Genomic DNA, 95,029 nt, shown 5'->3' on the forward strand with positions numbered 1-95,029 from the left:
CCTCGATAACTACATCATTCACAAAAGCAAACAGACCGAGCGATGGTTGAAGAAGAATCCCAAGTTCTGCCTGGTGTTCCAGCCAGTTTACAGCCCTTGGGTTAATCACATAGAACGGCTATGGCACAAGTTACATGAAACCATCACGCGCAATCATCAATGCAGAGGGATGGCAAACCTGCTGGCCCGAGTGAAACACTTCATGGATACCGTGTCTCCTTTCCCGGGGAATGGCTATGGCACAGCGAAGGTGTAGCACTATTGGGATCAGTTATTTAGGAATATAAGACTTGGAGGGCTGTAGGTTCGATTCCGCGATCGTCCGATGACGCTTCGTTAATCGAACCTACATGCAGGCGGGTTCCGACAGACAAAAACCTCAGGATCCCGCCTGTCTGGCTCACCTCGGCTGAAACGCCTTGACGATAAATTCGATAAAGAGCCGCACGTTGCGGGACTGCTCCTTGTGGAAGGGGTAGACGGCGAACAGGGCGTGGGGGTCGGGTAGCCAGTTGGGGAGCAGTCTGACCAGGGTGCCGTCCGCCAGTTCGTCCGACACGAATTCATCCGGTACCAGGATCACCCCGAGCCCCTGCACCGCCGCCTGTTTCAGGGCGATGCCGTTGTTGGCGCAGAAGCTGGCGGGGGGCAGCTCCACCGCCACGCTCTCCGCGTCCCGGGTGAAGAACCACTTGTTGGGGGAGGAGGAGAGGCTGTAGCGCAGGCAGTTGTGGCCCTTGAGATCCGCCGGGTGGGCGGGTTGGCCCGCCTCCTTCAGGTAATCGGGGGCGGCGCAGAGCACCCGCTGCACCTCGCACAGGGGTTTGGCGCGCAGGGTGGAGTCCTCCAGGGTGCCTGCCCCCCGGATCACCACGTCCAGCCCCTGATCCACCAGATCCATGTAGGCGTCGCTCAGGATCACCTCGATGCCGATCTCCGGGTAGCGGCGCTGGAACGCGCAGACGAGGGGGTTGAGGCGGATCAGCCCGTAGGACATGGGCATGCCGATCCTCAGCCTGCCCCTGGGGGTGAAGGAGGCGGCCATGATGGACTGGTCGGCGGCCTCCAGGCTGTCCAGCACGGCGCATATCTGGCCGTAATAGGCCATGCCGGATTCGGTGACACTCAGCCGCCTTGTGGTGCGGTTGATGAGGGCGATGCCGAGATAGGCTTCCAGCTCGTTGATGTTCTTGCTGACCGCCGCCTGGGAGAGGCGCAGATCGTCCGCCGCCGCCCTGAAGGTGCCCATTTCCACCACCCGGCGAAAGACGTTCAGCGCCGTGATCTTGTTCATCCTGCCCCCGTTAATTCACTACTGGTAAATGATGGCGCCATCATTGCGCACTTTTATCACAATAGTGCGGTTCCCCGGGGTGTCCACCCCCCATCCCCCGCCAGACAGATAGTTGCCGGTGGCAGACCGGCCCGGATCATGGCCCCCCGGGCGTGGCAGGGACGCAGACGAAAGAGAGGCGATGGGCCCCGGGCACCCCGGCCCGTGACGGCAGGCATAGAAGCAGGCGGCAGGGCCCGGGCCCCGCCGCCAGATGGCACGCACCGGCTTACTGCACCTTGCCGGGGGCGGGGGGCAGGGTGATGCCGACATCGGCCCAGGGGTTGGTGCCGAGCAACTGGGCGTGGGGCACGTCGGCCTGGTAGCGCATGGTGAACGCTCTGGGCCCGTGGGCGAAGGCCACCAGCAGCCCCTGTTTTGCATCCATCAACCCGGCGTGCATGCCGAGCCCGTGATAGCTGATCCGCACGGCCTTGTCCTCAAGGCCCACCTTGTCTATCTGGAAGCGGGCGATGCTGCCGTCTTCGAGGGTAAAGCCCCAGCGGAACGGGCCGCCGCTGACCACCGTCATCACCTCGTCGATGTCGGTGCCGTCCTCGGCGGAGTTGACGTGCATGCGGCCATATTTGCCGAGTACGGCGCTGCGGGTGCGCTCGTCCAGCGCCATCAGGTCATAGACCTTGGGGTAGGGGCCGACGCCGGTCTCTTCGGTGGCGACGCCGCCTCCTTGCACCGCGGGCTCGCGCCCTGCGAGCCTGGCCTGTTCCAGCAGCTCCCCCTGACTCAGGTTGAAGGCCGAGATCAGGGCGCCGTGCTCCGCTTTGGTCAACGCGCGGCGGTGGGAGGCGGCGAGCAGCGGCCTGGCGGCCTCGGGAATGTCGACGGTGACCACGTTGACGCCGATGGGGTTGAGCGCGTTGTTCACCGCTTCGACGCCGGTCACGGCCGGGCGGCCATCGCTGAACTGCACCGAGACGATGTCACCGGCGAAGGTGTTGAAAGAGAAGGCCGAGGCGAGGGTGCCGGCCAGCAACGGGATAGGGGTGAGTTTCATACAAGACTCCTCGTTAAGGTTCGAGAAGCAGTCTAGGGCGGCGATGTGTTCACTGAAATGACACTCGGATGATATGAAAATTCACTGACAGTAATGAATCGTGGGGGTCAGGGTCGTCGGCCCGCCCCGGGCTCACACCCTCTGCCAGAGGGTGTGAGCCCGGTTGACGCAACGGGGCCCTGCTTGTGGTATGACTCTGGACGTTACTCATCAGAACCTGTCGGAGGACGAGACAATGCTGGCGTTGATCACCACGGCGCACCACACCTGCTACCCCAATCCCATCGCCTTTCGGGCCGGAGAGCGGGTGCGCATCGGCCACGAGGACGACGAGTTCCCGGGCTGGGTGCGCACCTTTACCGCAGACGGCAACGAGGGGTGGGCGCCCCTGTCCCTGCTGACCCCGATCGGCACGGAGGAGGCGCAGGCGCGCCAGGACTATACCGCCCGGGAGCTGGACGTGGCGGCGGGGGAGCGGGTACGGGTGGATCGGGAGCTGGCAGGCTGGCTCTGGGTTCACAACGAAGCGGGGCAATCAGGCTGGATCCCGGCCAGCTGCATCGCCTCGCCCTCATAAGGTGCAGCGGCTCGGAGAAGGAGTAGAGAGGGGAGAGAGAAACCCGGCCAGCGACATGGCGTGCGGCCGGGTGAATTGTTAGGACCAGGGTGGCGGAGCCGGTTTGCGGCTGCCTGGTTGACGGATGGCTAGTCGGACGTTTCCTGCTCGGCTGCGTTTTCGGGCTGTAGCGCCTCTTTCTGCTCCGCCCATTTCAGCAGGGCGTCCAGCGCCGGGCACAGAGCCTGTCCCCAGTCGGTCAGGCGATACTCCACCTTGGGCGGCACCTGCGGGTAGACCTTGCGCACGACGATGCCGTCTGCTTCCAGCTGTCGCAACTGCTGGGCAAGCATCTTCTGGGAAATGGCCGGGATCAGCCGCTCAAAGTCCGAATAACGCTGCACCTTGCCATCAAACAGGTGGAACAGGATGACCAGCTTCCAGCGCCCTTCCAGCAATTTGAGCACCTCTTCGACACCGGTGGCCGCCGTGGACGGGGTATAGATCTTGTTCATGGGTGAGTCACTTACTTTTTTGTGCGTACTTGATTAAACGTAAGCCTATGTGGAAAGTGGCGGTACAGCAATTGTCTTTTAGCGAGGATGACGATGACGACCTTACTCTTTCCATCCATTGCCACCTATTTCGAGGTCAGCAACGGGGGGGATCCTGCCCGCCTGGCCGGATGTTTCACCGAAGATGCGTTTGTGCGGGACGAACGCCATACCCATCAGGGACATAGCGCCATCCAGTCCTGGATGGCGGGTACCCGGGCCGCCTTCGACTACTGCGTGACACCCATGAAGGTGACGCAGGACGGGGCGCGGGTGACCGTGGTTGCCAAGGTGGCGGGCAACTTCCCCGGCAGTCCTGTGATGCTTGATCACCTGTTCCTGATGTCGGGCGACGACATTCACTCTCTGGAGATACGATGATGACAATGGATTTGGCACTGCAAGGCCGGCGTGTATTGATCACCGCGGGGACCAAGGGGGTGGGCAAGGCCGTATTCACCCTGTTTCGTGACAATGGCGCCCGGGTGCTGACCACGGCGCGCAGCCGCCCGGCGGAGGTGCCGGAAGCGCAATTCGTCGCCGCCGATCTGACCAGTGTGGAAGGCTGCAATACGGTGGTGGATGCCGTCAACGCCAGGCTGGGCGGTGTGGACATCATTGTCCACGTGCTGGGGGGCTCATCGGCGCCGGGTGGCGGTTTCGCAGCGCTGGGGGAGGAGGAATGGCAGCGGGAGCTCTGCCTGAATCTGATGCCGGCGGTGCGCCTGGATCGCGCCTTGCTGCCCGCCATGCTGGTACAGGGGGAGGGGGTGATCATCCATGTCACCTCCATCCAGCGTGAGTTGCCCCTGCCTGAGTCGACCACGGCCTATGCCGCCGCCAAGGCTGCATTGTCAACCTACAGCAAGAGCCTGTCGAAAGAGGTGACGCCAAAAGGGGTGCGGGTGGTACGGGTCTCTCCCGGCTGGATAGAGACGGAGGCATCCGTTGCGCTGGCCGAGCGGCTGGCAACCCAGGCTGGCACGGACTACGAGGGAGGTAAGCAGATCATCATGGATTCCCTGGGAGGGATCCCCCTCGGTCGCCCTGCCAAACCGCAGGAGGTTGCGAATCTCATCGCCTTTCTGGCATCTCCCCTGGCCGCCTCCATCAGCGGTACCGAATATGTGATCGACGGAGGCACAGTGCCCACCGCGTAGGCGAGCATCATCTTTTCAAGCAAGTCGCAGCGATGTTGGCAGTCGCTATCAAAACGTGTTGGCGAACACCTGGACAAGGCGTTCGCCGCCCTTCCAGCCAATGGCAAGAACAAGCCCACTGCCCGCGCTGGAATCATATGCAGGCATTCACGCCGCCCTAACCGAAGCCATTGGCGATGGCGTGCTTGATCCCCATGTCACGGGCCGTGACCGGTACCCCGAGCGGCCCTTTGACGCCGAAGCAGATGGAGACATGGCTAGCTGCCATCGAGCATCAATGGGACTAGGGCAATGAGAGATGATGGAGAAACGGGGGACCAGAAACCCGGCCAGCGACGGGCGTGCGGCCGGGTGAATTGTAAAGAGTAGGGTGACGGGAAACGGGATCAGCCTAGTCTAATCAACTCGATGGGGGCGTACTGCTCCCGGGAGTTGGCCAGCAGCACGCACTTTTCATGCTCGGCCTGATAGGGGGTCAGGTTATCGGTGTGAGCCTCTTTCAGAAAGTCGACGGCGCCGGTGGCGGCAATCATCACCCGTTGGCCCAGGGTCAGCACATTGCGGTTTCGATCGTAGATCTTCATGGCATTCTCCTTGTGGGATGGGTGCCCGGCCCGTGCCGGGGCAACGAGCTCCAGACTACGCCCCTCGAAAAACGAGATGCCTGTCACAGATCAAAAAAAGGGGAAAGAGGGACTCGGTGCGGCGACGGGGCGCGGCGCTCTGGCCTCGCTGCCCGCCGGTGATCGCCACCGCCTGTCGCAGGGCAGGGAGGACGCCCCCGCTTTTCATCCCCTCGGGCTCGAACTGCAAGGGGGATGCGCTATAGTGGAGCCGCTCGTTTTACTGCCTTCAACCAACCGAGAGTGCATTATGAATCGTGAAATTGCCGCCCAGTTCATCAAGATGCTGACCAACCTGGACCAGTGCCTGGCCAAGGCCGAGGCCCACGCCGAGGCGAAGAAGTTCAACGTGGAGAACTTCTTCAATGAGCGCCTCATCGTCGACATGCTGCCCCTGAGCAAGCAGGTGCTGATCTGCTGTGACAGCGCCCGCGCCGTGGTGGCCACCGCCAGCCTGAGCGAGCCGCCGGTGCTGGGGGATGATCCCAAGACCATGGCGGATCTGCGCGCCCACGTGGCCAAGACCATCGCCTACCTGCAAGGCAAGCTGGACGCCGATTTCAGCCAGTACGCGAGCGGCCACTACTATCCCTACTGGGCCGGTGGCAAGGGGATGGACGGCCACAGCTGCGTCCACGAGTACGGCATCCCGAACTTCTACTTCCACCTCACCATGACCTATGCCCTGCTGCGCCAGGCCGGGGTGGATCTGGGCAAGCGGGATTACCTGGGCGGTCTGAACCTGCAATAAACCGCGCTTCAGCGACAACAAAGCCTGCCCCCTGGCAGGCTTTGTCGTTTTCGGCCCGGCTCAGCGCCCCAGGTTGTCGGCCAGCTGTTTGGCGCGACTTGCGGCCCACTGATCGATCATCTTCTCCATCTCCTCGGCGGTGATGGGGGAATCCTTGTGGGTGGTGTCCGGGCTCTCGCGAGCGTCCATCACCCGCACCAGCAGCTTGCCGCTCTGGGCGTCGAGCAACTGTGCCATGCTGCCCACCTTGAGCAGATAGGGCTCCTTGCCTATTACCTCGCGGGTGACGTTGATGGCGATCTTGGCGGGCAGCAGATCCCGCAGCTTGGGGTCGGGCCGGGTCAGGTCGAAGTTGGTGATGGCCGCCTGCACCCGCATCACGCCGGGACCGGGTTCGGTAGCCATCTTGACGCCCTGGCTCATCAGTTCGCGCTGGAAGGTGGCGTGGTAGTAGCGGCCGATCTCGTTCTGCTCGTTGGCGGTCAGCAGATACCACTGGCCGTTCTCCTGGCGGATGAACTGCAAGGGGTCGAGCAGCACCGCGTGGTACTGGCGCAAATCCACGCCGGGTTCCTTGTAGATGCGCTGGTTGGGGTTGCTCTCGCTTTGCTGGAAGGCCGTGAGCGGGATCGCCTGCAGGCTGTGGGTGACCTGGTTCTTCACGGCGCACCCGCCCAGCAGGGCGGCGGCCATGGTCATCATCAAGACTCGTTTCATGGGGGCTCCTGGCGGTGGATGGTCGCTGCAAGAACACAGCCCGCCCTGCCCACAGAGATACCTGATCAGGCCCCTCTCTCACAAGGGTATCTGTGCGGGGGCCACCGGGGGAGCCCCCGTGTCGGGTCACTCGGCGGGGATCTCGGGCTCCACCAGGGTGGCGAGCTGCATCAGGGACTCCTGCCAGCCGAGGTAGCACATCTCCACAGGGATGACCGCCGGAATACCCGCCTGTTCGATGGCGAGATCGGTGCCGCACAGCACCTGGGTGAGGGTGATGGTGACCTGCATCTCCCCCGGCAGGTTGGGGTCGTCGAAGCGGTCGGTGTAGCGGATGCGCTTGCCCGGCTCCAGCGCGAGATACTCGCCGCCGAAGGCGTGGGTGTGGCCGCTGGCGAAGTGGGTGAACGACATCCTGAACTGGCCGCCGACCCTGGCATCCAGCGCCGCCACCTTGCAGGTGAAGCCATGGGGGGGCAGCCATTTGGCCAGGGCGTCCGGCTCGATAAAGGCCTGGTATACCCGCTGTGGCGGGGCCTTGAGTACGCGATGCAGAGTGACTGTGTTCATGGGGGACTCCTCTTGGTGGCAACAGGGACGGGTCGCAGCAAGGATAGCCGTCATCCCCGTGGCCTGCGGGGGTGCGTCGCTTCCTTTCGCCTGCAGAGAGGATTTTTCGTTTTCTCTTCAAGGAGTTGATCAAGATAGAGGTTATTGTCACCGTTCGCTCATATAATCGCCGCCATGCAAGCGACTCGGAAGGATTCGATGACACAGCTGATGGCGGCCCTGCTGGGGTTGTTTTACGCCAGCCTGATCTGGGCGGCGCCCGTCCCCTTCGTGACGGCCCCCGGCCCCCATGCCACGCAGGGGAGGCTGGAGCCCCTGCTCTCCTGGTTCTCGGGGGAGTTTTCCAGCCAGGAGCAGGCCACCTTCGATGCCCGCTTCACCAGTGCCGAGCTGCGGCTGGTGGAGATCTGGCCCGGGGAGGGCCCCTTTCGCTGGGTCTATGCGGAGCAGTTTCTGACCGAGCGGGCGCAGCGGCCGTTTCGCCAGCGCATCTACCGCTTCTCCTCCCTGCCCGATGGCCGCATCCTGATGGCCGAACTGACCATGCCGAGGGCCACGGATTTTGCCGGCGCCTGGCGTCGGCCCGAGCTGCTTGACTCCCTCACCCCGCAGCAACTCTCCCTGCGCGAAGGGTGCGAGATCTGGCTGACCCGCCAGCCGAGCGGGGAGTACAAGGGACAGACCCGGGTCGGGCATTGCACCACCGATTTTGGCGGTGCCACCACCCTGGTGCAGTACCTCTGGATCGGCCCGGACAGTGTCCGGCTGCTGGACAGGGCCTATGACAACGGCGCCCATCAGCGCTGGGGCAGCCCGGGGGAGGGTTACGTCTACCTGCGCAAGGGGATGCGGCGCGGGGAGTAGTCGCGCCGTCCGTCAAGGCCCCTCCCTGCTTGCCGCCAACAAGGACGTGCCGGTCAGGCCGCTGGCCAGTGCCCCTGCAGATCCACCAGGATGGAGAGGCTGACCGCGCCAAACAGCAGGCCCGTCATCAGGTTGAGCGGGCGCTGGATGCGGCCGAGCAGGTGCTGGGCGCGGGGGGTGGAGAGGCTCCAGGCCAGGGCGCTGAACCAGACGAGGGAGAGCAGGAACAGCTCCAGGATCAGCAATCCCCGGGTCAGGCCATCCACCTGGGGCGTCACCATGGCGGCCAGCAGTCCCATGAAGAACAGCATCGCCTTGGGGTTGAGCAGATTGGTGGCCAGCCCGCTCTTCACCCCCTTGCGCCAGCCCGGCCGCTCGCCTCCGGCGCGCAGCGCCAGATCCCCGCTTCCCTGCCAGGCCGCTTTCAGCGCCCCCCAGCCCAGCCAGCCCAGATAGAGGGCACCCACCAGTTTCACGGCGAGAAAGAGCCAGGGCTGGCTTGCGATCAGCAGGCTGATGCCGGTCAGGCTCAGGGTGGCGTGGAGCAGGATGGCGAGGGCGATGCCAAGGGCCGCTCCGAGGGCGGTGGGCCTGTGCAGGCTGGTGCGCAGGATGAGTGCGAAATCCGGGCCCGGGCTCGCCAGGGCGACGAGGTGGACGAGACCCAGGGTCAGAAACAGGCTGGTGAACATAAAAGACCTCCGACAGCGGTATGGAGGTGACAGCATGGGGCAGGACGGGGGACGGGAGATTGTAAAAGATTGCAGCGGCGACGATTCAGGCGGGCAGCATCTGCTGGCGATACTCCGCCGGGGTGAGCCCGAAGGCCTGACGAAAACCGTGGTGGAAGTGGCTCTGATCGAAGAAGCCCACCGCCAGTGCCACTTCGCTCACCGGCAGACCGCTGCCGAGCAGGCGCTTGCCCTGTTCGAGGCGCAGCCGCTTGAGCCAGGCATAGGGGGTCATGCCGGTCTTCTTCTTGAACTGACGGAGGAAGGCGAAGCGATCCAGCCCGAACAGGGCGGCCAGGTCCTCCAGGGTGTGGCGCTCGTCCAGCCGGGCCAGCAGATGGTCGCGCAGGAACCTGAGCTGGGGATCCGCCAGGGCGTGGCGCTCGGGGGCGAGCCGGAACAGTTCGCCCAGCAGGGCCAGCAACTGGCTCTCCGCCAGCAGGCCGTCGGGGGAAGGGCCGTCCAGGTGCATGTGCAGGCGGGCAAAGCCCTGATAGAGGTCGGGGCGGCTCTGCAATCCCTGGTGGAAAAAGGGCTCGGGGTGCTCCGGCAGCCAGCGGGCCAGCTGCTCGGGGGCGATGGAGAAGACCCGCACCTCGTACCCTTCCGGCAGCAGGCTGAGGCCGTCGTGCATCTCGTCCGGGTTGACGGTGGAGAGTTCGCCGCGCACCAGGTGGTGGCTGTTCCCCTTGTGGATGAACTTCTGGCCGCCCCGCTGCACCAGACCGATGTGGTAGTCCAGATGCACGTGGCGGCCATAGCTGAACTCCCTGTGGTGGGAGTGGGAGAGTTCAACCCCCGGCAGCAGCCGGGATTGCCAGTAGTGGATGCGGGATTGGGGTGCGTTCATCCCCTATTGATACCCCGAAAGCGGCCCCTTGGCTTGTAGATTATTGCGCCGGCGCCTCAGCCGGCCTCCTGGCGCCGCTTGCCGCTGCGCAGGCCATCCAGGCTGAACAGCACCAGGGCGCTCCAGATGCAGCCGAAGGTGATCATCTTGTCCAGCGCCAGCGCCTCGCCATACAGGGTCACCGCCAGGATGAACATCAGGCTGGGGCCTATGTACTGGAAGAAGCCCAGGGTGGAGAGCTTGAGCCGGGTGGCCGCCGCGGTGAAGCAGAGCAGGGGGGCCGTGGTGACGGCGCCCGCGGCGATGAGCAGCAGGTTCAGGTGCCAGTCATTCTGGGTGAGGTGGCTGGTGGGGCTGTCGGCGATGCCCCACAGATAGAAGGCGGCTGGCGGCAGCATGATCAGGGTCTCGATGAGCAGGCCGGTGAGGGCGTCCAGGGCCAGCTTCTTGCGAATGAGGCCGTAGATGGCGAAGCTCGAGGCCAGCACCAGGGCTATCCAGGGCAGGGAACCGAAGGCGATGAGCTGCACGGCAACACCGACAAAGGCGAGCCCTACCGCCCACCACTGCAGGCGGCGCAGCTTCTCGCTCAGAAACACCATGCCGAGCAGCACGTTGAACAGAGGGTTGATGTAGTAGCCCAGGCTCGCATCCAGCATGTGGCCGTTGTTGATGGCCCAGATGAACAGCAGCCAGTTGCCGCCGACGGTGACGGAGGTGAAGGCCAGGGTGAGCAGCACCTTGGGCTGGCGCAGCACCGCCTGCACCTTGTGCCACTGGCGTCCGAGCAGCACCAGCACCATCAGCAGGGCGCAGGACCAGATCATGCGGTGGGTCAGGATCTCGGCGGCCGGCACGGCGGAGAGGGACTTGAAGTAGATGGGTGCCAGGCCCCAAAGGGTGTAGGCGCCGAGGGCATAGAGGACGCCCTGGCGCTGGATCTGTTGTTGCATGCGGATAACCTTCACTGGAGTGCGGATGTCGGGAAACATCGCAAAAAGTCAGTGTAGCGATCCTTTTGCAGGGAAAGAAGACAATAAATGGGTCTGACGGGATTTTAACAGCAGGAGCGACTTCAGCGACCGCCCCCGCGGCGGATCTTCTCCACGTCCATCAGCAGCCACAGCATGAGGGCGATGGCGGAGATCCAGGGGCCCCAGGTGACATAGGCTTCCCCCTGACCCAGCACGAAGAACAACAGCGGCAGTCCCACCACCAGAAACAGTACACTTCCCAGAAAAAACAGCATTTTTATCTTTAAATTTAATGGCTTGCTATTTGACGATTATATCGATTGAGCGAGGGGATAAAAGAGTAAAAATGAGAAAGGGGGATTTCTCCCCCCTGTTTTGTTGATAAGCGTCATTTATGACGTTATTCGAGCTGGATCCAGGTGCTTTTCAGCTCGGTGTACTTCTCCAGGGCGTGCAGGGACTTGTCGCGCCCGTTGCCGGACTGCTTGAAGCCGCCAAACGGCATGGTCATGTCGCCGCCATCCCAGTTGTTGACGAAGACGGTGCCGGCGCGCAGGGCGCGCGACCCTTTCACCGCCTGGTTGAGATCCGCCGTCCAGATGGCGGCCGCCAGGCCGTAGTCGGTGTCGTTGCCAAGGGCGATGGCCTCTTCCAGGGTGTCGAAGCCGGTCACCGCCAGCACGGGGCCGAAGATCTCCTCGCGGAAGATGCGCATCGTCGGGGTCACGTCGTCGAAGATGGTGGGTTCGATGTAGTAGCCGCCCTCCTCGGGCTGGGTGCGCTTGCCCCCCAGCAGCAGCTTGGCGCCCTCCTGCTGGCCGATGGCGATGTAGTTGAGGACCTGCTCCATCTGGATGTGGTCCACCATGGCACCGATGCGGGTGGTGGGGTCGAGCGGGTTGGCCGAGATCCACTCGCGGGCATGGGCCAGCAGCCGCTCCATGAACTGGGGCTTGATGCTGTTTTGCACCAGCAGGCGGGAGGCGGCGGTGCACACTTCCCCCTGGTTGTAGAAGATGGCGCCGACGGCGCTTCTGGCGGCGGCATCCAGATCCGGTGCATCCGCCAGCACGATGTTGGGGCTCTTGCCGCCGCACTCCATGAAGGCGCGCTTGAGGTTGGACTTGCCGGAGCACTGCACCAGGTGCTTGCCGATCTTGGTGGAGCCGGTGAAGGTGATGCAGTCGACGTCCATGTGCATGGCCAGCGCCTCGCCCACGGTGTGGCCGAAGCCCGGTAGCACGTTGAAGACGCCGTCGGGGATGCCCGCCTCCTTCGCCAGACCCGCGATGCGCAGGGCGGTGAGGGGGGATTTCTCGGAGGGTTTGAGGATCACCGAGTTGCCGGTGGCGAGCGCCGGGCCCAGTTTCCAGCAGGCCATCACCAGGGGGAAGTTCCAGGGCACGATGGCGGCCACGACACCGAGGGGCTCGCGGGTCACCAGGGCCAGGGCGGACTCTTCCACCGGGGCGACCTGATCGTAGATCTTGTCTATCGCCTCGGCGTTCCAGGCGATGCAGTTCGCGGCGGCGGGGGCGTCATACCCCATGGCGTCGCCGATGGGCTTGCCCATATCCAGCGACTCCAGCAGTGCCAGCTCCACCAGGTTCAGGCGCATCAGCTCGGCGAAGCGCTGCATGATAAGCTTGCGCTGCTTGGGAGAGAGGCCGCACCAGCGCTTGTCGTCGAAGGCGGCACGGGCCGCCTTGACCGCCAGCTCGGCATCGGCGGCGTCGCAGGAGGCGACCCTGGTCAGCAGTTGGCCGTTGGCCGGGTTGATGCAATCGAAGGTGGCGCCGTTGACGGCATCCCGGTAGGTGCCGTCGATAAAGGCTTGCGAGGGCAGGGTCAGATGGGCGGCCTTGTGTTGCCACTGGGCCAGGGTCAGGTCACTCATGTTCACTCCTTGAACCGGCAGAAAGTCAGTCTCCGCGTATCAATATGCTAAACATCCTGCCGCTTGTAAATCCATCTTGTAACAATTCATTAAACACTGACCCCGAACAACCCGGGCCAACGGCGGGGCAAACCGGGCGCCCTGGCCTGTGGTGTCTGGGGTCGCGCGGCGGGGCGGGAGCCCGTGTCGCTGGCCTGATCCCTGGGCTGGGCAGGGGAGATCCCGGCGGGCTGTTCCGGGAGAAGGCCCGTCAGAAGCTGGCGGGCGTGTTGGCCGAGATCAGCACGCACTCCTGATCCCCCACGTTGCGAAAACGGTGGGGAGTGCGGCTGTCGAAGTAGTAGCCATCCCCCGGTGCCAGCAGGTGAACTTGCTCGCCTACCGTGACTTCCACCTGACCCCGGATGACGATGCCGCACTCTTCCCCTTCGTGACTCAGCATGTCGTCACCGGTGTCGGCGCCCGGGGGCAGTATCTCCTGCATCATGCCGATGGCGCGGTTGGCGCGGCTGTGACCCACCAGACGGTAGCTGATGGGGTGGGTGCCGAGATCCGGCATGTCGTCCGCACGGAAGATCACCTCGGAATCCATCTCCGTCTCGTCGGTGAAGAAGCTGGCCAATGACATGGGGATGCCTTCCAGCACCTTGCGCAGGGAGGCCACCGAGGGGCTCACCTGATTTTTCTCGATCTGGGAGATAAAGCCGTTGGTCACACCGGAGCGTTTTGCCAGCTCGCGCTGGGAGAGGGCCGCCTTGGTGCGAACCGCCTTGAGGCGGTGACCGATATCCATCGATAGACACTCCTTGACTGTTTACTATTATTAAAATTGTGTTAAATATCTTATACCACCCCTGAGGGGTGACACCAAGCCGGGCGATAAAAGCCCTTTTTTATGGATTCAGGTGTTTAATTTAATAGGCATGAGCCGGGTGTTACTAAACGCCTTAAGGATGAGGTGACCATGAAACCTGTCAGCGACATCAATACCCCCGACATGTCCGCATTCTGGATGCCGTTCACCGCCAACCAGCAGTTCAAGGCGGCGCCGCGCATCCTGAAGTCGGCAGAGGGGATGTATTATCACTCAGAGGATGGCCGCAAGATACTGGATGGCACTGCCGGACTCTGGTGTTGCAACGCAGGCCATGGTCGGCGCGAGATCGCCGAGGCGGTCTCCCAGCAGATCTCCCACCTCGATTTTGCCCCCACCTTCCAGATGGGCCACCCCCTGCCGTTCGAGCTGGCCAACCGGCTGGTGGAGATCGCCCCCAAGGGATTCGGTCACGTCTTCTATACCAACTCCGGATCGGAGTCCGTGGACACCGCGCTCAAGATTGCGCTGGCCTGGCAGCGGGCTCGCGGCCAGGGGACCCGTACCCGACTCATCGGCCGCGAGCGCGGCTACCACGGGGTGGGTTTTGGCGGCATCTCGGTGGGGGGCATTCCCGGCAACCGCAAGTGGTTCGGCTCCCTGCTGACCGGGGTGGATCATCTGCCCCACACCCTCAATATAGGGAAAAATGCGTTCACCAAGGGATTGCCAGCAGAAGACCTCACCCTGGCCGATGAACTGGAGAAGATTGTCTTCCTGCACGACGCCAGCAACATCGCGGCGGTCATCGTCGAGCCCATCGCCGGCAGCACCGGGGTCATCATGCCCCCCAAGGGCTATCTCAAGCGGCTGCGGGAGATCTGTACCAAACACGGCATCCTGCTGATTTTTGACGAGGTGATCACCGGTTTCGGCCGCCTCGGCTCCCCCTTCGCCGCCCAGGAGTTCGACGTCATCCCCGATATGATCACTTGTGCCAAGGGGCTCACCAACGGCGCCATCCCCATGGGGGCCGTGCTGGTACAGAACCACATCTATGACGACATGATGGCGGCGGGCAAGGGGGCCATCGAGCTGTTCCACGGCTACACCTACTCCGGCCACCCGGTGGCCGCGGCGGCGGGTTTGGCGACCCTCGAGATCTACCGGAGCGAAAATCTGCTGACCCGGGCGGCCGAGCTGGCGGGCTACTGGGAGGAGGCGGCCCATTCCCTCAAGGGCTGCAAGCACGTGAAGGATGTGCGCAACTACGGCCTGGTGGCGGGCATCGAGCTCGAATCCATACCCGATGCGCCGGGCAAGCGGGCCTACGAGGTGTTCGTGCGCTGTTTCGAGAAGGGGGCGCTGATCCGGGTGACCGGCGACATCATCGCCCTGTCGCCGCCCCTCATCATCGAGCGCAGCCAGATCGACGATCTCTTCACCCTGCTGCAGGACGCCCTGCAGGCCCAGGACTGACCCCCACATCACACAGGATGGCGCTCGTCCCGGGCGTCATCCCCCTGTGCTGCCCCGGCGCGGCGAGGGGAGGACGGATGACCCATCACGGAGGATTTATGAGTTACAGGATCGACAACTTCATCGACGGCGAGACGACCGAGAGTCGCAGCGAGCGTTTCGGTGCCATCTTCAATCCGGCCACCGGCCAGCAGCAGGGCTCCGTCGTTCTCAGCACGGCCGACGAGTGTGCCGAGGCGATTGCCTGCGCCGAGCGCGCCTTTGGGGAGTGGGCCCAGACCCCGCCGCTGGTGCGGGCCCGGGTGCTGTTTCGCTTCAAGGAGCTGATGGAGCAGCACAGGGACGAGCTGGCTCAGCTCATCAGCCGTGAGCACGGCAAGGTCTTCTCCGACGCCCAGGGGGAGCTGACTCGGGGGCTGGAGGTGGTGGAGTTTGCCTGCGGCATTCCCCATCTGCTCAAGGGGGAGCACTCCCTCAACGTGGGCCGCGGGGTGGACAGCCACTCCATGATGCAGCCGGTGGGGGTATGCGCCGGCATCACCCCGTTCAACTTCCCGGCCATGGTGCCGCTCTGGATGTTCCCGGTGGCCCTGGCTTGTGGCAACACCTTCATCCTCAAGCCCTCGGAGAAGGATCCGTCCCTCTCTCTGCGCATGGCCGAACTGCTCAAGCAGGCGGGCCTGCCGGACGGGGTGCTCAATGTGGTCAACGGCGACAAGGAGGTGGTGGACGTGCTGCTGACCGACCCGAGGGTCGGTGCCGTGTCGTTTGTCGGCTCCACCCCCATCGCCCAGTACATCTATGCCACCGCCTCGGCTCACGGCAAGCGGGTGCAGGCCCTGGGCGGCGCCAAGAACCACATGGTGGTCATGCCGGATGCCAATCTGGATCAGGCGGTTTCCGCCCTGATGGGGGCCGCCTATGGCGCGGCGGGCGAGCGTTGCATGGCGATCTCGGTGGCCGTGGTGGTGGGTGACGAGACCGCCGATGCCCTGGTGGCGAAGCTCTCTCCCCTGGTGGCGGCCCTGCGGGTCGGCCCCGGCCTCGGTCAGAGTCCGGAGAACGAGATGGGGCCCCTCATCAGCCGGGAACACCTGGCCAAGGTGCGCGGCTACGTGGATCAGGGAGTGGCCGAGGGGGCCGAGCTGGTGGTGGATGGCCGGGGCCTGAGCCATGGCGAGGGCTACTTCATCGGGGGCAGCCTGTTCGATCGGGTCGGCCCCGAGATGCGCATCTACCGGGAGGAGATCTTCGGCCCCGTGCTCGCCATCGTGCGGGCCCCGGACTACGAGACGGCCCTGCGCCTCATCAACGAACACGAGTACGGCAACGGCACCGCCATCTTCACCGGTGACGGAGATACCGCAAGGGACTTCACCACGCGGGTTCAGGTCGGTATGGTAGGGGTGAACGTTCCCATTCCGGTGCCCATGGCGTTTCACAGCTTCGGTGGCTGGAAACGGTCCATCTTCGGGCCGCTCAACATGCACGGGCCGGATGGGGTGCGCTTCTACACCCGGATGAAGACGGTGACCGCCCGCTGGCCCCAGAGCCTGCGCGCCGGCGCCGAGTTCTCCATGCCGACCATGAAGTGAGCCACCGGCTCGCTGCCATGGCTTTAATCTCTTGCCCCCGCAGGCCGCCGGTCTGCGGGGGCGCTTCTGTCAAGGAGTAACAGATGCGACTGGGTATTCTCGATTGTGACCGGCTGGACCCCGATTTGGTGGGGGATTTTGGTCCCGTTTACTCCGAGATGTTTATCAAGGGTTTCCGGGCGTTGGCCCCCGAGCTGGAATTTCGGGTCTGGTCCGCCCTCGACGGCGATCTGCCCCCGGATCTGACCGAATGCGATGCCTGGCTCATCACCGGCTCGCGTCACGACGCCTACAGTGACATCCCCTGGATCCTGGCGCTGCGCGACTGGATCCGCCGGGCCCACGATGCCAACGTCAAGCTGGCCGGGGTCTGCTTCGGCCATCAGGTGATCGCCCAGGCGCTGGGAGGGGAGGTGATGAAGTCCACCAAGGGGTGGGGTCTGGGGGTGTCGGTCCATGCCATGCAGACGACAAAACCCTGGATGGCGCCGGGTCTGGACACCATCCGCATCCTGGCAAGCCACCAGGATCAGGTGGAGCAGCTTCCGCCGGGGGCGACCCTGCTCGCGGGCAACGACTTCTGCCCCAACTTCATGTTCCTGCAGGGGGATCACATCGTCGCCATCCAGGGGCACCCGGAATTCTCGGTGGCGTACAACCGGGCCCTGATCGAGCGGCGACGGGACAGGCTGCCCGATGCACATTACCAGAGCAGTCTCTCTTCCCTGGAAGGGGAGGTGGATTCAGCCACCATGATGCAGTGGCTGCTGCAGTTCCTCGGCATCCTGCCGATCGGGGCCGACGCGCGCTGAACCCCGTTTGTCATATCCACCGCGCTGATGCTAGATTTTGTAGCAAAATGAAGGATCAAGCGGCGATATGCCCAGTCCGGATGATACACTGGCCGCCATTTTTGGCGGCCTAGTCCATCGACGAGCGCCGCGTCAGTCTGTGAGGGGGCAACCTTGAAACTACAGCAGTTGAAGTATCTGATCGCGGTGCGGGACCACAATCTCAACGTCTCCGTTGCCTCCGATGCGCTCTATACCAGCCAGCCTGGGGTGAGCAAGCAGATCGGCTTGCTGGAGAGCGAGCTGGGGGTGCGCATCTTCGAGCGCCGCGGCAAGCACCTGCACCGGATCACCCCGGTGGGGGAGGAGATCATCAAGTGTGCCGAGGCCATGCTCAATATCGAGAGCAAGATCAAGGCCATCTCCCGGGAGTACCTGGATCCGACCGTGGGCACCCTCAACATCCACACCACCCACACCATCGCCCGCTACCTGCTGCCGAAAAGCGTCACCTACTTCACCAAAAAGTACCCCAAGATCTCGTTCCACCTGCATCCTGTGATGTCCGCCACCAAGGAACAGATCAGCAAGGGATACTCGGATTTTTCCATCGTGGCCCACGAGATAGGCTTCGACAAGGAGCTGATCGCGCTGCCCGCCTACCTCTGGACCCTCTCCCTGGTGGTGCCCCAGGAGCACCCCCTGGCCAAGGTGAAGAAGCCGACCCTGGAGCAGCTCTGCCAGTATCCCATCCTGAGCTACGAGAGCGGTGCCACCGGGCGTCAGGTGCAGGACAGGGTGTTCCAGGCGGCTGGCCTCACTCCCAACTACTACATGACGGTGATGGATGCCGGCGTCATCAAGCGCTACGTGGAGCTAGGCTTTGGCATCGGCATCATCTCCTCCCTGGTAGCCAACGATAGCGATGCCCCCGGCCTCGTGGCCATCAATCTGGAGCACCTGTTCGAGCCCTGCCCGGCCCAGATCTGCTTCAGCAAGAGCATCCTCTTGCAGAACTACATGTATGACTTCATCAGCTCCTTCTCCCCCCATCTCACCAAGGAGATGATCCAGAACGTGATGCAGCAGCCGACCCAGGCGCGCATCGACGAGCTGTTGTCAGGGGTGGAGCTGCCCGTCTACTGATCCCGCTTCCGTTTCTGTGCCGGCACCCCGGGGTGCCGGCCTCCTCCCGCCGAGGTTTCCATGTCCCGCATCCTGCTGCTCGCCAATCTCAACTGTGATCATGTGCTCTCCCTGGCCGAACCCCTGGTGGCGGGGGCGCGGCTGCAATACGTGGATCAGGGGCGCAGACTCGGCGGCGGCGCCGCCAATACCGGCATCGGACTGGTGTGGGCGGGGCACGAGGTGATCATCGCCTCCCGGGTCGGGCTGGACGACACCGGTGACTGGCTGCTGGAGCAGGCGGCCTCATACGGCCTGGATTGCAGCCATGTGGAACGCTTTGGCGGCGAGACCGGCGAGCTGCTGGTGCTGGTGGACGCCACCGGTGAGCGCACCATCCTCAGGCGCCCACGTCGTCCGGATCTGCCGGGGGATCTGCCGACCGAAGGGGTGGACTGCCTCTATGTGAACTATCCGGGCACCGCCATCGTGGGCTACATGCGCCAGATGCTCGCCAAGAGTTTCGTGGTGGCCCAGTATCCCAAGGGGGGGCAGGCCCGCCGCCCCTGCCACGTGCTGGTGGCCTCCCGCTCCGATCTCGGCGAGGTGAGCGACCCCTGGCAGCATGCCCGCCAGCTCGCGGGGGATCAGCTCGAATGGCTGGTGCTGACCGAGGGCAAGGCGGGAGCCGTGGCCATTCACGGGGAGGAGCAGGTCAGGGTGGCGGCGCGACCGGTCTCCGTTGTGGATACCACGGGGGCGGGGGATGCCTTCGCGGGCGGCCTCATCCACGGTCTTGCGCGGGGTATGGCCATGGCCGATGCGTTGCAGTGCGCCGTGGACTGGGGCGCCTTCGCGGTGGCTTCCGAGAGCTCCATCCCCTCCCAGGCGCTGCGCAACTGGCTGAAACAGCCCCACTGAACTCGCCGGACAACGGCTCCGGCGATGGCAGAGGAGGGGGGGATTTGTCGACGGAAACCGCCAAAACCCCTCGCCGAGGCGGCAAGTTTGCGATCAATCAAAGAAAGTGTCGATTTATGTACATCTTCGTCGACACCCGCCCGGGCTGCTCTTACCCTTGTGACTTCACGACTCGGTCGAAGAAGCCCATCCCGTGCACACGCATGTGCAGACCCCCTCTTTGGCCACCGGCTGTCGTCCTGATTTCTGGCTTGTAGTAAGAGGCAAGTGCGACCATGCAACTGACACGATTTACCGACTACGCCCTGCGTACCCTGACCTTCCTGGCCATCCAGCCCGGTGATCGCCTGTCGACCATCACGGAAGTGGCCGACACCTTCGCCATCTCCCGCAATCACGTGGTCAAGATAGTGCATCAGCTCGGCATCAAAGGTTACATCGAGACGGTGCGTGGCAAGCATGGGGGCATCCGCCTCGGCCGTGCCGCCGTCTCCATCAACCTGCGCGATGTGGTGATGGACATGGAGCACGTGCTCTGCCCGGTGGACTGCAAGCGCGAAAACTGCCGTCTCTCCGGGGGCTGCCGCATCCAGGGCATTCTACGCCGCGCCATGCACGCCTTCCTGGAGGTGCTGGGGGAGTACACTTTGGCGGATGCGGTGCGGGATCCCACTCGTCTGTGCCACCTTCTCGGTATAGAGCAGGATAATATCCTGACCATGGCATGATGCCACGGTGAATGACAGAGGGGCCTGCGGGCCCCTCTGTCATTGCCAGCGATCAGAGCTGGGGCACAAGGGTGATGGCTCCGTGCAGACAGGCGAGGCCGCAAGCGCCGCAGCCATCGCAGGCGGCCATGTTGACGGTCACTCCCTCGCTGCCGACCTTGATCGCCTGCTGGGGGCAGGCATCTTCGCACAGCAGGCAGTAGTAGCCCTGACGGGCCTGGCAGCTCGCCTCTATCCTGACCCGGGTCTGCACCTGACGGCCGAGGCAGAGATCCAGTGCGCCCGTGGGGCAGGCTCTGGCGCAGCTGCCGCAATAGCTGCACTGGCCACAGGCGAGATCCAGCACTGGGGTACCGGCGATGGGGCTGCCGTCATATTCGGGGCGATCGGCGGGCTTGATGAGGCCGTTGGGACACGCCTTGAAGCAGTCGCCACAACGGGTGCAGAGGGTGAGGAACTGGGACTCGTCGATGGCCCAGGGCGGGCGTGCCTCATGGCAGACCACCTCGGGTCTGCGGGGGCTCCCCCATGCGTGTGCCAGCCAGCGACAGAAAAAATGCGTCATGCCCACCCCTATACCTATTAGGGGTTAACTTTATCCAGTTTTAGGCCGGCAAGCCAGAGAATAGCGGCGGGCAGGATCGCAAGCCGGGTTGCCCTTGTGTAAGCTAGGCGGGTCTTTTTGCGGGATTGAATGAACTCATGTGGCTATTTCTGTGGCGTGCTTCTCTGCTCTATGTCTTCCCCCTGCTGATGTGGGTCTACTGCCATCTCAAGGGTATCGAGTTCAGTGAACTGGATACCGGGGTCAACAGCCACAAGTGGGTGGTGCTGGCGGCCTACCTGCTCTATGTGCTGATCTGGTTGCTGCTCAACCGCTATCTCGAACTCTTCCTGCGCCAGCGGGGGCGCCGATGACCCCGCTGCTGACCTGGTGGCCTGCCATGCTGGCTGGCGGGCTGGCGCTGCTGTTCGGCTGGTGGTGGGGGCGGCGCAGCGGCCGTGAAGAGGCGCTGCTGCTGGAGGAGCGTTATCAGGGGTTGCAGGATCGCTGGGACGCGCTGCAGGACGAGAAGATGCTGGCTCAGCAGAAGCTGGATCAGCAGCAGACCCTATTGCTCAAGCTCACCGCCCGTCTCAAGGAGGCCGAGGCGACCCTGCGCAGCGAACGCATCGCCAGCGCCGAGAAGCTGCAACTGCAACAAGAGGCTGAACAGCGCCTCAGCCAACAGTTCGAGAACCTCGCCAATCGTATCTTTGAACAAAATGCTGGAAACTTCCGCGAACTGAATCAGAACAGCATGGATCTCCTGCTGACTCCACTCAAGGAGCAGTTGGAGGGCTTTCGCCGCCAGGTGGGAGAGACCCACGCCCAGGAGACGGCCCAGCGCCACAACCTCAAGTTCGAGCTGGAGCGCCTTGCCGAGCTCAACGCCCGCATGACCGAAGAGGCGGCGGCGCTGACCCGGGCCCTCAAGGGCGACAGCAAGCAACAGGGCAACTGGGGGGAGGTGGTGCTGGCGCGGATCCTCTCCGAGTGCGGCCTGCGCGAGGGGCATGAGTACCACACCCAGGTCAACATCGAGGTGGAGAAGGGCAAGCGCTACCAGCCCGACGTCATCGTTCACCTGCCCCAGGAGAAGGACATCATCATCGACGCCAAGGTGTCGCTGACCGCCTATGAGCGCTGGTACAACGCCGCTGACGATCTGGAGAAGGCGGTGGCGCTCAAGGAGCATGTCGCCTCGGTGCGCAACCATATCCGCGAGCTGGGCCGCAAGGATTACCAGCAGTTGCCCGGGGTGCGCACCCTGGACTATGTGCTGATGTTCGTGGCGGTGGAGCCTGCCTTCCTCGCTGCCCTGGAAGCGGACCCTTCCCTGGTGCGCTACGGGCTGGAACACAACATCCTGCTGGTGAGCCCCACCAACCTGATGGTGGCGCTGCGCACCATAGAGAACCTGTGGCGCTACGAGCGGCAGAACCAGAACTCGCGCCAGATAGCGGAGCGGGCCGGCCGCCTCTACGAGAAGCTGCGGCTGTTCGTGGAGGAGATGCAGCAGATGGGGGGCAGCCTGCACAAGGCGCAGGAGAGCTACGACAAGGCGATGGGCCGGCTGGTCAACGGTCGTGGCAACCTGATCGCCCAGGCTGAGCGCTTTCGCGAGCTGGGGGTCGAGGTGACCAAGCCCTTGCCGGACGCGCTGGTGGACAGGGCGCTGGAGCGGGAGGAGTCGGCGGACTGAGGGGAGTCGTCATTCGCCGGGACAACGAAAAGGGCAGCCATTGGCTGCCCTTTTCGTTTCATGCAACAGCCTGGACGGCTGCTTATTGCTTCCAGAAGGAGGGGAAGAAGAGCACCGCCACCGTCAGGATCTCGAGGCGTCCCAGCAGCATGCCGAACGACAGTATCCACTTGGCCGCATCCGGCAGGCTGGCGAAGTTGGTGCTGGGACCGATGACAGGCCCCATGCCCGGGCCCACGTTGGCCACGGCGGTGATGGAGCCCGAGATGGCGGTCAGGGGGTCCAGCCCGATGGCGGCGAGCAGGGCGGCGATCAGCAGGATGATGGCGAAGTAGACCAGCACGAAGGAGATCAGGGAGCGGATGATGGCGTCGTTGACCGGACGGCCGTTGTACTTCTGGGGAAACACGGCGGAGGGGTGCATCAGCTGGCGCATCTGTTTCTTGAACAGGGCAAAGGCCACCTGGACCCGGAAGATCTTGAGCCCGCCCGAGGTGGAGCCGGAGCAGGCGCCGAGTGCCAGCAGGATGATGAAGATAATGGTGGTGAGCGGCCCCCAGGTGCCGAAATCGCCGAGACCATAGCCTGTAGTGGTGAGCACAGAGACGATATTGAAGCTGCTGATGCGCAAGGCATCCATGAAGCCGTAGATGTCTCTTACCCAGAGGTAGAAGGTGACGACCACGGTGACCCAGACGATCAGCCAGAAGAAGCCCTGCACCTGGGCATCCTTGAACAGGCTGTTGTCACGGCGGGAGAGGGCCTGCACATAGAGCAGGAAGGGCAGACCGCCGAGGAACATGAAGAGAGTGCCTATCCAGTGCGCCGCGTGGGAGAAGTGGGACATGGATTGGTCCGAGGTGGAGTAGCCGCCCGTGCTGAGGGTCGTCATGGCGTGGTTGACCGCCTCGAACAGGTTCATGCCACTCACCCAGTAGGCGAGGAAGCAGAGCATGGAGAGTACCAGATAGACCAGCACTATGTTGTTGGCCACCGTTTTGGCGCGGGGGGCGCTCTTGTCGGACCAATCCGAGCTCTCGGTCTGGAACAGCTTCATGCCTCCGACGTTGAGGTAGGGCAGCACCGCCACCGCCATCACGATGAAGCCGACTCCGCCCAGCCACTGCAGGATGGATCGCCACAGCAGGATGCTGTGGGCCATGCCGTCGAGCCCCGACAGCACGGTGGATCCCGTGGTGGTGACCCCCGACATGGTCTCGAAGTAGGCGTCGGCAAAGTCGATACGGGTGATGAAGACGAAGGGCAGGGCCCCGAAGACGCAGGCGACCACCCAGACCGAGGTGGTGAGCAGGAACATCTCCCGCACGCCGAGGTGAAACTCTGCCTTGCGACCGTAATGGAGGCAGAGCAGAGCGGCACCATGGGTGATCAAGACCGACTTGAGAAATTCGACGAAACCTTCCGAACCGGTCAGCAGGGCCAGCAGGGTGGGCAGCCACATGAAGAGCGCCAGCTTGGAGAGCACCAGCCCGAGCGTGAAGACGATGGGATGCAGCTTGATCATGCAAGAAAACCTGGTCGTTGATTGAAAAAAGACCCGGACCTTTCCTGAGAAAAGGGGCCGGGTCCGGATACCGTTGCCAGAGACATGGCCGGCTTACAGGAAGAAGGGACTGGGCTGGAACAGACGCTCCACTTCCGGGATGTACTTTTTGTCCACCAGGAACATCACCACGTGGTCATCCTGCTGTATCTGGGTACGATCGTGGGCGATCAGCACCTCATCACCGCGCACCACTGCGCCTATGGTGGTGCCCGGGGGCAGCTTGAGCTCGCCCACCGTCTTGCCCACCACCTTGGAGGTGTTCTCGTCCCCGTGGGCGATCGCCTCGATGGCTTCGGCCGCCCCGCGGCGCAGGCTGTAGACGTTGGCGATGTCGGCACGGCGCACATGGGTCAGCAGGGCCGAGATGGTGGCCTGCTGGGGGGAGATGGCGATGTCGATGGAGCCACCCTGTACCAGGTCCACGTAGGCGCCGCGCTGGATCAGCACCATGGTCTTCTTGGCCCCCATCTTTTTGGCGAGCAGGGCTGACATGATGTTGGCCTCATCCTCGTTGGTCACCGCGATGAAGACGTCGATCTGGTCGATGTGCTCCTCCGCCAGCAGCTCCTGATCCGCCGCATCGCCGCAGAAGACAATGGTGTGTTCCAGATGCTCGGAGAGCTGCTCCGCCCGCTTCTGGTTGCGCTCGATGAGCTTGACGCTGTAGCGCTTCTCTAGCTGGCGGGCGAGGCCGGCGCCTATGTTGCCGCCGCCGACGATCATGATGCGCCGGTAGGGGCTCTCGAGGCGTTGCAGTTCAGACATCACGGCACGGATATGGCCCGCCGCAGCTACGAAGAACACCTCGTCATCGGCTTCGATGATGGTGGTGCCCTGGGGGCGGATGGAGCGCCCCTGGCGGAAGATGGCGGCGACCCGGGTTTCGATGTTGGGCATGTGTTCCCGCAGGGTGGAGAGCGCATTGCCCACCAGGGGGCCGCCGTAATAGGCCTTGACCGCCACCAGGCCCACCTTGCCGTCGGCAAAATCCACCACCTGCAACGCCCCCGGATACTCGATCAGGCGACGCACATAGTCGGTCACCAACTGCTCGGGGGCGATCAGGTGATCCACGGGGACGGATTCGGGCAGGAACAGGCGATCCCGCTCCACCAGATAGGCGGGGGAGCGAATGCGCGCCACCTTGTTCGGGGTGTTGAACAGGGAGTAGGCGACCTGGCAGGCGACCATGTTGGTCTCGTCGCTGTTGGTGACGGCGACCAGCATGTCGGCATCCTGGGCGCCGGCTTCGCGCAGCACCCTGGGATGGGCGCCGTGGCCATTCACCACCCGCAGGTCGAATTTGTCCTGCAGTTCGCGCAGGCGCTCACTGTCGGTGTCGACGATGGTGATGTCGTTGTTCTCGCCGGCGAGATTCTCGGCCAGGGTGCCACCCACCTGACCTGCGCCCAGAATGATGATTTTCATAAGGCCATCTTACTCAAGGTTGTTGCTTCGTAATGAGGCGGCCCGTCACCGGGCCTGCCATCCGCCGGTTCGGCCTACAGCTTGATGAGCTTGGCATAGTAGAAGCCGTCCATCTCCGCCTCGCCGGGCAGGAACTGGCGACCCGGACAGGCCGGGGTGTCTTCTGCATGCAACGGCACCAGGCGGGCATCCGGGGTATCGGCCAGGAAGGCGCGGATCTGCTCCCGGTTCTCTTCCGGCAACACGGAGCAGGTGGCGTAGAGCAGGGTGCCGCCCTGCTTCAGCTTGCCCCAGAGGGCGTCGAGAATGCGGCGTTGCAGCTCGGCCAGTTCGCGGATGTCCTGATCCCGGCGCAACCACTTGATGTCGGGGTGACGACGGATGACGCCGGTGGCGGAGCAGGGGGCATCCAGCAGGATGCGGTCGAACTGCCCCCGTGGCCACCACAGATCCGGCGTGCTTGCATCACCGTGGATCACTCGGGCCTGAAGGCCGATACGATCCAGGTTCTCCTGCACCCGCTTGAGGCGGTTGTCGTCGGCGTCGACGGCAACCACGCCGGCAAGGGCCGGCTGGCGTTCCAGCAGGTGGGCGGTTTTGCCGCCGGGGGCGGCGCAGGCGTCCAGCACCCACTCGCCCGGCTGGGTATCGAGCAGGGCGGCGGCCTGCTGGGCGGCACCGTCCTGCACCGAGCAGTCACCCTGCTCGAAGCCGGGCAGCTTGGTCACGTCGCAGGGGCGCTCCAGCAGGATGCAATCTTCCCCTTCCACACCGGCCATGGCCGGGATGCCCGCCTCGCTCATGCGGGCCAGCATGGCCTCGCGGCTCTGGCGCTGGCTGTTGTTGCGGATCCACATGGGCGGGCGCTGGTTGTTGGCCTCCATGATGAACTCCCAGTCATCGGGATAGGCCTGACGCAGGCGCTTGGTGAGCCATTCGGGGTGGCCGAGGCGGACGCTGGGAACGCGGTCGATGCGCAGCAGGATCACTTCGGCGCTGCGCTGGAAGTTGCGCAGTACGCCGTTGATGAGGCCGCGCAGAGAAGAACCCTTGAGCAGCTTGACGGCGTTGACGGTCTCGGCCACGGCGGCGTGAGCCGGAATGCGGGTATAGATGAGCTGGTAGAGGCCGACCAGGATGAGGTAGTGGAAGATGCGGCTCTTGTTCTTGAGCGGCTTGTCCATCATCTCGCTGACCGCCGCATCGAGACGGGGCAGCCAGCGCAGGGTGCCGTAGCAGAGTTCTTGCAGGAGGGCGCGATCGCGAGGGGCGACCTTCTCCTGGGCAGCAGGCAGAACGGCGGAGAGAGATTGACCCTGATCCAGCACCTGTTGAATGACGAGAGCAGCCTGTGCGCGTGTTTTCATAGCGTTACCTTAGATGCACAAGTCGGGGCCAGGGCCCCGCTTGTGTCAATTCAATCCAGATCAAATCAGTTGCGTGCCAGGTTCAAACCAGTCGCGGCGAGAGTTGAGCAGATCCGAAACGGACATGGCCTTCTTGCCGGGAGGTTGCAGGGTCAGCAGGCGCAGCACGCCCTGACCGGTGGCAACCTCGATCCCCTGCTTGTCGGCCTTGAGCAGGGTGCCGACTGCCTGGCCGTGATCTTGTGCGACGACCTCGGCCTGCCACACCTTGACGGTCTGGCCGGCGACTTCAAACCAGCTGATGGGCCAGGGGTTGAAGGCACGGATGCAGCGTTCGATGGCAACGGCGTCCATCGACCAGTCGATGCGGGCCTCTTCCTTGGAGAGCTTCTCGGCGTAGTTGGCCAGCGCATCGTCCTGGGGCTCGGCAGCGGTGTCGCCGGCAGCCATGGCGTCCAGGGTATCGACCAGTGCCTGCGGGCCCAGACCGGCCAGCTTGTCATAGAGGCTGGCAGAGGTCTCATCACTGGCGATGGGGCAGGTTACCTTGCGGATCATGGCGCCGGTATCCAGCCCCACATCCATCTGCATGATGGTGACGCCGGTTTCGGCATCCCCCGCCCAGATGGAGCGTTGAATCGGGGCGGCACCGCGCCAGCGCGGCAGCAGGGAGCCGTGCACGTTGATGCAACCCAGACGCGGCGTATCGAGCACCGCCTTGGGGAGGATGAGGCCATAAGCCACGACGACCATCAGATCGGCACCCAGAGCGGCCAGTTCGGCTTGCGCCGCTTCATTGCGCAGGGAGGCAGGTTGATAGACCGGCAGATCGTGGGCCAGCGCCAGCTCCTTGACCGGGCTGGCAGTGAGCTTCTGGCCGCGACCGGCGGGCTTGTCCGGCTGGGTATAAACGGCGACGACCTCGTGGCCGGAAGACAACAACGCCGCCAGATGACGGGCGGCGAAGTCGGGGGTACCGGCAAAAATCAGTTTCAGCTTGTTCAATGGAGCGGATCCTCAGAGGACTTTGCGATCTTCACGGGCCATCTTTTCCAGCTTCTGACGAATGCGCTGGCGCTTGAGCGGGGACAAGTAATCCACAAACAGCTTGCCGACCAGATGATCCATCTCATGTTGTATGCAGATGGCGAGCAGATCGTCCGCTTCCAGCTCGAAGGTGTTGCCGTGGCGATCTTGCGCCCTGACCTTGACCCACTCGGCGCGCGGAACCAGAGCACGGTTGCCGGGCACGGAGAGGCAGCCCTCTTCGATGCCGGTGCTGCCGGACTGTTCCAGGATCTCCGGGTTGATCAACACCAGCTGTTCTTCGCGGTTCTCGGAGACATCGATGACGATGATGCGCTGATGAATGTCGACCTGGGTCGCGGCCAGGCCGATGCCTTCCTCCGCGTACATGGTTTCGAACATATCATCTACAATGTGTTGTAACTCGGGTGTAAAGGCTTCGACAGGGGCCGCGACTGTGCGCAGACGCTCATCGGGGAAACGCAATACATCTAGAATGGCCATAATTTTTTCTTTAGTTTCATATAAACGCAGTCAATATTGACGTAATTCTAGTCATTTACGCCGACAAAAAACAGCAACACTTTGCGTGCAGAAGTAACAGGGAGTGTTATGTATCTGAAGCAAATCGTCGTCGCCTGCCTGGCGACAGCCTTGGCCGGTGGCGCCATGGCACAGCAGTTGACGCTCAAATCCGGTTACCCCGAGACTTATGTGGTGCAAAAAGGGGACACCCTCTGGGATATCTCGGGCCAGTATCTGGCCGAACCCTGGCTCTGGCCACGCCTCTGGAACATCAATCCGCAGATCGCCAATCCCCACTGGATCTATCCCGGTGACGTGCTGCACCTGAGCTGGGTCAATGGTGAGCCTCGGCTCGGCAAAGCCAGTCAGGGGGGCAAGCAGGTCATCCGTCTCTCGCCCAAGAACCGCTATGAAAACAAGGCCAATCCCATACCGACCCTGCCTCTGAGTGAGATAGCGCCCTTCCTGCAGACCGACCACATTCTGGCCAACAGCCAGCAGAGCAAGGACCTGCCCTATGTGCTCGGCAACAATGACAAGCATGTCGGGATGCTGGAGGGCGACATTCTCTATGTGAAAGGAGCCTTGAACCCGGGTCAGAGTTATGGCCTCTATCGCCCGGGGGTGGCATACAAGGACAAGCATACTGGCGAGTCGCTCGGTCAGGAGGCGATTTTTGTCGGCACGGTGCGGGCAGAGGAGTACCTTGCCCACGACACCACCAAAGTGACGCTGACCCATAACCGGCGTGAGGTGTATCAGGGCGACAAGGTGATGCCGCTGCCGTCGCAGGAGAGCATCTCTGCCGTGTTCATGCCAAAGGCGGCACCCTCCATTTCCCCCGGCTATGTGATCGAGCTGCCGAGCAAGGCACATGGTGGGGGCAAATTTGATGTGGTACTCATCAACAAGGGGGAGCGTGATCAGGTGGCCCCGGGCGATGTGCTCGAGATCCTGCGCCCAGGAGCCGAGATGGTGGACAAGAATGGCAAGGTGTCATACCGGGAATATTCATCCGTCTATGATAAGGCGTTCTATTCTGCCGGCAAGTCATCGCTGCCTGCCGAGGCCGTTGCCAGAGTCATGTTGTTCAAGGTCTACGACAAATTGAGTTACGGTCTTATCCTGCAGAGTCAGGATCTGGTCGGCTCTGGTTATCAGGTCAGTAATTTCTAACGTGTCCTTGCCACTGGAGCGGTTGTCGCTATGGCTGACGCTGGATGCCGTTACAGGCATAGGCCCGGTCACCGCCGCTCGCCTGCTGGCTCATGTGGGTGGTGACATCACAACTCTGTTTGACTCAGACGATGGCGCCCTGCGAGTTCTTGGTCTGCAGAGTGCCCAGATTCAGCAGATGAGATGGCCTCTTCCTGTCGTGGAGCAGGGATTGAGCTGGGCCGCCGAGCCCGGCAATCACCTCCTCTGTCCCGATGACCCCGCATATCCTGCCCTGCTCAAAGAGATCCCCGGCGCACCGCTCTTGCTCTACTGCCGCGGGAACGTCTCATCCCTCTCCCTGCCACAGTTGGCGATGGTGGGTACCCGCCACCCCACCTATGCCGGCAAAGACAATGCGACACGCTTGTGTGCCGAGTTGGTGGGCTGTGGTCTGGCGATCACCTCCGGCCTCGCGTTGGGCATCGATGGCGTCTGCCATCAGCAGGCGCTGGCATCGGGCGGAATCACCCTGGCGGTGCTGGGATCCGGTCTGGATTGTCTCTACCCCAAGCGTCATCAGGGGTTGGCGATGCAGATCCTCGAGCAGGAAGGTCTGCTTGTCTCCGAGTTGGCGCCCCAGCAAGGCCCCCTGGCTGAACACTTTCCTCGCCGCAACCGTATCATCAGTGGCCTGTCGCTGGGGACACTGGTGGTGGAAGCGGCAGAACAGAGTGGTTCGCTCATCACGGCCCGTTATGCGCTGGAGCAGGGCCGCGAGGTCTTTGCCGTTCCCGGCGCTCCGCAAAATGCACAGGCAGCAGGGTGCAACCGTCTGCTTCAACAGGGTGCCAAGCTGGTCTTGAATGCCGCCGATATCCTGGAAGAGTTTCCAAGGCTGGTCTTGCCCCCTGGACCCGCCAACGGTTCTTCCGAGGCGCAGCATAATAGCGAATTGCCTTATGCCGATTTGTTGGATAACGTAGATTATGAGACCACGAGCGTGGATACCGTTGCCGAACGGGCCCGGCTTCCTGTCGATGTCGTACTGGGCAGGTTGGTAGAGCTGGAGCTGGTTGGTGCAGTGATGGCGGTAGCCGGTGGATACGTCAGAGCGAGGAGGGCGAATCATGTTTGATGTATTGATGTACCTTTTCGAGACCTACATCCACAGCGATGCAGATGTGATGGTCGAGCAGGATGAACTCACCGACGAACTGAGCCGGGCCGGTTTCGACAAGGACGAGATCGAGAAAGCGCTCAACTGGCTGGAGCGACTGGCCAACCTGCACGACAGCGAGCGGGAAGTCTATGTCACCGCAAGCCAGCAGGGCTCTATGCGGATCTATGCGCCGCAGGAGCTGGTTCGCCTCAGTACTGAATGTCGCGGTTTTCTGCTGTTCCTGGAGCAGGCGCAAGTGTTGAATGCCGAAACCCGTGAAATCTGCATCGAACGGTTGCTCGAGCTGGACAAGCCGGACATCGAGCTGGACGATCTGAAGTGGGTCGTCATGATGGTGCTGTTCAATGTGCCAGGCAGTGAAAACGCCTACCAGCAGATGGAAGAGCTGGTGTTTGACGAGTCGGACGGCGTCATCCACTGACAGCCCGGTGCCGCGCTGGTAGAATTCAGGCCATCTGGATTTCAAGGCGCGGCCCATGTCAAAGATCGATCACCATCTCTTCTCTGCCCACGAACATGCCTTCGAGCGCGAGCCGTGCCCGCAGTGTGGTGCTGAACTGGTGATCCGCCAGGGCAAGCACGGTCCCTTCCTTGGTTGTTCAGCCTATCCCGCTTGCGATTACATTCGCTCCCTCACCCCCTCTGGCCGCGATATAGAGAAAGTGCTCGAGGGGTCGTCCTGTCCGGATTGTGGCCATCCACTGGCCATCAAGAAGGGTCGTTACGGTCTGTTTGTGGGATGTACCCAGTACCCGGCCTGTCAGCATATCGAATCCCTTCAGGAGAGTGACGATACCCAAATCCTCTGCCCGGAGTGTGGCAAAGGTCATCTGGTGAGCCGCACGTCCCGTTATGGCAAACAGTTCTACTCGTGTGACGCCTATCCTCACTGTAAGTATGTGGTGAATGACAAGCCGGTTCCCATACCCTGTCCCGAGTGTGGCTGGGGCATCATGATCGAAAAGAAGGTGCGGGGAAACCTGCGCTGGGTCTGCCCGCAAAAGAAATGCTCCCACCAGATTGAGCGGGTATAATCTCGCCGCCCATGATCAGGCAGGCGGATTGCTGGTCAGCGTGAGGTTGTGAGCCGATGCGCATCGCCCAAGTCGCCCTGATCATGATCGCCATCTCCAGCTCCCTGCGGTTGCTCGGTTCACTGATGCACGCAAGCGTCTGAGCCGAAATGCATGACTGAAGAGGAGCAGGGATATAGCCCATATCGCAGCAGTGATGGCCCCGATGCCGTCATGTCGGTTCAACATACAATCCAGTGATGAGAGGCGGCAGCGTGGCTGTCGCATGTGCTTATGCCAAATGAATTTGAACAAGCGGTTGCCGCCCTTCAAGGAGAAGGGGTTATCGCCTATGCCACCGAAGCCGTGTTTGGTCTGGGGTGTGATCCTGATTCCGAAGCCGCCGTGCAGCGGCTGCTGGCCATCAAGCAGCGGCCGGTGGAGAAGGGATTGATCCTGATCGCGGCAGATCTGGCGCAATTGCAGGACTACATCGACCTGAGCCAGCTCAGCGATGAGCAGCTTGCTCGCGTGCAGGCGAGCTGGCCTGGTCCCTTCACCTGGATCATGCCCGCTCGCGCGACGACGCCGTCCTGGTTGACCGGTCAGTTCGAGACCCTGGCGGTGCGGGTCACAGGCCACCCCCAGGTGCAAGGGCTTTGCCGGGCATTTGGCAAACCGCTGGTGTCCACCAGTGCCAATCTAACCGGTGAGGAACCCGCTCGCCGGGTGGCTGATATTGGCGATCTGCTGGCAAGCCAGCTGGCTTACATTCTGCCCGGCGAAGTCGGGGGGCAAGCCAACCCGTCCGAAATCAAGGACGCCCGCACCGGGGCCATCATTCGCCCATCCTGAGTTGGGCACGGCCCTGTTTCATGCAGGTTGTGCGATGAGGTCATGACAATACGAGAAGTGCAGGCAGTGCATGCATGATGCCTGTCTGACAGGAGATAAAATGAGCAAACCGGATGTGGCCCAGGTAAAAGCCTTCCTGCTGCAATTGCAGGATGATATCTGCCGTGGCCTGGAGCAGGCCGATGGATGCGGGCGCTTTGTGGAAGATGCCTGGAGTCGCGAAGGTGGTGGTGGCGGTAGAACACGGGTGCTGCGTCAGGGGGCGGTGATCGAGCAAGGTGGGGTCAACTTCTCCCATGTCTATGGCGATGCCATGCCGGCATCCGCGACCGCACATCGTCCCGAACTGGCTGGCCGCAGGTTTGAGGCCATGGGGGTGTCGCTGGTGATCCACCCGCATAATCCCTATGTACCGACCAGCCATGCGAATGTGCGGTTCTTCATCGCCGAGAAAGAGGGGGAGGAGCCGATCTGGTGGTTTGGTGGCGGCTTCGACCTGACGCCCTTCTATCCGTTCGAAGAGGACGTGAGGCATTGGCACCAGGTCTCCCATGAGCTCTGTCAGCCGTTCGGCACCGACATTTATCCCGAGTTCAAATCCTGGTGCGATCGTTACTTCTTCCTCAAGCATCGGGGCGAAACGCGCGGGGTGGGTGGCCTGTTCTTCGATGACCTTAACCGCTGGCCCTTTGCCGACTGCTTTGCCTTCATGCGTGCAGTGGGTGAGGGTTATCTGGCGGCCTACTTGCCGATTGTCGAGCGACGCAAGGATCTTGCTTATGGGGAGCGGGAACGGGCGTTCCAGCTTTATCGCCGTGGCCGCTACGTGGAGTTCAATCTGGTCTACGACCGCGGGACCCTGTTCGGACTGCAGACGGGGGGGCGCACCGAATCCATTCTGATGTCGATGCCGCCGCTGGCGCGCTGGGAGTACGACTGGCAGCCGGAGGCCGGCAGCCCGGAGGCATTGCTCTACAGCGACTACCTCAAACCGCGCGAGTGGTTGTGACCAGAGGGGCCATGATGGCCCCTTCTTATTGGCCGATATTCGGCTTGTTCCTTCATGAGAAAACCCGTTAAATCGGGATATTGCCTTCAAAAGGAACGCCTTGATGGATCGTTATCTGGTTTTTGGCCACCCCGTGCGCCACAGCAAATCTCCCTTCATTCATACCCTGTTTGCCAGGCAGACCCAGCAAGAGTTGGAGTATGGTCTGGCAGAACCTGCTGTCGATGAGTTTGCCAGCGCTCTGAACCACTTCTTCGCCGAAGGAGGGAAGGGGTGCAACGTGACCGTACCTTTCAAGGAGCAAGCCTTCGGGCTGGTGGAGCGGCTGAGCCCCAGGGCCAAGCGGGCGGGAGCGGTCAACACCATCAAACTGACTGATGATGGTGTGCTGCTGGGTGACAATACCGACGGCGCCGGGCTGGTCGCCGATCTCAAGGCTCACGGAGTGAACCTTGCCGGTAGCAGGATCCTACTTCTGGGGGCCGGTGGCGCAGCTCGTGGTGCCCTGGCCCCCCTGCTGGCGGAAGCGCCGGGCGAGATCGTCGTGGTCAACCGTACCCATGCCAAGGCGGAACAGCTGGCTGTGGAGTTCAGGGATCTGGGCAGCATCACTGCTCAGTCCTATGAACAGCTGGTGGGGCCGTTCGATCTCATCATCAATTCCACCTCAGCGAGTCTGCAAGGAGAGTTGCCACCTTTGGCGCCAACCCTCATCCACCCGGACATCGCGATCTACGACATGATGTATGGCGCAACGGACACAGCCTTCATCGGCTGGGCCAAACAACATGGCGCGCGCCATACCATGGATGGATTGGGCATGCTGGTCGAGCAGGCTGCTGAGGCCTTTACCGTATGGCGAGGGATCCGGCCCGGCACCAAGCAGGTATTGAGAGAGTTGCAGCGCAATCTGGGCGTCGTGTGAACCAGCTTGTGCGCTCTGTTGGGTTGTCGGCAGATCTGATTTAGAGATTCTGCATCTCTGGATAAGGGCTCCCTCGTGATGCGGCACGGCACGTGTGATATGAAACGGTCGTTCTGCGGTGGGTGTGTGGCAGAACAGATGCCATTTTTATAAAACCATTGCGTAACAATAAGTTACTTTTACGTTGCCGTCACTCGCAGAATTTTTTTGAGTTTTTTCTCAAAGCAGCGGAACTTCTGTAACGGACTGCTGACTAACTGGATAGTTGAGGAAGTGCTAGCTAGTCACCTTTATAACTCCCCGGTATTCGTACTGGGGATTTTTTTATCTGCATGAAAATTATGAATATTTTTTCTCTTCCCTATCTTTGAAACTAAATTACATAAATTACTTTCACTTTCTGCTGCTTTGCTGTACAGTTGTCGGCGTAGGGTACAGAGGTAAGATGTTCTATCTTTCAGACCTTTTATTTCACGTAATTGAATGTGGCTGAATAGCAGCCCCGATGAGTCATCGTCGGGGCGTTTTTTTATGAGTAACGTTTAGAGTAAATGCTTTAATTGTTGCCGTTCTTTGTTAGAATGAAGGCGTTTCTTGAGGAAAACCAATCGTCTTTGTTCTCGAGAACTCGCTTTTTCCCAAATTTTTGAACTCATTTCTTCAGGCCGGTTTGCAATGGCAAGACCGGCCTCATTTTTATCCCTATATTGCCTCGCCGTGTAATTAAATTTCAGTTTCGTTTGTTACAGCCTTCAATTCTGATTTTTTACTCGATATCCATGAAAACGGTATCAGGTTGATGATTAGTTAATTCTTTTCGCGTCTAAACATGCTATCAGTATGATTTAAATATATTTTTTTAGGTTTTTCTTCAGAGGTGGCGAAGGCGGGGAGGAGGGGCTCGGAGATGGGGGATCATGAAAGCCTTTCAATCAGCGGAGGTCCAACTCCGCCAATTGCAGCCAGGGAGAGGAGTCGTTTACTCCTCGTTCTGATGATCTTCGTCGTCTGCCTGGGCATTGTCTGCTTCGGACAGATACCAGCCGCTCAGGGTCTGGGCCAGCTTCTCGACGCCGATATTGGTCAGAGAAGAGAATGCTTCAACCTGGATCTGCGGGCCCAGTTCTGCCACCGCCTGACGAACCTTGATCACCTGGTTGTTGCGGGGCCCCGGGCTTAACTTGTCCGCCTTGGTTAGCAACAGCATCACCGGCAGTTCACGGTGTGAACTCCATTCCAGCATGTTCATGTCGGTTTCCTTGAGCGGATGGCGGATGTCCATCAGGATCACCAGCCCTTTCAGGGACTCCCGTCGCTGCAGGTATTCAGCCAGTGACTTTTGCCACTTGAGCTTCATTTCCAGCGGAACCTGGGCATATCCATAGCCAGGCAAGTCAACCAGGCGTTTGCCCGGTTCCAGCTCAAACAGGTTGATCAGCTGAGTACGGCCAGGGGTCTTACTGGTACGCGCCAGGTTCTTGTGTTTGGTCAAGGTATTCAATGCAGACGATTTGCCAGCGTTGGAACGACCGGCAAACGCAATCTCGACACCTCCATCATTTGGCAGGTGGCGGATGTCGGGTGCGCTGGTCACAAAATGCACCTTATTGAAATTCAGAGTTTGTGTATCCAACGTAAATTCCCCATAGAGATAGAGGGTTATAGAGTTACTTTTTTGTGAAATAGTGTAAAATGGCGTCGCTTGAACGCGTTTATTTTAACATGCCTTCAGCGGCATGGGATCTGGAAGCCTAATAACGAGAAAGTTGGAACGCCATGAAGAACCTAGTCATTACACTTGCTCTGATGGTTGGCGTAACTGGGATGGCACAAGCCAAGGGCGATGCCGCTGCGGGACAAACCAAGGCTGCCGTCTGTGCGGCCTGTCATGGACCGGACGGCAACAGCCCAGTCGACATGTATCCCAAGATTGCTGGTCAGCACGCATCATATATCAAAAAACAATTAGTTGAACTGAAGGCTGCAGCTTCTGGCCAAACTGGTCGGGTTGCGCCCGTCATGGGACCCATGGCGTTGCCGTTGTCCGAGCAGGATATGGACGATCTTGCCGCCTATTTCTCCAGGCAGAAGGTGACGCCGGTTGCCGTGCCCGATGATGTAGTTGCCGCAGGCAAGGCGCTTTATATGGGGGGAGACATGGAGCGAGGCCTGGCCGCCTGTACCGCCTGTCATGGCCCACGGGGTTCCGGCGTCGAGCAAGCGAAGTACCCCAGCCTGTCAGGGCAGCATCCCGCCTATATCAAGGCCCAGCTCACCGCTTTTCGTTCGGCGACCCGCGACAACGATCCCAATGGCATGATGCGGGATGTGGCCAAGAAGCTGACGGATCAGGACATCGAGGCGCTCTCCAAGTATGTGGCGGGGCTTCACTGATATAGCCTGTTAGTTATCTTGTTGAAAAGAACAGGGAACCATTGTGTTCCCTGTTCTTTTTTGAGGTTGTAGCAATCGCCCGTAAACAGCCTGCGTTGCTGTAAGAGATCTTCTATATACGGGGCTGGTCGTGTCTGAAAGATTGCTCACGTATATTTTTTTATATTTTATTTTTCAATGAATTAAGAAATAGAACATCACTTTGTACCAGTTCGAAATGTGCTTTGGTTGATTGAGTCATCCGGCGAAGAAGTTACAGTAGGCAATCAGGATTGGCCGGAGAGAGGGTGCAAGACCCGTCTTCGGTTTGACAGGATGTCGGCTCGGAGCATGCGATGAGCAATAGATGCAAAAAGCCAGGATGGTGACCGCCAGGGATGAGCGGGGCTGCGGGAGGCAACCACCCCGATGGGAGGCAGGATGTCGCCGGTTTGGGTTAGACAAACAAACACACGCACACTCAGGACTGGTCAATAAGGATCAGGATGATCCAACGAAATGATGCGCCGTGGTTCGCCCAGGGATAAGGCGATTGGCTACCAGGGAATGGAACTCGCATGATGGAAAAAGGCAGCTTCGGCTGCCTTTTTTCTATTGGGTCATTAACCCGCCAAGACATTCTGTGTCAAAATACCAGCAACATGCCCAGAGGATGCCGATCCTGCGGTGTTCAGCGACCCAACGTGGTCGAATTGGTGCGGGATCCCACTCTTGTTCCATATTTACTGTTCCCCGCTTCAGCATCCTCCCCGGACGACACGCTCCGGGGGTTTCCATTCAGTTATTTGTCGGAGTCATTCATGTCGGCCAAACAACCCAACCGCAAGCCTACCGGCAAGCGCAAAGAATCAGATGCCAGTGCTCAGGAAGGTCGTGAGCGCAAGCGCGCCGCCAAGCGCAAGGGCCTGAAGGCGGGCTCCCGCCAACAGGTCGAGCAGGCGGGCAAAAAGAGCGGCTCCAAGCAGGCCAAGGATCCACGCATCGGCTCTCGCAAGCCCATCGCGCTGATTGCCGACGAGAAGGGCAGCAAGCCGGTGGCGACCAAGCCTGCGAAAGAGAAGCGGGTGGTGATGACCCCCGAGCAGGAGCTGGCGTCCATCGAGAATGATGATCGCCTCAATGCCTTGCTGGATCGTCTGGATGCCGGTGAAACCCTGGAGGCCGCAGAGCAGGCATGGGTCGATCAGCGGGTTGACCGTTATCAGGAGCTGATGGACGAGCTCGGCATCATCGACAACGACGATGACGAAGATGGCGACATGGATTTTGATGATGCCGATTTTGATGAGCCGAGTCAGCCTGCCTCCGAAGAGGAGCTGTGGGAGCGTTTCTCTCAGGCGGACTACCAGCCTGAAGCCAAACCCGAGCCGAAGAAAAAGTGATGAGTGGATGGATGCTGGCCGCCCTGTTGGGTGGCCTGATTTTGCTGGGGCTTGCCGTCTATGCCGGCACCCTGATGGCGCGTCTCAAACGCCAGCAAGAGATGCAGCAGCACGCCATTGCGGCCCGCAACGAGCGGATTCTGGAGAGTGTCAGGGTGATCGCCCACGCGGTACGAGATGGTCAGTGCGACTACTCGGAAGGTGCCATCCGGCTGACCAATCTGCTGGATGCCTTGCAAATAAAGGGGGGCCGCGCCTTTGCCACCGAGTTCCCGGGGCTCTACGGCCTCTATGAGAAGGTGAAGGAGATGCCGACCCATGAGGCGAGGCGGGCACTCAAGCGCAATGAAGTGATGAAGATGGATCTCGAACGCAGCGGCTACGAGGCCGAGCTGGAGGCGCAGATCCTTGAGGATGTCGCCAGACTGAAGGATTTTCAGTTAAGCCGGTGAGCCCATAACAAAGACAGAGGAAGCAAGCGTGCAAGCAGAACAGATTGTGTGGGATCAGGCCCTGATCGAAAAATACAACTACAGTGGTCCGCGTTACACCTCCTATCCCACTGCGCTGGAGTTCAACGAGGGGTTCGGCTATCCGGACTTTGTCCAGGCAGCGGGCCAGTATCCTGCACGCAATCTGTCGCTCTACGTGCATATCCCCTTCTGTCACAAGCTCTGCTACTACTGCGGCTGCAACAAGGTCATTACCCGGCACCAGCACAAGGCAGATCAATACCTCGACTACCTCGAACAGGAGATCAAGGGCCAGGCCCCCCTGTTCAAGGAGAGACTGGTCACCCAGCTGCACTGGGGGGGCGGTACACCCACCTATCTGAGCGAACCCCAGACTCGTCGCCTGATGGCCATGTTGCGGGAGCACTTCCATTTTGCCGAGGAGGGGGAGATCAGCATCGAGGTGGATCCTCGCGAGATCGAATTGTCCATGCTGGATGTGCTGCGGGAGCTCGGTTTCAACCGCATCAGCCTTGGCGTTCAGGACTTCAACAAGGCGGTCCAGGTCGCGGTCAATCGGGAGCAGGACAACGACTTCATCCGCGCCATGCTGGTCCGTGCCCGCGAGCTGGGGTTCCGCTCCACCAATCTGGATCTCATCTACGGTCTGCCGCACCAGAACCGGGAGAGCTTCCATCACACCCTGGAAGAGGTGCTCAAGACCGACCCGGCCCGCCTCTCCATCTTCAACTATGCCCACTTGCCGAGCCGTTTTGCCGCCCAGCACAAGCTGAAAGAAGCGGACATGCCGGCGCCGCAGGAGAAGCTGGCCATGCTGCAGGACACCATTGCCTTCCTGACCGGCCAGGGTTATCAGTTCATCGGCATGGACCATTTTGCCAAGCCCGATGACGAGCTGGCCGTCGCCCAGCGCGAGGGCAAGCTGCATCGCAACTTCCAGGGCTATACCACCCAGGGGGATTGCGATCTGCTGGGGCTGGGGGTCTCTTCCATCAGCATGATGGGGGATGCCTATTCCCAGAACCAGAAGGATCTCAAAACCTACTATGCCCAGGTCGAGTCACTGGGCCATGCCCAGTGGAAGGGGTGCTCCCTCAATCGGGACGATCTGATCCGTCGTGAGGTGATCAAGCGCCTCATCTGCGATTTTTCCCTGAACTTCGCCGCTGTGGAGCAGGCCCACGGCCTGGTGTTCAAGGAGTATTTTGCCGAGGATCTCAAGCTGTTGCAGACCTTCATCGACGACGGTCTGGTGCGCATGACCGAAGAGGGGCTGGAGGTGGTCTCCACCGGTCAGCTGCTGATCCGCAACATCTGCATGTGCTTCGATGTCTACCTGCGCAACAAGGCGCGCCAGCAGCAGTTCTCCCGGGTGATCTAGGCCGGGCAATGTCGTGGGACAATAAAAAACCGCCTTTCGGCGGTTTTTTATTGGGTTTTACCCCTGCTCAACGTTGAGCCGCACGGGCACTCAGCTCGGCCTTCTCGGCTTCGTTCAGGAAGGCCAGGGTCAGGCCGTTCTGCTGGGCGGCGCGGATCTCGCTCACCGTCATGCCGGCAGCCGGGGCCGCCACCTCGTATTCGTGAGGCAGGTCGATCCCCTCCACCGCAGGATCGTCGGTATTGAGGCAGGCCAGCACGCCGGCTGCCAGGAACTGGCGGATCGGGTGATCGGCCAGACTCGCCACCGTGGTGGTCTGGAGGTTGGAGGTGAGGCAGGACTCGATGCCGATGCGGTGTTCGGCCAGATAGGCCATCAGGGCCGGATCCTGGATGGCCTTGACGCCGTGGCCGATGCGCTCGGCTCCCAGCTCGCGAATGGCCTGCCACATGCTCTCGGGGCCGGCGGCTTCACCGGCGTGCACGGTGACCCGCATGCCTGCATCCCGCACCCGGCGGAAGTGGTCGGTGAAGAGATCGCCCGGGAAGCCCAGTTCGTCGCCGGCCAGATCGATGGCGACCAGGCGATCGCGATGAGCCAGACAGGCATCCAGCTCCTGCTTGCACTGCTCGGTGCCGAAGGTACGGCTCATGATGCCGATGAGGTTGGTCTTGATGCCGAAGTCACGGCTGCCTGCGGCCACGCCGTCGATGATGGCTTCGACCACGCCCTGCGGGTGCAGTTTGTGGGTCATCGCCATGTAGGCCGGGCTGAAGCGCAGCTCGGCATAGTCGATCCCGGCACGCAGCAGATCTTCCACGTTTTCGTAGGCGACCCGGCGGCAGGCATCGTAGTCGGCCAGCACGGCCACGCCCCAGTCCAGTTTCTTCAGGAAGGCCACCAGACTCGGCTCGTTCTCGACGATCTGCACGTGCGGGCGCAGGGCTTCCAGCTCATCGGCCGGCAGTCGGATGTTGTGCTGACGTCCCAGCTCGAGAATGGTCTGCGGGCGGATGTTGCCATCCAGATGGCGATGCAGGTCGGTCAGGGGGAGGGATCTGTCAATCATGGGGCACCTTCTGCGAGTCGGGTTGGAAAGCCTGCCATTCTAGGCGGGGCGCCTGAAAAAGATACCCCGTTTGCAAGCAAACGGGGTGTGATTGGTCAGGCTTTCCCTCAAGGCGTGATGGGAATCGTTTTTCCCGCAGGCTCAGGGAATGTCGAGCTCCTTGAGCTTGCGGGTCAGGGTATTGCGGCCCCAGCCGAGCAGGCGGGCTGCCTCCTGCTTGTGACCATGGGTGTGATCCAGTGCCGTCTCCAGCATGATCCGTTCGAACTGGGGCATGGCATCCGCCAGGATATCGGTCTCCCCCAGCGCCAGCTTGGCGGCCACCCAGTCCTGCAACTGCTGCTGCCAGCCACCGGTCAGGGCGGGCTGGCCCGGCTCGGCGGTGCTGGTGATGGGAGTCAGCAGCTCGGTGGGCAGATCGCCTACCAGCACCTCCTGGCCCGAGGCCATCACCGTCAGCCAGCGGCAGACGTTCTCCAGCTGGCGCACGTTGCCCGGCCATGGGAGGCGGCTGATGTAGGTCTGGGTATCCGGGTGCAGGCTCTTGGCCTCCACGTTCAGCTCCTTGGCGGCTCGCAGCAGGAAGTGCTGGGCCAGCTGGGGGATGTCCTCCCGGCGCTCCTTGAGGGCCGGAATATGGATGCGGATGACGTTGAGGCGGTGGAACAGGTCTTCCCGAAACTCGCCGTCGGCGACCCGCTTCTCCAGATTCTGGTGGGTGGCGGCAATGATCCGCACATCCACCTGCACCGGTTGGTGGCCGCCAACCCGGTAGAACTGCCCGTCCGCCAGTACCCGCAGCAACCGGGTCTGCACGTCCAGCGGCATGTCGCCTATTTCGTCGAGAAACAGGGTGCCGCCATCGGCCTGTTCGAAGCGGCCGTGACGAATGTTGTTGGCGCCGGTGAAGGCTCCCTTCTCATGACCGAACAGCTCGGATTCGATGAGATCTTTCGGGATGGCCGCCATGTTGAGGGCGATGAAGTTCTTGTGGGCCCGGGGGCTGTGCTTGTGCAGGGCATGGGCAACCAGCTCCTTGCCGGTACCGCTCTGGCCGTTGATGAGCACCGAGATGCTGGAGCGCGACAGCCGGCCGATGGCGCGGAACACCTCCTGCATGGCAGGGGCTTCGCCGATGATCTCCGGGGTGGTGGTGGCTTCCTGTTGGCGAGCCTTGCGCTTGGTACGTTGCTCCTTGAGATGGTTCTCGGCCCTGCGTACCAGGGTGACAGCCTCGTCGATGTCGAACGGCTTGGGCAGGTATTCGAAGGCTCCGCGCTGGTAGGCGTTGACCGCGCTGTCGAGGTCCGAGTGGGCCGTCATGATGATGATGGGTAGATCGGCCTGGCGGCGATGGATCTGTTCCAGCAGGCTCAGGCCGTCGATGCCCGGCATGCGGATATCCGAGAGGATCACGTCCGGTGAGCGCATCTCCAGTGAACTCAGCAGGGCTTCGCCGTCGGCGAAACTTTCGCATTCGAAGCCTTCGCTGCCAAGGGTGCGCTCCAGAACCCACCGGATGGAGCTGTCGTCATCGACGATCCACACTTTTGCTGTCATGAGGTTCCCTTATTTGCGAAGTGGTAGATAAATGGTGAATTCGGTGTGGCCCGGCCAGCTGATGCAGTCGATGCGACCCTTGTGCTGATCGATCAGGTTCTGGGCGATGGAGAGGCCCAGGCCCGTTCCCCCTTCCTTGCCGGTGATCATGGGGTAGAAGAGGGTGTCGCGAATGGCGTCGGGAATGCCGGGGCCGTTGTCGATGATCTTGATTTCGGCCGCCAGGCGATAGCGCTGGCCATGGATGGTGATCTGGAAGGCGGTGCGCGTCTTGATGCGGATGAGGCCGTCCTGATCCCCAAGGGCCTCGGCGGCGTTGCGCACTATGTTCAGGAACGCCTGTTGCAGCTGGTCCGATTCCATCTCGAATTCGGGGATGCTGGGGTCGTAGTCCCGCTCGATGCGGATCTGCGGCGGCAGCTCCAGGTCCACCAGACGGCGCACCTGCTCCAGCACGGAGTGAACGTTGTGCATCTGGTGACGGCCGGGACGCTGGGGACCGAGCAACCTGTCGACCAGCACCCGCAGGCGATCGGCCTGCTCGATGATGATGCCGGTGTATTCACGCAAGGCCGGGTCGGGCAACTCCTTTTGCAGCAGTTGGGCCGCGCCGCGCAATCCCCCCAGGGGGTTCTTGATCTCGTGCGCCAGGCCGCGCACCAGCTCCTTGGCGGCCTGCTGCTGGGCGTGTTGCTGCAGCTCCTGGCTGATCTTCTTCTGCTGATCGATCTTGCGCAGTTCTACCACCATCAGTCGCTGTTCATGATCGGCCATGGGACTGACGCTGATCTCCACCAGCCTGGGCTCCCCCTCCACCACCAGGGTGACTTCGCTGTCGGTGAAGCCCTGCCCCGAAATGAGGCACTGTTTGAAACGCTGCAGATCGAGAGAGATGTGTTCCAGCAGGTGGGGCAGTTCGATGCCGATCAGTCGTCGTTCGCTGAGGGAAAGCAGCTGCTCTGCCGCCGGGTTGACGAATTGAATGCAGAGACGTTCATCCATGAGAATGACGGCGGTCAGCAGGTTGTCCAAGAGTGTCTTGGCGTTGTCCGAGCGGGTTGGCACAGGTTTCTCCCTAAAACGGTGCTGTACACCTAGAATGCACCAATATAGTGCATCAAGTTTACCCGCATCGGTGCGTCACATCACCCCTAATTGGCCTTGGGGGCGGCTCTGGGAGCCTGATTCACCGACGCCCTGTGCAGGTAAAAGGTGGTTGGCTTAGATTTAGCAAGGATCGTACCGTCTTTGGCGAGCAACTCGAGCCGTGCCTCGTAGGCGCCCCTATCGAGGTTTTCCACCCGTATGGCCAGGCTGTTGTGAACCAGGGGCACCGCCTTGCCGTTCAGGATCAGGCGCACATCGTATTGCACCGGGACCTGGGGAGAGATCTCGCCCTGGAAGACGATGTTGCCGGTATTGTCGCGCAATGTGCTGCCCGGTTCCGGAGAGATGAGGTCGATCTCCAGGGGAGCCGCTTCCAGGGCTTTCCTGGCATCGACACCGGTCAGGCTGTTGAAGTTGTCCACCTGGACCGAGTGGGGGGCTGTGCCGATGAGAGGCGAGACCCGCAGGTCCACCTCTTTTGCGCTCTTGCCGGGAGGAGGGGCATCGGTGTAGTGGGTCACCCCCTGGGGATCGACCCAGGAGTAGACGCGGGCGGCCTGTGCGGAACAGGAGGCCATCAGCAGGAGGCTCAGCAGCCAGGGTACAGTGTTCATCCATCTCTCCTTGACGGGGTTCACCTTAATCCTATCAGAGAAAAACCACGGGGTCGGGGTGTGAACAGCCGAGGGTGGTACGGCTCCGTGAACGGGATCATCTTTCTGCACGAGCGTGCCCGTTTGGCGGTATTTCCGTTGCCAGAATGAAAAAAACCCGCCAGATGGCGGGTTTATCATGGGAAAGCGGATTAGACGGAGTAGTACAGCTCGAACTCCAGCGGGTGCGGAGTCATGCGCACGCGGTCAACATCCTGCTGTTTCAGTTCCAGGTAGGAGTTGATGAAGTCATCGCTGAACACGCCACCACGGGTCAGGAACTCACGGTCTGCATCCAGTGCGGACAGCGCTTCGTCCAGGGAACCGGCAACGGTCGGCACTTCAGCGGCTTCTTCCGGCGGCAGATCGTACAGGTTCTTGTCCATGGCATCGCCCGGATGGATCTTGTTGATGATGCCGTCCAGACCGGCCATCAGCTGGGCAGCGAAGGCCAGGTACGGGTTGGCAGCCGGATCCGGGAAGCGTACTTCGATGCGGCGGGCTTTCGGGCTCGGCACGACCGGGATACGGATGGAGGCAGAACGGTTGCGGGCGGAGTAGGCCAGCATGACCGGTGCTTCATAGCCCGGCACCAGACGCTTGTAGGAGTTGGTGGTCGGGTTGGCGAAGGCGTTGATGGCCTTGGCGTGCTTGATGATGCCGCCAATGTAGTGCAGTGCCATCTCGGACAGACCGCCGTACAGGTCGCCTGCGAACAGGTTGACGCCATCTTTGGCCAGGGACTGGTGGCAGTGCATGCCGGAGCCGTTGTCACCGAACATGGGTTTCGGCATGAAGGTGACGGTCTTGTTGTAGGCGTGGGCCACGTTGTGGATCACGTACTTCAGGACCTGTACTTCGTCAGCCTTCAGGGTGAGGGTGTTGAAGCGGGTTGCGATCTCGTTCTGACCGGCGGTCGCCACTTCGTGGTGGTGAGCTTCGACGACCTGGCCCATCTCTTCCAGCACCAGGCACATGGCAGCACGGATGTCCTGGGAGGAGTCAACCGGGGCAACCGGGAAGTAACCACCCTTGACGAACGGACGGTGACCCTTGTTGCCGTGCTCGTAGTCGGTACCGGAGTTCCAGGCAGCTTCTTCGGATTCGATCTTCACGAAGCTGTGGCCCATGGTGTTGGAGAAGGTGATGTTGTCGAACATGAAGAATTCCGGCTCCGGCCCGAACAGCACGGTGTCAGCGATGCCGCTGGACTTCAGGAAATCTTCGGCACGCTTGGCGATGGAGCGCGGATCGCGGTCATAGCCTTGCATGGTGGCGGGTTCAAGCACGTCACAGACGATGTTCAGAGTGGTCTCTTCGGTGAACGGGTCCAGTTTGGCGGAAGCCGGGTCCGGCATCAGCACCATGTCAGACTCGTTGATGCCCTTCCAGCCGCCGATGGAGGAACCATCGAACATCTTGCCGTCTTCGAAGAAGTCTTCGTCAACCTGGTGGGAAGGGATGGATACGTGCTGCTCTTTACCCTTGGTGTCGGTAAAACGCAGATCAACAAACTTGACTTCGTGTTCCTGGATCAGGGCCAAAACGTTCTGGGCTGACATGCTAAGTAACCTCCGGTGTTAAAACTCTTTGGGTGAATGCGTCGTCACATTTACATAAGCCAGTATCGTGCCAAGTTTGTGACAGCTTGATTTCAGGGCACTTGCACCGTTTCAGGCTGTCGAGAAACCCGTTCTCATGCCGGTTGCTGCATTAAAGTGGTGCAACCTTGGATCGTTTTGGTGCGCCGAGATGGTGCACCAGCGTATCCAGGCCATCTAAGCAGCCTTTTGCTGCGGGGTCCATGATCCTGATCCTTTGTTGTGTGTGAATGTGTTGCAATTCTGCTAGGCAGATCACAAAGGCGAGAGTACAATTAGCGCCCAATTTTACCCGGTGATTTGAGGCGAGAATGTTAGAGAATTTACGCAATATTGCGATTATTGCGCACGTTGACCACGGCAAAACGACTCTGGTTGATAAGCTGCTGCAGCAATCCGGCACTCTGGATCGCACCAGCGAAGGTCAGGAACGGATCATGGACTCCAATGATCTGGAACGGGAACGTGGCATCACCATTCTCGCCAAGAATACTGCGATCCGCTGGAACGACTACCGCATCAACATCGTGGATACCCCGGGTCACGCCGACTTCGGTGGTGAAGTTGAGCGCGTGCTCTCCATGGTTGACTCCGTGCTGCTGCTGGTCGACGCCGTTGACGGCCCGATGCCGCAGACCCGTTTCGTGACCCAGAAGGCGTTCGCCCAGGGTCTGAAGCCCATCGTGGTCATCAACAAGATCGACCGTCCGGGTGCTCGTCCTGACTGGGTAATGGATCAGGTCTTCGATCTGTTCGACAACCTGGGTGCCACCGATGAGCAACTGGACTTCAAGGTTGTTTACGCCTCTGCACTGAACGGTTGGGCCACCCTGGATCAGGACGTCCCGTCCGAGAACATGGAACCCCTGTTCCAGGCCATCGTCGACAACGTGGAAGCCCCGAAGGGCGACGTTGACGGTGCCTTCCAGATGCAAATCTCCCAGCTGGACTACAACTCCTACGTGGGCGTCATCGGTATCGGCCGCATCACTCGTGGTCGCGTCAAGACCAACCAGCAGGTCACCATCGTCAGTGCCAACGGTAAACCGCGTACCGGCAAGGTCGGTCAGGTGCTGGGCTACCTGGGCCTGTCCCGTACCGAAGTGACCGACGCGCAAGCGGGCGACATCATCGCCATCACCGGTCTGGGCGAGCTGAAGATCTCCGACACCATCTGTGACAACAGTGCCGTCGAAGCCCTGCCGCCGCTCTCCGTTGACGAGCCAACCGTGAACATGACCTTCCAGGTCAACACCTCGCCGTTCGCCGGTAAAGAAGGCAAGTTCGTCACCTCCCGCAACATTCTGGAGCGTCTGAACCAGGAGCTGGTCCACAACGTGGCCCTGCGCGTGGAAGAGACCGAAGATCCGGACAAGTTCCGCGTCTCCGGCCGTGGTGAACTGCACCTCTCCATCCTGATCGAAAACATGCGTCGCGAAGGTTACGAACTGGCGGTATCCCGTCCGGAAGTTATCCTGCGTACCGTGGATGGCGAACTGCAAGAACCGTTCGAAACCGTCACTGTGGACGTGGAAGAAGCGCATCAGGGTTCCGTGATGGAGCAGCTCGGCCTGCGTAAAGGCGAGATGACCAACATGACCCCGGATGGCAAGGGTCGCGTCCGTCTGGACTTCATCATCCCGAGCCGTGGCCTGATCGGCTTCCAGACCGAGTTCCTGACCATGACCTCTGGTACCGGTCTGCTGTATCACACCTTCGACCACTACGGTCCGCACAAGGGTGGCAGCATCGGTGAGCGTCAGAACGGCGTGCTGATCTCCAACGCCACCGGCAAGGCCCTGACCTTCGCCCTGTTCGGTCTGCAAGATCGTGGTCGTCTGTTCATCGGTCACGCGACCGAAGTGTACGAAGGCCAGGTCATCGGGATCCACTCCCGCTCCAACGACCTGACCGTCAACTGCCTGAAAGGCAAGCAGCTGACCAACATGCGTGCCTCCGGTACCGACGAAGCCCAGGTGCTGACTCCGCCGATCCGCATGACCCTGGAGCAGGCTCTCGAGTTCATCGACAACGACGAGCTGGTGGAGATCACCCCCAAGGCCATCCGTATCCGTAAAAAGCTGCTGACCGAACTGGATCGCAAGCGCGCCGGTCGTGCTTGATCGATAGCTGTTCATCGACAGACCAAAGAGAGGCCTTAAGGCCTCTTTTTTTATGGGCTCATGGGGCCTGAGCTGGATGGAGGCGCATCCGGCCGGTCTGCGGGTGGTCAAATGACCACCCTATCTGACACAATGTCTGCATGATCACGCTTACGAGAAACAAGATGCAGCAGCAGATCCGCGGCCGTCTGGCCCATGCACTCTCCTTCTTGCGCCACGATGGTGCCCACTTCGCCCAGTTTGTCTGGGGCCGCTTCCAGCAGGACAGATTGACGGTGACCGCCGGTTACCTGGCCTATGTCACCCTGCTCTCCCTGGTGCCCATGATCGCCGTGGTGTTCGGCATGATGTCGGCCTTTCCGGTGTTCCAGAGCCTGAAGCAGGCGATGGAGCAGTTCGTCTATCACAACTTCGTCCCCACCGCCGGCGAGATGCTCAAGGAGTACATCGACGGCTTCGTGGCCAACGCCACCAACACCACGGCCGTCGGTATCGGTGCCCTGATCGTGGTGGCCCTGATGCTCATCTCGGCCATCGACAAGAACCTCAACCACATCTGGCGATCCACCCGAAGCCGGCCCTTGGCCCAGGCATTCGCCATGTACTGGATGATCCTGACCCTGGGCCCCGTGCTCATCGGGGCCAGCATCGCCATCTCCTCCTACATTCTCTCGCTCAGGTTGTTCGCGGCTGACAGCCTGTTCGGTATCGGCTATCTGCTGCTGCGCAGCCTGCCGTTCCTCTTCTCCGTGCTCACCTTCCTGCTGATCTATACCGTGGTGCCCAACTGCCGCGTGCGGCTGACCCACGCCTTCATAGGTGCCCTGGTGGCGGCCACCCTGTTCGAGCTGGCCAAGCGCGGCTTTGCCATCTACATCACCAACTTCCCCTCCTACCAGGCCATCTATGGCGCCCTGGCGACCATTCCCATCCTGTTCGTCTGGGTGTATCTGAGCTGGCTGGTGGTGTTGCTGGGGGCCGAGACCACCGCGTGCCTCGGGGAGTACGAGAAGCCCGGTGCAGAGGAACTGGCCTGACGCCGGCCGGCCATCACACCGGATCCCGACACAAAGGCGTTGGCCCGGGCAGGGCATTTATTGGTAGCATCGACGACCGCTCATCCCGCAGGATGGGCGGTCGTGCTGTTTTGAGAGGAGAGGGATGTGATTGCACTGATTCAGCGGGTCAGCGAGGCCAGCGTAACGGTAGAGGGAGAGGTGACCGGGGCCATCGGCCAGGGGTTGCTGGTGCTGCTCGGGGTGGAGCAGGGGGATGACGAGGCCAAGGCCGACAAGCTGCTGCACAAGGTGAGCGGCTATCGCATCTTCTCTGACGAGAACGGCAAGATGAACCTCAACGTGAGTCAGGTGGGTGGCAGCCTGCTGGTGGTCTCCCAGTTCACCCTGGCGGCGGATACCGGCAAGGGGATGAGACCCAGCTTCTCCGGTGGCGCCCATCCCGCAGATGCCGAGCGACTCTATGAGTACTTCGTGGCCCGCGCCAGGGAGAGCGGCGTGCCGACCGAAACCGGCCGCTTCGCCGCCGACATGAAGGTCAGGCTGCTCAACGACGGCCCCGTCACCTTCTGGCTGCAGGTATAAGGATGGCAGGCAGGGCAGGCCTCACCGGAGGGGCAGGACGCGATGCCTGCACACTTCGCAGGTTCTTCACCCTGCTGGTGCTCGCCCGCCCTGGCCATGCTGACGGGTCGCGTGCAGGATGACGTTGCGGTAGCCGGGCACGTCGTGGACGCGGGTCGGGCCTATCCACTCCTCTGCCAGTCGCAGAGCCTGTGCCTGTTCGAGCCGGGTGCGGGGCAGCAGATTGATGATGAGGGTGCCGCTCAGGCGGCTGGCCAGCGCCTGATAGAGCGGAGCCTGGAACAGCAGCAGGGGGTTGCCGTCCTGGCTGAACAAATCCAGCAGCACCAGATCGTAGATCTCCTGGCTCTGGTGCAGGAAGTGCAGCGCATCGGCGTGATGCAGCCGAGGTGAGCCCCCTGACGAGGGGAGGAAGAACTGCTGGAACAGGGTGAGGATCTCGGCATCCAGATCCACGCAGTCGTGGTGGGCATCGGGCCAGCGTGCCGCCAGGTGACGGGTGAGATCCCCTCCGCCCAACCCCAGCTCCAGGATCCGGCTTGCCTGCTTTGGCAACTGCTCCGCGATGCTCCGTTGATGAGGCAGACAGAGGCGGGCCGGCTGGTGGAGGCTCATGGCGGATTGCACCACGCCGTCCATTTCCAGCCAGCGATGACGGGCATTTTCAAGCACCGAAACGCGGCGTTCGGGTTTGGCACTGAGGTGCAATAAGTGATCGGCTTGGTACGCTTGCAGATTGAAGTCCATGAATTTGCACGGCAAGATGGCTTTCGACCAGTGTAACTCAAGGATGTTGTTATGTACCGGGTGGTCACCCCCCAAACGGCAGCCGAGCTGGATACCTACTACAGGCTGCGCCGGGAGAAATGGTTGCGTCAGTCCTTCCATCTGCCAGTCGGCGCACACTCAAGGATCGCTTTATGTACCGGGTAGTCACCCCAGAAACACCAGCGGAGCTGGATGCTTACTATCAGTTGCGCTGGGAACTACTGCGCAAACCCTTCAATCTGCCCCTTGGCTCCGAGCGTGACGAGTACGATACCGTTGCCATTCACCGGCTGATGCTCTCACCCGACGGAACGCCCATCGCCGTGGGTCGCCTCTTTGTGGGCGGCGATGAAGCCCAAATCCGCTTTATGGCGCTGCGACCCGAATTTCGCGGCCAGGGGCTGGGCGCCCGCATGGTGGAGGATCTCGAGCAGCTTGCCCGCGACGAGAAGGTGAAACGGCTGGTGATGAACGCCCGCCAGGAGGCTGTGGAGTTCTATCGCCGCTGCGGCTTCCTCGAGGTAGGGGAGGGCCCTGTCTCCTTCGGCCGCATCCCTCACCGCCAGATGATCAAGTCCCTGAGTCCCATGCAGACCATCCAGTACCGTCCGGAGTGGTGCCAGGATCTCACCACCCGCTGGTCGCGGGGTATTCCCATCAGCGAGAAGATGGGGGTGCACATCACCCACTACGATGGCCAGACCTTCCACCTCAAGGCCAACCTGGCGGCCAATCTCAACGTCCACGACACCATGTTCGCCGGCAGCATCTACAGCCAGTGCGTGCTGGCGGGCTGGGGTCTTATCTGGTTGCAGCTCAAGGAGGCAGGGCTGGGAGGCGATACCGTGCTGGCCGAGGGCAACATCAAGTATTACCGGCCGGTGAGCGAAGAGCCGGAGGCGCGGGTGGCCCGGGAGGGCATGCCCGCCGTGCTCGAGCCGCTGAGGGGCGGAGAGTCCGCCAAGTTCAGCCTGCGGGTGCAGCTGTTCAGCGGCCGCAAGCTGGCGGTGGAGTTTGTCGGTCAGTATGTGGTACTGCCCATCAAGCGCGGCGCACGCTGATCCCTGGTGTTCACAGCAACAAGGCCTCTTCGCGAGGCCTTGTTCGTTATTGGGCGGCAGGGGCCGGGGGCCGGGGGCGCCAGAGCGGGCCGCTTCGTCCCTGGGCGGGGTAGCGCACACCCGCCTCCCAGCCACAGGCGTCCTGTCCCGTGGGGAAACTCCAGCCCAGGTCGGGCGCATTGAGGGGGCCGCGCCAGCGGGCGAGCAGCTCGGCGCAGCGTCCCTTGTTCAGGACCCCGAGGTCGAGCTGCCACTGGTCTGCGGCCAGGTCGACACCCCCTTGCAGTGCCAGCAGGTGGGTGATGGTGGAGGCACCGCCTTGCTCGATCCGCACCTTGCCCTGCTCCGCCCTGGCATCCAGCCTGATCTGATAGAAGGGGGTGTCTCCGCGTTGCATCGCCTGCCACAGCGTCTGCGGTGTCAGATCGGGGGGGGTCTGCTCCCTGAACCAGTCATCCAGCAGGGGGTCGATGCCGACCTTGTCCCAGAAGGGATCCTTGCTCTCCAGGCTCAGGCTGCCCTGAAGGGTCCGGCGCCAGTTGGCCGTCTGCTCGCCGGGTTGCCCGTTGAGGTCGGCCTGCAGATCTGCCGCCAGATCCACCTTGCCCGCGAAGGAGACGGGGGAGTGCAGCAGCTTGCCCCACTGCTCCAGATCCAGCTGCTTGCCCTGCAACTGCAGGCGGCTCTCCTGCCCGGGCGTTCTGCCCCACTGGCCGCTCAGGTTGAGGGTGCCCTCGTCGGGCAGGGAGGTGGCGAGGGTGTTGAGCTGCCAGGAGCTGGGGGTCAGCTCGCCATCCAGGGTGCCGTTGCGAGCACTGAGACCGTCCCACACCAGCTCGAACCACTTGCTCTCGATGCGGGCACGCCCCAGCAGGGGGCCTGGCTGGTTGCCCCGCAGGGCGAGATCGTTCAGGTAGAGTTGCCAGCCGGTCAGGGAGAGGGGCAGGGTGTCGTCGAAAGAGAGCACCTTGAGCTTGTCGAAGGCCAGTTTGCGGATGTCGATCTGTTGCGGGCGCCGGCCCTGCCAATCCTGCCACCACCCCTGGGGCAAACTGATGTCCATGCCGCTCAGGGCCAGATCCTTCAGGGTGAGCTTCTGCTGCTGGGTGTCGAGGGCCAGCTCGACGCTGAACTCCCCTTCGTATGCCTTGCCCCGCAGCTCGGCATCCAGCTGCCGGGGGGAGAAGGCGAGCTTGCCCTCGACGGCCTCAAGCTGGAACAGGCCGCGGCCCATGTCGCCCAGGGTGCCCGCCAGATAGCCGCTGGGCTGGCTGCCCGTCTGCCAGTCGAAGGCGGTGAGCTGGCCGTTGAAGTTGTTGAGGGAGAGCTCCTGATCGATGGCATTGATGCTCACCTGGGCAAGCTGACCCCTGTCTAGGGTGATGCGGCGCAGGGGGAACTCGCCAGGGGGGATGTCACCAAGCTCGAGGCGCATGGCGCGGGCCTTGAGATCGTGCAGTTGCAGGCTGCGCTCTGGCCAGTTCAGCACCATGCCGGTCTCGAGCAGGCCGTCGAACAGGTTGGTGGTCAGTCTGTCGGTGCTGAGCACCTGCCCCTCCAGCCGCCCCTTGAGGCTGAGACGGGCCAGGGTGAACATGGGGGTCTCCAGCTGGTTGATGCCCAGGGTGAGGTTGGCCTGGGGCTGGCGTCTCGGGTCGATCAGTTCCCAGTCACTCAGGGACGCACTGAGGCCGCGCAGGGTCAGGGCCTCGCTCTGCAGGCTCAGGTTGTCGATGGTGCTGTCGCTGATGGTGAGGGAGTGAACCGGCAGGCTTGGCAACTGGTTGGGGAGCGGCAGCTTGATGACGGGACGGATGAGGTCCAGGTGGGCGATGCGCACATCCCGGTTCAACCAGTCGATGTGCTCGATCTCCAGATAGAGTTTTTCCAGCTGTACCGCATCCCCATAGCGCACCTGTTCCGCCAGCAGGGTGTAGGGGTGCAGCGGATTGAACACCAGCCGGCCTATGGTGACGGGCACCCCGGTCTGCTGGCTGAGCCAGTTGGCGATGGGGCCTTTGGCACGCTCGGCATCGAACAGGCCGAGACCGACCCAGACAAAGAGCAGCAGGAAGGCAAGGGTGTAGAGCAGGCCGCGCAGCCAGGAATTCATCAGTGCTTTCCTCCTGTTTCTGTTGCTTGGTCAGGCATTCGAGTAGTGATCCTGTAGACCGAGCCAGCATCGTATCAAGGGTTCGACACGGCTCGGGTGTTTATCCATCAGGCAAGGTGACCCTCTTCTGCATCTGCCTTGGTCAAGCATTGGAGTAGTGGTCCCGCAGGCCCAGCCAGCGGCGGATCAGGGGCTCGACATGAGCTGGGTGTTTGTCCATCAGGAAGCGCGCCATCTTCTGCACCTGAGGGATGAGCGGCTGGTCACGCACCAGATCGGCGATCTTGAGATCGGCCAGGCCGGTCTGGCGGGTACCGAGCAGCTCGCCTGGGCCGCGCAGTTCCAGATCCCGCTGGGCGATGAGAAAGCCGTCATTGGTCTCCCGCAGTACCCCGAGGCGGCTCTGGGCGGTCTTGGACAAGGGGGCATGATAGAGCAGCACGCAGTGAGAGGCCACCGACCCCCGCCCGACCCGGCCGCGGAGCTGGTGCAACTGGGCCAGCCCCAGTCGCTCCGGGTTTTCGATGATCATCAGGCTGGCATTGGGCACATCCACCCCCACCTCGATGACGGTGGTGGCGACCAGCAGTTGCAGTATGCCCGCCTTGAACTCCTCCATCACCCGTTGTTTCTCGACAGGGCGCATCCGGCCGTGTACCAGGCCGATGTGCAGGCCGGGCAGCAGGGTTTGCAGCTCGGCGGCGGTGTCTTCGGCGGCCTGGCACTCCAGCACCTCCGACTCCTCGATCAGGGTGCAGACCCAGTAGGCCTGCTTGCCCTCCTCGCAGGCGAGCCTCACCCGCTCGATCACGTCCTGGCGGCGACTGTCCGGCAGGGCGACCGTGGTAATGGGAGTGCGGCCCGGCGGCAGCTCGTCGATGATGGAGGTGTCGAGGTCCGCATAGGCGGTCATCGCCAGGGTGCGGGGGATGGGGGTGGCGGTCATGATGAGCTGGTGGGGATGCACCCCTTCCCGCTCTCCTTTTTCCCGCAGGGCGAGGCGCTGATGCACCCCGAACCTGTGCTGTTCATCGATGATGACCAGGGCGAGGCGCTGGAACACCACCTGCTCCTGGAAGATGGCGTGGGTGCCCACCACCATCTTGACGCTGCCGTCCGCGATGGCGGCTAGCGCCTCTTCCCGCGCCTTGCCCTTCTGCTTGCCCGCCAGCCAGCCGACCTTGATGCCGAGCGGTTCCAGCCACCTGGCGAAGTTGATGGCGTGCTGTTCGGCCAGCAGCTCGGTCGGGGCCATCAGCCCCACCTGGCAGCCGTTGCCGATGGCCTGCAGGGCGGCCAGTGCAGCGACCAGCGTTTTACCTGAGCCCACGTCCCCCTGGACCAGGCGCATCATGGGGTGGCTCTGTTGCAGATCCCTGGCTATCTCCGCCACCACACGGCTCTGGGCACCGGTGGGGGTGAACGGCAGGGCGCCGAGCAGCTGCCGGACCAGCTCGGGAGCGGGCTTGAGGGCTCGGGCCAGCTGGGTCTGTGCCTGGGCCCGCACCTTCAAGACCGAGAGGTTGTGGGCCAGCAGCTCTTCCAGTACGAGCCGCTGCTGTGCCGGGTGCTGGCCGCTCTCGAGCAGGGCCAGCGCCACCGAGGGAGGCGGGCGGTGCAGCAGCTTCAGGGCGGCGGCAAGATCGATCTGCTGGGGATAGAGGCCGGCAGGCAGCAGCTCCTCGACCCCGTAGAGGTCGAGCTGGGCCAGGGCCTGATCCGTGAGGCTGCGCAGGGTGAGCTGGCGCAGCCCCTCTGTGGTGGGGTAGACGGGGGTGAGGGCCTCTTCGGTCTGGCCGGCCTGCTCCTCGCCGAGCAGCTTGTACTCGGGGTGGGCCATCTCCAGGCCGTACTTGCCGGGACGTGTCTCGCCAAAGCAGCGGATAAGGCGGCCCTGGGCCAGGCTGTTTTTCTGGGCAGCGGTGAAATTGAAGAAGCGCAGGGTCAGGCTGCCGGTGCCGTCGCTGATACGGCACACCAGCATGCGGCGGCGCCCCATCACCAGCTGGGTGTCCTGGATCTCGCCCTCGACGGCACCGTGCAGGCCGGGCGGCAGATCGCCGATGGGCCACACCTGGGTGCGGTCCTCGTAGCGCAGGGGGAGGTGGAACAGCAGGTCCTGTACCGTGGCCAGCCCCAGCCGCTCGAGTTTCTCCAGCATCTTGCTGCCGACACCCTTGAGGCTGTCGAGGGAGATTTTATCCAATTTCATCAATTAGATGCCCGAAAACACTGTAAATATGTCCAGATGATAGGGGTTGTTGCGGCCTCGATGCAAGCCGCGTTGTGCCGTTCCGGGCTGGTGGGCAAGGGAGCGGGGGGAGGGTCATCCATGAAAAAGGCCTGCCGGAAACGGCAGGCCTTTTCACTGACGGGGCGCCCTGGCGGTCAGATGATGCGCTTGAGCAGGAGGTGAGCCTTGACCCTGTGGATCCGGGCCAGCAGCTTGCGCACCTGATCCGGGTAATCCTTGATCTGCTCTATCTGGTCGAAGTGACTGATGCGGCGGGTGTGGGCCAGGATGTTCTCCCGCTCCGCACTGAACTGCTCGCGCAGGTGATGGTGCTGGTCGTGTACCAGCAGGCCGTTCTCCAGATCCAGCGCCCAGGCTCGGGGATTGAGGTTGTTGCCGGTGAGCAGGGCCCACTCCTCATCCACGAAGATCCCCTTGAGGTGATAGGAGTTCTTCTCGCAGCACCAGAGCATGAGGTTGAGCCGGCCGTTGTCGATGTGGTGCTGGTTGCGCTCGGCAAACTTGCGCAGGTTGGTCTCGTAGAGATAGGGCAGACCACCGATGGTGGAGAACTTCTCCTCCGGGGGGATGAAGAAGTCGTTGGCGGTCTTGTCGCCCACGACGATGGTCACCTTGCAGCCGCGTTTGAGCAGCGCCTCCACGTCCTTGTTCAACTCCTTGGGGGGGTTGAAGTAGGGGGTGCAGATGAAGATCTCCCGCTCGGTGGCCCGCACCAGGTTGCGGATCATCCGGTTGAGCTGGTTGCCCCGCTTGCCCAGGCCCACCATGGGGGTCACGGCGATCTCCCGATCGTTGGGCTTGATGCTCTCGAAGCGGTACTGGCAGAGGCGCAGACGCTGCTTGAAGCGGCGGATCGGCCCCTTGAGCTGCTTGGCGCCGGGGATGCCGGTGCGATCCAGCCGCTGGACGGCCTCGCTGCCGAGGAAGACGTCATCCACGTAGTTGACCATGCTGCGGGTCAGTGCCGGGCTGTGGATCTGGTGATAGCGATCGAAGCGGTAGCGCTCCTGCTGGTGCAGGTAGATGTCGTTGAGGCTGGCGCCGGAGTAAAGCAGGGTGTCGTCGAAGATGAAGCCCTTGAGGTGCAGCACCCCGAGCAGCTCGCGGCCCTTGACCGGCACGCCGTAGATCTCGATCTGGTGTTGGTGGCTGGCGGCCATGGCCTGGTACATCAGGTGGTTGCCCCCCTGCTTGCCCTTGCCGATCAGGCCGCGCTGGGCGCGGTGGAAGTCGACGAACACCTTGATGTCGAGAGAGGGATTGCGCTGCTTGGCGGCATAGAGGGCGGAGAGGATCTCCCGTCCCGCCTCGTCATCCTGCAGATAGAGCGCGATCAGATAGATGCGCTGGGTCGCATGGGCGATGAGCGACAGGATCCGGCTCTTGAAGTCTTTGGCGCTGCTGAGTATCTGGAACTGATCCGCGGCGACCGCGATCTGGGGTAAGCGGGTCAGCAACTGTCGATAATGTGCCGATGAATGCATAGAGAAGCCTGAAATCACGGGATGAAGCGTTCCACTCGGGGCGAAGAATAGGCAATTCTAGCAATCTGTGGCGATGGGCCCAAGCAAGAATCCGTAAAAAGTCGGTGCAATATCACATCGGGGCCGACGGATGCGGCCCCGATGTGTTTCCGTCAGAGGATGGCGCTGGCCGTGGCCACGATGAGGAAGGCGATGGTGCCGAGCAGGGTCTCCATCACGGTCCAGGTCTTGAGGGTGGTCTTCTCGTCCATGTTGAGGAAGCGGCTGACCAGCCAGAAGCCGGAGTCATTGAAGTGGGAGAGCACGGTGGCGCCCCCGGCGATGGCGATGACGATGAAGGTCAGGTCCAGCTCGCTCAGGCCGGTGGTGGCGGCCACGGTCGGCGCCATCAGGGCGGCGGTGGTGGTCAGGGCCACGGTGGCGGAACCCTGGGCAACCCGCAGCGCGGCGGACACCAGGAAGGCTGCGAGGATCACCGGCATGCCGGTATCGGAGAGCACGTCGGCCAGCGCGGTGCCGATGCCGCTCGCCCGCAATACGCCGCCGAACATGCCGCCGGCACCGGTGACCAGGATGACGGCGCAGACCGGGGCCAGGGCGTCGTTGCAGAACTTCTCGAGCTGCACCTTGCCCTGGCTCTGGCGGAACATCCAGAGGGCGTACAGCACAGTGATGAGCAGGGCGACCGGGGTCTTGCCGACCATGCGCAGCACGTTGACCCAGTCCGCACCCTTGTCGATGACGCCCATGACGCCCAGGGTATTGAGGCCGGTATCCATGAAGATGAGCACCAGCGGCAGCAGCAGGATGGAGATCACCTGGCCGAAGCTCGGCGCCTTGTCGGAGAGCTGCTCGGCACTGGCGGTGAAGCTCGGGGGCAGGGGCAACTCAAACTTCTTGCCGGACCAGAGCCCGAACAGGTAAGCACCCAGATACCAGGTGGGCAGCGCGACCAGCAGGCCCACGACGGTGAGCAGACCGATGTTGGCACCCAGCAGCTCGCTGGCGGCCACCGGGCCCGGGTGGGGCGGCAGGAAGGCGTGCATCACCGCGAAGGCGCCGGCGGAGGGCAGGGCATACTTGAGGACGGAGCCGCCGAACTGCTTCGCCACGCTGAAGATGATGGGCAGCATGACGATGAGACCGGCGTCGAAGAAGATCGGGAAGCCGAACAGCAGGGAGGCCACACCCAGCGCGAAGGGGGCGCGGTGGGAGCCGAAGCGGTTGATCAGGGTATCGGCCAGTACCTTGGCGCCCCCCGTCATCTCCAGGATCCGGCCTATCATGGCGCCGAGGCCGACCAGCAGCGCGACCGAGGCCAGGGTGCCGCCGAAACCGGTCAGCATGGTGGGGATCACCTGGTCATAGGTGACCCCGGTGGCCAGGGCCGTCAGCATGCTGACCAGGGTCAATGCCACGAAGGCATGTACCTTGAATCGCATGATCAGCACCAGCAACATGACAATGGCTCCGCCCGCTACCGAGAGCAGATAGGCGACATCGGGTGTGTTCATTGCTCCGTCCATAAAATTGTCCTCAAATGGTTCTAGTTGTTGTTCTGCACATTTCTGTGCTGCACTTCACATTGCGAAACGTTACCGGTAACATGTTACCGGTAACGTGGTAGCTTAGAACCCATCAGGCGAACGTTTTTTGAAAAGTGAGAGAGAGGTCAAATAATGGTGGGCAAGTGCATTATCGTGATGGGTGTGTGTGGCAGCGGCAAGTCCAGCATCGGCCTCAAGGTGGCCAATGCCCTGGGGGCCAAGTTCATCGACGGCGATGATCTGCACCCTCGCGCGAACATCCAGAAGATGGCGGCGGGCAACCCGCTCAACGACGAAGACAGGGCCCCCTGGCTGGAGCGGATCCGCGATGCGGCCTACAGCCTGGAGCGCAAGAACGAGCTCGGCGTCATCGTCTGCTCGGCCCTCAAGAAGCAGTACCGCGACCAGATCCGCGAGGGCAACGACTCGGTGAGTTTCCTGTTTCTGGATGGCAGCCAGTCCCTCATTCTCGAACGGATGCGGGCACGGCAGGGCCACTTCATGCGCGAAGCCATGGTACAAAGCCAGTTTGATACCCTGGAGCGACCGGATGGCGAGCCCGGCGTGTTTCGCATCGATATCGACGGGACCTTCGAACAGGTGGTCGACCGTGCCGTCACCGCGCTGACGCAGGCGCAATGAGCCATGTCGCGCGCCCGGCTGCAGCCGACCGCGCCCGTATATAGAGTTGGAGAGAAAGCTATGACCCATCCCGTGATCACCCAGGTGACCAACCGCATCCGCGAGCGCAGCACCGCCCGCCGTGCCCGCTTCCTGGCCCGCATCCAGCGCCAGGCTGATCAGGGCAAGACCCGCGCCTCCCTCTCCTGTGGCAACCTGGCCCACGCCGTGGCCGCCTCGAGCTGTGACGAGAAGGGGCGGATCCTCGACATGACCCGCGCCAACGTGGCCATCGTCACCGCCTACAACGACATGCTGAGTGCCCATCAGCCCTATCAGGGCTACCCGGACATCATCAAGGGCGCCCTGGCGGAGCTCGGCCACAGCGCCCAGGTCGCCGGCGGCGTGCCCGCCATGTGCGACGGCGTGACCCAGGGTCAGCCGGGGATGGACATGTCCCTCTTCTCCCGGGACCTCATCGCCCAGGCCACCGCGGTCTCCCTCTCCCACAACACCTTCGACGCCACCCTGCTGCTCGGCATCTGCGACAAGATTGCCCCGGGCCAGATCATGGGGGCGCTTTCCCACGCCCACCTGCCCACCGCCTTCGTGCCTGCCGGCCCCATGGCGAGCGGCATCAGCAACGACGAGAAGGTGAAGGTGCGCCAGCAGTACGCTGCCGGTGAAGTGGGCCGCGACGCCCTGCTCAAGATGGAGTGCGGCGCCTACCACGCGGCGGGCACCTGCACCTTCTACGGCACCGCCAACACCAACCAGCTGGTGTTCGAAGCCATGGGCCTGATGCTGCCGGGCTCCGCCTTCGTGCATCCGCACAGCGAGCTGCGCCACGCCCTCACCGAGGAAGCGGCCCGCCGCATCAGCGCCATGATCCCGGGCTCCCCCGCCTATCGCCCCCTGAGTGCGGTGATCGACGAGCGCGCCCTGGTCAACGGCCTGGTGGCCCTGCTCGCCTCCGGCGGCAGCACCAACCACAGCATCCACATGGTGGCGCTGGCCCGTGCCGCCGGGCTGGAGCTGACCTGGGACGACCTGAGCGATCTCTCCGACGTGGTGCCGCTCCTGGTGCGCATGTACCCGAACGGCCCGGCGGACGTCAACGCCTTCGAGCAGGCGGGGGGCGTGCCCGGCCTGATGCGTCGTCTGGCCGAAGAAGGGCTGATCCACATGGATGCCACCCCGGTCTTCGGCGAGATGCAGGACTACCTCAGCCGTCCGGCACTGGTGGATGGCAAGCTGGTGTGGCAACCGGTGGGCGAGAGCGGGGATCCGAGCGTGCTCTCCCCCTCTGGCAGCGAGTTCCAGGCCACCGGCGGCACCAAGCTGCTGGCGGGCAACCTGGGCCGCGCCGTGGTCAAGGTTTCCGCCGTCGCGCCCGAGTATCGGGTCATCGAGGCCCCGGCCCGGGTCTTCTCCTCCCAGCATGCGGTGGAGGCGGCCTACAAGGCCGGTGAGTTGAACCAGGACGCCGTCATCGTGGTGCGCCACAACGGCCCGGCCGCCAACGGCATGCCGGAGCTGCACAAGCTGATGCCGGTGCTTGGCAACCTGCAGAAGGCGGGTCACAAGGTGGCCCTGGTCACCGATGGCCGCCTCTCCGGCGCCTCCGGCAAGATCCCGGCCGCCATCCACGTCACCCCGGAAGCCCTGCACGGCGGGGCCATCGGCCTGCTCGCCAATGGCGACCTGCTGCGGGTGGATGCCGAGTCAGGCCGCCTCGACTGCCTGACCGATTTGAGCGGCCGTACCCAGGCCGAGATCGACCTCACCCTGGAACAAGAGGGGTGGGGCCGTGAACTGTTCAGCGTGATGCGTCGCGCGGTATCGAGCGCCGAGTGCGGCGCCACCATCTTTGACTAAGGAAGAGCTATGCAGAACTGGAAAGTGACCCCTGCCGAGGTGTTTGCCGCCTCCCCCCTGGTACCCGTGATGGTCATCAACGACCTGGAGCAGGCCCTGCCCATGGCCAAGGCCCTGCTGGATGGTGGCATCTCGGTGTTCGAGATCACCCTGCGCACCCCGGTGGCGCTGGACGCCATCGCCCTCATCGCCAAGGCGATGCCGGATGCCATGGTCGGTGCCGGTACCGTGCTCAACTGCGCGCAGTTTGATGCCGCCGTCGCTGCCGGTGCCCGCTTCGTCATCTCCCCGGGCATGACCCCGGCCCTGCTGGCCCACGCGGCCAAGAGCACGGCGCCGCTGATCCCGGGCGTGGCCACCCCGTCCGAGGTGATGCAGGCGCTGGAAGCAGGCTACGACCACCTCAAATTTTTCCCGGCCGAGGCGAACGGCGGCACCAAGGCACTCTCCGCCATCGCGGCGCCCCTGCCCCAGGTGAAATTCTGCCCCACCGGCGGCATCGGCCCGAAAAACGTGGCCGACTACCTGGCGCTGAAATGTGTGGCCACCGTCGGCGGCTCCTGGATGCTGCCGGCAGACGCCGTCAAGAGCGGCAACTGGGAGGAGGTGACCCGCCTCTCCCGGGAAGCGGTTGAATTGGTTAAACGATAAGCAAATATCGTTTAGAAAAATTAAACAGGCCACCCCCGGGTGGCCTGCTGTTTTTCCGCCCCCGGAGGGGGTGGGCCGTTTGCTTCCGGCCTCGCCCTGGCTTAAGGTCGGGGGCCGCCCCTCTCCCCTGGAGCCTTCATGTCCTGTCTGCATCCATCCTACCCGCAAGGGCACTTCACCGCGCTGCACTGCCACCCCCATGCCCAATACTGCTATCTGCACGACGGGGGCGGCATCATCACGGGGCGAGGGGAGGGAGAACTGCTGGTGGCGGGCCAGATCTGCTTTATTCCGGCGGGGTGGGAGCACGAGTTTCGCGTGCTGCGCCGCTCCCGGCTCTCCCTCCTCTATGTGCCGACGTCGGCCCGCACCGCCTTCGGCCCCCTGCAGGCCAGCACGCTGCTGGCGGGCCTCTTCGCCCGCCTGCCCGAGCTGGCCGAGGGGGAGGTGAAGGGGGCCTATCTGACGGTGCTTGGCCAGGAGCTGGAGCGCGCCGACCCGCTCGCGGCGCGCATTCCCCTCACCGGGGAGCTGGACCCGCGCCTGCTGCGGGTGCTGGACAGGGTGTGCCAGGCACCCGCCATCCATCTGACGCTGACGGCGCTGGCAGCAGATTGCGGCGCCTCGGTGCGCACCCTCAACCGGCTCTTCCTCCAGCAGCTGGGGTGCAGCTTTCGCCAGTGGCGGGAGCAGGTGGTGCTGGGACGGGCGCGCCAGTTGCAGCACCGGGGGCTAACGCTGGCCCAGATCGCCGATCGGCTCGGCTACGAAGATCCCGGCGCCTTGTCCCGCGCCCTCCAGCGCCTTGCTCGGCGCGAACCGGCGGCCTGAGGGCCCGTCGTCTGCCTTCCTTCCCGCCATGGCGGTGTCTGCGGGTTGCCGGCAGTCAGCGCCGCGAGCCGATATCCGCATCCTCCTTGCTGCCTGCCAGCAGACAGGTCACCTCGTCGGTGTGGCAGATCCGATCGCCGCGAAAGGTGAAGAGGCCGCTCACCTTGTAGACCAGGGTGCCGCCGTCCTGGCGGGTGGCCCGTACCACATGGGTCGAGTGCACCCGCTCCCCCTGCGCCAGGGTGGCGACAAACTCGATGCTCGCACCGGCCAGATGGCGGCGCAGTGTGGCGATGTGCTGGTGAAACGCCGGGTAGTCGAGCCGCTCGCCGTTCACCTCCTGGCAGTAGTCGGGGGTGAACCAGGCGTCGAGCTCCGACAGGGGGAAGGCGGGATCGCAGATGACGCGCTGCAGGCAGGCTTTCAATCGTTCGGTGTGGTGCATGGTCTGCTCCTGACAGGGTGGATGGAAGAGCCAGCATAGGCCAGGGGACGGCGAGGGGAGAGGGGAGAAGGCGCCATCATGGCGGTCGAACGCGCCATGATGGACGGGGATCAGCCGAGGCTTTCCCCCTCATAGAGGGAGAAGCCGATGTCCTTGCACCTGGTCGCCAGCGGCTGGCCGCCGAGGCGGGCCAGCAGCATGATGGCGGCTTCGCGACCTATGGTCTCGCGGGGGGTGACGATGCTGGCGAGCTTGGGGGTCATGGCGTGGCCGATGTCGAGGGCGTTGCTGCCGGCGATGGCCACCTGCTGGGGCACCGGGATCCACCTGGCCTGGCATTGCAGCAGGGCCCCCACTGCGAGGTCGTCGTTGGTGCAGAACAGGCCGTCGAGATCGGGGAAGCGCGCCATGGCCTGGGCCAGCAGCTCTCCCCCCAGGGTGAAGCTGGAGGATTGCTCCGTCAGCAGGTGCTGGCCGGTCAGACCGAAATCGGCCATCGCCTGGTAGTAGCCTTCCATTCGCAGCTGGGTGCGCACGTCGAGCCGGGCGCCGAGGTAGATCACCTTGCGCCGTCCCCGGCGCAGCATCTCTGTTACCATGGCCCGGGCGGCGGCCCGGTGATCCATGCCCACCACCATGTCGATGGGGGAGAGGGGCAGATCCATGGTCTCCACCACCGGGATGCCGGCGGTGGCGATCATCTTGCGGGTGCGCTCGGTGTGCTGGGTGTCCGAGAGGATGAGCCCGTCCACGTTGTAGGAGAGGAGCGAGGCGACCTGCTCCTCCTCCCGCTCCGGGCTGTAGCCGTAGTGGGCGAGCAGGGTCTGGTAGCCGGCGGGCCGGGTCACCGCCTCGATGCCGTGGATCACCGCTGAGAAGACCTGGTTGGAGAGGGAGGGGATCAGGATGCCGATCGCCTTGCTGGTGGCGTTCGACAGCATGTCCGGCGCCCGGTTCGGGATGTAGCCGAGCTCCTCCACCGCGGCGGCGATGCGCTCGCGGGTCCCTTCGGCCACGGCGGACGGGTCGCGCAGGTAGCGGCTGACGGTCATCTTGGTGACACCGGTCAGGTCGGCAATGTCCTGCAGGGTAGGGCGGCGCTTGCGGGTGTCGTTCATCTGGGGATCCGGCAAAAAAATGTTACACGTAACATTACCGTTTTTGCACGGCAATGTCAGCATATGACGCCATCAACAGGGGGCAGGGGATGATCAAGGGCAGGTGTTTCGAGGGGGTCCACTTCGAGCAGCAGGAGGTGGAGGGGGAGCAGTTCCAGGGGTGCCGCTTCATCGGCTGTCACTTCTCCTGGCTCGATCTCGGGGAGAGCCGCTTCGTCGACTGCAGCTTCTATGACAGGGAACGGGAGCTGGGATGCCTGTTTCAGGGCTGCGATCTGAGGGAGGCGAGCTTCCTGCGCTGCGATCTCACCCTGGCGGACTTCGGCCGCAGCCAGTGTCTTGGGCTGGAGATGCGCGACTGCCAGGCCATGGGGATCAACTTCGCCCATGCCAGCTTCGCCAACCGGATCACCGCCAAAAGCTACTTCTGCGAAGCCCACCTCACCGGCAACAACTTCAGCTACGCCAACTTCGAAAGCTGCCTGCTGGAGCGGTGCGAGCTTGCCGGCAACCGCTGGCAGGGGGCCAACCTGCTGGGCGCCTCCCTGGCGGGCTCGGATCTCAGCGGCTCCGAGTTCGGGCAAATCGACTGGACCAGCTTCAACCTGCAAGGCTGCGATCTGCGCCAGTGCGATCTGCCCGGCCTGGATCTGCGCCGGGTCAACCTCGCCGGGGTGCAGATCAATGAAGATCAGCAGCAGGGGCTACTGGAGCAGATCGGGCTGGTGGTCTTCCCCTGAGCGGGATGGAAAAGAGGTAAGTTTTCATCATCGGGGCGGGCGGTGTGGTGCCTCCCCTGCCAAGTAAAAAGCCTGCGCGATGCAGACTTTTTGTCAGGTGAAGTGGTAAACGACGCGGTGTTGCTGTCTTTTGCTCCCTGCTCCCCTCGCGGGAGAAGGGCTGGGGATGAGGTAGCGGACTCCGATCGGGCACCGCCAAGGCGGGCTTAGCGTCTGGCCAGCCACTTGGTCGGGTTGATGGCCTCGCCCTGATAGCGGATCTCGAAGTAGAGGCCGGAGCGCTCCTGTCCGCCGCTGTCGCCGACCAGGGCCACGGGCTCACCCTGCTCCACCTTTTGTCCCACCTGGCGCAGCAGCGACTGGTTGTGGCCGTAGAGGCTCATGTAACCCTTGCCGTGGTCGATGACCAGCAGCATGCCGAAGCCGTCGAGCCAGTCGGCGTAGACCACCTGGCCCGGAGCCACCGCCTTGACCTGGGTCCCTTCGCTGGCGCCGATCAGGGTGCCCTTCCACTTCAGCTCGGCGGTACGCGGCGAGCCGTAGGAGATGAGGATGGGGCCCTGCACCGGCCAGCGCAGGTTGCCACCCGTGCTCAGACCGCCGTAGCCGTTGCTGCTCGCCTTGGCGCTGTTGCGGGCGGCAGCTTGCTGCTGCGCCACCTTGGCCTGCTGTTCGGCGACGCGCTGCTGCTGGGCCGCCAGCCGCTGCTGTTCGCCGACCTGGCGCTGCTGGGCCGCGATCCGCTGCTGCTCCTCGATGCGTTTCTGTTCGGCTGCCAGGCGCTGGGCCTCCAGACGGCGCTGGCGCTCCTGCTCGGCCTTGATCTTGGCGAGGCGCTCCCGCTCTGCCCGTTCGCGGCGTTCCTTTTCTTCCTGCTGGCGACGCAGCTCTTCCAGCCGCGCCTTGAGCGCCTTCTCCGCCTTGACCAGCTTGTCGAGCTTCTGCTCGTCGGCCTGCACCGATTGCTGCAACTGGTTGCGCACCTTGGCACGGCTCTGCTGGCTGGCCAGCAGGCTCTGGTGATGCTCCTGCTGCTCGCCGAGCAGGGTCTGGAGGCGGTTCTCGGTCTCCCTGGTGGCCTGCTGGTTCTTGGCCAGCTTGTCACGGGTGGCGCGCAGGGCTTCAATGGCCTCGATACGGGCCTTGTTGAGGTAATCGAAATAGTCGAGGGCGCGGCTCAGCTTGGCCGGATCCTGCTGGTTGAGCAGCAGTTTGAGGTAATCGTGGTTGCCCGCCTGGAAGGCGCTTTCCGCCTGCTTGGCCAGCAACTGCTTCTGGTGTTTGGCTTGTTGCTCCAGTGCCAGCTTGTCCTGCTGCAGGGACGCCAGCTTCTGCTGGTTCTGCCGGAGTTGCTGTCTGGTCTGCTCGAGTTTGGCGGCGGCAGCCGAAATGGCCTGCTCGTCAGCCTTGAGCTGGGTGTTGAGCTTGGCAAGCTCCTGCTTGCTGAGCTTGAGGGTCTGTTGCTGTTCCTTGATCTGGGACTGCATGGCCCCCAGCTGCTGGTTCGCAGCCCGGGCTGTGCCGGTACCGCCGATCAGGCAAAAAAACAGCGCGCCGACCAACAGGCCGACGCGACTGGTTTTCTGTGAAATAATTTCGCATCCCCGCATGGGGCAGGATTATTTCAGAATCATCAGGGGCTTGCCAGTCATTTCCGGCGGCACCGGCAGACCCATCAGGGTCAGCATGGTGGGGGCCAGATCGGACAGTTTGCCGCCTTCGGCGACCTCGGCTTTACGACCGAAGTAGATGAGGGGAACCGGCAGATTGGTGTGGGCGGTGTGGGCCTGACCGGTCTCTTCGTCCATCATCTTCTCGGCGTTGCCATGGTCTGCGGTGATGAGGCACTCGCCACCCACTTCCGCCAGGGCGTCGGTGACGCGACCGATGCAGTGGTCGACCGCTTCACAGGCTTTGACGGCCGCATCGAACACGCCGGTGTGACCGACCATGTCGCCGTTCGGGTAGTTGCAGATGATGACGTCGTACTTGCCGCTCTTGATGGCCGCAACCAGCTTGTCGGTCAGCTCTTCGGAGCTCATCTCCGGCTGCAGGTCATAGGTAGCCACTTTCGGGCTCGCCACGATTTCGCGATCTTCGCCGCTGAAGCAGGCCTCTTCGCCACCGTTGAAGAAGAAGGTGACGTGGGCGTACTTCTCGGTCTCGGAGATGCGCAGCTGGGTCTTGCCCTGCTTGGCCAGCCACTCACCCAGGGTATTGACCAGGGCGGTGGGCGGATAGGCGCAGGCGGTTTTGATGTCGGCCGCGTATTCGGTCAGCATCACGAAGTGCAGGGCCGGGGTGGCGGTGCGGGCGAAGCCGGTGAAGTCGGTATCGACGAAGGCGCGGGTGATTTCGCGGGCGCGGTCGGCACGGAAGTTCATGAAGATCAGCGCGTCGCCGTCGATCATCGGTGCAGCGTCGCCGATGCGGGTGGCCTTGACGAACTCGTCGTTCTCGTCGCGGGCATAGGCAGCGGCCAGCGCGTCGGTGGCGTTGTCGGCGGTGAATTCGCCCTTGCCCTGGGTCATCAGGTCATAGGCCTGCTGCACGCGATCCCAGCGGTTGTCGCGGTCCATGGCGTAGTAACGACCGATCATGGAGGCGAAACGACCCTTGCCCAGTCGGGCAAACAGGGCGTCGAACAGCTCGATGGAGGACTGGGCACTGCGCGGCGGGACGTCGCGGCCATCCAGGAAGGCGTGGAAGTAGATCTGCTCGGCGCCACGCTTGGCGGCCATCTCGATCATGCCCATGATGTGCTCTTCGTGGCTGTGTACGCCACCCGGGGACATCAGACCCATGATGTGCACGGCCTTGCCCTTGGTCACGGCAGCGTCGACAGCCTTGGCCAGCTCGACGTTCTGGAAGAAGTCGCCGTCCTGGATGTCCTTGGAGATGCGGGTCAGCTCCTGATAGACGACGCGACCGGCACCGATGTTGGTGTGGCCCACTTCGGAGTTGCCCATCTGGCCGTCCGGCAGACCCACGTCCAGGCCGGAGCCGGAGATCAGGGTGCTGGTGTAGTCACGGGCCAGGCGATCCAGATTGGGGGTCTTGGCAGCAGCAACGGCGTTGTACTCTTGCTTGGTGCTGTAGCCCCAACCGTCCATGATGACCAGAACCAGCGGTTTCTTAGCTGTTGACATAAGGCTATGTCCTCTCGGATAGGAATGAATTGCGGGAAGTGAAACTAGCGTAATATTACTACATCTGCCGAAATAGTCACCTGATAGCCAAGTCCCTCTCCAGCCTCGCTTTTTAACTGTTATCCCGCTGTTTTAGGCATGTTGCCGGCTTGTCTGCCGCGGCGGGGTTTCCTCTGTTTCCCCCCTCTTTTCGGCATGGCACATCCTCTCGTTCTGCCCGGTTGGAGGAGGAAGAATCGGCAGCCATCCCTGATGGGAGCTTGCTCTCGCTTTGCCGCCAAGATGGCTGATCTTATGCAGGGCCCCATGTATACTCGGGCCCTTGTCTTGGTCCCTGGATAGTAGAAGATGCAAGAGTATTTGGATTTCGCGGCCCGCAATCCGCTGCTGACCGCAGCCTGGTTGGGCCTGGCAGGCACCCTGGTGTATACCACTGTGCGTGCTCGTTTTTCTCCGGTGAAGGCGGTCAACAACCACGCCGCTACCCTGCTTATCAACCGTGAAAACGCCACCGTCGTGGACATTCGCAGTCAGGATGAATTTGCCAAGGGTCATCTGGCCGGGGCCCATCACCTGCCGCTCGCCCAGATCCAGGCGAATAATCTGGGTCCGGTTGAAAAGCACAAGGATGCCCCCATCATAGTGGTGTGCGAGTCGGGGATGACCGCTGGTGGCGCGGGTCGCCAACTGAGCAAGGCCGGTTTCAAGCAGGTGTATGTGCTCAGCGGTGGCATGGCCCAATGGCGTGCAGACAATCTGCCGGTGACCAAAAAACGCTGATTTAAGGGCCTGCGCCCACTCATTATCTTAAAAAGGAATCAAACGAAATGGCTGACGAAATCAACAACCAGGAAGTGCAACCGGAATTCCACATCCAGCGTGTCTACACCAAGGATGTTTCCTTCGAAGCCCCGAATACTCCGCACATCTTCCAGAAAGAGTGGCAGCCGGACGTCAAGCTGGACATGGACACCAAGACCAATGTCCTGGCCGACAGCGTCTATGAAGTGGTGCTGACCCTGACCGTCACCTGCAAGCTGGAAACCGAGACCGCCTTCCTGTGCGAAGTGCAGCAAGCCGGCATCTTCACCATCGGCAACCTGCCTGAGCCGCAACTGGCCCACTGCCTGGCGGCCTTCTGCCCGAACATCCTGTTCCCGTATGCCCGCGAAGCGGTGTCCAACCTGGTGAGCAAGGGTTCCTTCCCGCAGCTGAACCTGGCACCGGTCAACTTCGACGCCCTGTTCGCCCAGCACATGGCGCAGGTACAGGCCCAGCAGGCGACTGCGGAAGCCTGATAATGGCCGACCAGATCGCAATCTCGGTCCTGGGGGCGGGGTCTTATGGCTCCGCCCTTGCCATTTCTCTGGCGCGCAATGGTCATCCGACCCTGCTGTGGGGTCACGACCCTGCCCATGTCGCCGAGCTGGAACAGGATCGCTGCAACAAGGCATTCTTGCCGGATGTCCCCTTCCCGGCCGATCTGCAACTGACGTCGGATCTGCAGGCGGCGGTGCAAGCCGCTCCCGTGCTGCTGCTGGTGGTGCCGAGCCATGTGTTCGGCCAGGTACTGGCCCAGGTCAAACCCTTCCTGCGCCCGGATACCCGGATCGCCTGGGCCACCAAGGGGCTGGAGCCGGATAGCGGCCGTCTGCTGCAAGAGGTGGCGCGGGAGGTGCTGGGGGATGCCATTCCACTGGCGGTCATCTCGGGCCCGACCTTCGCCCGCGAGCTGGCCGCCGGTCTGCCGACCGCCATCTCGGTGGCCTCGACCCACGACGACTTTGCCGACGATCTCTCCCACCTGCTGCACTGCGGCCGCTCGTTCCGGGTCTATACCAATCCGGACTTCATCGGTCTGCAGCTGGGCGGGGCGGTCAAGAACGTCATCGCCATCGGTGCCGGTCTCTCCGACGGACTCGGCTTTGGGGCCAACGCCAGAACTGCGCTCATCACTCGGGGCCTGGTGGAGATGCAGCGTCTGGGCGCCGCCCTCGGGGCCGACGCCAAGACCTTCATGGGGATGGCGGGGCTCGGGGATCTGGTGCTGACCTGTACCGACAACCAGTCGCGCAACCGCCGTTTCGGTCTGGCGCTGGGAGCGGGCAAGTCGGTTGACACCGCCATGGCCGAGATAGGCCAGGTGGTGGAAGGCTATCGCAACACCAAGGAGGTGCATCTGCTGGCGGCCCGCTGTGGCGTCGAGATGCCCATCTGCGAACAGATCTTCAAGGTGCTCTACGAAGGCAAGAATCCGAAAGAGGCGGCCATCGCCCTGCTGTCGCGAGACAAGAAGGACGAGTGATCTTCTGCCAGCCGCAGCATGCAAAAGGCCCCGCCAACTGGCGGGGCCTTTTCTTTGCCGCATGTCTTTGCGACAGCGGCAGCAAATCAGTAGTAGGAGTGATCGCCGCGCTGGTGCTCGGTGGCATCTTTCACGCCGTTGAGTTCGCCCGGGAATTTCTCCAGCAACTGCTTCTCGATCCCCTCTTTCAGGGTGTAGTCGACCATGGAGCAACCGTTGCAACCGCCGCCGAACTGCAGGATGGCCAGTTTGTCGTCGGTCAGCTCGACCAAGGTGACCTTGCCGCCGTGACCGGCCAGCATGGGGTTCACCTCGGACATCAACACGTACTCGATACGGTCGATCAGCGGGGCGTCGTCGGCCACCTTGCGCATCTTGGCGTTGGGGGCTTTCAGGGTGAGCTGGGAGCCCATCTGATCGGTGACGAAATCGATGGTGGCATCCACCAGGAAGGGGGCGCTCAGGGGATCGACCAGGCAGTCGAAGCCGCTGAAGGGCAGGTGCTGATCTTCCGGATCGACCGCGTCGGGTGGGCAATAGGATACGCCGCACTCGGCATTCTGGGTTCCCGGATTGACCACAAACACCCGGATGTTGGTGCCATCAGGCTGCTTCTCCAGCAACTTGCGGAAGTGGGCCTGGGCGGTGTCGGAAATGCTGATCATCACTATCCTCATAAACCTGAGTGTACGACTAGGGTATTCATGATAACTCGCTTGGCGGGGCTTGGGTAGCGTGCCGATGGCGAGCCTGTGAGCCCGGGCGTATCGGAATCATGCCGCCAGCGGACTCCCGGGCCGGATCCCAGCCCGGTTATTTCAGGTGTCGGAGGGTACGGCAGATGGCCCACACCTCTACCGTGGTGACGCCGTGCTCATGAAGCAACCGGGTGAGCTGACCTGCGGTGGCGCCCGTGGTGACCACATCATCAAGCAGTGCCACATGCCGGTAGTGGTGAGGTTCTATTTCGAAGGCGCCACGCAGATTGCGTCGCCGCTGGCCGGCACTGAGCCGGGTCTGTTGCGGGGTCGACCTTGTCCGGCGCAGTACGCGGGTGTCGCAAGGAATGCCGGTGAGTGCGCTCAGGGCATGGCCGATTTCTTCTGCCTGATTGAAGCCGCGCCACCACTGGCGCCACCAGTGCAGGGGAACCGGAATGATGACCTGCGGTGGGTTGGCGAGGTCCAGATGGTCTGCCAGCAGGCGGGCAAGCAGCGGCGCGAGCAGGATCTGACCGGAATACTTCAGCCGGGGGATGAGTTGGGGATAAGGTGCCTGATAATCGCCGATCACCTGCAAACGCTCCCAGGGGGCGGGTCTGCGCTGGCAGCGTCCGCACAGCAGTTCGCTCTCGCGATGTTGCTCCGGCAGCGGTGCTGCACACATCAGGCATCGTCTGTCGTGCTGGCGCTGGGCGTGGCGGCACCAGGAGCACAACAAGGGCGTCTCGTCACAGGGTTGGCGACAGAGCAGGCACAGACCGAGCCAGTCGGACTGGGTGCCAAGGATCGGACTTGCTTTGGCGAGCAGCCGCTTTAACATGCAGGCTCCAAGCAGATAAACAGGGATCTTGAGTCTAGATGAGCGTATCGGTTGAGCGGTTTGGCCAGGGCCCGGACCTGGTGTTGTTGCATGGCTGGGGCATGAACGGGGCCGTCTGGCACGGTATTGCCCAAGAACTGGCTGCCCACTATCGGCTGCATCTGGTGGACCTGCCCGGCTTTGGCAACAGCCCCCTGCAAGCAGGGACAGACTACACCCTGCCCTGGCTGGCAGAGCAGGTGGCGGCCATATTGCCTGAAAAATGCCATCTGCTCGGCTGGTCCCTCGGTGGTCTGGTGGCGAGCCAGTTGGCGCTGACCATGCCTGAGCGCCTTCACTCTCTCATTACCGTAGCCAGCTCTCCCTGCTTTATGGCCCGCGACGAGTGGCCCGGGATTGCCCCCAAGGTGCTGGCGGGGTTCAACCAGATGCTGGCCGGCGACTTCATGCAGACCATAGAGCGCTTCCTCGCGATCCAGGCCATGGGCAGCGAGCACGCCAGAAACGACATTCGCCAGTTGCGTCACTGGCTGGCGGAGCGACCCGCTCCCCGGCTTGCGGCCCTGGAGGCGGGTCTGGGCCTGCTGGCCGAGGTCGATCTGCGGGATGAACTGATCGGCCTGGATCTGCCCTGGCTGCGTCTTTACGGCAGGCTGGATACCCTGGTGCCGAAGGCCGCCATTCCCTTGCTGGATGCGAGTTACCCTGCTAGCCACAGTCTGGTGCTGGAGAAGGCATCCCATGCTCCCTTCATCTCCCATCCAGAGCAGTTCATCACCCTCCTGCGGCAGTTCATTGACTGAGATTTGAGCGGCAGGCTTCAATAACTCGTCAGGTTGATGGATAATTAGCCAACCCTACAGAGGAGTGTGCCAATGCGTATCGAATCAGCCATGACGGCGGGCGTGCAGGGGTTCCAACGGGCCGAGCAGTTGGCGGGCCAGGCTTCCAGCCAGATCGCCCGTCTCAATACGCCAGCGGGTGATCAGGTGCAGTTACCGGATGAACTGGTGAATCTCAAGGTGGCCGAGCTGCATGCCGGGGCATCCGCCAAGGTGATCCAGACGGCCAGCGACATGCTGGGCACCCTGATCGATATCCGGGTGTGACATGAACATCAACGTCAGTCTGCCGACCATCATTCCGAATCAACTGCAGCCGCAGACGGAATCGGCACAGACTGACAACCGCCGCGCAGAACTGGTGCCCCCCAGCCGCCAGAGTGAGGCGTCCAACGCCGAGTCCGGCGTCGGTTCCCAGAAAGAGAGATCCCGGGCCGCCCAGGCCAATCCCGCCGCCCCATCCTCGTCCACGAAAGAGAACGGCCAGACCGGCCCCGTGATGGTGGCGCACCGTTTTGTCGAGGCAACGGGGGAGGAGGGGGAGCGTCGACAACGTCAGGAGGGTGAACAGCAGGAGCAGCAAAAGCAGCAGCGTCAGGTGGCTGCGCTGGTCGAACGGGATCTCGAAGTTCGCAAGCACGAACAGGCTCACCAGGCAGCCGGCGGCGAGCATGCGGGGAGCCCTACCTACCAGTTTTCCCGTGGGCCGGATGGCAAGCGTTATGCCACCGGGGGGGAGGTGGTCATCGACACGGGGACCATTCCCGGGGATCCCGCCGCGACCATCGCCAAGATGCAGCAGGTGCGTGCCGCTGCACTGGCTCCCGATGAACCATCGTCACAAGACATGAGTGTGGCCCGCGCCGCCTCTGGCAAGGAGGCACAGGCCCGCAAGGATCTGATGACCCTCAGGCAGGAAACCACAGGCCCGCTCGGTGCTTATATGGACAATCGAAACCAGGTGATTGCCAGGCACTATCAGCAAGCGGTGAGGCCAGCCTCCCCGCATAGCCTGAGTCAGGACGTTTGATCCCGCTCCGTGCAGGCATGAAAAAGCCCCTTTCGGGGCTTTTTTGCATTCTGGGGGCTTATTTCTTCAGTTTCGACAGGGCAGCCGCGAAGGCGTTGCCCATGGCACCCTCGGTCGGAGCGCTCTGACGGGGCGCCTGTTTCGGTCGGGCGTTGCCGGTGTGACGCGGCTCGGCCGGTTTGCGTGCAGGCTGGCCGGCTTTTTCATCCAGACGCATGGTCAGACTGATGCGTTTGCGCGGTACGTCGACTTCCAGCACCTTGACCCGGACGATGTCACCGGCCTTGACCACCTCGCGGGGATCCTTGACGAAGCGATCGGTGAGGGAAGAAATGTGCACCAGCCCGTCCTGATGGACGCCGATGTCGACGAAGGCGCCGAAGTTGGTGACGTTGGTGACCACACCCTCCAGCACCATCTCGGGCACCAGATCGCTGATTTTCTCCACCCCTTCCTTGAAGGTGGCGGTCTTGAACTCGGGACGCGGGTCGCGGCCAGGCTTGTCCAGCTCGCCGATGATGTCGGTGACGGTAGGCACCCCGAACTGCTCGTCGGTGTAGTCGGTGGGCTTGAGGGTGCGCAGCAGGCTGCTGTTGCCGAGCAGGCTGTCCACGGTCTGCTCCAGCTTGGCGAGGATCCGCTCCACCACCGGGTAGGATTCCGGGTGCACCGCCGAGCCGTCCAGCGGGTTGCTGCCGCCCCGAATGCGCAGGAAGCCGGCGCATTGCTCGAATGCCTTGGGCCCGAGTCGGCCAACTTTCAGCAACTGCTGACGACTCTTGAAGGCGCCGTTCTCGTCGCGGTAGGCGACGATGTTCTGCGCCAGGGTCTGGGAGAGGCCGGAAACCCGGTTGAGCAGGGCGACCGAGGCGGTATTCACATCCACCCCCACCGCGTTCACGCAATCCTCGACCACCGCGTCGAGGCGGCGGGCCAGCTGGCTCTGGCCGACATCGTGCTGGTACTGGCCCACACCGATGCTCTTGGGATCGATCTTGACCAGCTCGGCCAGGGGATCCTGCAACCGGCGGGCGATGGAGACGGCGCCGCGAATGGAGACGTCGAGATCCGGGAATTCCTGAGAGGCGAGCTCGGAGGCGGAGTAGACCGATGCCCCCGCTTCACTCACTACTATCTTCTGTGCCTTGGCGGCCGGGTAGCGCTCGAACAGATCGCTCACCAGGCGGTCGGTTTCCCGGGATGCGGTGCCGTTGCCGATGCTGATGAGCTCGACCTTGTGCTTCTGGCACAGCTCGCTCAGGGTCTTGAGACTCTGGTCAACCTGGCGTTTGGGTTCGAACGGATAGATGGTCGCGTGATCGACCAGCTTGCCGGTGGCATCCACCACCGCCACCTTGACCCCGGTGCGGATGCCGGGATCCAGCCCCATGGTGCAGCGCATGCCGGCCGGTGCCGCCATCAGCAGATCCTTGAGGTTCATGGCGAACACCTTGATCGCCTCCTCCTCCGCTGACTCGCGGATACGGCCGATCAGCTCGGTTTCCATCTGCAGGGAGAGCTTGATCTTCCAGGTCCAGCTCACCACCCCCTGCAGCCACTTGTCGGCCGGGCGGTGTTGCAGGTTGAGTCTGAGGTGATGGGCAATGATCCCTTCGCAGGGGCTGGTACCCTCATCCTCGCCGGTGACCAGCGCCAGGTTGAGGATCCCCTCGTTGCGGCCGCGCAACATGGCCAGCACCCGGTGGGAGGGGGCCTTGTGCAGGGGTTCGTCGTGTTCGAAGTAGTCCTTGAATTTGGCCCCTTCCTGCTCCTTGCCGGCCACCACGCGGGCACGCAGGGTGGCGTTGTGCCACAGGTAGTCCCGCAACTTCTCAAGGAGATCGGCCTGCTCGGCGAAGCGCTCCATCAGGATGTAACGGGCACCGTCGAGGGCGGCCTTGCCGTCGGTGATCCCCTGCTCGGCATTGAGGAAGCGAACCGCCTCTTGCTCGGGATCCTTCATGGGGTCACCCAGCAGCAAATCCGCCAGTGGCTCCAGCCCCGCCTCGATGGCCATCTGCCCCTTGGTGCGCCGCTTGGGCTTGTAGGGGAGGTAGAGGTCTTCCAGCCGGGTCTTGCTGTCGGCATCGTTCAGCTCGCGGGCCAGCTCGGGGGTCAGTTTGCCCTGCTCTTCAATGGAGCGCAGGATCACCTGGCGGCGATCCGCCAGTTCACGCAGGTAGCCGAGGCGGCTCTCCAGGGTACGCAGCTGGCTGTCGTCCAGACCGCCGGTCACCTCTTTGCGGTAACGGGCGATGAAGGGAACGGTCGCGCCTTCGTCCAGCAGGCGAACGGCTGCCTGCACCTGTTCCGGGCGGGCATTCAGCTCACCGGCGATCTGATGTTCTATTACGTGGCTTTGCATCGAGGGTCTCTTGGTCGGGTCCTGTCTAACTGGCCAGCGTGGGGCTATGTCGCCGAACAGGGGGGTCTGTCCTGGCGATACTTTAGATACCTGCCAGGCCACTGCCGCGCGGGCCGGTTGGCGCCGCAAGGCGCCGGGTGTGAGCACTATATGGGGTCGGGCAGCGGGATGCCACCCCGGTAGAAATGACGTTTCTCATACCCGGTGGGCGGACATGCTCGGTCTCTCCTGGCCTTGTCAGCCGATTTGGCAGTCAGGGTCGGCCTGGCTTATTTGGGATAGCTGATCTCATTGACGTACCAGCAGGCGTCACCCACTGGCGTTTGCACCAAGGCTTCATCGCCCACCTCTTTCTTGAGCAGGGCACGGGCCATGGGGGAGTCGATGGAGATGTAATCCTTGCGGCCGAAGATCTCGTCATAGCCGACGATGCGAAAGCGCTTGGTCTCACCCTCGTCGTTTTCTACCTCGACCCAGGCGCCGAAGAAGACCTTGCCCTCCTGGGAGGGGGAGTAGTCGACTATGGTCAGCTCTTCCAGGCACTTGCGCAGGTAGCGAACCCGGCGGTCGATCTCCCGCAGGCGTTTCTTGTTGTACTGGTAATCGGCATTCTCGCTGCGATCACCCAGGCTCGCCGCCCAGGCCACTTTTTTGGTGACATCGGGCCTCTCCTCCCGCCAGAGCATGTCGTGCTCCTGCCGGAGCCTGGTGTAGCCTTCACGGGTAATGAGTTTGGTTTTCATGGAGTTATCACTCCCTCGCCAATTGCATCCGGTTGCTCGGGATCTTAGTCATTGTCGCCGCGCTGTCGAGCAAAAAGCAGAGCTGGCCATCCATCCTTCCCGGCTACGGGGCCGAATGAGGGCAATAACCGGTAACATATTTATGCTTTGTGGTTGCAGGGGGCGGCTCTAGTATGAGGGGAGACAGAAAAGAGAGGTGGCAATGAGTCAGCAATACAAGGTCCTGGTGGTGGACGACGATCTGAAACTGCGTTCCTTGCTGGAGCGCTACCTCACCGAGCAGGGGTTTGTAGTGCGAGGTGTCGCCAACGGGGAGCAGGCCGATCGCCTGCTGACGCGTGAAAACTTCAGCCTGATGGTGCTTGATCTGATGCTGCCGGGGGAAGACGGCCTCTCCATCTGCCGCCGCCTGCGCGAGGCCGGCAACCAGATCCCTGTCTTGATGCTCACCGCCAAGGGGGACGAAGTGGATCGCATCGTCGGTCTGGAGATGGGGGCCGACGATTATCTGCCCAAGCCGTTCAACCCCCGTGAGCTGCTGGCCCGGATCCGCGCCGTGCTGCGCCGCCATACCGTGGAGCTGCCCGGCGCCCCTTCCGCGGCGGAGAAGATGGTAAGTTTCGGGGCCTACCAGCTCAATCTGGCGACCCGTGAACTGAGCCGTGATGGCGAACCGGTTGCCCTGACCAGCGGGGAGTTCGCCGTGCTCAAGGTGCTGGTGAGTCATCCTCGCGAACCGCTCTCCCGTGACAAGCTGATGAACCTGGCCCGTGGTCGCGAGTACACGGCCACCGAGCGCAGCATTGATGTGCAGGTCTCCCGCCTGCGCCGCCTGCTGGAACAGGACCCGGCCCAGCCTCGCTATCTGCAGACCGTCTGGGGTCTGGGGTATGTGTTCGTACCGGACGGTGAGAACGCATGAAGAAAGTGGGCAGCATGTTCTCCCGTATGCTCTGGTTTCTGGCTGCCGTGCTGGTGGTCTATCAAGTCGTCTCCTACGTTACCTTCTACAACTACCTGCTGGCGCCGACCGTCAAGCAGATCAGCCACCTGCTGGCAAACCAGGTCAAACTCATCTTTCCGGTGGACAACAACCAGCTGGCGCTCAGTGAAGATGCCGAGGCGCTGGTCTATGTGACCACTGGCAGCGACATCTATACCCAGAGCGAGGCGGAGCAGCACGGGCTGAATGATTCCAAGCCCTACCCCTATCTGGAGCAGAGCATCAGCCGCGAATTGAAAGGGGATACCAGGGTCAGAGTTGAAATCCAGGATCACTACATCATCTGGATCCAGCCTCCCCAGGCCAGCCAGATGTGGGTGCGCATTCCCCTGACTGAAATTGAAGATGACGACATCGAACCGCTCATCCTCTATATGAGCGTCTTGCTGGTGGTGACCCTGTTTGCAGCGTGGCGTTTTGCCCGTCAGCTGGTGCGACCGCTGGAGGATCTGGAAGCGGGGGCCGTGGCGGTGGCGCGCGGCAACTTTCCCGATGCCCTGGGGGAGCAGGGCTCGCGGGAGGTGCGCCGCCTGACCCGCACCTTCAACCACATGTCGAGCTCCATAAAGGGGCTGATCGAGGAGCGCAACCTGATGATGGCCGGGGTATCCCACGATTTGCGCACCCCTCTTACCCGCATTCGTCTCGCGACCGAGATGATGTCCTCGGGGGATGAGTACCTCAAGGAGAGCATCAATGCGGACATCGATGAGTCGAACGGCATCATCGATCAGTTCATCGACTACATTCGCCCGAACGAGGGGCTCGATGCCCGGCCCGTCGACCTGACCCAGCTCATTCACGATGCGTTGCTGATGCAGACCGATCAGGGACTGGAAGTGGAGCTGCTCCTGCCGGAGGAGGCGGTGCGTGTGGCCTGCCATCCCATCAGCATTCGCCGTATCCTCAACAATCTGTCGGGCAACTCCCTGCGCTATGGTGCGACTCGGTTGCAGGCCGAGCTCAGGGATGATGGCCACTGGGTGCGGCTGCGACTCTCCGACAATGGCCCGGGGATTGCCGAAGAGGACTACTCCCGGGTGCTCAAGCCCTTCACCCAGGGTAATGTGGCGCGCACCGGTGGCGGCAGCGGGCTGGGGCTGGCCATCGTTGCCAAGATAGTCTCCCAGCATCACGGCACCATCAGGTTGGGGCGCTCCGAACTGGGGGGCTTGCAGGTGGAGATCCGGCTACCCAAGAACCAGCCGCTAGAGTGGATGGATTGAAAGCAGGGCGTATCGAGAGATGCGCCCTTTTGTCTGTCAGGGGTGGGGGTCGCTCACCTTGCGGTAGCGCTTGCCATATTTGAGTTGCTGGATAAGCAGGGCGGCGACGATGAGAGCCAACCCGATGGGGGTTGCCGGGTGAATGGTTTCGCCGATCAACAGGTTGAGCAGCACCAGAGAGGCAAACGGCGAGATGAAGATGAGGTTGCTGATGGGGGCCGTGTTGGTGGCGTGGCGCAGGGCCATCAGCCAGAGCACGAAACCGAAGCCCATCTCGAACAGCCCCACATAGATGGCGCCAGCCCATCCCTGCCAGGCGGTCATGGCAAAGTCCGAGAGCAACCAGGTCGCCACGACGATGAAGGGCAGGCTGATGAGGAAGCCGAGCAGCAGGCTGACGACGGGATCCCCCTGATTGCGGGTGTTGAGGATCCAGTAACCGGCCCAGATCAGGGTCGACACCAGCGCCAGCGTGACGCCGAGGGGGCTGTCGAACTGTAGACCGAACACGTCCCCCCTGGTGGCGATCACCAGGGCGCCGAAATAGCCGAGCACGATGGCGACGCCATCGCGGCGGCGCAGCTTTTGACCGAGGAAGGGAACGGCCAGCAGGCTGAGGGTGATGGCCCAGGTGTAGTTGAGAGTCTGTGCCTGCTGGGCGGGCAGCAGATCATATGCCTTGAACAGCAGCAGGTAATAGAGGAAGGGGTTCAGGACCCCGAGAGCGAGGTAGTAGAGGGGGCGACTCTTGATGTAGTCGAGCAGTAGCGGCAGTTTGCCCTGACAGGCCACGATGCACCCCAGGGTCAGGGTCGAGGTGCAGGCCGCGACCAGCAGCAGCTGTACCGGTTCAAAGTAGGCGAGGGAGATCTTGAAGGCGCTGGCCACCGTGGACCAGAGGGCGACGGCACAGAGCCCGTACTGGTAGGCTTTCTTCTGATTCTTGAGCATGGGATGCGTTCCGCAAACTGGGGCGAGGGCGCAGTCTATCAGCCTGTTTGCAACATTGTCGTTACCGTCTCGCCGATGGCGATGATTTGATCGCCTGGAGATCCATCTGCCACACAACATTGCGCACAATCTGTCCGCCTTCACTTGCGTGAGTGGAAAAAATCCGTATAATCCCCTCCGCTTGCCCATGAGGCAGCCAGACGATATGTCTGCTTGCTGAGCTTCCCGTTTACGAGTTGCCAGCCATACAGTCCTCCCGATATGGGAGGAAACGTGAAAAATCACACCTCTGGCGGGAGTAGTCCCGGTCGGGCGGTGTTGATTTATGTTCTTTTATCTATTGGAGCTCTGTCAATGCAGAACCAAAGAATCCGTATCCGCCTGAAGGCTTTTGATCATCGCCTGATCGATCAATCCACTGCGGAAATCGTTGAAACTGCTAAGCGCACTGGCGCGCAGGTTCGCGGTCCTATCCCGCTGCCGACTCGCAAAGAGCGTTTCACCGTTCTGATCTCCCCGCACGTCAACAAAGACGCGCGTGATCAGTACGAGATCCGCACTCACAAGCGTCTGGTAGACATCGTTGAGCCGACTGACAAGACCGTAGACGCTCTGATGCGTCTGGATCTGGCAGCTGGTGTAGACGTCCAGATCAGCCTGGGTTAATTACGGAAAGAGGTTGATAACAATGACAATCGGTCTTGTAGGTCGCAAAGTGGGTATGACTCGCATCTTCACTGAAGATGGCGTTTCTATCCCGGTGACTGTTATCGAAGTTGAAGCTAACCGTGTAACTCAGGTCAAATCTGTAGAAACCGACGGCTACAACGCTATTCAGGTTACCACTGGCGCCAAGAAAGCCAGCCGCGTAACCAAGCCGGAAGCTGGCCACTTCGCCAAAGCTGGTGTAGAAGCCGGTCGCGGTCTGTGGGAATTCCGCCTGAACAACGGTGAAACTTTCACTGTTGGTAGCGAGCTGAAAGTAGATCTTCTCGCTGACGTTAAGCTGGTAGACGTTACCGGCACATCCAAGGGTAAAGGTTTTGCCGGTACTGTTAAGCGCTGGAACTTCCGTACCCAGGATATGACCCACGGTAACTCCCTGTCCCACCGTGTACCTGGCTCCATCGGTCAAAACCAGACCCCGGGCCGTGTATTCAAGGGCAAGAAGATGGCTGGTCACATGGGTGCTGAGCGTGTAACGACTCAGAACCTGGAACTGGTTCGTGTTGACGCTGAACGCAACCTGCTGCTCATCAAAGGCGCAGTACCGGGTGCAACCAACGGCAACGTGATCGTCAAACCTGCCGTCAAAGCGTAACGTCTGAGGAGATAGTAATGGAATTGGTAATGAAAGACGCCAAGAGCGCTCTTGAAGTTTCCGAGACTACCTTCGGGCGCGAATTCAACGAAGCTCTGGTTCACCAGGTTGTCGTTGCATATGCCGCTGGTGCCCGTCAGGGTACTCGTGCGCAGCTGACTCGCTCTGAAGTGTCTGGTGGCGGCAAAAAGCCGTGGCGTCAGAAGGGTACTGGTCGTGCCCGTGCTGGCTCCATCCGTTCGCCCATCTGGCGTTCCGGTGGTGTGACCTTTGCTGCTAAGCCGCAAGATCACAGCCAGAAAGTAAACAAGAAGATGTACCGCGGCGCTATCCGTAGCATCCTGTCCGAGCTGGTACGTCAAGAGCGCCTGATCGTTGTTGAGAAGTTCGGCATCGAAGCGCCGAAGACCAAAGAACTGATCGCCAAGCTGAAAGAAATGGAACTGACTGACGTTCTGATCGTGACTGCTGAAGTCGATGAGAACCTGTTCCTGGCTGCTCGTAACCTGTACAAAGTTGACGTGCGTGACGTTGCCGGTATCGACCCGGTCAGCCTGATCGCTTTCGACAAGGTTCTGATGACTGCTGACGCAGTTAAGCAAATCGAGGAGATGCTGGCATGATCCGTGAAGAGCGTCTGCTGAAAGTTCTGAAGGCTCCGCACATCTCTGAAAAGAGCACCATGGTCGCAGAAAAGCAGAACACTATCGTGTTCAAAGTTGCTGTTGATGCCACCAAGGCGGAAGTCAAAGCTGCAGTTGCGAAACTGTTCGAGGTCGAAGTTGAGACCGTCCGTACCCTGAACATGAAGGGTAAGACCAAGCGCGCAGGTGCACGCGTAGGCCGTCGTTCCGATTGGAAAAAGGCTTATGTGACCCTGAAAGCTGGTCAGGACATCGACTTCATGGGCGCAGCCGAGTAAGAGGAGTTCTGAAAAATGGCAATCGTTAAGTGCAAGCCTACTTCTCCGGGCCGCCGCCACGTCGTCAAGATCGTCAACCAAGAGCTGTACAAGGGCAAGCCCTTCGCCGCTCTGCTGGACAGCAAAAGCAAGTCCGGTGGCCGTAACAACAACGGTCGTATCACCACTCGTCACATCGGTGGTGGTCACAAGCAACACTACCGTCTGATCGACTTCAAGCGCGACAAAGACGGCATTCCGGCCAAAGTTGAGCGTCTGGAATACGATCCTAACCGTACCGCAAACATCGCCCTGGTGCTGTATGCAGACGGTGAGCGTCGTTACATCCTGGCTCCGAAAGGCCTGAAAGCTGGTGATGCAATCGCCTCTGGTGCTGATGCTGCCATCAAGGTGGGTAACACCCTGCCGATGCGCAACATCCCGGTCGGTTCTACCGTTCACGCCGTTGAGATGAAGCCTGGTAAAGGTGCCCAGCTGGCTCGTTCCGCTGGTACTTTCATCCAGATCCTGGCTCGTGAAGGTAACTATGTAACTCTGCGTCTGCGTTCCGGCGAAGTACGTAAAGTTCTGGCCGAGTGCCGCGCTACCATCGGTGAAGTGGGTAACTCCGAGCACATGCTGCGTCAACTGGGTAAAGCCGGTGCTAACCGCTGGCGTGGTATTCGTCCGACCGTTCGCGGTATGGCGATGAACCCGGTTGATCACCCGCACGGTGGTGGTGAGGGTCGTAACAAGGGCATGCAGCCTGTGTCCCCATGGGGCCAGAAGGCTAAGGGCTTCAAGACCCGTAAGAACAAGCGTACCGACAAGTACATCGTACGTCGTCGTAACAAGTAATTGTTAACATAGAGGAATCACCATGCCACGTTCTCTCAAGAAGGGTCCATTTATCGACCTGCACTTGCTGAAGAAGGTAGAGAAAGCGGTGGAAAGCGGGGATAAAAAGCCGGTTAAGACCTGGTCCCGTCGTTCAATGATCATCCCGAACATGATCGGTTTGACCATCGCTGTCCATAATGGTCGTCAGCACGTTCCGGTTTTCGTTACCGAAGAAATGATCGGTCACAAACTGGGTGAATTCGCACCGACTCGTACTTATCGCGGCCATGCTGCTGATAAGAAGGCTAAGAAGCGCTAAGGGATAAATGATGGAAGCTATCGCTAAACACCGTTATGCCCGTACTTCTGCCCAGAAAGCTCGTCTGGTAGCCGATCAAGTACGTGGTCTGTCCGTAGACAAGGCTCTGAACATCCTGACCTTCAGTCCGAAAAAGGCTGCTGTTCTGGTGAAGAAAGTGCTGGAATCTGCCATTGCCAACGCTGAGCACAACGAAGGTGCCGATATCGACACCCTGCGTGTTGCCACCATCATGGTAGACGAAGGTCCCTCCATGAAGCGCATCCGCCCGCGTGCCAAAGGTCGCGCGGATCGTATCCTCAAGCGTACCGCTCACATCACTGTAGTGGTATCCGACGCTAAGGCTGGGAGATAAGCAATGGGTCAGAAAGTACATCCTAATGGCATTCGCCTGGGTATTACCAAGCCTTGGAATTCTACCTGGTTCGCGAACACCAAAGACTTCGCTGACAACCTGTACAGCGATTTCCAAGTACGCCAGTTCCTGACCAAGGAGCTGAAAAACGCTTCCTTGTCCAAGATCACTATCGAGCGTCCGGCCAAGAGCATCCGTGTGACCATTCACACCGCTCGTCCGGGTGTCGTGATCGGCAAGAAAGGCGAAGACGTTGAAAAACTGCGCAAAGCTGTAGCCGCAATCGCTGGCGTGCCTGCTCAGATCAACATTTCCGAAGTCCGCAAGCCGGAGCTGGATGGCAAACTGGTTGCCGACAGCATCACTTCCCAGCTGGAGCGTCGCGTAATGTTCCGTCGTGCTATGAAGCGCGCCGTACAGAACGCCATGCGCCTGGGTGCCAAGGGCATCAAAGTGGAAGTTTCCGGTCGTCTGGGCGGTGCTGAAATCGCGCGTACCGAATGGTACCGTGAAGGTCGTGTGCCCCTGCACACCCTGCGCGCCGACATCGACTACGCAACTTCTGAAGCCCACACCACTTACGGTGTGATCGGCGTTAAAGTTTGGATCTTCAAGGGCGAAGTTCTGGGCGGTCTGGCTGCAGTCAATGCTGCCGCTGCTCAAGAGCAAGCTCCTGCGAAGCCCAAGCGTGACAACAAGCGCCGCGCTGCCAAGTAAGGAGATTCGGTAAATGTTGCAACCTAAGCGTACTAAATTCCGCAAGACCCACAAGGGTCGTAACCGCGGTCTGGCCAATGCCGGTAACGAAGTATCCTTCGGTACCTTTGGCCTGAAGGCGACATCTCGTGGTCAACTGACTGCTCGTCAAATCGAAGCAGCCCGTCGTGCCATGACCCGTCACGTTAAGCGTCAAGGCAAGATCTGGATCCGTGTGTTCCCGGACAAGCCCATCACCGAAAAGCCCCTCGAAGTTCGTATGGGTAAAGGTAAGGGTAACGTGGAATACTGGGTTTGCCCGATCCAGCCTGGCAAGGTTCTGTACGAGATGGATGGTGTACCTGAGGCTCTGGCGCGTGAAGCGTTTGCCCTGGCCGCAGCTAAGCTGTCTGTTCAGACCACTTTCGTAATTAAGACGGTGATGTGATGAAAGCCCAAGATCTGCGTCAAAAGAGCGTCGAAGAACTGAACCAGGAGCTGCTGGGTCTGCTGCGTGAGCAATTCAACATGCGCATGCAAGCTTCCACCGGCCAGCTGGCTCAGACTCACACTCTGAAACAAGTGCGTCGTGACGTCGCACGTATCAAGACTGTACTGACTGAGAAGGCAGGTGCGTAATGACTGACAAGATCCGTACTCTGCAAGGTCGTGTAATTAGCGACAAGATGGACAAGTCCATCACCGTCGCTATCGAGCGCAAGGTAAAGCACCCGATCTACGGTAAGATCATCAAGCGCACTACCAAGCTGCACGTGCATGACGAGAACAACGAGTGCAAGGCTGGCGATCTCGTGGAAATCCGCGAGTGCCGCCCGCTGTCCAAGACCAAGTCCTGGACCCTGGTTGCTGTCGTAGAAAAGGCCTAATTCGGTACTTTTTAGCCCAAACGGCCCCCCATCGGGGCCGTTTGTTTTTTAGGCTACCTTTTCAAAAATAGCTGTGTTATAGTTTCGCGCCTTTTGAAGGCAGCCAGATCCCATCAGGGATAAGAAGTAAACAAAGCGGAGCACTAAGATGATCCAGATGCAAAGTATGCTGGGTGTTGCCGACAACTCCGGCGCTCGCAGTGTAATGTGTATTAAGGTTCTGGGTGGTTCGCACCGCCGTTATGCCGGCATCGGCGACATCATCAAGGTTTCCATCAAGGAAGCCATTCCTCGCGGTAAAGTGAAGAAAGGTGATGTGTATAACGCGGTGGTCGTACGCACCCGTAAAGGCGTTCGTCGTCCGGACGGCTCTGTCATCCGTTTCGACAACAATGCGGCTGTGTTGCTTAACAACAACCAACAGCCAATCGGTACTCGTATTTTTGGCCCGGTGACCCGTGAACTCCGTAACGAGAAGTTCATGAAGATTGTGTCCCTGGCACCCGAAGTACTGTAAGGAGTCGAACGATGGCAGCTAAAATCCGTCGCGAAGACGAAGTAATTGTTCTTACCGGCAAAGACAAGGGCAAGCGTGGCAAAGTCACTCAAGTCCTGATTGCAAAAGGTAAGGTAATCGTGGAAGGCATCAACCAGGTGAAGAAACACCAAAAGCCGGCACCCGCACTGGGTCAGGCTGGCGGCATCGTCACCAAAGAAGCCCCCATCGATGTATCTAACGTCGCGCTGTTCAACTCTGCCACTGGCAAGGCTGACCGCGTTGGTTTCCGGATTGAAGACGGCAAGAAAGTCCGTTTCTTCAAATCCACCGGCGAACTTGTGAAGTAATTGGAGTTTAACGATGGCGAAACTGCATGATTACTACAAATCCGATGTAGTAAATGAACTGTCCAAGCAGTTCGGTTACAAGACTATCATGCAAGTCCCTCGGATCGAGAAAATCACCCTGAACATGGGTGTTGGTGAAGCGATCTCTGACAAGAAATTGCTGGAAAATGCTGCTGCCGATATGGCTGCCATTTCCGGTCAGAAGCCGCTGATCACCAAAGCACGCAAATCTGTTGCGGGCTTCAAGATTCGTGAAGGCTACCCGATAGGTTGTAAAGTAACCCTGCGTGGCGAGCGTATGTGGGAGTTCCTGGAACGGCTGATTTGCATCTCCGTACCGCGTATCCGTGACTTCCGTGGTCTGAACGCCAAGGCGTTCGATGGCCGTGGTAACTACTCCATGGGCGTGCGTGAGCAAATCATCTTCCCGGAAATCGACTATGACAAGGTCGATCGCGTCCGTGGTCTGGATATCACCATCACCACTTCCGCGAATACCGACGAAGAAGGCCGTGCTCTGCTGGCTGCCTTTAACTTCCCATTCCGCAAGTAAGGTTAGGGTTATGGCTAAAACATCCATGAAAGCACGTGAAGCAAAGCGTGCGAAGCTGGCAGCCAAGTTCGCGACCAAGCGTACCGAGCTGAAAGCTATCATCGTTGATATGAACGCTTCTGAAGAAGCGCGTTGGGATGCTGTCTTGCAACTGCAACAGCTGCCCCGTGATTCCAGTCCGTCCCGCCAGCGTAACCGTTGCAACATCACTGGTCGTCCGCACGGTTTCCTGCGGAAGTTTGGCCTCTCTCGCATCAAGGTGCGTGAGCATGCCATGAAGGGCGAAATTCCGGGCCTCAAAAAGGCCTCTTGGTAAGAATCTCGGGAGTTAGACTATGAGCATGCAAGATCCGATCGCGGATATGCTGACCCGCATCCGTAACGGTCAGGCGGCGAGCAAAGTTGCGGTTTCCATGCCTTCTTCCAAGCTGAAAGTGGCTATCGCCAAAGTGCTGAAAGAAGAAGGTTACATCGCTGGCTACAACGTAGCTGGTGACGTGAAACCGGAACTGGAAATCGAACTGAAGTATTTCCAGGGCAAGCCGGTTGTAGAACTGATCCAACGCGTGAGCCGTCCCGGCCTGCGTATTTACAAGCGCACTACTGATCTGCCGAAAGTCATGGGCGGTCTCGGTGTTGCTATCGTGTCCACGTCTAAAGGTGTGATGACCGACCGTGCTGCCCGCAAGGCAAGCATGGGTGGTGAGATCATCTGCTACGTCGCTTAATAGGAGGTCGGAAATGTCTCGCGTTGCTAAGGCACCCGTCACTATTCCTGCTGGCGTAGAGGTGACTCTGAACGGCCAAGAACTGTCCATCAAAGGTGGCAAGGGTTCCCTGGTTCGTTCCATCCACGCCGGTGTAGAAGTGACCAAAGAAGACAATGTACTGAAGTTCGCCCCGCGCGATGGCATCGCTGGTGCTGACGCTCAGGCCGGTACTGCCCGTGCATTGGTCAATAACATGGTAGTCGGTGTTACCCAAGGCTTCGAGCGCAAGCTGCAGCTGGTTGGTGTAGGTTACAAAGCCTCCATCAAGGGCAATGCTGTTGCGCTGGCACTGGGCTTCTCTCACCCGGTAGAGCATGCGCTGCCGGCTGGTGTCACCGCTGAATGTCCGTCCGCCACCGAGATCGTTCTGCGTGGTGTGGACAAGCAGCTGGTTGGCCAAGTCGCCGCCGATATCCGTGCTTACCGCGCTCCGGAGCCCTACAAGGGCAAGGGTGTACGCTATGCCAACGAGCAAGTGCGTACTAAAGAAGCTAAGAAGAAGTAAGGTAACACTATGGACAAGAAAGCAGCTCGTCTCCGTCGTGCTACTCGTGCTCGGAAAAAGATGCAGGAACTGGGAGCTACCCGTCTGGTTGTTCACCGTACCCCGCGTCATATCTATGCGCAGGTTATTGCAGCCAACGGTTCCGAAGTTCTGGCCTCTGCTTCCACAGTAGAGAAAGCCATCAGTGAAGCTCTGAAATACACCGGTAACGCAGATGCTGCTACCGCTGTAGGTAAGGCTATCGCTGAGCGTGCTATTGCCAAAGGCGTTCAGAACGTATCTTTCGATCGTTCCGGTTTCAAGTATCACGGTCGTGTAGCCGCTCTGGCTGCCGCTGCTCGTGACGCTGGTCTTCAGTTCTAAGCTAGGAGTCGAAGATGGCTAAAGTCGAATCTCAAGCCGGCGAACTGCAAGAAAAGCTCATTGCAGTAAACCGTGTTTCGAAAACTGTTAAAGGTGGTCGTATCATGTCCTTCACCGCGTTGACCGTGGTGGGTGATGGTAACGGCCGTGTAGGTTACGGTTACGGTAAGGCACGTGAAGTTCCGGCCGCCATTCAAAAGGCGATGGAACAGGCTAAGCGTAACCTGAACAAGGTTGAGCTGAACAACGGCACCCTGCACCACCCGGTGCGTGGCGTTCACTCTGGTTCCACCGTGTTCATGAAGCCGGCCTCCCAAGGTACTGGTATCATTGCAGGCGGCGCCATGCGTGCCGTACTGGAAGTTGCTGGTATCCACAACGTGCTGGCCAAGACCTACGGTTCCACCAACCCAATCAACGTTGTTCGCGCAACTGTCGACGCTCTGGTTCACGGTCAATCACCGGAACAGATCGCGGCCAAGCGTGGTCTGCGCGTTGAAGAAATTCTGGGGTAATGCGACATGGCTAACACTGTAAAAGTAACTCAAACTCGCAGCTCTATCGGCCGTCTGCCAAAGCACAAGGCGACTCTGCGTGGTCTGGGTCTGCGTCGCATTGGTCACACCGTTGAGCTGGAAGATACTCCCTGCGTACGCGGCATGATCAACCAGGTTTATTACATGGTTAAGGTGGAGGGCTAAGCATGCGTCTGAATACTCTGTCTCCGGCCGCTGGCTCCAAGCGCGTCAAGCACCGTCCGGGCCGTGGTATCGGTTCTGGTCTGGGCAAGACCGGTGGTCGTGGTGTTAAAGGTCAGACCTCTCGTTCCGGTGGCGGCAAGGTCCGCAACGGTTTCGAAGGCGGCCAGATGCCTTTGAAAATCCGTCTGCCGAAGTTCGGTTTCTTCTCTCGCAAATCTTTGGTTTCTGCCGAAGTGCGCCTGAACGAAATCGCCCTGGTAGAAGGTGATGTGGTCGACGTGAGCACTCTGAAGCAAGCCGGTGTTATTACCAAAAACATCGTGTTCGCTAAAGTTGTTCTGTCTGGCAACATTGACCGTGCTGTGACCGTTCGTGGTCTGTCCGTCACCAAGGGTGCACGTGCAGCCATCGAGGCCGCTGGCGGTAAAATCGAGGAATAATCAGTACAATGGCTAAGAAACCAGGATTGGATGTTAAAGCACAAGGTGGTCTGAGCGAACTGAAGAGCCGTCTGCTCTTCGTTCTCGGGGCAATTATCGTGTTCCGTGCAGGCTCTTATGTGCCGATCCCTGGTATTGACGCCGCCGTACTGGCCGAGTTGTTCCAACAACAGAAGGGCACCATCATTGAGATGTTCAACATGTTCAGTGGTGGTGCACTCTCGCGTGCTTCTATTCTTGCACTGGGGATCATGCCGTACATTTCGGCGTCGATTATTATCCAGCTGCTGACTGTGGTTCACCCTGCTCTTGCTGAACTCAAGAAAGAAGGTGAATCCGGCCGTCGCAAGATTAGCCAATATACCCGTTGGGGCACGCTGGTTTTGGGAACGTTCCAGGCCATTGGTATTGCAACAGGTCTGCCGAATATGATGCAAGGACTCGTGACTCATCCGGGTTTGGGCTTCTATTTCACAGCCGTTGTGAGTCTGGTCACCGGTACCATGTTCTTGATGTGGTTGGGTGAACAGATTACCGAGCGTGGGATTGGTAATGGTATCTCGTTGATTATCTTCACAGGTATCGTCGCCGGTCTGCCTCATGCCATTGGCGCTACGGCCGAACAGGCACGTCAAGGGGAATTGCACATCCTGCTGTTGTTGTTGCTGGGCTTGATTGTTTTCGCTGTGACTTACTTTGTGGTGTTCGTGGAGCGTGGTCAGCGTCGTATCGTCGTTAACTATGCCAAGCGTCAACAAGGCCGCCAGGTATTCGCTGCGCAAAGCACACACCTGCCGTTGAAAGTGAATATGGCCGGTGTGATTCCTGCGATTTTCGCATCCAGCATCATCCTCTTCCCGGGTACCATTACCTCCTGGTTTGGTCAGGGCGAGGGCAAGATCGCTGACATTCTGCAACAGGTCTCTATGGTCCTGCAGCCGGGTCAGCCCTTGTACGAGATGCTCTATGCAGCAGCCATTATCTTCTTCTGCTTCTTCTATACCGCGCTGGTGTTCAACCCCCGCGAGACAGCAGATAACCTGAAGAAGAGTGGAGCCTTTATCCCGGGGATCCGCCCGGGCGAGCAGACAGCACGTTACATCGATAAGGTTATGACTCGCCTGACATTGGCAGGTGCGCTCTATATTACCTTTATCTGTCTGGTACCCCAGTTCCTGATGACTGCCTGGAACGTACAGTTCTACTTCGGTGGCACCTCGCTGCTGATTATCGTGGTAGTTATCATGGACTTCATGGCTCAGGTTCAGACCCATATGATGTCTCATCAATATGGCGACGTCCTGAGGAAGGCCAACCTGAAGGGCTACGGCCGCTAAAGGTCGGCGTAGTTACGGAGTTAAGCAATGAAAGTTCGTGCTTCCGTTAAGGCAATCTGCCGTAACTGCAAAATCATCAAGCGTCACGGTGTGGTGCGTGTGATTTGCAGCGAGCCAAAGCATAAACAGCGCCAAGGCTAATTTTTTACGGTTAGTACTTGCAACAAATAGTTGTGCTGGCTAATATAGCCAGCCAACTTTTGTTGTGTATTGGTTGACCGCCACGTATCCGCTCACGGGCTTTGTGGTGGTCGTTATCTACTATATGTAGGAGTGAATAGTGGCCCGTATCGCTGGCATTAACATTCCTGACCATAAACATGCAGTCATTGCACTGACTGCTATTTATGGCGTCGGTCGTACCCGCTCCAAGGCCATCTGTGCCGCAGCCGGTATCGCTGAGAATGTGAAAATTAAAGACCTGGACGAAGCTCAGATCGAGAATCTGCGTGAACAAGTAGGTAAATTCACCGTCGAAGGTGACCTGCGTCGTCAGATTTCCATGAACATCAAGCGATTGATGGATCTGGGTTGCTACCGTGGTTTGCGTCACCGTCGTAGCCTGCCTGTTCGTGGTCAACGTACCAAGACCAACGCTCGTACCCGTAAGGGTCCGCGCAAGGCTATCAAGAAGTAACGGGAAGGTAGAAAATGGCTAAAACTCCGACTCGTGCTCGCAAGCGCGTTAAAAAGCAAGTGAGCGACGGTATTGCGCACGTTCATGCATCTTTCAACAACACAATCGTGACCATTACTGACCGTCAGGGCAATGCTCTGTCTTGGGCTACCTCTGGTGGTTCCGGTTTCCGTGGTTCCCGTAAGTCCACTCCGTTTGCTGCCCAGGTAGCTGCTGAGCGTGCTGGTGAGATCGCCAAAGAATACGGCGTGAAGAACCTGGAAGTCATGGTCAAAGGTCCGGGTCCCGGTCGTGAGTCTTCCATCCGCGCTCTGAACGCGGCTGGTTTCCGCATCACTAACATTACTGATGTGACTCCGATCCCGCACAACGGTTGTCGTCCTCCCAAGAAGCGCCGCGTGTAACGCTGTAGCTACTTGGTCTAGGATTGTTGGAGAAAGAAGATGGCAAGATATATCGGTCCTAAGCTTAAGCTTAGCCGTCGTGAGGGCACCGACCTCTTCCTGAAGTCTGGTGTTCGTGCGATTGATTCTAAGTGCAAGATTGACACCGTTCCTGGTCAACACGGTGCGCGTAAAGCGCGTCTGTCCGACTACGGTGTGCAACTGCGCGAGAAACAAAAAGTACGTCGTATCTACGGCGTATTGGAAAAACAGTTCCGCAACTACTACCGCGACGCTGCCCGTCAAAAGGGTAACACCGGTGAAAACCTGTTGCAGCTGCTGGAAGGTCGTCTGGACAACGTCGTCTACCGCATGGGCTTCGGCGCCACTCGTGCTGAATCTCGTCAGCTGGTGAGCCACAAAGCCATCATGGTAAACGGCCGCGTTGTGAATGTTCCTTCTTTCCAGGTATCCCCTGAGGACGTGATCTGCGTTCGCGAGAAGGCTAAGAAGCAAGCGCGTATCAAAGCTTCCCTGGAAGTTGCTGGTCAGCGCGAGAAGCCGACTTGGGTAGAGGTTGACGCTGCTAAGATGGAAGGTGCCTTCAAGCGCCTGCCGGAGCGTTCCGACCTGTCTGCCGACATTAACGAACAGCTGATCGTCGAGCTTTACTCCAAGTAAAGCTAGCTTCTAAAGAGAGGACACAATGCTGGGTTCTGTAACAGATTTTCTTAAACCGCGGCTAGTTGACATCGAGCAAGTTAGCCCGACTCACGCGAAAGTGACTCTCGAGCCGCTTGAGCGTGGCTTTGGCCACACGCTGGGCAATGCCCTGCGTCGTATTTTGCTGTCATCTATGCCCGGTTGTGCGGTTACTGAAGTCGAGATCGACGGAGTACTGCACGAGTACAGCAGCAAAGAAGGTGTACAGGAAGACATTCTTGAAATCCTGCTCAACCTGAAAGGTATCGCTGTGAAGCTGGAAGGCAAGGACGAGGTAACTCTGTCCCTGACCAAGTCTGGAACAGGCCCCGTTACCGCTGGTGATATCACTCACGGTGATGAAGTCGAGATCGTAAACCCGGAGCACGTAATCTGCCACCTGACTGGTGCAAATGCTGAGATCAGCATGCGCCTGAAAGTTCAGCGCGGTCGTGGTTATGTGCCTGCTTCTGCTCGTGTTCACAACGATGATGAAGAGCGTCCCATCGGTCGCCTGCTGCTGGACTCCGCGTTCAGCCCCATCGTTCGCATCGCCTACAATGTCGAGGCGGCACGTGTGGAACAGCGCACCGACTTGGACAAGCTGGTTATCGACATGGAGACCAATGGTACTCTGGATCCGGAAGAAGCCATCCGTCGTTCCGCCACTATTCTGGCAGAGCAACTGGAAGCCTTCGTGGATCTGCGCGATGTCAGCGTGCCCGAGAAGAAAGAAGAGAAACCCGAGTTTGATCCGATTCTGCTGCGTCCTGTCGATGATTTGGAGCTGACAGTTCGTTCAGCGAACTGTCTGAAGGCAGAAGCTATCCACTATATTGGTGATCTGGTACAGCGTACCGAAGTTGAGTTGCTTAAGACTCCTAACCTCGGTAAGAAGTCCCTGACTGAGATCAAGGACGTGTTGGCCTCCCGTGGTCTGTCTCTTGGCATGCGCCTTGAGAACTGGCCGCCCGCCAGCATCGCTGACGAGTAATCCAGATTACGGGTTTCACAGATTTAGTTAGAAGGATAAGGTCATGCGCCATCGTTTGAGTGGTCGTCAACTGAACCGGAACAGCAGCCATCGTCAGGCTATGTTCCGCAACATGGCCAGCTCCCTGGTTCGTCATGAGATCATCAAGACGACTCTGCCTAAGGCAAAAGAGCTGCGTCGTGTAGTTGAACCGCTGATCACCCTTGCCAAGACTGATAGCGTTGCTAATCGTCGCCTGGCATTTGCCCGTACTCGCGATAACGCGATCGTGGCTAAGCTGTTCAATGAACTGGGCCCGCGCTACCTGGAGCGCGCCGGCGGTTATACTCGCATTCTGAAATGCGGTTTCCGTGCTGGCGACAACGCTCCTATGGCTTACATTGAGCTGGTAGACCGCCCGGCCGCTGCTGAAGCAGCTGCTGAGTGATAAAAGAAAAAGCCGGGCTTGTCCCGGCTTTTCTTTTAGTTGATTCTGATACTGCCTCTACTGCCTCTACTGCCTCTACTGCCTCTACTGCCTCTACTGCCTCTACTGCCTCTACTGCCTCTACTGCCTCTACTGCCTCTACTGCCTCGTTTTGTAAGTGAGAGATGATTTTTCAATAGTCTCTATATTTAAGTCGTTTATCTCTGCCTAAACGACAGGGGTTCTGTTGCATAGCCCAGAGTAGGGCAATGTCATCCTTCATTTGTCGTATAAGTAGGCCATGAGTCATGGAGTGTGGCGGCTATAGTGCCGTTGAGGACTTGTTTCTGTGGATAAGGTTGTATAAAAGCTGTGCCTGGATATGAATAACTAAAAAAGTGCCGATTTTTGCAATTTTATTGCAGGGGAGGGGTTGCCAGAACGAATTCGCTCCCTATAATGCGCCTCCATCGACAGGGCAAGCGGCAACGCAAACAAGCCGGTCGATAGCCTCGAAAAGCCTGTAAAAATAAGGCTTGACTCGAGAAGGCGGTTGAGTAGAATGCCACTCCCGCAGCAGCCAAAAGCTGTGTTGCTCTTTAACAATTTGAATCAAGCAATCTGTGTGGGCACTCACAGCATCGAGCATCAAAAACAATTTTTGATTTTCAATGTCTGATGAAGTGACCAAAGCAACTTTTAGTTGCAGCAGTTA

The 95,029-nt window shown here is 61.0% G+C and carries 108 protein-coding genes; 70 read left to right on the forward strand and 38 right to left on the reverse strand.

Going from position 1 to position 95,029, the window contains the following annotated elements:
* Positions 1-256: transposase (locus ACNPAA_RS07680; protein ID WP_417891673.1), on the forward strand; the 256-nt coding region annotated here is incomplete at its 5' end.
* Between the two features lie 144 nt (positions 257-400).
* Here the strand turns inward: ACNPAA_RS07680 and ACNPAA_RS07685 are convergent.
* Both ACNPAA_RS07685 and ACNPAA_RS07690 read right to left on the reverse strand, forming a co-directional pair.
* Positions 401-1,294, reverse strand: coding sequence for a LysR family transcriptional regulator (locus ACNPAA_RS07685; protein ID WP_202007371.1), 894 nt, complete (start codon positions 1,292-1,294; stop codon positions 401-403).
* Between the two features lie 268 nt (positions 1,295-1,562).
* Positions 1,563-2,348 (reverse strand): hypothetical protein, encoded by a 786-nt coding sequence (locus tag ACNPAA_RS07690; RefSeq protein ID WP_201872906.1) that lies wholly within the window; start codon positions 2,346-2,348, stop codon positions 1,563-1,565.
* A gap of 235 nt (positions 2,349-2,583) precedes the next feature.
* Here ACNPAA_RS07690 and ACNPAA_RS07695 point away from each other — a divergent pair, with 235 nt between their 5' ends.
* Positions 2,584-2,925, forward strand: a complete 342-nt coding sequence (locus ACNPAA_RS07695) for an SH3 domain-containing protein (RefSeq protein ID WP_103244057.1) — start codon at positions 2,584-2,586, stop codon at positions 2,923-2,925.
* 128 nt (positions 2,926-3,053) lie between these two features.
* Here ACNPAA_RS07695 and ACNPAA_RS07700 read toward each other — a convergent pair whose 3' ends face one another.
* Positions 3,054-3,419, reverse strand: coding sequence for a winged helix-turn-helix transcriptional regulator (locus ACNPAA_RS07700; RefSeq protein WP_103244058.1), 366 nt, complete (start codon positions 3,417-3,419; stop codon positions 3,054-3,056).
* A 93-nt stretch (positions 3,420-3,512) separates the two neighbouring features.
* On the opposite strand from ACNPAA_RS07700, the gene ACNPAA_RS07705 reads away from it, so the two are divergent.
* Both ACNPAA_RS07705 and ACNPAA_RS07710 read left to right on the forward strand, forming a co-directional pair.
* Positions 3,513-3,839: a nuclear transport factor 2 family protein gene (locus tag ACNPAA_RS07705; protein WP_052814920.1), complete on the forward strand. Its 327-nt coding sequence runs from the start codon at positions 3,513-3,515 to the stop codon at positions 3,837-3,839.
* A complete protein-coding gene (locus tag ACNPAA_RS07710; protein WP_199767283.1) occupies positions 3,836-4,618 on the forward strand; it encodes an SDR family oxidoreductase in 783 nt (260 codons plus the stop codon). The genes ACNPAA_RS07705 and ACNPAA_RS07710 overlap by 4 nt, the downstream gene beginning before the upstream one ends.
* Positions 4,619-5,004: 386 nt before the next feature.
* Here the strand turns inward: ACNPAA_RS07710 and ydfZ are convergent, their stop codons facing one another.
* Positions 5,005-5,202 (reverse strand): putative selenium delivery protein YdfZ, encoded by a 198-nt coding sequence (gene ydfZ / locus ACNPAA_RS07715; RefSeq protein WP_171865047.1) that lies wholly within the window; start codon positions 5,200-5,202, stop codon positions 5,005-5,007.
* 289 nt (positions 5,203-5,491) lie between these two features.
* Here ydfZ and ACNPAA_RS07720 point away from each other — a divergent pair, with 289 nt between their 5' ends.
* Positions 5,492-5,992, forward strand: a complete 501-nt coding sequence (locus ACNPAA_RS07720) for a DUF1993 domain-containing protein (protein WP_103244059.1) — start codon at positions 5,492-5,494, stop codon at positions 5,990-5,992.
* A 60-nt stretch (positions 5,993-6,052) separates the two neighbouring features.
* Here the strand turns inward: ACNPAA_RS07720 and ACNPAA_RS07725 are convergent, their stop codons facing one another.
* Both ACNPAA_RS07725 and ACNPAA_RS07730 read right to left on the reverse strand, forming a co-directional pair.
* A complete protein-coding gene (locus ACNPAA_RS07725) occupies positions 6,053-6,709 on the reverse strand; it encodes a DUF3313 domain-containing protein (protein WP_417891674.1) in 657 nt (218 codons plus the stop codon).
* Positions 6,710-6,835: 126 nt separating this feature from the next.
* Complete coding sequence (locus ACNPAA_RS07730) at positions 6,836-7,279, reverse strand: SRPBCC family protein (RefSeq protein ID WP_042882233.1); 444 nt, start codon at positions 7,277-7,279, stop codon at positions 6,836-6,838.
* Positions 7,280-7,477: 198 nt separating this feature from the next.
* Here ACNPAA_RS07730 and ACNPAA_RS07735 point away from each other — a divergent pair, with 198 nt between their 5' ends.
* Positions 7,478-8,143: a chromophore lyase CpcT/CpeT gene (locus ACNPAA_RS07735; RefSeq protein WP_210538368.1), complete on the forward strand. Its 666-nt coding sequence runs from the start codon at positions 7,478-7,480 to the stop codon at positions 8,141-8,143.
* Positions 8,144-8,196: 53 nt separating this feature from the next.
* Here the strand turns inward: ACNPAA_RS07735 and ACNPAA_RS07740 are convergent, their stop codons facing one another.
* From ACNPAA_RS07740 to ACNPAA_RS07765, 6 genes are all read right to left on the reverse strand, one after another.
* Complete coding sequence (locus ACNPAA_RS07740; RefSeq protein WP_010672488.1) at positions 8,197-8,835, reverse strand: LysE family translocator; 639 nt, start codon at positions 8,833-8,835, stop codon at positions 8,197-8,199.
* 85 nt (positions 8,836-8,920) lie between these two features.
* On the reverse strand, positions 8,921-9,724 hold the full coding sequence (locus tag ACNPAA_RS07745; RefSeq protein ID WP_201872912.1) for an AraC family transcriptional regulator: 804 nt from the start codon (positions 9,722-9,724) through the stop codon (positions 8,921-8,923).
* Positions 9,725-9,780: 56 nt separating this feature from the next.
* Positions 9,781-10,677, reverse strand: coding sequence for an EamA family transporter RarD (gene rarD, locus ACNPAA_RS07750; protein ID WP_010672490.1), 897 nt, complete (start codon positions 10,675-10,677; stop codon positions 9,781-9,783).
* A 122-nt stretch (positions 10,678-10,799) separates the two neighbouring features.
* The gene (locus tag ACNPAA_RS07755) at positions 10,800-10,973 is read right to left on the reverse strand and encodes a hypothetical protein (RefSeq protein WP_010672491.1); all 174 of its coding nucleotides are present in this window, start codon (positions 10,971-10,973) and stop codon (positions 10,800-10,802) included.
* Positions 10,974-11,098: 125 nt separating this feature from the next.
* Positions 11,099-12,595, reverse strand: coding sequence for an aldehyde dehydrogenase (locus tag ACNPAA_RS07760; RefSeq protein WP_039039526.1), 1,497 nt, complete (start codon positions 12,593-12,595; stop codon positions 11,099-11,101).
* 250 nt (positions 12,596-12,845) lie between these two features.
* Complete coding sequence (locus ACNPAA_RS07765) at positions 12,846-13,388, reverse strand: cupin domain-containing protein (protein WP_010672493.1); 543 nt, start codon at positions 13,386-13,388, stop codon at positions 12,846-12,848.
* A gap of 171 nt (positions 13,389-13,559) precedes the next feature.
* Between ACNPAA_RS07765 and ACNPAA_RS07770 the strand changes: the two genes are divergently transcribed.
* The 6 genes from ACNPAA_RS07770 to ACNPAA_RS07795 all read left to right on the forward strand — a co-directional run bounded on the left by ACNPAA_RS07770 (position 13,560) and on the right by ACNPAA_RS07795 (position 20,048).
* Positions 13,560-14,888, forward strand: a complete 1,329-nt coding sequence (locus ACNPAA_RS07770) for an aspartate aminotransferase family protein (protein ID WP_202016935.1) — start codon at positions 13,560-13,562, stop codon at positions 14,886-14,888.
* Positions 14,889-14,986: 98 nt separating this feature from the next.
* Positions 14,987-16,483: a CoA-acylating methylmalonate-semialdehyde dehydrogenase gene (locus ACNPAA_RS07775; protein WP_053288836.1), complete on the forward strand. Its 1,497-nt coding sequence runs from the start codon at positions 14,987-14,989 to the stop codon at positions 16,481-16,483.
* A gap of 83 nt (positions 16,484-16,566) precedes the next feature.
* Complete coding sequence (locus ACNPAA_RS07780) at positions 16,567-17,295, forward strand: glutamine amidotransferase-related protein (RefSeq protein ID WP_010672496.1); 729 nt, start codon at positions 16,567-16,569, stop codon at positions 17,293-17,295.
* Positions 17,296-17,448: 153 nt separating this feature from the next.
* Complete coding sequence (locus tag ACNPAA_RS07785; protein ID WP_041212153.1) at positions 17,449-18,420, forward strand: LysR substrate-binding domain-containing protein; 972 nt, start codon at positions 17,449-17,451, stop codon at positions 18,418-18,420.
* 60 nt (positions 18,421-18,480) lie between these two features.
* Complete coding sequence (locus ACNPAA_RS07790; RefSeq protein ID WP_010672498.1) at positions 18,481-19,320, forward strand: PfkB family carbohydrate kinase; 840 nt, start codon at positions 18,481-18,483, stop codon at positions 19,318-19,320.
* Between the two features lie 275 nt (positions 19,321-19,595).
* Positions 19,596-20,048, forward strand: a complete 453-nt coding sequence (locus ACNPAA_RS07795) for an Rrf2 family transcriptional regulator (RefSeq protein WP_010672499.1) — start codon at positions 19,596-19,598, stop codon at positions 20,046-20,048.
* A 52-nt stretch (positions 20,049-20,100) separates the two neighbouring features.
* Here ACNPAA_RS07795 and ACNPAA_RS07800 read toward each other — a convergent pair whose 3' ends face one another.
* Complete coding sequence (locus ACNPAA_RS07800) at positions 20,101-20,613, reverse strand: ferredoxin-type protein NapF (protein WP_010672500.1); 513 nt, start codon at positions 20,611-20,613, stop codon at positions 20,101-20,103.
* A gap of 137 nt (positions 20,614-20,750) precedes the next feature.
* Here ACNPAA_RS07800 and ACNPAA_RS07805 point away from each other — a divergent pair, with 137 nt between their 5' ends.
* Positions 20,751-20,966 (forward strand): hypothetical protein, encoded by a 216-nt coding sequence (locus ACNPAA_RS07805; protein ID WP_201956029.1) that lies wholly within the window; start codon positions 20,751-20,753, stop codon positions 20,964-20,966.
* Positions 20,963-22,294 (forward strand): DNA recombination protein RmuC, encoded by a 1,332-nt coding sequence (rmuC, locus tag ACNPAA_RS07810; RefSeq protein WP_201872914.1) that lies wholly within the window; start codon positions 20,963-20,965, stop codon positions 22,292-22,294. The genes ACNPAA_RS07805 and rmuC overlap by 4 nt, the downstream gene beginning before the upstream one ends.
* Positions 22,295-22,376: 82 nt before the next feature.
* On the opposite strand, the gene ACNPAA_RS07815 is transcribed toward rmuC, so the two are convergent.
* The 5 genes from ACNPAA_RS07815 to def form a co-directional block, all read right to left on the reverse strand.
* The gene (locus ACNPAA_RS07815; protein WP_201871912.1) at positions 22,377-23,819 is read right to left on the reverse strand and encodes a TrkH family potassium uptake protein; all 1,443 of its coding nucleotides are present in this window, start codon (positions 23,817-23,819) and stop codon (positions 22,377-22,379) included.
* Between the two features lie 93 nt (positions 23,820-23,912).
* Complete coding sequence (gene trkA, locus ACNPAA_RS07820; RefSeq protein WP_010672504.1) at positions 23,913-25,289, reverse strand: Trk system potassium transporter TrkA; 1,377 nt, start codon at positions 25,287-25,289, stop codon at positions 23,913-23,915.
* A 74-nt stretch (positions 25,290-25,363) separates the two neighbouring features.
* The gene (rsmB, locus tag ACNPAA_RS07825) at positions 25,364-26,656 is read right to left on the reverse strand and encodes a 16S rRNA (cytosine(967)-C(5))-methyltransferase RsmB (RefSeq protein WP_417891675.1); all 1,293 of its coding nucleotides are present in this window, start codon (positions 26,654-26,656) and stop codon (positions 25,364-25,366) included.
* 60 nt (positions 26,657-26,716) lie between these two features.
* Positions 26,717-27,661 carry a methionyl-tRNA formyltransferase gene (fmt, locus tag ACNPAA_RS07830; RefSeq protein WP_104452041.1) on the reverse strand — a complete coding sequence of 315 codons (945 nt, stop codon included), beginning with the start codon at positions 27,659-27,661 and terminating at the stop codon, positions 26,717-26,719.
* A 12-nt stretch (positions 27,662-27,673) separates the two neighbouring features.
* Positions 27,674-28,186, reverse strand: coding sequence for a peptide deformylase (gene def, locus ACNPAA_RS07835; RefSeq protein ID WP_010672507.1), 513 nt, complete (start codon positions 28,184-28,186; stop codon positions 27,674-27,676).
* Between the two features lie 108 nt (positions 28,187-28,294).
* Between def and ACNPAA_RS07840 the strand changes: the two genes are divergently transcribed.
* The 7 genes from ACNPAA_RS07840 (at position 28,295) to aroE (ending at position 34,347) form a co-directional block, all read left to right on the forward strand.
* The gene (locus ACNPAA_RS07840) at positions 28,295-29,383 is read left to right on the forward strand and encodes a LysM peptidoglycan-binding domain-containing protein (protein ID WP_128345206.1); all 1,089 of its coding nucleotides are present in this window, start codon (positions 28,295-28,297) and stop codon (positions 29,381-29,383) included.
* Position 29,384: 1 nt separating this feature from the next.
* Positions 29,385-30,500, forward strand: coding sequence for a DNA-processing protein DprA (gene dprA / locus ACNPAA_RS07845; RefSeq protein WP_134996691.1), 1,116 nt, complete (start codon positions 29,385-29,387; stop codon positions 30,498-30,500).
* On the forward strand, positions 30,493-30,966 hold the full coding sequence (locus ACNPAA_RS07850; RefSeq protein WP_010672510.1) for a DUF494 family protein: 474 nt from the start codon (positions 30,493-30,495) through the stop codon (positions 30,964-30,966). The genes dprA and ACNPAA_RS07850 overlap by 8 nt, the downstream gene beginning before the upstream one ends.
* Before the next feature lie 55 nt (positions 30,967-31,021).
* Entirely contained in the window at positions 31,022-31,579 is a 558-nt protein-coding gene (locus tag ACNPAA_RS07855) for a type I DNA topoisomerase (protein WP_045522424.1), read from the forward strand.
* Positions 31,580-31,852: 273 nt separating this feature from the next.
* Positions 31,853-32,413 carry a Sua5/YciO/YrdC/YwlC family protein gene (locus ACNPAA_RS07860; RefSeq protein ID WP_039039520.1) on the forward strand — a complete coding sequence of 187 codons (561 nt, stop codon included), beginning with the start codon at positions 31,853-31,855 and terminating at the stop codon, positions 32,411-32,413.
* Positions 32,414-32,513: 100 nt separating this feature from the next.
* Positions 32,514-33,422, forward strand: coding sequence for an oxygen-dependent coproporphyrinogen oxidase (gene hemF / locus ACNPAA_RS07865; protein WP_043153546.1), 909 nt, complete (start codon positions 32,514-32,516; stop codon positions 33,420-33,422).
* 103 nt (positions 33,423-33,525) lie between these two features.
* Positions 33,526-34,347 (forward strand): shikimate dehydrogenase, encoded by an 822-nt coding sequence (gene aroE / locus ACNPAA_RS07870; RefSeq protein WP_043153544.1) that lies wholly within the window; start codon positions 33,526-33,528, stop codon positions 34,345-34,347.
* Positions 34,348-35,326: 979 nt separating this feature from the next.
* Here the strand turns inward: aroE and yihA are convergent.
* Positions 35,327-35,980 carry a ribosome biogenesis GTP-binding protein YihA/YsxC gene (yihA, locus tag ACNPAA_RS07875; RefSeq protein WP_041212162.1) on the reverse strand — a complete coding sequence of 218 codons (654 nt, stop codon included), beginning with the start codon at positions 35,978-35,980 and terminating at the stop codon, positions 35,327-35,329.
* A 143-nt stretch (positions 35,981-36,123) separates the two neighbouring features.
* Between yihA and ACNPAA_RS07880 the strand changes: the two genes are divergently transcribed.
* From ACNPAA_RS07880 to hemN, 4 genes are all read left to right on the forward strand, one after another.
* Positions 36,124-36,741: a c-type cytochrome gene (locus tag ACNPAA_RS07880; protein WP_408763351.1), complete on the forward strand. Its 618-nt coding sequence runs from the start codon at positions 36,124-36,126 to the stop codon at positions 36,739-36,741.
* Between the two features lie 800 nt (positions 36,742-37,541).
* Positions 37,542-38,123, forward strand: a complete 582-nt coding sequence (yihI, locus tag ACNPAA_RS07885; protein WP_039039515.1) for a Der GTPase-activating protein YihI — start codon at positions 37,542-37,544, stop codon at positions 38,121-38,123.
* Between the two features lie 11 nt (positions 38,124-38,134).
* Complete coding sequence (locus ACNPAA_RS07890; RefSeq protein WP_039039514.1) at positions 38,135-38,575, forward strand: DUF2489 domain-containing protein; 441 nt, start codon at positions 38,135-38,137, stop codon at positions 38,573-38,575.
* A 28-nt stretch (positions 38,576-38,603) separates the two neighbouring features.
* A complete protein-coding gene (gene hemN / locus ACNPAA_RS07895) occupies positions 38,604-39,977 on the forward strand; it encodes an oxygen-independent coproporphyrinogen III oxidase (RefSeq protein ID WP_082180933.1) in 1,374 nt (457 codons plus the stop codon).
* Between the two features lie 67 nt (positions 39,978-40,044).
* Here the strand turns inward: hemN and add are convergent, their stop codons facing one another.
* The 5 genes from add to glnA form a co-directional block, all read right to left on the reverse strand.
* Positions 40,045-41,046 carry an adenosine deaminase gene (gene add / locus ACNPAA_RS07900; RefSeq protein ID WP_161470141.1) on the reverse strand — a complete coding sequence of 334 codons (1,002 nt, stop codon included), beginning with the start codon at positions 41,044-41,046 and terminating at the stop codon, positions 40,045-40,047.
* Positions 41,047-41,187: 141 nt separating this feature from the next.
* On the reverse strand, positions 41,188-42,606 hold the full coding sequence (gene glnG, locus ACNPAA_RS07905; RefSeq protein WP_010672523.1) for a nitrogen regulation protein NR(I): 1,419 nt from the start codon (positions 42,604-42,606) through the stop codon (positions 41,188-41,190).
* 9 nt (positions 42,607-42,615) lie between these two features.
* Complete coding sequence (gene glnL, locus ACNPAA_RS07910; protein ID WP_010672524.1) at positions 42,616-43,671, reverse strand: nitrogen regulation protein NR(II); 1,056 nt, start codon at positions 43,669-43,671, stop codon at positions 42,616-42,618.
* A gap of 86 nt (positions 43,672-43,757) precedes the next feature.
* A complete protein-coding gene (locus ACNPAA_RS07915) occupies positions 43,758-44,327 on the reverse strand; it encodes a DUF4124 domain-containing protein (protein WP_010672525.1) in 570 nt (189 codons plus the stop codon).
* 191 nt (positions 44,328-44,518) lie between these two features.
* Positions 44,519-45,928, reverse strand: coding sequence for a glutamate--ammonia ligase (gene glnA / locus ACNPAA_RS07920; protein ID WP_010672526.1), 1,410 nt, complete (start codon positions 45,926-45,928; stop codon positions 44,519-44,521).
* A gap of 350 nt (positions 45,929-46,278) precedes the next feature.
* On the opposite strand from glnA, the gene typA reads away from it, so the two are divergent.
* From typA to dtd, 3 genes are all read left to right on the forward strand, one after another.
* The gene (typA, locus tag ACNPAA_RS07925) at positions 46,279-48,090 is read left to right on the forward strand and encodes a translational GTPase TypA (protein WP_010672527.1); all 1,812 of its coding nucleotides are present in this window, start codon (positions 46,279-46,281) and stop codon (positions 48,088-48,090) included.
* Positions 48,091-48,254: 164 nt separating this feature from the next.
* Positions 48,255-49,127: a virulence factor BrkB family protein gene (locus tag ACNPAA_RS07930; RefSeq protein ID WP_201871936.1), complete on the forward strand. Its 873-nt coding sequence runs from the start codon at positions 48,255-48,257 to the stop codon at positions 49,125-49,127.
* A 126-nt stretch (positions 49,128-49,253) separates the two neighbouring features.
* On the forward strand, positions 49,254-49,691 hold the full coding sequence (gene dtd / locus ACNPAA_RS07935) for a D-aminoacyl-tRNA deacylase (protein ID WP_039039510.1): 438 nt from the start codon (positions 49,254-49,256) through the stop codon (positions 49,689-49,691).
* 66 nt (positions 49,692-49,757) lie between these two features.
* Here dtd and ACNPAA_RS07940 read toward each other — a convergent pair whose 3' ends face one another.
* A complete protein-coding gene (locus tag ACNPAA_RS07940; RefSeq protein ID WP_244812648.1) occupies positions 49,758-50,438 on the reverse strand; it encodes a methyltransferase domain-containing protein in 681 nt (226 codons plus the stop codon).
* A gap of 173 nt (positions 50,439-50,611) precedes the next feature.
* Here ACNPAA_RS07940 and ACNPAA_RS07945 point away from each other — a divergent pair, with 173 nt between their 5' ends.
* Positions 50,612-51,520, forward strand: a complete 909-nt coding sequence (locus ACNPAA_RS07945; RefSeq protein ID WP_010672532.1) for a bifunctional GNAT family N-acetyltransferase/hotdog fold thioesterase — start codon at positions 50,612-50,614, stop codon at positions 51,518-51,520.
* A gap of 46 nt (positions 51,521-51,566) precedes the next feature.
* Here ACNPAA_RS07945 and ACNPAA_RS07950 read toward each other — a convergent pair whose 3' ends face one another.
* From ACNPAA_RS07950 to ACNPAA_RS07965, 4 genes are all read right to left on the reverse strand, one after another.
* Positions 51,567-53,633 (reverse strand): AsmA-like C-terminal region-containing protein, encoded by a 2,067-nt coding sequence (locus tag ACNPAA_RS07950; RefSeq protein ID WP_323937620.1) that lies wholly within the window; start codon positions 53,631-53,633, stop codon positions 51,567-51,569.
* A 142-nt stretch (positions 53,634-53,775) separates the two neighbouring features.
* Positions 53,776-55,845 carry an ATP-dependent DNA helicase RecG gene (gene recG, locus ACNPAA_RS07955; RefSeq protein WP_010672534.1) on the reverse strand — a complete coding sequence of 690 codons (2,070 nt, stop codon included), beginning with the start codon at positions 55,843-55,845 and terminating at the stop codon, positions 53,776-53,778.
* Between the two features lie 176 nt (positions 55,846-56,021).
* Positions 56,022-57,371 carry a CDP-diacylglycerol--serine O-phosphatidyltransferase gene (pssA, locus tag ACNPAA_RS07960; protein ID WP_042015252.1) on the reverse strand — a complete coding sequence of 450 codons (1,350 nt, stop codon included), beginning with the start codon at positions 57,369-57,371 and terminating at the stop codon, positions 56,022-56,024.
* 152 nt (positions 57,372-57,523) lie between these two features.
* On the reverse strand, positions 57,524-58,885 hold the full coding sequence (locus tag ACNPAA_RS07965; protein WP_234035436.1) for a GntP family permease: 1,362 nt from the start codon (positions 58,883-58,885) through the stop codon (positions 57,524-57,526).
* A gap of 165 nt (positions 58,886-59,050) precedes the next feature.
* Here ACNPAA_RS07965 and ACNPAA_RS07970 point away from each other — a divergent pair, with 165 nt between their 5' ends.
* From ACNPAA_RS07970 to ACNPAA_RS07985, 4 genes are all read left to right on the forward strand, one after another.
* Positions 59,051-59,560 (forward strand): gluconokinase, encoded by a 510-nt coding sequence (locus tag ACNPAA_RS07970; protein ID WP_201871942.1) that lies wholly within the window; start codon positions 59,051-59,053, stop codon positions 59,558-59,560.
* 60 nt (positions 59,561-59,620) lie between these two features.
* The gene (gene edd / locus ACNPAA_RS07975) at positions 59,621-61,417 is read left to right on the forward strand and encodes a phosphogluconate dehydratase (protein WP_180907125.1); all 1,797 of its coding nucleotides are present in this window, start codon (positions 59,621-59,623) and stop codon (positions 61,415-61,417) included.
* A gap of 9 nt (positions 61,418-61,426) precedes the next feature.
* Positions 61,427-62,068 carry a bifunctional 4-hydroxy-2-oxoglutarate aldolase/2-dehydro-3-deoxy-phosphogluconate aldolase gene (locus ACNPAA_RS07980; protein WP_039039502.1) on the forward strand — a complete coding sequence of 214 codons (642 nt, stop codon included), beginning with the start codon at positions 61,427-61,429 and terminating at the stop codon, positions 62,066-62,068.
* Between the two features lie 138 nt (positions 62,069-62,206).
* Positions 62,207-62,899, forward strand: a complete 693-nt coding sequence (locus ACNPAA_RS07985) for a helix-turn-helix domain-containing protein (RefSeq protein WP_103244079.1) — start codon at positions 62,207-62,209, stop codon at positions 62,897-62,899.
* Positions 62,900-62,954: 55 nt separating this feature from the next.
* On the opposite strand, the gene ACNPAA_RS07990 is transcribed toward ACNPAA_RS07985, so the two are convergent.
* A complete protein-coding gene (locus tag ACNPAA_RS07990) occupies positions 62,955-63,344 on the reverse strand; it encodes a nuclear transport factor 2 family protein (protein ID WP_103244080.1) in 390 nt (129 codons plus the stop codon).
* Between the two features lie 110 nt (positions 63,345-63,454).
* Entirely contained in the window at positions 63,455-64,462 is a 1,008-nt protein-coding gene (locus ACNPAA_RS07995; protein ID WP_039039499.1) for a substrate-binding domain-containing protein, read from the reverse strand.
* An 89-nt stretch (positions 64,463-64,551) separates the two neighbouring features.
* Between ACNPAA_RS07995 and ACNPAA_RS08000 the strand changes: the two genes are divergently transcribed.
* Positions 64,552-65,202, forward strand: coding sequence for a Qnr family pentapeptide repeat protein (locus ACNPAA_RS08000; RefSeq protein WP_041212172.1), 651 nt, complete (start codon positions 64,552-64,554; stop codon positions 65,200-65,202).
* A 206-nt stretch (positions 65,203-65,408) separates the two neighbouring features.
* Here ACNPAA_RS08000 and ACNPAA_RS08005 read toward each other — a convergent pair whose 3' ends face one another.
* Both ACNPAA_RS08005 and gpmM read right to left on the reverse strand, forming a co-directional pair.
* Positions 65,409-66,812, reverse strand: coding sequence for a peptidoglycan DD-metalloendopeptidase family protein (locus tag ACNPAA_RS08005; protein ID WP_043153520.1), 1,404 nt, complete (start codon positions 66,810-66,812; stop codon positions 65,409-65,411).
* 9 nt (positions 66,813-66,821) lie between these two features.
* Positions 66,822-68,351, reverse strand: coding sequence for a 2,3-bisphosphoglycerate-independent phosphoglycerate mutase (gene gpmM, locus ACNPAA_RS08010; RefSeq protein ID WP_043153519.1), 1,530 nt, complete (start codon positions 68,349-68,351; stop codon positions 66,822-66,824).
* Between the two features lie 348 nt (positions 68,352-68,699).
* On the opposite strand from gpmM, the gene ACNPAA_RS08015 reads away from it, so the two are divergent.
* Genes ACNPAA_RS08015 through gpsA form a run of 3 tightly spaced genes read left to right on the forward strand, consistent with a single transcriptional unit; the run spans position 68,700 to position 70,656 of the window.
* Positions 68,700-69,131 carry a rhodanese-like domain-containing protein gene (locus ACNPAA_RS08015; RefSeq protein WP_010672546.1) on the forward strand — a complete coding sequence of 144 codons (432 nt, stop codon included), beginning with the start codon at positions 68,700-68,702 and terminating at the stop codon, positions 69,129-69,131.
* 47 nt (positions 69,132-69,178) lie between these two features.
* A complete protein-coding gene (gene secB / locus ACNPAA_RS08020) occupies positions 69,179-69,649 on the forward strand; it encodes a protein-export chaperone SecB (RefSeq protein WP_010672547.1) in 471 nt (156 codons plus the stop codon).
* A gap of 2 nt (positions 69,650-69,651) precedes the next feature.
* A complete protein-coding gene (gene gpsA / locus ACNPAA_RS08025) occupies positions 69,652-70,656 on the forward strand; it encodes an NAD(P)H-dependent glycerol-3-phosphate dehydrogenase (protein ID WP_043153517.1) in 1,005 nt (334 codons plus the stop codon).
* Between the two features lie 86 nt (positions 70,657-70,742).
* Here the strand turns inward: gpsA and nfuA are convergent, their stop codons facing one another.
* A complete protein-coding gene (nfuA, locus tag ACNPAA_RS08030; RefSeq protein ID WP_010672549.1) occupies positions 70,743-71,321 on the reverse strand; it encodes a Fe-S biogenesis protein NfuA in 579 nt (192 codons plus the stop codon).
* 148 nt (positions 71,322-71,469) lie between these two features.
* On the reverse strand, positions 71,470-72,198 hold the full coding sequence (locus tag ACNPAA_RS08035) for a ComF family protein (protein ID WP_103244083.1): 729 nt from the start codon (positions 72,196-72,198) through the stop codon (positions 71,470-71,472).
* Between the two features lie 38 nt (positions 72,199-72,236).
* Here ACNPAA_RS08035 and bioH point away from each other — a divergent pair, with 38 nt between their 5' ends.
* The 3 genes from bioH (at position 72,237) to ACNPAA_RS08050 (ending at position 74,070) form a co-directional block, all read left to right on the forward strand.
* On the forward strand, positions 72,237-73,001 hold the full coding sequence (bioH, locus tag ACNPAA_RS08040; protein ID WP_103244084.1) for a pimeloyl-ACP methyl ester esterase BioH: 765 nt from the start codon (positions 72,237-72,239) through the stop codon (positions 72,999-73,001).
* Between the two features lie 72 nt (positions 73,002-73,073).
* Positions 73,074-73,307, forward strand: a complete 234-nt coding sequence (locus tag ACNPAA_RS08045) for a hypothetical protein (protein ID WP_010672552.1) — start codon at positions 73,074-73,076, stop codon at positions 73,305-73,307.
* Position 73,308: 1 nt separating this feature from the next.
* On the forward strand, positions 73,309-74,070 hold the full coding sequence (locus tag ACNPAA_RS08050) for a putative metalloprotease CJM1_0395 family protein (protein ID WP_103244085.1): 762 nt from the start codon (positions 73,309-73,311) through the stop codon (positions 74,068-74,070).
* A gap of 58 nt (positions 74,071-74,128) precedes the next feature.
* Here the strand turns inward: ACNPAA_RS08050 and ACNPAA_RS08055 are convergent, their stop codons facing one another.
* Together ACNPAA_RS08055 and greB are read right to left on the reverse strand one after the other, a co-directional pair.
* Positions 74,129-76,435: a Tex family protein gene (locus tag ACNPAA_RS08055; RefSeq protein ID WP_103244086.1), complete on the reverse strand. Its 2,307-nt coding sequence runs from the start codon at positions 76,433-76,435 to the stop codon at positions 74,129-74,131.
* A 269-nt stretch (positions 76,436-76,704) separates the two neighbouring features.
* Positions 76,705-77,178: a transcription elongation factor GreB gene (gene greB, locus ACNPAA_RS08060; RefSeq protein ID WP_045522388.1), complete on the reverse strand. Its 474-nt coding sequence runs from the start codon at positions 77,176-77,178 to the stop codon at positions 76,705-76,707.
* A 202-nt stretch (positions 77,179-77,380) separates the two neighbouring features.
* Here greB and ompR point away from each other — a divergent pair, with 202 nt between their 5' ends.
* Both ompR and envZ read left to right on the forward strand, forming a co-directional pair.
* Positions 77,381-78,100: a two-component system response regulator OmpR gene (gene ompR, locus ACNPAA_RS08065; protein WP_010672556.1), complete on the forward strand. Its 720-nt coding sequence runs from the start codon at positions 77,381-77,383 to the stop codon at positions 78,098-78,100.
* Positions 78,097-79,407: a two-component system sensor histidine kinase EnvZ gene (gene envZ / locus ACNPAA_RS08070; RefSeq protein WP_010672557.1), complete on the forward strand. Its 1,311-nt coding sequence runs from the start codon at positions 78,097-78,099 to the stop codon at positions 79,405-79,407. Before ompR ends, envZ begins: the two co-directional genes overlap by 4 nt.
* Before the next feature lie 36 nt (positions 79,408-79,443).
* Here the strand turns inward: envZ and ACNPAA_RS08075 are convergent, their stop codons facing one another.
* A complete protein-coding gene (locus tag ACNPAA_RS08075) occupies positions 79,444-80,358 on the reverse strand; it encodes a DMT family transporter (protein WP_103244087.1) in 915 nt (304 codons plus the stop codon).
* A gap of 354 nt (positions 80,359-80,712) precedes the next feature.
* On the opposite strand from ACNPAA_RS08075, the gene rpsJ reads away from it, so the two are divergent.
* The 28 genes from rpsJ (at position 80,713) to rplQ (ending at position 94,335) form a co-directional block, all read left to right on the forward strand.
* Positions 80,713-81,024, forward strand: a complete 312-nt coding sequence (rpsJ, locus tag ACNPAA_RS08080; RefSeq protein WP_005307944.1) for a 30S ribosomal protein S10 — start codon at positions 80,713-80,715, stop codon at positions 81,022-81,024.
* A gap of 22 nt (positions 81,025-81,046) precedes the next feature.
* Complete coding sequence (rplC, locus tag ACNPAA_RS08085) at positions 81,047-81,679, forward strand: 50S ribosomal protein L3 (RefSeq protein WP_010672559.1); 633 nt, start codon at positions 81,047-81,049, stop codon at positions 81,677-81,679.
* Between the two features lie 17 nt (positions 81,680-81,696).
* Positions 81,697-82,302 (forward strand): 50S ribosomal protein L4, encoded by a 606-nt coding sequence (rplD, locus tag ACNPAA_RS08090; RefSeq protein ID WP_005340616.1) that lies wholly within the window; start codon positions 81,697-81,699, stop codon positions 82,300-82,302.
* Positions 82,299-82,601, forward strand: a complete 303-nt coding sequence (gene rplW / locus ACNPAA_RS08095; protein WP_005307955.1) for a 50S ribosomal protein L23 — start codon at positions 82,299-82,301, stop codon at positions 82,599-82,601. Before rplD ends, rplW begins: the two co-directional genes overlap by 4 nt.
* 15 nt (positions 82,602-82,616) lie before the next feature.
* Entirely contained in the window at positions 82,617-83,438 is an 822-nt protein-coding gene (rplB, locus tag ACNPAA_RS08100; RefSeq protein ID WP_010672560.1) for a 50S ribosomal protein L2, read from the forward strand.
* 22 nt (positions 83,439-83,460) lie between these two features.
* The gene (gene rpsS / locus ACNPAA_RS08105) at positions 83,461-83,739 is read left to right on the forward strand and encodes a 30S ribosomal protein S19 (protein ID WP_005307960.1); all 279 of its coding nucleotides are present in this window, start codon (positions 83,461-83,463) and stop codon (positions 83,737-83,739) included.
* Positions 83,740-83,749: 10 nt separating this feature from the next.
* Entirely contained in the window at positions 83,750-84,094 is a 345-nt protein-coding gene (gene rplV, locus ACNPAA_RS08110) for a 50S ribosomal protein L22 (RefSeq protein WP_010672561.1), read from the forward strand.
* 3 nt (positions 84,095-84,097) lie between these two features.
* On the forward strand, positions 84,098-84,811 hold the full coding sequence (gene rpsC, locus ACNPAA_RS08115) for a 30S ribosomal protein S3 (RefSeq protein WP_005331168.1): 714 nt from the start codon (positions 84,098-84,100) through the stop codon (positions 84,809-84,811).
* A 13-nt stretch (positions 84,812-84,824) separates the two neighbouring features.
* The gene (rplP, locus tag ACNPAA_RS08120; RefSeq protein ID WP_010672562.1) at positions 84,825-85,238 is read left to right on the forward strand and encodes a 50S ribosomal protein L16; all 414 of its coding nucleotides are present in this window, start codon (positions 84,825-84,827) and stop codon (positions 85,236-85,238) included.
* On the forward strand, positions 85,238-85,429 hold the full coding sequence (rpmC, locus tag ACNPAA_RS08125; protein WP_005307965.1) for a 50S ribosomal protein L29: 192 nt from the start codon (positions 85,238-85,240) through the stop codon (positions 85,427-85,429). Before rplP ends, rpmC begins: the two co-directional genes overlap by 1 nt.
* A complete protein-coding gene (gene rpsQ / locus ACNPAA_RS08130; protein ID WP_005307966.1) occupies positions 85,429-85,677 on the forward strand; it encodes a 30S ribosomal protein S17 in 249 nt (82 codons plus the stop codon). The genes rpmC and rpsQ overlap by 1 nt, the downstream gene beginning before the upstream one ends.
* 148 nt (positions 85,678-85,825) lie before the next feature.
* Complete coding sequence (rplN, locus tag ACNPAA_RS08135) at positions 85,826-86,194, forward strand: 50S ribosomal protein L14 (protein WP_005307975.1); 369 nt, start codon at positions 85,826-85,828, stop codon at positions 86,192-86,194.
* 11 nt (positions 86,195-86,205) lie between these two features.
* The gene (gene rplX / locus ACNPAA_RS08140; protein WP_201871944.1) at positions 86,206-86,523 is read left to right on the forward strand and encodes a 50S ribosomal protein L24; all 318 of its coding nucleotides are present in this window, start codon (positions 86,206-86,208) and stop codon (positions 86,521-86,523) included.
* A gap of 13 nt (positions 86,524-86,536) precedes the next feature.
* Positions 86,537-87,076, forward strand: coding sequence for a 50S ribosomal protein L5 (rplE, locus tag ACNPAA_RS08145; protein ID WP_005331162.1), 540 nt, complete (start codon positions 86,537-86,539; stop codon positions 87,074-87,076).
* A gap of 10 nt (positions 87,077-87,086) precedes the next feature.
* Positions 87,087-87,392 carry a 30S ribosomal protein S14 gene (gene rpsN, locus ACNPAA_RS08150; RefSeq protein WP_005331161.1) on the forward strand — a complete coding sequence of 102 codons (306 nt, stop codon included), beginning with the start codon at positions 87,087-87,089 and terminating at the stop codon, positions 87,390-87,392.
* A gap of 19 nt (positions 87,393-87,411) precedes the next feature.
* On the forward strand, positions 87,412-87,804 hold the full coding sequence (gene rpsH, locus ACNPAA_RS08155; protein WP_010672564.1) for a 30S ribosomal protein S8: 393 nt from the start codon (positions 87,412-87,414) through the stop codon (positions 87,802-87,804).
* 13 nt (positions 87,805-87,817) lie between these two features.
* Positions 87,818-88,351 carry a 50S ribosomal protein L6 gene (gene rplF / locus ACNPAA_RS08160; protein ID WP_010672565.1) on the forward strand — a complete coding sequence of 178 codons (534 nt, stop codon included), beginning with the start codon at positions 87,818-87,820 and terminating at the stop codon, positions 88,349-88,351.
* Positions 88,352-88,360: 9 nt separating this feature from the next.
* The gene (gene rplR, locus ACNPAA_RS08165; RefSeq protein WP_010672566.1) at positions 88,361-88,714 is read left to right on the forward strand and encodes a 50S ribosomal protein L18; all 354 of its coding nucleotides are present in this window, start codon (positions 88,361-88,363) and stop codon (positions 88,712-88,714) included.
* Between the two features lie 14 nt (positions 88,715-88,728).
* Positions 88,729-89,229: a 30S ribosomal protein S5 gene (gene rpsE, locus ACNPAA_RS08170; protein WP_005340605.1), complete on the forward strand. Its 501-nt coding sequence runs from the start codon at positions 88,729-88,731 to the stop codon at positions 89,227-89,229.
* Positions 89,230-89,235: 6 nt separating this feature from the next.
* Complete coding sequence (rpmD, locus tag ACNPAA_RS08175) at positions 89,236-89,415, forward strand: 50S ribosomal protein L30 (RefSeq protein WP_005307985.1); 180 nt, start codon at positions 89,236-89,238, stop codon at positions 89,413-89,415.
* A 2-nt stretch (positions 89,416-89,417) separates the two neighbouring features.
* Entirely contained in the window at positions 89,418-89,855 is a 438-nt protein-coding gene (rplO, locus tag ACNPAA_RS08180; protein ID WP_005307987.1) for a 50S ribosomal protein L15, read from the forward strand.
* A gap of 8 nt (positions 89,856-89,863) precedes the next feature.
* A complete protein-coding gene (secY, locus tag ACNPAA_RS08185) occupies positions 89,864-91,192 on the forward strand; it encodes a preprotein translocase subunit SecY (protein ID WP_010672567.1) in 1,329 nt (442 codons plus the stop codon).
* Between the two features lie 27 nt (positions 91,193-91,219).
* Positions 91,220-91,333 (forward strand): 50S ribosomal protein L36, encoded by a 114-nt coding sequence (gene rpmJ / locus ACNPAA_RS08190; protein ID WP_005319705.1) that lies wholly within the window; start codon positions 91,220-91,222, stop codon positions 91,331-91,333.
* Between the two features lie 139 nt (positions 91,334-91,472).
* The gene (gene rpsM / locus ACNPAA_RS08195; RefSeq protein ID WP_024944692.1) at positions 91,473-91,829 is read left to right on the forward strand and encodes a 30S ribosomal protein S13; all 357 of its coding nucleotides are present in this window, start codon (positions 91,473-91,475) and stop codon (positions 91,827-91,829) included.
* Positions 91,830-91,843: 14 nt separating this feature from the next.
* Positions 91,844-92,233 carry a 30S ribosomal protein S11 gene (gene rpsK, locus ACNPAA_RS08200; RefSeq protein WP_005319702.1) on the forward strand — a complete coding sequence of 130 codons (390 nt, stop codon included), beginning with the start codon at positions 91,844-91,846 and terminating at the stop codon, positions 92,231-92,233.
* Between the two features lie 39 nt (positions 92,234-92,272).
* Positions 92,273-92,893, forward strand: a complete 621-nt coding sequence (rpsD, locus tag ACNPAA_RS08205; protein ID WP_010672568.1) for a 30S ribosomal protein S4 — start codon at positions 92,273-92,275, stop codon at positions 92,891-92,893.
* A gap of 25 nt (positions 92,894-92,918) precedes the next feature.
* Positions 92,919-93,908 (forward strand): DNA-directed RNA polymerase subunit alpha, encoded by a 990-nt coding sequence (locus ACNPAA_RS08210; protein WP_005307997.1) that lies wholly within the window; start codon positions 92,919-92,921, stop codon positions 93,906-93,908.
* A gap of 43 nt (positions 93,909-93,951) precedes the next feature.
* Positions 93,952-94,335 carry a 50S ribosomal protein L17 gene (rplQ, locus tag ACNPAA_RS08215; RefSeq protein WP_005307999.1) on the forward strand — a complete coding sequence of 128 codons (384 nt, stop codon included), beginning with the start codon at positions 93,952-93,954 and terminating at the stop codon, positions 94,333-94,335.
* Positions 94,336-95,029 lie beyond the last annotated feature (694 nt).

The organism is Aeromonas sp. PS2Canimalfood6 (assembly GCF_048276795.1).
In the GTDB taxonomy this organism is placed as follows: Bacteria; Pseudomonadota; Gammaproteobacteria; order Enterobacterales; family Aeromonadaceae; genus Aeromonas; species Aeromonas caviae.

Excerpts from the sequence above, each read along its gene's own strand:
- ACNPAA_RS07685 (WP_202007371.1), bottom strand. The coding sequence starts at position 1,294 with ATGAACAAGATCACGGCGCTGAACGTCTTTCGCCGGGTGGTGGAAATG.
- ACNPAA_RS07690 (WP_201872906.1), bottom strand. The coding sequence starts at position 2,348 with ATGAAACTCACCCCTATCCCGTTGCTGGCCGGCACCCTCGCCTCGGCC.
- ACNPAA_RS07695 (WP_103244057.1), top strand. The coding sequence starts at position 2,584 with ATGCTGGCGTTGATCACCACGGCGCACCACACCTGCTACCCCAATCCC.
- ACNPAA_RS07700 (WP_103244058.1), bottom strand. The coding sequence starts at position 3,419 with ATGAACAAGATCTATACCCCGTCCACGGCGGCCACCGGTGTCGAAGAG.
- ACNPAA_RS07705 (WP_052814920.1), top strand. The coding sequence starts at position 3,513 with ATGACGACCTTACTCTTTCCATCCATTGCCACCTATTTCGAGGTCAGC.
- ACNPAA_RS07710 (WP_199767283.1), top strand. The coding sequence starts at position 3,836 with ATGATGACAATGGATTTGGCACTGCAAGGCCGGCGTGTATTGATCACC.
- ydfZ (WP_171865047.1), bottom strand. The coding sequence starts at position 5,202 with ATGAAGATCTACGATCGAAACCGCAATGTGCTGACCCTGGGCCAACGG.
- ACNPAA_RS07720 (WP_103244059.1), top strand. The coding sequence starts at position 5,492 with ATGAATCGTGAAATTGCCGCCCAGTTCATCAAGATGCTGACCAACCTG.
- ACNPAA_RS07725 (WP_417891674.1), bottom strand. The coding sequence starts at position 6,709 with ATGAAACGAGTCTTGATGATGACCATGGCCGCCGCCCTGCTGGGCGGG.
- ACNPAA_RS07730 (WP_042882233.1), bottom strand. The coding sequence starts at position 7,279 with ATGAACACAGTCACTCTGCATCGCGTACTCAAGGCCCCGCCACAGCGG.
- ACNPAA_RS07735 (WP_210538368.1), top strand. The coding sequence starts at position 7,478 with ATGACACAGCTGATGGCGGCCCTGCTGGGGTTGTTTTACGCCAGCCTG.
- ACNPAA_RS07740 (WP_010672488.1), bottom strand. The coding sequence starts at position 8,835 with ATGTTCACCAGCCTGTTTCTGACCCTGGGTCTCGTCCACCTCGTCGCC.
- ACNPAA_RS07745 (WP_201872912.1), bottom strand. The coding sequence starts at position 9,724 with ATGAACGCACCCCAATCCCGCATCCACTACTGGCAATCCCGGCTGCTG.
- rarD (WP_010672490.1), bottom strand. The coding sequence starts at position 10,677 with ATGCAACAACAGATCCAGCGCCAGGGCGTCCTCTATGCCCTCGGCGCC.
- ACNPAA_RS07755 (WP_010672491.1), bottom strand. The coding sequence starts at position 10,973 with ATGCTGTTTTTTCTGGGAAGTGTACTGTTTCTGGTGGTGGGACTGCCG.
- ACNPAA_RS07760 (WP_039039526.1), bottom strand. The coding sequence starts at position 12,595 with ATGAGTGACCTGACCCTGGCCCAGTGGCAACACAAGGCCGCCCATCTG.
- ACNPAA_RS07765 (WP_010672493.1), bottom strand. The coding sequence starts at position 13,388 with ATGGATATCGGTCACCGCCTCAAGGCGGTTCGCACCAAGGCGGCCCTC.
- ACNPAA_RS07770 (WP_202016935.1), top strand. The coding sequence starts at position 13,560 with ATGAAACCTGTCAGCGACATCAATACCCCCGACATGTCCGCATTCTGG.
- ACNPAA_RS07775 (WP_053288836.1), top strand. The coding sequence starts at position 14,987 with ATGAGTTACAGGATCGACAACTTCATCGACGGCGAGACGACCGAGAGT.
- ACNPAA_RS07780 (WP_010672496.1), top strand. The coding sequence starts at position 16,567 with ATGCGACTGGGTATTCTCGATTGTGACCGGCTGGACCCCGATTTGGTG.
- ACNPAA_RS07790 (WP_010672498.1), top strand. The coding sequence starts at position 18,481 with ATGTCCCGCATCCTGCTGCTCGCCAATCTCAACTGTGATCATGTGCTC.
- ACNPAA_RS07795 (WP_010672499.1), top strand. The coding sequence starts at position 19,596 with ATGCAACTGACACGATTTACCGACTACGCCCTGCGTACCCTGACCTTC.
- ACNPAA_RS07800 (WP_010672500.1), bottom strand. The coding sequence starts at position 20,613 with ATGACGCATTTTTTCTGTCGCTGGCTGGCACACGCATGGGGGAGCCCC.
- ACNPAA_RS07805 (WP_201956029.1), top strand. The coding sequence starts at position 20,751 with ATGTGGCTATTTCTGTGGCGTGCTTCTCTGCTCTATGTCTTCCCCCTG.
- rmuC (WP_201872914.1), top strand. The coding sequence starts at position 20,963 with ATGACCCCGCTGCTGACCTGGTGGCCTGCCATGCTGGCTGGCGGGCTG.
- ACNPAA_RS07815 (WP_201871912.1), bottom strand. The coding sequence starts at position 23,819 with ATGATCAAGCTGCATCCCATCGTCTTCACGCTCGGGCTGGTGCTCTCC.
- trkA (WP_010672504.1), bottom strand. The coding sequence starts at position 25,289 with ATGAAAATCATCATTCTGGGCGCAGGTCAGGTGGGTGGCACCCTGGCC.
- rsmB (WP_417891675.1), bottom strand. The coding sequence starts at position 26,656 with ATGAAAACACGCGCACAGGCTGCTCTCGTCATTCAACAGGTGCTGGAT.
- def (WP_010672507.1), bottom strand. The coding sequence starts at position 28,186 with ATGGCCATTCTAGATGTATTGCGTTTCCCCGATGAGCGTCTGCGCACA.
- ACNPAA_RS07840 (WP_128345206.1), top strand. The coding sequence starts at position 28,295 with ATGTATCTGAAGCAAATCGTCGTCGCCTGCCTGGCGACAGCCTTGGCC.
- ACNPAA_RS07850 (WP_010672510.1), top strand. The coding sequence starts at position 30,493 with ATGTTTGATGTATTGATGTACCTTTTCGAGACCTACATCCACAGCGAT.
- ACNPAA_RS07855 (WP_045522424.1), top strand. The coding sequence starts at position 31,022 with ATGTCAAAGATCGATCACCATCTCTTCTCTGCCCACGAACATGCCTTC.
- ACNPAA_RS07860 (WP_039039520.1), top strand. The coding sequence starts at position 31,853 with ATGCCAAATGAATTTGAACAAGCGGTTGCCGCCCTTCAAGGAGAAGGG.
- hemF (WP_043153546.1), top strand. The coding sequence starts at position 32,514 with ATGAGCAAACCGGATGTGGCCCAGGTAAAAGCCTTCCTGCTGCAATTG.
- aroE (WP_043153544.1), top strand. The coding sequence starts at position 33,526 with ATGGATCGTTATCTGGTTTTTGGCCACCCCGTGCGCCACAGCAAATCT.
- ACNPAA_RS07880 (WP_408763351.1), top strand. The coding sequence starts at position 36,124 with ATGAAGAACCTAGTCATTACACTTGCTCTGATGGTTGGCGTAACTGGG.
- yihI (WP_039039515.1), top strand. The coding sequence starts at position 37,542 with ATGTCGGCCAAACAACCCAACCGCAAGCCTACCGGCAAGCGCAAAGAA.
- ACNPAA_RS07890 (WP_039039514.1), top strand. The coding sequence starts at position 38,135 with ATGCTGGCCGCCCTGTTGGGTGGCCTGATTTTGCTGGGGCTTGCCGTC.
- add (WP_161470141.1), bottom strand. The coding sequence starts at position 41,046 with ATGATTGACAGATCCCTCCCCCTGACCGACCTGCATCGCCATCTGGAT.
- glnG (WP_010672523.1), bottom strand. The coding sequence starts at position 42,606 with ATGACAGCAAAAGTGTGGATCGTCGATGACGACAGCTCCATCCGGTGG.
- ACNPAA_RS07915 (WP_010672525.1), bottom strand. The coding sequence starts at position 44,327 with ATGAACACTGTACCCTGGCTGCTGAGCCTCCTGCTGATGGCCTCCTGT.
- glnA (WP_010672526.1), bottom strand. The coding sequence starts at position 45,928 with ATGTCAGCCCAGAACGTTTTGGCCCTGATCCAGGAACACGAAGTCAAG.
- typA (WP_010672527.1), top strand. The coding sequence starts at position 46,279 with ATGTTAGAGAATTTACGCAATATTGCGATTATTGCGCACGTTGACCAC.
- ACNPAA_RS07930 (WP_201871936.1), top strand. The coding sequence starts at position 48,255 with ATGCAGCAGCAGATCCGCGGCCGTCTGGCCCATGCACTCTCCTTCTTG.
- ACNPAA_RS07940 (WP_244812648.1), bottom strand. The coding sequence starts at position 50,438 with ATGGACTTCAATCTGCAAGCGTACCAAGCCGATCACTTATTGCACCTC.
- ACNPAA_RS07945 (WP_010672532.1), top strand. The coding sequence starts at position 50,612 with ATGTACCGGGTAGTCACCCCAGAAACACCAGCGGAGCTGGATGCTTAC.
- ACNPAA_RS07950 (WP_323937620.1), bottom strand. The coding sequence starts at position 53,633 with ATGAATTCCTGGCTGCGCGGCCTGCTCTACACCCTTGCCTTCCTGCTG.
- recG (WP_010672534.1), bottom strand. The coding sequence starts at position 55,845 with ATGAAATTGGATAAAATCTCCCTCGACAGCCTCAAGGGTGTCGGCAGC.
- pssA (WP_042015252.1), bottom strand. The coding sequence starts at position 57,371 with ATGCATTCATCGGCACATTATCGACAGTTGCTGACCCGCTTACCCCAG.
- ACNPAA_RS07965 (WP_234035436.1), bottom strand. The coding sequence starts at position 58,885 with ATGAACACACCCGATGTCGCCTATCTGCTCTCGGTAGCGGGCGGAGCC.
- ACNPAA_RS07970 (WP_201871942.1), top strand. The coding sequence starts at position 59,051 with ATGGTGGGCAAGTGCATTATCGTGATGGGTGTGTGTGGCAGCGGCAAG.
- edd (WP_180907125.1), top strand. The coding sequence starts at position 59,621 with ATGACCCATCCCGTGATCACCCAGGTGACCAACCGCATCCGCGAGCGC.
- ACNPAA_RS07980 (WP_039039502.1), top strand. The coding sequence starts at position 61,427 with ATGCAGAACTGGAAAGTGACCCCTGCCGAGGTGTTTGCCGCCTCCCCC.
- ACNPAA_RS07985 (WP_103244079.1), top strand. The coding sequence starts at position 62,207 with ATGTCCTGTCTGCATCCATCCTACCCGCAAGGGCACTTCACCGCGCTG.
- ACNPAA_RS07990 (WP_103244080.1), bottom strand. The coding sequence starts at position 63,344 with ATGCACCACACCGAACGATTGAAAGCCTGCCTGCAGCGCGTCATCTGC.
- ACNPAA_RS07995 (WP_039039499.1), bottom strand. The coding sequence starts at position 64,462 with ATGAACGACACCCGCAAGCGCCGCCCTACCCTGCAGGACATTGCCGAC.
- ACNPAA_RS08000 (WP_041212172.1), top strand. The coding sequence starts at position 64,552 with ATGATCAAGGGCAGGTGTTTCGAGGGGGTCCACTTCGAGCAGCAGGAG.
- ACNPAA_RS08005 (WP_043153520.1), bottom strand. The coding sequence starts at position 66,812 with ATGCGGGGATGCGAAATTATTTCACAGAAAACCAGTCGCGTCGGCCTG.
- gpmM (WP_043153519.1), bottom strand. The coding sequence starts at position 68,351 with ATGTCAACAGCTAAGAAACCGCTGGTTCTGGTCATCATGGACGGTTGG.
- ACNPAA_RS08015 (WP_010672546.1), top strand. The coding sequence starts at position 68,700 with ATGCAAGAGTATTTGGATTTCGCGGCCCGCAATCCGCTGCTGACCGCA.
- secB (WP_010672547.1), top strand. The coding sequence starts at position 69,179 with ATGGCTGACGAAATCAACAACCAGGAAGTGCAACCGGAATTCCACATC.
- gpsA (WP_043153517.1), top strand. The coding sequence starts at position 69,652 with ATGGCCGACCAGATCGCAATCTCGGTCCTGGGGGCGGGGTCTTATGGC.
- nfuA (WP_010672549.1), bottom strand. The coding sequence starts at position 71,321 with ATGATCAGCATTTCCGACACCGCCCAGGCCCACTTCCGCAAGTTGCTG.
- ACNPAA_RS08035 (WP_103244083.1), bottom strand. The coding sequence starts at position 72,198 with ATGTTAAAGCGGCTGCTCGCCAAAGCAAGTCCGATCCTTGGCACCCAG.
- bioH (WP_103244084.1), top strand. The coding sequence starts at position 72,237 with ATGAGCGTATCGGTTGAGCGGTTTGGCCAGGGCCCGGACCTGGTGTTG.
- ACNPAA_RS08045 (WP_010672552.1), top strand. The coding sequence starts at position 73,074 with ATGCGTATCGAATCAGCCATGACGGCGGGCGTGCAGGGGTTCCAACGG.
- ACNPAA_RS08050 (WP_103244085.1), top strand. The coding sequence starts at position 73,309 with ATGAACATCAACGTCAGTCTGCCGACCATCATTCCGAATCAACTGCAG.
- ACNPAA_RS08055 (WP_103244086.1), bottom strand. The coding sequence starts at position 76,435 with ATGCAAAGCCACGTAATAGAACATCAGATCGCCGGTGAGCTGAATGCC.
- greB (WP_045522388.1), bottom strand. The coding sequence starts at position 77,178 with ATGAAAACCAAACTCATTACCCGTGAAGGCTACACCAGGCTCCGGCAG.
- ompR (WP_010672556.1), top strand. The coding sequence starts at position 77,381 with ATGAGTCAGCAATACAAGGTCCTGGTGGTGGACGACGATCTGAAACTG.
- envZ (WP_010672557.1), top strand. The coding sequence starts at position 78,097 with ATGAAGAAAGTGGGCAGCATGTTCTCCCGTATGCTCTGGTTTCTGGCT.
- ACNPAA_RS08075 (WP_103244087.1), bottom strand. The coding sequence starts at position 80,358 with ATGCTCAAGAATCAGAAGAAAGCCTACCAGTACGGGCTCTGTGCCGTC.
- rpsJ (WP_005307944.1), top strand. The coding sequence starts at position 80,713 with ATGCAGAACCAAAGAATCCGTATCCGCCTGAAGGCTTTTGATCATCGC.
- rplC (WP_010672559.1), top strand. The coding sequence starts at position 81,047 with ATGACAATCGGTCTTGTAGGTCGCAAAGTGGGTATGACTCGCATCTTC.
- rplD (WP_005340616.1), top strand. The coding sequence starts at position 81,697 with ATGGAATTGGTAATGAAAGACGCCAAGAGCGCTCTTGAAGTTTCCGAG.
- rplW (WP_005307955.1), top strand. The coding sequence starts at position 82,299 with ATGATCCGTGAAGAGCGTCTGCTGAAAGTTCTGAAGGCTCCGCACATC.
- rplB (WP_010672560.1), top strand. The coding sequence starts at position 82,617 with ATGGCAATCGTTAAGTGCAAGCCTACTTCTCCGGGCCGCCGCCACGTC.
- rpsS (WP_005307960.1), top strand. The coding sequence starts at position 83,461 with ATGCCACGTTCTCTCAAGAAGGGTCCATTTATCGACCTGCACTTGCTG.
- rplV (WP_010672561.1), top strand. The coding sequence starts at position 83,750 with ATGGAAGCTATCGCTAAACACCGTTATGCCCGTACTTCTGCCCAGAAA.
- rpsC (WP_005331168.1), top strand. The coding sequence starts at position 84,098 with ATGGGTCAGAAAGTACATCCTAATGGCATTCGCCTGGGTATTACCAAG.
- rplP (WP_010672562.1), top strand. The coding sequence starts at position 84,825 with ATGTTGCAACCTAAGCGTACTAAATTCCGCAAGACCCACAAGGGTCGT.
- rpmC (WP_005307965.1), top strand. The coding sequence starts at position 85,238 with ATGAAAGCCCAAGATCTGCGTCAAAAGAGCGTCGAAGAACTGAACCAG.
- rpsQ (WP_005307966.1), top strand. The coding sequence starts at position 85,429 with ATGACTGACAAGATCCGTACTCTGCAAGGTCGTGTAATTAGCGACAAG.
- rplN (WP_005307975.1), top strand. The coding sequence starts at position 85,826 with ATGATCCAGATGCAAAGTATGCTGGGTGTTGCCGACAACTCCGGCGCT.
- rplX (WP_201871944.1), top strand. The coding sequence starts at position 86,206 with ATGGCAGCTAAAATCCGTCGCGAAGACGAAGTAATTGTTCTTACCGGC.
- rplE (WP_005331162.1), top strand. The coding sequence starts at position 86,537 with ATGGCGAAACTGCATGATTACTACAAATCCGATGTAGTAAATGAACTG.
- rpsN (WP_005331161.1), top strand. The coding sequence starts at position 87,087 with ATGGCTAAAACATCCATGAAAGCACGTGAAGCAAAGCGTGCGAAGCTG.
- rpsH (WP_010672564.1), top strand. The coding sequence starts at position 87,412 with ATGAGCATGCAAGATCCGATCGCGGATATGCTGACCCGCATCCGTAAC.
- rplF (WP_010672565.1), top strand. The coding sequence starts at position 87,818 with ATGTCTCGCGTTGCTAAGGCACCCGTCACTATTCCTGCTGGCGTAGAG.
- rplR (WP_010672566.1), top strand. The coding sequence starts at position 88,361 with ATGGACAAGAAAGCAGCTCGTCTCCGTCGTGCTACTCGTGCTCGGAAA.
- rpsE (WP_005340605.1), top strand. The coding sequence starts at position 88,729 with ATGGCTAAAGTCGAATCTCAAGCCGGCGAACTGCAAGAAAAGCTCATT.
- rpmD (WP_005307985.1), top strand. The coding sequence starts at position 89,236 with ATGGCTAACACTGTAAAAGTAACTCAAACTCGCAGCTCTATCGGCCGT.
- rplO (WP_005307987.1), top strand. The coding sequence starts at position 89,418 with ATGCGTCTGAATACTCTGTCTCCGGCCGCTGGCTCCAAGCGCGTCAAG.
- secY (WP_010672567.1), top strand. The coding sequence starts at position 89,864 with ATGGCTAAGAAACCAGGATTGGATGTTAAAGCACAAGGTGGTCTGAGC.
- rpmJ (WP_005319705.1), top strand. The coding sequence starts at position 91,220 with ATGAAAGTTCGTGCTTCCGTTAAGGCAATCTGCCGTAACTGCAAAATC.
- rpsK (WP_005319702.1), top strand. The coding sequence starts at position 91,844 with ATGGCTAAAACTCCGACTCGTGCTCGCAAGCGCGTTAAAAAGCAAGTG.
- rpsD (WP_010672568.1), top strand. The coding sequence starts at position 92,273 with ATGGCAAGATATATCGGTCCTAAGCTTAAGCTTAGCCGTCGTGAGGGC.
- ACNPAA_RS08210 (WP_005307997.1), top strand. The coding sequence starts at position 92,919 with ATGCTGGGTTCTGTAACAGATTTTCTTAAACCGCGGCTAGTTGACATC.
- rplQ (WP_005307999.1), top strand. The coding sequence starts at position 93,952 with ATGCGCCATCGTTTGAGTGGTCGTCAACTGAACCGGAACAGCAGCCAT.